Source organism: Nostoc sp. MS1 (genome assembly GCF_019976755.1).
Lineage (GTDB): Bacteria > Cyanobacteriota > Cyanobacteriia > Cyanobacteriales > Nostocaceae > Trichormus.
Map to the genome: position 1 here is coordinate 3,529,977 of NZ_AP023441.1, position 115,343 is coordinate 3,645,319.

General features: G+C 40.8%; 91 protein-coding genes and 2 tRNA genes (2 of these 93 cut by a window edge). 41 read left to right on the forward strand and 52 right to left on the reverse strand.

Features of this window, described 5'->3' with window-relative positions; all coding sequences use genetic code 11:
- The 4 genes from NSMS1_RS15295 to fdxB all read right to left on the reverse strand — a co-directional run.
- Window positions 1-35 carry the 5' end (the start) of a heme-copper oxidase subunit III gene (locus tag NSMS1_RS15295; protein WP_224094975.1) on the reverse strand. The gene continues 559 nt to the left of window position 1, outside the view, so 35 of the gene's 594 nt are visible here — the first part of the coding sequence; its start codon is at window positions 33-35; its stop codon lies off the left edge, out of view.
- Window positions 36-314: 279 nt separating this feature from the next.
- The gene (gene ctaD, locus NSMS1_RS15300; RefSeq protein ID WP_224094977.1) at window positions 315-1,985 is read right to left on the reverse strand and encodes a cytochrome c oxidase subunit I; all 1,671 of its coding nucleotides are present in this window, start codon (window positions 1,983-1,985) and stop codon (window positions 315-317) included.
- 113 nt (window positions 1,986-2,098) lie between these two features.
- Complete coding sequence (locus NSMS1_RS15305; protein WP_224094986.1) at window positions 2,099-3,064, reverse strand: cytochrome c oxidase subunit II; 966 nt, start codon at window positions 3,062-3,064, stop codon at window positions 2,099-2,101.
- Window positions 3,065-3,574: 510 nt separating this feature from the next.
- Window positions 3,575-3,868, reverse strand: a complete 294-nt coding sequence (gene fdxB, locus NSMS1_RS15310; protein WP_224094988.1) for a ferredoxin III, nif-specific — start codon at window positions 3,866-3,868, stop codon at window positions 3,575-3,577.
- A gap of 1,287 nt (window positions 3,869-5,155) precedes the next feature.
- Between fdxB and NSMS1_RS15315 the strand changes: the two genes are divergently transcribed.
- Entirely contained in the window at window positions 5,156-6,745 is a 1,590-nt protein-coding gene (locus tag NSMS1_RS15315; protein ID WP_224095240.1) for a helix-turn-helix domain-containing protein, read from the forward strand.
- A gap of 84 nt (window positions 6,746-6,829) precedes the next feature.
- Here NSMS1_RS15315 and NSMS1_RS15320 read toward each other — a convergent pair whose 3' ends face one another.
- On the reverse strand, window positions 6,830-6,985 hold the full coding sequence (locus NSMS1_RS15320; RefSeq protein ID WP_224094990.1) for a hypothetical protein: 156 nt from the start codon (window positions 6,983-6,985) through the stop codon (window positions 6,830-6,832).
- Window positions 6,986-7,615: 630 nt separating this feature from the next.
- Here NSMS1_RS15320 and NSMS1_RS15325 point away from each other — a divergent pair.
- Window positions 7,616-8,926, forward strand: a complete 1,311-nt coding sequence (locus NSMS1_RS15325) for an ATP-binding protein (protein WP_224094992.1) — start codon at window positions 7,616-7,618, stop codon at window positions 8,924-8,926.
- Window positions 8,923-14,883, forward strand: coding sequence for a hypothetical protein (locus tag NSMS1_RS15330; protein ID WP_224094994.1), 5,961 nt, complete (start codon window positions 8,923-8,925; stop codon window positions 14,881-14,883). The genes NSMS1_RS15325 and NSMS1_RS15330 overlap by 4 nt, the downstream gene beginning before the upstream one ends.
- Here the strand turns inward: NSMS1_RS15330 and NSMS1_RS15335 are convergent.
- Window positions 14,876-17,083 carry a CHASE2 domain-containing protein gene (locus NSMS1_RS15335; protein ID WP_224094996.1) on the reverse strand — a complete coding sequence of 736 codons (2,208 nt, stop codon included), beginning with the start codon at window positions 17,081-17,083 and terminating at the stop codon, window positions 14,876-14,878. The two genes, NSMS1_RS15330 and NSMS1_RS15335, sit on opposite strands and share 8 nt — an antisense overlap.
- 29 nt (window positions 17,084-17,112) lie before the next feature.
- On the reverse strand, window positions 17,113-17,868 hold the full coding sequence (locus tag NSMS1_RS15340; protein WP_224094998.1) for a DUF928 domain-containing protein: 756 nt from the start codon (window positions 17,866-17,868) through the stop codon (window positions 17,113-17,115).
- Window positions 17,869-18,294: 426 nt separating this feature from the next.
- On the opposite strand from NSMS1_RS15340, the gene NSMS1_RS15345 reads away from it, so the two are divergent.
- Window positions 18,295-18,522, forward strand: a complete 228-nt coding sequence (locus tag NSMS1_RS15345) for a hypothetical protein (RefSeq protein ID WP_224095000.1) — start codon at window positions 18,295-18,297, stop codon at window positions 18,520-18,522.
- Window positions 18,523-18,833: 311 nt separating this feature from the next.
- Window positions 18,834-25,415, forward strand: coding sequence for a HAMP domain-containing protein (locus NSMS1_RS15350; protein WP_224095009.1), 6,582 nt, complete (start codon window positions 18,834-18,836; stop codon window positions 25,413-25,415).
- A gap of 46 nt (window positions 25,416-25,461) precedes the next feature.
- On the opposite strand, the gene NSMS1_RS15355 is transcribed toward NSMS1_RS15350, so the two are convergent.
- From NSMS1_RS15355 to NSMS1_RS15390, 8 genes are all read right to left on the reverse strand, one after another.
- On the reverse strand, window positions 25,462-27,291 hold the full coding sequence (locus NSMS1_RS15355; protein WP_224095011.1) for an ABC transporter ATP-binding protein: 1,830 nt from the start codon (window positions 27,289-27,291) through the stop codon (window positions 25,462-25,464).
- Window positions 27,292-27,477: 186 nt separating this feature from the next.
- The gene (locus NSMS1_RS15360; protein ID WP_224095013.1) at window positions 27,478-28,515 is read right to left on the reverse strand and encodes an aliphatic sulfonate ABC transporter substrate-binding protein; all 1,038 of its coding nucleotides are present in this window, start codon (window positions 28,513-28,515) and stop codon (window positions 27,478-27,480) included.
- 124 nt (window positions 28,516-28,639) lie between these two features.
- On the reverse strand, window positions 28,640-29,638 hold the full coding sequence (locus tag NSMS1_RS15365) for an aldo/keto reductase (RefSeq protein ID WP_224095015.1): 999 nt from the start codon (window positions 29,636-29,638) through the stop codon (window positions 28,640-28,642).
- A 52-nt stretch (window positions 29,639-29,690) separates the two neighbouring features.
- On the reverse strand, window positions 29,691-30,314 hold the full coding sequence (locus NSMS1_RS15370; protein ID WP_224095017.1) for a GDSL-type esterase/lipase family protein: 624 nt from the start codon (window positions 30,312-30,314) through the stop codon (window positions 29,691-29,693).
- Between the two features lie 82 nt (window positions 30,315-30,396).
- A complete protein-coding gene (locus NSMS1_RS15375; protein WP_224095025.1) occupies window positions 30,397-31,059 on the reverse strand; it encodes a dienelactone hydrolase family protein in 663 nt (220 codons plus the stop codon).
- 64 nt (window positions 31,060-31,123) lie between these two features.
- Complete coding sequence (locus tag NSMS1_RS15380) at window positions 31,124-32,566, reverse strand: FAD-dependent oxidoreductase (RefSeq protein WP_224095028.1); 1,443 nt, start codon at window positions 32,564-32,566, stop codon at window positions 31,124-31,126.
- An 87-nt stretch (window positions 32,567-32,653) separates the two neighbouring features.
- The gene (locus NSMS1_RS15385) at window positions 32,654-34,180 is read right to left on the reverse strand and encodes an amidohydrolase family protein (RefSeq protein WP_224095029.1); all 1,527 of its coding nucleotides are present in this window, start codon (window positions 34,178-34,180) and stop codon (window positions 32,654-32,656) included.
- Between the two features lie 114 nt (window positions 34,181-34,294).
- The gene (locus NSMS1_RS15390) at window positions 34,295-35,659 is read right to left on the reverse strand and encodes an LLM class flavin-dependent oxidoreductase (RefSeq protein WP_224095031.1); all 1,365 of its coding nucleotides are present in this window, start codon (window positions 35,657-35,659) and stop codon (window positions 34,295-34,297) included.
- A 394-nt stretch (window positions 35,660-36,053) separates the two neighbouring features.
- On the opposite strand from NSMS1_RS15390, the gene NSMS1_RS15395 reads away from it, so the two are divergent.
- The 5 genes from NSMS1_RS15395 to NSMS1_RS15415 all read left to right on the forward strand — a co-directional run bounded on the left by NSMS1_RS15395 (window position 36,054) and on the right by NSMS1_RS15415 (window position 41,870).
- A complete protein-coding gene (locus NSMS1_RS15395; RefSeq protein WP_224095033.1) occupies window positions 36,054-36,971 on the forward strand; it encodes a hypothetical protein in 918 nt (305 codons plus the stop codon).
- 103 nt (window positions 36,972-37,074) lie between these two features.
- Window positions 37,075-38,997 carry an Hsp70 family protein gene (locus NSMS1_RS15400; protein WP_317986601.1) on the forward strand — a complete coding sequence of 641 codons (1,923 nt, stop codon included), beginning with the start codon at window positions 37,075-37,077 and terminating at the stop codon, window positions 38,995-38,997.
- A 446-nt stretch (window positions 38,998-39,443) separates the two neighbouring features.
- Entirely contained in the window at window positions 39,444-40,274 is an 831-nt protein-coding gene (locus tag NSMS1_RS35335; RefSeq protein ID WP_317986597.1) for a WGxxGxxG-CTERM domain-containing protein, read from the forward strand.
- A gap of 113 nt (window positions 40,275-40,387) precedes the next feature.
- Window positions 40,388-41,359, forward strand: coding sequence for an acetamidase/formamidase family protein (locus tag NSMS1_RS15410; RefSeq protein ID WP_224095037.1), 972 nt, complete (start codon window positions 40,388-40,390; stop codon window positions 41,357-41,359).
- A 139-nt stretch (window positions 41,360-41,498) separates the two neighbouring features.
- Window positions 41,499-41,870, forward strand: coding sequence for a sulfite exporter TauE/SafE family protein (locus NSMS1_RS15415; protein WP_224085394.1), 372 nt, complete (start codon window positions 41,499-41,501; stop codon window positions 41,868-41,870).
- 142 nt (window positions 41,871-42,012) lie between these two features.
- Here the strand turns inward: NSMS1_RS15415 and NSMS1_RS15420 are convergent, their stop codons facing one another.
- On the reverse strand, window positions 42,013-43,254 hold the full coding sequence (locus NSMS1_RS15420; RefSeq protein WP_224085395.1) for an HhoA/HhoB/HtrA family serine endopeptidase: 1,242 nt from the start codon (window positions 43,252-43,254) through the stop codon (window positions 42,013-42,015).
- A 213-nt stretch (window positions 43,255-43,467) separates the two neighbouring features.
- On the reverse strand, window positions 43,468-43,821 hold the full coding sequence (locus NSMS1_RS15425) for a DUF6717 family protein (protein ID WP_224085397.1): 354 nt from the start codon (window positions 43,819-43,821) through the stop codon (window positions 43,468-43,470).
- Between the two features lie 95 nt (window positions 43,822-43,916).
- Here NSMS1_RS15425 and egtC point away from each other — a divergent pair, with 95 nt between their 5' ends.
- Together egtC and egtB are read left to right on the forward strand one after the other, a co-directional pair.
- Window positions 43,917-44,705 (forward strand): ergothioneine biosynthesis protein EgtC, encoded by a 789-nt coding sequence (gene egtC / locus NSMS1_RS15430; protein ID WP_224085399.1) that lies wholly within the window; start codon window positions 43,917-43,919, stop codon window positions 44,703-44,705.
- Window positions 44,680-45,924, forward strand: coding sequence for an ergothioneine biosynthesis protein EgtB (gene egtB / locus NSMS1_RS15435; protein WP_224085400.1), 1,245 nt, complete (start codon window positions 44,680-44,682; stop codon window positions 45,922-45,924). The genes egtC and egtB overlap by 26 nt, the downstream gene beginning before the upstream one ends.
- 27 nt (window positions 45,925-45,951) lie before the next feature.
- Here egtB and NSMS1_RS15440 read toward each other — a convergent pair whose 3' ends face one another.
- From NSMS1_RS15440 to NSMS1_RS15450, 3 genes are all read right to left on the reverse strand, one after another.
- Window positions 45,952-46,182, reverse strand: a complete 231-nt coding sequence (locus tag NSMS1_RS15440) for a hypothetical protein (protein ID WP_224095241.1) — start codon at window positions 46,180-46,182, stop codon at window positions 45,952-45,954.
- Between the two features lie 451 nt (window positions 46,183-46,633).
- Window positions 46,634-48,097: a D-alanyl-D-alanine carboxypeptidase/D-alanyl-D-alanine-endopeptidase gene (gene dacB / locus NSMS1_RS15445; protein ID WP_224085401.1), complete on the reverse strand. Its 1,464-nt coding sequence runs from the start codon at window positions 48,095-48,097 to the stop codon at window positions 46,634-46,636.
- 133 nt (window positions 48,098-48,230) lie between these two features.
- Complete coding sequence (locus tag NSMS1_RS15450) at window positions 48,231-49,637, reverse strand: DICT sensory domain-containing protein (protein ID WP_224085402.1); 1,407 nt, start codon at window positions 49,635-49,637, stop codon at window positions 48,231-48,233.
- A gap of 342 nt (window positions 49,638-49,979) precedes the next feature.
- Between NSMS1_RS15450 and NSMS1_RS15455 the strand changes: the two genes are divergently transcribed.
- From NSMS1_RS15455 to NSMS1_RS15470, 4 genes are all read left to right on the forward strand, one after another.
- Complete coding sequence (locus NSMS1_RS15455) at window positions 49,980-50,267, forward strand: glutaredoxin family protein (RefSeq protein ID WP_224085403.1); 288 nt, start codon at window positions 49,980-49,982, stop codon at window positions 50,265-50,267.
- Between the two features lie 32 nt (window positions 50,268-50,299).
- Window positions 50,300-51,784 (forward strand): UDP-N-acetylmuramoyl-L-alanyl-D-glutamate--2,6-diaminopimelate ligase, encoded by a 1,485-nt coding sequence (locus NSMS1_RS15460; RefSeq protein WP_224085404.1) that lies wholly within the window; start codon window positions 50,300-50,302, stop codon window positions 51,782-51,784.
- 164 nt (window positions 51,785-51,948) lie between these two features.
- A complete protein-coding gene (locus NSMS1_RS15465) occupies window positions 51,949-52,269 on the forward strand; it encodes a hypothetical protein (protein WP_224085405.1) in 321 nt (106 codons plus the stop codon).
- A 211-nt stretch (window positions 52,270-52,480) separates the two neighbouring features.
- Entirely contained in the window at window positions 52,481-53,815 is a 1,335-nt protein-coding gene (locus tag NSMS1_RS15470) for a hypothetical protein (protein ID WP_224085406.1), read from the forward strand.
- Window positions 53,816-53,983: 168 nt separating this feature from the next.
- Here the strand turns inward: NSMS1_RS15470 and NSMS1_RS15475 are convergent, their stop codons facing one another.
- The 4 genes from NSMS1_RS15475 to NSMS1_RS15490 are packed head-to-tail and all read right to left on the reverse strand — an operon-like array spanning window position 53,984 to window position 57,371.
- The gene (locus NSMS1_RS15475) at window positions 53,984-55,252 is read right to left on the reverse strand and encodes an MFS transporter (protein WP_224085407.1); all 1,269 of its coding nucleotides are present in this window, start codon (window positions 55,250-55,252) and stop codon (window positions 53,984-53,986) included.
- The gene (locus NSMS1_RS15480; RefSeq protein ID WP_224085409.1) at window positions 55,212-55,694 is read right to left on the reverse strand and encodes a MarR family winged helix-turn-helix transcriptional regulator; all 483 of its coding nucleotides are present in this window, start codon (window positions 55,692-55,694) and stop codon (window positions 55,212-55,214) included. Before NSMS1_RS15480 ends, NSMS1_RS15475 begins: the two co-directional genes overlap by 41 nt.
- A 20-nt stretch (window positions 55,695-55,714) precedes the next feature.
- A complete protein-coding gene (locus tag NSMS1_RS15485; protein WP_224085410.1) occupies window positions 55,715-56,566 on the reverse strand; it encodes an ABC transporter permease in 852 nt (283 codons plus the stop codon).
- Complete coding sequence (locus NSMS1_RS15490; protein ID WP_411908687.1) at window positions 56,523-57,371, reverse strand: ABC transporter ATP-binding protein; 849 nt, start codon at window positions 57,369-57,371, stop codon at window positions 56,523-56,525. Before NSMS1_RS15490 ends, NSMS1_RS15485 begins: the two co-directional genes overlap by 44 nt.
- 184 nt (window positions 57,372-57,555) lie before the next feature.
- On the opposite strand from NSMS1_RS15490, the gene NSMS1_RS15495 reads away from it, so the two are divergent.
- The 7 genes from NSMS1_RS15495 to NSMS1_RS15525 all read left to right on the forward strand — a co-directional run bounded on the left by NSMS1_RS15495 (window position 57,556) and on the right by NSMS1_RS15525 (window position 62,586).
- A complete protein-coding gene (locus NSMS1_RS15495; protein WP_224085414.1) occupies window positions 57,556-58,656 on the forward strand; it encodes an alpha-hydroxy acid oxidase in 1,101 nt (366 codons plus the stop codon).
- 110 nt (window positions 58,657-58,766) lie between these two features.
- Window positions 58,767-58,850: transfer RNA gene (locus NSMS1_RS15500), tRNA-Leu, on the forward strand.
- A 19-nt stretch (window positions 58,851-58,869) separates the two neighbouring features.
- A complete protein-coding gene (locus tag NSMS1_RS15505; protein WP_224085416.1) occupies window positions 58,870-59,100 on the forward strand; it encodes a hypothetical protein in 231 nt (76 codons plus the stop codon).
- 721 nt (window positions 59,101-59,821) lie between these two features.
- Window positions 59,822-60,289 carry a hydrocarbon-binding protein gene (locus tag NSMS1_RS15510; RefSeq protein ID WP_224085418.1) on the forward strand — a complete coding sequence of 156 codons (468 nt, stop codon included), beginning with the start codon at window positions 59,822-59,824 and terminating at the stop codon, window positions 60,287-60,289.
- A 97-nt stretch (window positions 60,290-60,386) separates the two neighbouring features.
- A complete protein-coding gene (locus tag NSMS1_RS15515) occupies window positions 60,387-60,758 on the forward strand; it encodes a roadblock/LC7 domain-containing protein (protein WP_224085420.1) in 372 nt (123 codons plus the stop codon).
- A 160-nt stretch (window positions 60,759-60,918) separates the two neighbouring features.
- Entirely contained in the window at window positions 60,919-61,464 is a 546-nt protein-coding gene (locus NSMS1_RS15520) for a GTP-binding protein (RefSeq protein ID WP_224085421.1), read from the forward strand.
- Window positions 61,465-61,716: 252 nt separating this feature from the next.
- Window positions 61,717-62,586: a DUF4388 domain-containing protein gene (locus NSMS1_RS15525; RefSeq protein WP_224085422.1), complete on the forward strand. Its 870-nt coding sequence runs from the start codon at window positions 61,717-61,719 to the stop codon at window positions 62,584-62,586.
- 106 nt (window positions 62,587-62,692) lie between these two features.
- Here the strand turns inward: NSMS1_RS15525 and NSMS1_RS15530 are convergent, their stop codons facing one another.
- On the reverse strand, window positions 62,693-64,621 hold the full coding sequence (locus tag NSMS1_RS15530; protein WP_224085423.1) for an alpha-amylase family glycosyl hydrolase: 1,929 nt from the start codon (window positions 64,619-64,621) through the stop codon (window positions 62,693-62,695).
- 398 nt (window positions 64,622-65,019) lie between these two features.
- Here NSMS1_RS15530 and treZ point away from each other — a divergent pair, with 398 nt between their 5' ends.
- From treZ to NSMS1_RS15545, 3 genes are all read left to right on the forward strand, one after another.
- The gene (treZ, locus tag NSMS1_RS15535; protein WP_224085424.1) at window positions 65,020-66,837 is read left to right on the forward strand and encodes a malto-oligosyltrehalose trehalohydrolase; all 1,818 of its coding nucleotides are present in this window, start codon (window positions 65,020-65,022) and stop codon (window positions 66,835-66,837) included.
- A gap of 115 nt (window positions 66,838-66,952) precedes the next feature.
- Window positions 66,953-69,718 carry a malto-oligosyltrehalose synthase gene (gene treY, locus NSMS1_RS15540; protein ID WP_224085425.1) on the forward strand — a complete coding sequence of 922 codons (2,766 nt, stop codon included), beginning with the start codon at window positions 66,953-66,955 and terminating at the stop codon, window positions 69,716-69,718.
- A gap of 91 nt (window positions 69,719-69,809) precedes the next feature.
- The gene (locus tag NSMS1_RS15545) at window positions 69,810-71,321 is read left to right on the forward strand and encodes a trehalase family glycosidase (protein WP_224085426.1); all 1,512 of its coding nucleotides are present in this window, start codon (window positions 69,810-69,812) and stop codon (window positions 71,319-71,321) included.
- A gap of 45 nt (window positions 71,322-71,366) precedes the next feature.
- On the opposite strand, the gene NSMS1_RS15550 is transcribed toward NSMS1_RS15545, so the two are convergent.
- The 3 genes from NSMS1_RS15550 to NSMS1_RS15560 form a co-directional block, all read right to left on the reverse strand.
- Entirely contained in the window at window positions 71,367-72,266 is a 900-nt protein-coding gene (locus tag NSMS1_RS15550) for an amino acid ABC transporter substrate-binding protein (protein ID WP_224085427.1), read from the reverse strand.
- Window positions 72,267-72,364: 98 nt separating this feature from the next.
- Window positions 72,365-72,955, reverse strand: a complete 591-nt coding sequence (locus tag NSMS1_RS15555; RefSeq protein WP_224085429.1) for an NUDIX hydrolase — start codon at window positions 72,953-72,955, stop codon at window positions 72,365-72,367.
- Window positions 72,956-73,050: 95 nt separating this feature from the next.
- A complete protein-coding gene (locus NSMS1_RS15560) occupies window positions 73,051-74,253 on the reverse strand; it encodes a phosphoglycerate kinase (protein WP_224085430.1) in 1,203 nt (400 codons plus the stop codon).
- Window positions 74,254-74,340: 87 nt separating this feature from the next.
- Between NSMS1_RS15560 and NSMS1_RS15565 the strand changes: the two genes are divergently transcribed.
- On the forward strand, window positions 74,341-74,748 hold the full coding sequence (locus NSMS1_RS15565; protein WP_224085433.1) for a universal stress protein: 408 nt from the start codon (window positions 74,341-74,343) through the stop codon (window positions 74,746-74,748).
- 106 nt (window positions 74,749-74,854) lie between these two features.
- On the opposite strand, the gene NSMS1_RS15570 is transcribed toward NSMS1_RS15565, so the two are convergent.
- A complete protein-coding gene (locus tag NSMS1_RS15570) occupies window positions 74,855-75,304 on the reverse strand; it encodes a DUF4145 domain-containing protein (protein WP_224085435.1) in 450 nt (149 codons plus the stop codon).
- Between the two features lie 11 nt (window positions 75,305-75,315).
- On the opposite strand from NSMS1_RS15570, the gene NSMS1_RS15575 reads away from it, so the two are divergent.
- Complete coding sequence (locus tag NSMS1_RS15575) at window positions 75,316-76,818, forward strand: IS5 family transposase (RefSeq protein WP_224085439.1); 1,503 nt, start codon at window positions 75,316-75,318, stop codon at window positions 76,816-76,818.
- A 39-nt stretch (window positions 76,819-76,857) separates the two neighbouring features.
- On the opposite strand, the gene NSMS1_RS15580 is transcribed toward NSMS1_RS15575, so the two are convergent.
- From NSMS1_RS15580 to NSMS1_RS15625, 10 genes are all read right to left on the reverse strand, one after another.
- Entirely contained in the window at window positions 76,858-77,124 is a 267-nt protein-coding gene (locus tag NSMS1_RS15580) for a hypothetical protein (RefSeq protein WP_224085441.1), read from the reverse strand.
- Between the two features lie 146 nt (window positions 77,125-77,270).
- A tRNA-Pro gene (locus tag NSMS1_RS15585) sits at window positions 77,271-77,344 on the reverse strand.
- Between the two features lie 50 nt (window positions 77,345-77,394).
- Window positions 77,395-77,760, reverse strand: a complete 366-nt coding sequence (locus NSMS1_RS15590) for a DUF1818 family protein (protein ID WP_224085442.1) — start codon at window positions 77,758-77,760, stop codon at window positions 77,395-77,397.
- 18 nt (window positions 77,761-77,778) lie between these two features.
- Window positions 77,779-78,324 (reverse strand): hypothetical protein, encoded by a 546-nt coding sequence (locus NSMS1_RS15595; RefSeq protein ID WP_224085444.1) that lies wholly within the window; start codon window positions 78,322-78,324, stop codon window positions 77,779-77,781.
- Window positions 78,325-78,466: 142 nt separating this feature from the next.
- Window positions 78,467-78,703: a DNA-directed RNA polymerase subunit omega gene (locus tag NSMS1_RS15600; RefSeq protein ID WP_015140372.1), complete on the reverse strand. Its 237-nt coding sequence runs from the start codon at window positions 78,701-78,703 to the stop codon at window positions 78,467-78,469.
- A gap of 276 nt (window positions 78,704-78,979) precedes the next feature.
- Window positions 78,980-79,315 carry a transposase gene (locus NSMS1_RS15605; RefSeq protein ID WP_224085446.1) on the reverse strand — a complete coding sequence of 112 codons (336 nt, stop codon included), beginning with the start codon at window positions 79,313-79,315 and terminating at the stop codon, window positions 78,980-78,982.
- Entirely contained in the window at window positions 79,281-79,631 is a 351-nt protein-coding gene (locus NSMS1_RS15610; RefSeq protein ID WP_224085447.1) for a transposase, read from the reverse strand. Before NSMS1_RS15610 ends, NSMS1_RS15605 begins: the two co-directional genes overlap by 35 nt.
- Window positions 79,632-79,728: 97 nt before the next feature.
- Window positions 79,729-79,962 (reverse strand): Nif11-like leader peptide family natural product precursor, encoded by a 234-nt coding sequence (locus NSMS1_RS15615; protein ID WP_224085448.1) that lies wholly within the window; start codon window positions 79,960-79,962, stop codon window positions 79,729-79,731.
- A 499-nt stretch (window positions 79,963-80,461) separates the two neighbouring features.
- Window positions 80,462-81,901, reverse strand: coding sequence for a serine/threonine-protein kinase (locus NSMS1_RS15620; protein ID WP_224085449.1), 1,440 nt, complete (start codon window positions 81,899-81,901; stop codon window positions 80,462-80,464).
- Between the two features lie 366 nt (window positions 81,902-82,267).
- Entirely contained in the window at window positions 82,268-83,098 is an 831-nt protein-coding gene (locus tag NSMS1_RS15625; RefSeq protein WP_224085451.1) for a squalene/phytoene synthase family protein, read from the reverse strand.
- Window positions 83,099-83,951: 853 nt separating this feature from the next.
- On the opposite strand from NSMS1_RS15625, the gene NSMS1_RS15630 reads away from it, so the two are divergent.
- Complete coding sequence (locus NSMS1_RS15630) at window positions 83,952-87,770, forward strand: ATP-binding protein (RefSeq protein ID WP_224085452.1); 3,819 nt, start codon at window positions 83,952-83,954, stop codon at window positions 87,768-87,770.
- A 256-nt stretch (window positions 87,771-88,026) separates the two neighbouring features.
- On the opposite strand, the gene NSMS1_RS15635 is transcribed toward NSMS1_RS15630, so the two are convergent.
- Window positions 88,027-89,187: a family 10 glycosylhydrolase gene (locus NSMS1_RS15635; protein WP_224085454.1), complete on the reverse strand. Its 1,161-nt coding sequence runs from the start codon at window positions 89,185-89,187 to the stop codon at window positions 88,027-88,029.
- A 309-nt stretch (window positions 89,188-89,496) separates the two neighbouring features.
- Between NSMS1_RS15635 and NSMS1_RS15640 the strand changes: the two genes are divergently transcribed.
- On the forward strand, window positions 89,497-90,342 hold the full coding sequence (locus NSMS1_RS15640; RefSeq protein ID WP_224085456.1) for a neutral zinc metallopeptidase: 846 nt from the start codon (window positions 89,497-89,499) through the stop codon (window positions 90,340-90,342).
- A 16-nt stretch (window positions 90,343-90,358) separates the two neighbouring features.
- Here NSMS1_RS15640 and NSMS1_RS15645 read toward each other — a convergent pair whose 3' ends face one another.
- The 4 genes from NSMS1_RS15645 to NSMS1_RS15660 form a co-directional block, all read right to left on the reverse strand.
- Entirely contained in the window at window positions 90,359-91,975 is a 1,617-nt protein-coding gene (locus tag NSMS1_RS15645; protein WP_224085458.1) for an ATP-binding protein, read from the reverse strand.
- Window positions 91,976-92,013: 38 nt separating this feature from the next.
- Complete coding sequence (locus NSMS1_RS15650; protein ID WP_224085459.1) at window positions 92,014-92,619, reverse strand: chemotaxis protein CheX; 606 nt, start codon at window positions 92,617-92,619, stop codon at window positions 92,014-92,016.
- 6 nt (window positions 92,620-92,625) lie between these two features.
- On the reverse strand, window positions 92,626-92,991 hold the full coding sequence (locus NSMS1_RS15655) for a response regulator (RefSeq protein WP_224085461.1): 366 nt from the start codon (window positions 92,989-92,991) through the stop codon (window positions 92,626-92,628).
- 160 nt (window positions 92,992-93,151) lie between these two features.
- The gene (locus NSMS1_RS15660; RefSeq protein ID WP_224085463.1) at window positions 93,152-93,421 is read right to left on the reverse strand and encodes a hypothetical protein; all 270 of its coding nucleotides are present in this window, start codon (window positions 93,419-93,421) and stop codon (window positions 93,152-93,154) included.
- A 137-nt stretch (window positions 93,422-93,558) separates the two neighbouring features.
- Between NSMS1_RS15660 and NSMS1_RS15665 the strand changes: the two genes are divergently transcribed.
- Genes NSMS1_RS15665 through NSMS1_RS15685 form a run of 5 tightly spaced genes read left to right on the forward strand, consistent with a single transcriptional unit; the run spans window position 93,559 to window position 99,519 of the window.
- Window positions 93,559-95,796 (forward strand): chemotaxis protein CheW, encoded by a 2,238-nt coding sequence (locus tag NSMS1_RS15665; protein WP_224085465.1) that lies wholly within the window; start codon window positions 93,559-93,561, stop codon window positions 95,794-95,796.
- The gene (locus tag NSMS1_RS15670; protein ID WP_224085466.1) at window positions 95,789-96,232 is read left to right on the forward strand and encodes a chemotaxis protein CheW; all 444 of its coding nucleotides are present in this window, start codon (window positions 95,789-95,791) and stop codon (window positions 96,230-96,232) included. The genes NSMS1_RS15665 and NSMS1_RS15670 overlap by 8 nt, the downstream gene beginning before the upstream one ends.
- 18 nt (window positions 96,233-96,250) lie before the next feature.
- On the forward strand, window positions 96,251-97,567 hold the full coding sequence (locus NSMS1_RS15675) for a methyl-accepting chemotaxis protein (RefSeq protein ID WP_224085467.1): 1,317 nt from the start codon (window positions 96,251-96,253) through the stop codon (window positions 97,565-97,567).
- Between the two features lie 48 nt (window positions 97,568-97,615).
- Complete coding sequence (locus tag NSMS1_RS15680; RefSeq protein ID WP_224085468.1) at window positions 97,616-98,683, forward strand: chemotaxis response regulator protein-glutamate methylesterase; 1,068 nt, start codon at window positions 97,616-97,618, stop codon at window positions 98,681-98,683.
- Window positions 98,683-99,519: a CheR family methyltransferase gene (locus tag NSMS1_RS15685; RefSeq protein WP_224085469.1), complete on the forward strand. Its 837-nt coding sequence runs from the start codon at window positions 98,683-98,685 to the stop codon at window positions 99,517-99,519. The genes NSMS1_RS15680 and NSMS1_RS15685 overlap by 1 nt, the downstream gene beginning before the upstream one ends.
- Window positions 99,520-99,765: 246 nt before the next feature.
- Here the strand turns inward: NSMS1_RS15685 and NSMS1_RS15690 are convergent, their stop codons facing one another.
- Together NSMS1_RS15690 and NSMS1_RS15695 are read right to left on the reverse strand one after the other, a co-directional pair.
- Entirely contained in the window at window positions 99,766-100,227 is a 462-nt protein-coding gene (locus NSMS1_RS15690) for a DUF3592 domain-containing protein (protein ID WP_224085470.1), read from the reverse strand.
- Between the two features lie 86 nt (window positions 100,228-100,313).
- Entirely contained in the window at window positions 100,314-101,771 is a 1,458-nt protein-coding gene (locus NSMS1_RS15695) for an aminotransferase class I/II-fold pyridoxal phosphate-dependent enzyme (protein ID WP_224095242.1), read from the reverse strand.
- A 166-nt stretch (window positions 101,772-101,937) separates the two neighbouring features.
- Between NSMS1_RS15695 and NSMS1_RS15700 the strand changes: the two genes are divergently transcribed.
- Together NSMS1_RS15700 and ychF are read left to right on the forward strand one after the other, a co-directional pair.
- Window positions 101,938-102,147, forward strand: coding sequence for a hypothetical protein (locus NSMS1_RS15700; RefSeq protein ID WP_224095243.1), 210 nt, complete (start codon window positions 101,938-101,940; stop codon window positions 102,145-102,147).
- A 21-nt stretch (window positions 102,148-102,168) separates the two neighbouring features.
- On the forward strand, window positions 102,169-103,260 hold the full coding sequence (gene ychF / locus NSMS1_RS15705) for a redox-regulated ATPase YchF (RefSeq protein WP_224085471.1): 1,092 nt from the start codon (window positions 102,169-102,171) through the stop codon (window positions 103,258-103,260).
- Between the two features lie 26 nt (window positions 103,261-103,286).
- On the opposite strand, the gene NSMS1_RS15710 is transcribed toward ychF, so the two are convergent.
- Window positions 103,287-104,201, reverse strand: a complete 915-nt coding sequence (locus NSMS1_RS15710; RefSeq protein ID WP_224085472.1) for a hypothetical protein — start codon at window positions 104,199-104,201, stop codon at window positions 103,287-103,289.
- A 231-nt stretch (window positions 104,202-104,432) separates the two neighbouring features.
- Here NSMS1_RS15710 and NSMS1_RS15715 point away from each other — a divergent pair, with 231 nt between their 5' ends.
- Window positions 104,433-105,536: a glutamate--cysteine ligase gene (locus NSMS1_RS15715; RefSeq protein ID WP_224085474.1), complete on the forward strand. Its 1,104-nt coding sequence runs from the start codon at window positions 104,433-104,435 to the stop codon at window positions 105,534-105,536.
- Between the two features lie 166 nt (window positions 105,537-105,702).
- On the opposite strand, the gene NSMS1_RS15720 is transcribed toward NSMS1_RS15715, so the two are convergent.
- From NSMS1_RS15720 to NSMS1_RS15735, 4 genes are all read right to left on the reverse strand, one after another.
- Window positions 105,703-106,395: a class I SAM-dependent methyltransferase gene (locus NSMS1_RS15720; RefSeq protein ID WP_224085475.1), complete on the reverse strand. Its 693-nt coding sequence runs from the start codon at window positions 106,393-106,395 to the stop codon at window positions 105,703-105,705.
- A gap of 117 nt (window positions 106,396-106,512) precedes the next feature.
- Complete coding sequence (locus tag NSMS1_RS15725) at window positions 106,513-107,619, reverse strand: iron-containing redox enzyme family protein (protein ID WP_224085476.1); 1,107 nt, start codon at window positions 107,617-107,619, stop codon at window positions 106,513-106,515.
- Between the two features lie 185 nt (window positions 107,620-107,804).
- Window positions 107,805-109,643, reverse strand: coding sequence for a peptidoglycan D,D-transpeptidase FtsI family protein (locus tag NSMS1_RS15730; RefSeq protein WP_224085477.1), 1,839 nt, complete (start codon window positions 109,641-109,643; stop codon window positions 107,805-107,807).
- Between the two features lie 174 nt (window positions 109,644-109,817).
- Window positions 109,818-110,486: a hypothetical protein gene (locus NSMS1_RS15735; protein ID WP_224085478.1), complete on the reverse strand. Its 669-nt coding sequence runs from the start codon at window positions 110,484-110,486 to the stop codon at window positions 109,818-109,820.
- Window positions 110,487-110,810: 324 nt separating this feature from the next.
- On the opposite strand from NSMS1_RS15735, the gene NSMS1_RS15740 reads away from it, so the two are divergent.
- Complete coding sequence (locus NSMS1_RS15740; RefSeq protein WP_224085479.1) at window positions 110,811-111,044, forward strand: hypothetical protein; 234 nt, start codon at window positions 110,811-110,813, stop codon at window positions 111,042-111,044.
- A gap of 487 nt (window positions 111,045-111,531) precedes the next feature.
- The gene (locus NSMS1_RS15745) at window positions 111,532-111,870 is read left to right on the forward strand and encodes a hypothetical protein (RefSeq protein WP_224085480.1); all 339 of its coding nucleotides are present in this window, start codon (window positions 111,532-111,534) and stop codon (window positions 111,868-111,870) included.
- A gap of 21 nt (window positions 111,871-111,891) precedes the next feature.
- Here NSMS1_RS15745 and NSMS1_RS15750 read toward each other — a convergent pair whose 3' ends face one another.
- A complete protein-coding gene (locus NSMS1_RS15750) occupies window positions 111,892-112,866 on the reverse strand; it encodes an alpha/beta hydrolase family protein (protein WP_224085481.1) in 975 nt (324 codons plus the stop codon).
- A gap of 384 nt (window positions 112,867-113,250) precedes the next feature.
- Between NSMS1_RS15750 and glgB the strand changes: the two genes are divergently transcribed.
- Window positions 113,251-115,343: the 5' portion of a 1,4-alpha-glucan branching enzyme gene (glgB, locus tag NSMS1_RS15755; RefSeq protein ID WP_224085482.1), read on the forward strand. Its footprint extends 202 nt past the window's final position; 2,093 of the gene's 2,295 nt are visible here — the first part of the coding sequence; it begins with the start codon at window positions 113,251-113,253; the stop codon falls past the right edge of the window.

Sequence of the window (115,343 nt, forward strand, 5' to 3'; positions counted from 1 at the left end):
CCGCCATGATCCTCATGCGCCGTTACAACAGTCATATTTACTTCTCCCATCAAGTTTTTCCTGACCTCTCCCCTACAAGGAGCTACGGTGTACACACATCTTTGTGCTGGGTGCAAAATGTGGTTTGATCCCCCTAAATCCCCCTTCATAAGGGGGACTTTGATTTTTGTTCCCCCTTTTTTAAAGGGGGTTAGGGGGGTATCAAAACGTTATGGGGCAAGGTTGATCAGACTTGTGTGTACACGGTAGCCTACAAGGAGAGGAGAATTTACTTTATTAATTCCCCTTCCCTGGCAAGGAAGGGGGTTAGGGGGTTAGGTCTCCAACACACCCACTTCCGCCGAATGACCATAGTCATAAGGCCCATGATTCACCACAGGCAAAACTTCCCAATTCTCCACCAAAGGAGGGGAACTAGTAGTCCATTCCAAGCTCAAAGCTTCCCAAGGATTATCACCAGCCAATTCTCCCTTGCTCCAACTCCAGATCACATTGATCGCAAAAGGAATCACTGATAAACCCAAAATAAACGCCCCGATAGTGCAAAGCACATTCAAATCAACAAACTGGGGGTCATACATCGCCACCCGGCGAGGCATACCTTGTAAACCCAACTTGTGCATTGGTAAGAAAGTCAAGTTAGTTCCCACCAAGGTCAAAGCAAAGTGAATCCGACCCCAAACTTCGTTTAACTTGCGTCCGGTCATTTTGGGGAACCAGTGATAAATCCCGGCATAAATCCCAAACACAGAACCACCAAACAAGACATAGTGGAAGTGCGCCACTACATAATATGTGTCGTGAACGTGGACATCAAAGGGTGCTGTACCCATCGTTACGCCGCTTAAGCCGCCCATCACAAACATAGACAGCAAGCCAACAGCGAACAACATCGCACTAGTAAAGCGAATCTTACCACCCCATAAGGTTGCGACCCAACCGAAAATCTTCACACCAGTAGGAACAGCAACAATCAAGGTAGAGATAGTGAAGAACATCCGCATCCAGCCGGGTGTACCACTGGTAAACATGTGGTGAACCCAGACGAACAAGCCGACGACGCAGATAGCTACACTAGAATAAGCGATCGCCTTATAGCCAAAAATTGGCTTCCGCGCATGAACGGGAATTACTTCGGACATGATGCCGAAGATAGGCAGAATCATTAAATATACTGCCGGGTGAGAGTAGAACCAGAACAAGTGTTGATAGATGATGACGTTACCGCCAGCATCTGGTTTGAAGAAGGAAGTACCAAAGTTGAGGTCAAATAATAGCAACACCAAACCCGCAGCTAACACTGGTGTAGATAGTAGTGCTAGTACAGAGGTTGCCAAAATTGCCCAGCAGAACAAAGGTAGTTGATCCCATTTCATGCTGGGAACTTTCATCATCAAGATAGTAACGACGAAGTTCACCGAACCCAAAATTGAAGAAGTCCCAACTAATACGATCGCCAATATCCACAGAGTTTGAGCCATTGGCGCAGTCACCAGACTCAAAGGTGGGTAAGCTGTCCAACCAGATTGAGAACCGCCAAATATGAAACTCAGTAACAAGAGTAAGCCGGCTGGTGGGTTCAACCAAAAGGCGATCGCATTTAGTTTAGGAAACGCCATATCCCTCGCCCCAATCATTAGGGGGATGAGATAATTACCAAACCCACCGATCGCACTGGGAACAATCCATAAGAAAATCATGATTGTTCCGTGGTTGGTCATGAAAGCGTTGTACAGATTCGGGTCGATGAAGTCTGCATCAGGTGTTGCTAACTCGGTACGGAGAGCGATCGCCATCAACCCACCGATCAGATAGAACACAAACGCTGTTACCAGGTATTGGATACCGATAACCTTGTGATCTACATTAAAAGTAAAGTAATCTCGCCACTTCCAAGCCGGAAGATGTAAGGTATGTCCAACCACCAGATTTTTTGATTCATTATCATCCGGTGGTAGGTGTGGTGGAAATTCAACTCGTGTCATAAGCGTTTTTGCAATTTCTTTTGAAGAGTCCATAGTCCACAGTCCATAGTCCAAAGTAAGTAACGGATTAACTATTGACTATTGACTATTGACTATTGACTATTGACTATTGACTATTGACTATTGACTATTGACTCCAAAGTCTCTGCGTTAATCCCCATATTGTGGGTGTGGGGTGCAAGAAATTCTGATGCTGATAAACTAGCTGGGTTAACTGCGACAGCTTGATGTAAATCTTGTTGCGCTACCTGATTTTCTGCCAACCAGCTATCAAATTCCTCTGGTGTGTGGACAATAACCTGTGTCCGCATCGAACCATGATAACCACCACACAATTCAGTACACACCACCGGATATGTTCCTGGCTTAGTAGCGACGAATCTTAATTGAGTAGCGATACCGGGAATTGCGTCTTGCTTGAGCCGGAATTGTGGAACCCAGAATGAGTGAATCACATCCTGCGCTTTCAGGTTGAGTTGCACATCAGCACCCACGGGAACGTGTAATTCTCCGGCCGATATACCATTATTGGGATAGTCAAATAACCAAGCAAACTGCATCCCAGTTACATTAACTACCAAGTCTGCGTTCTTACCTTGATTTGTAGGGTTTGCCCCAATGCCGATACCTGGAGTAGCCGCACTATCATTTAAGGTAGCAGCTATGGCACTTCCAGAAGCATGAGCTACGTGAGATGAAGAATGGGGATGACTTCCAGGCTCTAATCCTCCCATTTGATTGTAGACATCTACACTGTATATACCCAAACAAATCACAATTATTGATGGAATCGCCGTCCAAAAAACTTCTAGCGGAAGGTTCCCTTCTACTGGTAAGCCATCAGTATTATCACCGCGACGACGACGATATTTAAACAAGAAAATCAAAATCGTGCCTTCCACTACCAAAAATAGCGCCACGGCAATGGTAAACATAATATTAAAAAAGCCATCGACCAAAGGCGCTTGTAGCGATGCTTCAATAGGCAGTAGATTGTGATTTTGACCAAGCCAAAGACTGGCGACTCCAACTACTATTCCTGCAATTAGAGTCCACAGTGAAACAGGAATTTGTTGCATACCACCTACTCATATATTTATGGTAATGGGTAATTGGTCATTGGTGAGACCAGTCCTGTAGGAGGGTCTGCCGCCGTAGGGAACTGGCGAACCCGGAGGGTCATTGCTTAACTACCACCAGTACCTAATCCCCAATACCTGATATTTCACTTATTTAATTTCTAGCTTACACTTATAAAACTTACGGGAATTATTCCATTTATCTTCACATCTTCCCTTAAAAACTTAACAATAACTTCCTGTATATTCATAAAAGTAAAGGCGCGTAACTACGCGCCTCTATTTCCAAAGAACATCATTATTCTTATCAGCAAGTATGATTTGTTTAATAGTTAACAATTAATGATTTACGCTTTTGTTTACCGCAAACTTTTTACTACATCTCGGTAGTATCTTGTAGAACAATAAATCTCCATCCAAATTACAAAATTCACAAGATTAATTTTGAATTTTGAATTTCTTCCTCCCCTCTTATTACCTTGCAACCAACAATGTCCTTTGCTGAATAGCTTAATTTTCCAATGTGGCGTGAGTGTAGCAGTTTTTAGGACAAATCCGCGCACAAGCTTGACATCCAATACAGTTCTCTGGATGAGCAACTACCATTACTTTGCGCTCGATTTCATCATCTTCCTCATCGTCTACAAATTCGCCTTCTTCATTGAGTGCTTTTAAATCCAACACAGGATAGCCACATACTTTAATACATCTGCCACAACCGATACATTTATCTTTGTCAATTTCTTGGGCGAATTTAGGTGTCCAAGTGTTGCCTCCGTAGGTCAATCCTGTGAGTACGGCCATGTATGTTCTCCTGGCGATTATGCCAATAAATCGTCTATTACTTTAATCATCATCTTAACTTAATATTGTCTACTTATTTAGTTATTAATCGACTAATTTGTAAGAGTCAAAATTCCCTGACTTTATACATTTTACTTATTGCTTTAGTGATTTATAAACAGATGAGAAAAATTGTTATTAATATTAGATGGCAATGAGAATGGGTAAATACTTATTGATTTTAATCATGCAAATGTTTACTATAATAAATTTGTTTAGAGACTATTTATAAAGTAAATCTTAAGTAGGGTGTGTTATGGCTTCAGCCTAACGCACCATCTGATCTAACGGTGCGTTAGGCGCTTCTATCAGATTTTTCATGAGAACCTATAGTCAAAATCTGCGCCTAACACACCCTACAAGAATTTTATTTTTACTTTATAAATAACCTCTTATATAGCGCTTTGCTGCTGATAAATTGTAAATAAAAGTATTAACAAATACCAACAGATACATATTTTTATTTTTAAAGTATTTTGACTACCCAGCAGGGTAAGTAGAAGGACTAAATTAAACTTAACTTGATAGCGCCGGGTTTCGACTGCGATCAACCCTCTTCTAATAAGGTTAACGAGCATTGAGCGTAGTCGAAATGCGTCTTATAAAAATTGTGTCCACCTACTTAATGATATTTATTAGCATCTTTTAAAAAATTATTAAAATAACACTACAAATAGTATATAAATATACAAAATGCAGAAGCTAGTCATTTGTGCTGACTTCTTTTAGCTAAATAATCTGTTATTTGGTTGGCAGATTATTAATTAAGAATCAAATATTAAAATTATTAATAAAAGCAACTAAGCCTAGTTATTAGCGATGTTAAGGTTTCTGAAAAATATTTTGGTTAAGCATTTAAGGTTAAATAAAAATGTTCGCAAGCGTAGTATTTCCTAAAATCTTAAGAACCATTTGTAGGCTCATTATGAACAAATTTATTAAATTAGTTATGAAATGTTTATTGAATGAAGAAGTAATCTTAGGCTCTAGTTCAAAGTCTGAAATAGCTTCCAACTGGATGCAAGAACTCAAGATGGATGTGAGCAATTATTTTGGCAAGAATCTAGTATTTTTGCTAGATAGCTAATTTGTAAAGGAGTAGTGAATGGGGAGCAGAGTAACAGGGGAGATAAGCAAAACTCCTTACTCACGACTCACTACGCAAAACTTTTTAGTTAGTTATAAGGACACATCTAGGGGGGAAACTTGAGCCAAACATCTCAACGATTAGGGTGGGAAGAACGTTATATGCCTTATACAATTCCTAACAACAGTTGCGTTGGATGTGACAACTGCCGTCCCCAATGTCCTACGGGTGCAATCACAATAGAAAAAAATGAATACTGGATAGATCCATTTCTTTGTAATAATTGTGAAGGTTATTATGCCGAACCGCAGTGTGTGATAGCCTGTCCGACAAAATCCCCAATACAGTGGCAAGCCAAGAAGGGGAGATGTAAAGTAGAACCGCGAGATGCTACTAGTCCTGACTTATTTTCCAATGGAAAGAATAACCCATTTGCATCGGCGATCGCAATTTGGGAAGCCTGCAACCTACTAGCACAACGTACATCCCTAAATTGGGAAATAGATGAAGCCGGCTATGTCTGCTACAGCCGGGTCGTTAACCAAGGACGAGGTAAAATTGCTTTCCACATCCAGAACCCATTCCAAGTCAACGATAAGGTAAGAGATTTGGAAGTTCTCGAAGCGTTTGATATTAGAGCCGCTTGTATCCATTTGATTCTAGCTGCCCATGCTACCGCTTTAGATAAACCTTGGGAGCAGGAGTTTACTATCGATGAACGACAGCTAGAAAAATACTTAGGGTTAGAAAAACGCAAAGACTTAAGCAAAGCTGCCAAATTAGCTCTAATGAAAAATCTTGTGCAGCAAGCTTGCTCTCTTATTATCTCGATGGACTGGCCCCAGCAAGGACAAGTCAAGGGGTTTTCCGTTAGCAGTAACCGCTTGTGGCATTTGATAGGTATTCAGCACCATTTTCAAGAAGATAATTTGGGTTGTAAATATCTAGTAGGGCTAACTTTTAAAGTTAAAGCCGGGATATGGAGCCAATATTTCCTCAATAAACAAGGATGCAAAGAACGCGCCGCATTCTATCAATATGGCAGCCTACCCAAGACTGTGTTAACTACAGTCATGAGTATCTGGCAGCAACATGAGGGAGCAGTAAGGCTAATGCTGTGGTTGCTGTTTAAAACCAAAATGGGTAAGGAACAACGTATTACAGTTCCTACCTTACTTCGCATTGCTTATGGTCAAGAAAAAGTCAATCTTGCTTCCAGACATCGAGACGAACGCAAACGTCTACTACGAACATTTGAAAGCGATTTAGAAGTGTTAAATCATTTAGGAATTAAACCCATTTTTGACCCCGTTACCTATCCCCCAGCAATTCAACCATTATGGGCCAAGTTAATAGATATTCCCGAAGACCCCGATGAAGCCTTAGAGTTTTGGATTAATGATGCTGGGGGTGAAAATCGCCTCACAGATAACGGCCCCCGTGGTAAATGGAATTTGTTGATGAATGCACGGATTTTATCTTTTGAATTACCGCCAGAATGGGAAAGACAAATTGCCGAATCAGAGAAGAAACAACGGCGCACAGCCAAGACTAGACAAAAAATCAAAACAGCAGGTGATTTAGTTGGTGAGCAAATTTTACAAGCTCGAAAAACTTTAAATCTTTCTCAGCGCGAATTGGCCAAGCTGACAGGTAAAAGCCAAAGTTGGATTCGAGATATCGAAAATGGTCGGCTAAAAGCGAAGTTAGAAGACCAAGCACTATTACGAAAAGTGCTACATATCGCTTAACAAGAAGTTGTTAAAAATTGAACCGTCGATGTATTTTGTTAGCACCTCCAATTATTAGTTTTACTCGGCGGTTAAATTTTATTCTTACTCAACAACCCATTTAGCAGTTAATTTACAATTCCCTTCATTACATTCCTCTACCCAAATCATTGTCAGTTGGGGGCGAGATTTGCTGGAAGAATTAACATTATTATTACTTTGCTCAAAAGTTTTGACAGTAGTTTGTTCTAACAGTTGCATAATACTTCTCCTAAAATAAATGTAATTTTCTTGTTCATATCTTCTATTCAGCTTGCTTTTCAGCTTTTATGCAAATTTGAAGATATGAAAGCCAAGCTGTTACCACTCGCTTGTAAGGAGTAATACAGTAACGTAGATTGAGTTTTCCCAAAAATTTTGCAAAAAATGGCAGTTAAAGTATTAACTTTTGTAAGGAAATAAGCTCAAAAATATCTATGACTCTATTGATTACTTAATTTGATGTAGGAAATTGAAAAATGCGATACCTCCGGTAAGCTACGCTAACGCCTGCGGTGGCACATTGGTAAACCGTAGTAAAAACTGGTTTTCTTCATATTGCTTAATGAATTTGGCATAGATATCTACAGTAGCCAGTTGAGTTTCATGTAATAGCTTCAGCTTGAGATTAGCTAAGTTTTATAAAGAGTAAAATAAGGTTTTTGAGTCATTAACTGCAATCACTAAATTAAATAATAAGCCTATCTCAAGCTGTAGCTTGACAATATTTAAAACGTTAAAGCTGATTAATGTCTTATTCTTTTGGAAAAAAATAAAAAATAGGTATTTTTTGGGAAAATTGAACTAAGATTCTGTATAAACTAATGGGGAAACCTTGTGACAAGAGATTGAATGAAACTGGACTTGCAAAAGTTTTATCAGGCGTGCAACCCTAGCAAAACTTTGGCGGTGGAAAACGCCGAGGATCAACAATACTATATTGATTTTGCCTCAGTTCGGGGAGGCAGAATTATTGAAGAATTAAGAGACAATATTACATTTTTCTCGCCCGATGAGCCTACCTGTGAACTTTTTACAGGGCATATTGGTTGCGGTAAATCTACAGAATTGCTCAGACTCAAAGCCGAATTAGAACAAGCAGGTTTTCATGTAGTGTATTTTGAGTCTAGTCAAGATTTAGAAATGAGTGATGTGGATATAGGGGATATTCTACTAGCGATCGCTCGTCGTGTTGCCGAAAGTCTTGACAGTTTGGAAAAACAACTAAAAATCCCTGAACCTAAAGGGCTGAGGAAAATCATCGAAGGTGCAGCCAAACTAGTACAGGTAGAAATTGAATGGTCGGCTGAGTTTACATTAGGGATAGGCAAGATTACCGCCAAAGTCAAAAATAGCCCTGAGTTGCGTAACAAGTTAAGAGAATATCTCGGCCCCCGTACCAAAAGCATTTTAGATGTTATTAACGAGGAATTAATAGAGTCTGCTACCGATAAACTCAAGCAACACAATAAGAAAGGACTGGTAGTCATTGTTGATAATCTTGACCGTCTGGATATTTCGCAAAAGCCTTGGGGAAGACCGCAACCAGAATATATATTTGTCGATCGGGGTGAACAGTTACGCCAACTCAAATGTCATGTAGTTTATACAATTCCCCTATCGTTGAGGTTTTCCAATGATATAGAACGGTTAACCCAGCGATTTATGGTAGACCCTAAAGTATTACCAATGGTTCCCGCGCAGCAACGTAATGGCTTCATTTGTGAAGAAGGGATGTATTTACTAAAACAAATGGTGCTGGCGCGGGCTTTTCCCTATGTACCGGAAACAGAACGATTGAATTTGATTTCGCAAATATTCGATCAGCCGCAAACTTTCGAGAGGTTGTGTCTGGTGAGTGGCGGTCATGTGCGCGAATTACTCCGCCTGCTTTACGATTGGATTAAAAAGCAAAGAAAATTGCCATTAGAGCGAGAAATATTAGAAAGTGTGGTCAGATATCGCTGTAATCAAATGGCTTTGGCAATTACTGATGATGAGTGGGAACTACTGCGTCAAGTAGCGAAAAATCACAGAGTCAACGGTGATGAAGGATATCGCAGTTTAATACACAGTCGGTTTGTCTATGAATATTGCGATCGCAATGGTTTTTGGTTTGGGATTAATCCTATGTTGGCAGAAGCACCAGGGTTAAAGTTATGAGAACTGATAATAATGACAATTCTTTAGAGGAATTAAATTGGGCGATCGCCACTTCTCAAGGAGAATTTTCGCTGATTTTGGCATTGTGTAATGCTAGAACTGTGAGAAATCAGTTGGTAGAAAGTCTCAAAGCCTCATCTTCACCAGAAATTAGGGAGATAGTTTTGGCTAAGTCGGTGACGACATTGTACAAAACTCTCCAAGATGCTGTGGGTAATGAACATCCCCAGGCGTTGATGGTTTCTGGTTTAGAGTCAGTCAATAATTTAGAACAGGTTTTAACCACTGCAAACCAAGTCAGGGAAGAATTTAGGCGGAACTTTCACTTTCCCTTAGTATTGTGGGTGACGGATGAGGTGCTACAAAAACTCATGCGGTTAGCACCGGATATCCACAGTTGGAGTACGACAGTTGAATTTGCGATCGCCAGTAATGACCTAACTGATTTTATCGAACAAACTGCCGATGAGGTCTTTGAAAAAGTGTTAGCGGCTGGTGCGGGGAGATTTCTTGATGCGACAGCGCTGAATTTACAAGTTGGTTCTCCTCGGCGGATGGAGTTAGAGTCAGCCAGAAATGAATTACAAAATCGGCGGTTAAATCTGAGTCCAGAACTAGAAGCGAGTTTAGAATTTCTTTTAGGTCGAGTTACTTCTAGTCCAATGGAGCGATCGCGACAACATTATGAACGTAGTTTACAACTTTTGGGACAAGTTTCCCCAACTCCCCAAATCTTAGAGCGACGAGCTTGTTTACTCTACTGTCTGGGTTTATGGTGGTTAACATACGCCGCACTCAATCACCGAGAACAACAACCAGCACAAATCCAAGCCAAAGAATATTTTCAGCAGTGTGTCACAGGCTTTGAGTCTGCTAACCGCCAAGATTTAGTGGCCAAGTTTATCAATGCTTTAGGAGTAGTATTGCAAGCACTCCAAGAGTGGACAGAGTTAGAAACTGTGGCGACTAAAGCATTAGCTTTGCATCAAGCATATCCTCATACATTCAAGGTAGCTAGAGCTTACGGGTTTTTGGCTGAAGTGGCGATATCAAAATTACAGTGGAATGAAGCCAAAGAAAAAGCGGAACAAGCCATTAAGCTGTTAGATAGCGCACAAGTAGATACAACTGTTCCCGTATCTGCGGAGATGGAAGCAGATTTAGACTGGGAAAATTCCTATCATCGGGGTTGGTACTTGTTTGCATTAGGGCGATCGCAATCCACACTCAATCAACCACAAGCAGCATTGCAAACCTTAGAAACTGCTAGTACCCAAACTAAACACCAGTATGATCCTGAGTTATATATTAGCATCTTAGGTAAGTTACGTGACCTCTACTTCCAGCAAGGCGAATATCTCAAAGCATTTAATATTAGACAAGAGCAGCGATCGCTAGAACAACAATATGGTTTTCGTGCGTTCATTGGTGCAGGTAGATTGCAACCACAACAGATAGTAAATAACCCTGCTTTATTATTAGTTGAAAAACAAGATATCGTTGCTCAAGAAATCGCCGCCTCTGGCAGACAACAAGATATTATTCGCCTAATTGAGCGCATGGGTCAACCAGACCGCAAACTCACAATTATTCATGGACAATCAGGCGTAGGCAAAAGTTCAATTTTACAAGCTGGATTAGTCCCCGCCTTAAAACAAAGGTCTATCGGTGTGCGTGATGTTTTACCAGTATTACTACAAGTATATCCCGATTGGGTACAAGATTTAGGTAAAGCTTTAAAAAACAGTATTTTACAAGTCAAACATTTTCTCCCAGCCGAAGCGGATATCAATCCTACTTTAGATTCTACAAACGCCATCATCACTCAACTAACAAAACATGATGATTACAACCTACTAACAGTCCTCATCTTTGATCAATTTGAAGAATTTTTCTTTATCTACAAAGACCCAACCAGCAGACGACCTTTTTACGAATTTTTGCGCGAATGCCTTGATACACCATTTGTCAAAGTTATTTTATCCTTACGAGAAGATTATTTACACTACCTTTTAGAGTGTAATAATCGCCTAGCCGATTTTGAAGTAATCAATAACAACATTTTAGATAAAGACATTCTTTACTACTTAGGTAATTTCTCACCCAAAGACACTAAATCTATCATCCAAATTCTCACAACTAAAACTCAAGTTTTTTTAGAAGCAACCTTAGTAGATGAATTAGTTAGAGATTTAGCACGAGATTTAGGAGAAGTCAGACCAATTGAGCTACAAGTAGTAGGAGCGCAATTACAAACTGATAAGATAATAAAACTAGAACAGTATCAAGAAAATGGGCCAAAAGAAAAATTTGTAGGGCGCTTTTTAGCAGAAATTGTTAAAGATTGTGGTGCTGAGAATGAACAAATAGCCAAGCTAGTCTTATATTTACTTACGGATGAAAACAATACAAGACCCTTAAAAACCCGCGCTGATTTAGAACTAGAGTTAGATGTCACAGATGAAAAACTAGATTTAGTTTTAGAAATACTAGTTAAATCAGGTTTAGTATTGCGAGTTCCCGCCTCACCTGCTGACCGCTATCAGCTAGTACATGATTATTTAGTACCATTTGTTCGGCAACAACAATCAGCTAGATTAATTGCTGAACTAGAAAAAGAAAGAGAACAAAGAAAGTTAACAGAAGCAAAATTAAATGCTGTTCTCCAAGAGCAACTTCTAGAAGCACGGCGTGGTTTGCTCTGGAAAGTTTCATCAGCAACCATTATAGGAGCATTGGCAATATTTTTACCTTTTATATTAATTAATCAAAACAATGCTCAACTTCAAGCTATGAGTGCTAAAGCCAAAAGATCATTAACATCCAATCGAGATTTAGAAGCATTAGTAGAAAGTTTAAGAGCAGGAAAACGACTACAACAATGGTGGTCAGTTGGGGTATCACCGGAAACAGAGATGCAGGTAAAAACTGCTTTACAAGACACAGCCTATACGATTAGAGAAATTAATAGTCTAGAAGGTCATGTTGATAGTGTGACTAGTGTAAGTTTTAGTTACGATGGTCAAAAGGTAGTTTCTGGTAGCGCTGATGGTACAGTCATAATATGGAGCGTAAATGGCGAACAGTTGGATAAGTTTAAACCTTATGATAAGAAAATTACCAATCTCAGATTTACACCTGATAATAAAAAAGTAATAGTTAGTAGTGAAGACAAAATATTAAAGCTTTTGAATTTAAAAAGTAAAAAAACAACTAGTTTTCAAAGTAGTGAAGGTGAGATCACAACTTTTACTATTAGTTCTAATGGCGAACAAGTTATTTCTGGTGATACCAACGGTAAAATTACATTTTGGGATCTTAATGGAATAAAAATTAAGAGATTACCACAGGGTCATAATAAAAGTATTAAAAGTTTAAGCATTAGTCGAGATGGTCAGCTAATTGTTTCTAGCAGTACGGATAACACAGTTAATCTATGGAACATTAATGGTGAAAAAATCAAAACCTGGACAGAAGATATTATCAAAGCTGAGTTCAGCTTTGATAATAAAATAATTATTTTATTGGGGAGTAGTTATTTAAAACTAGTGCGTCTTGATGGCTCTCTGATTAGGTCGCTTAGTTCTACTAACGGATATTTTCAATTATATCCTGATAATCTAACTTTGACATCTGTGTCTTTTAACTCATCGGACATATATATAGAGACTTCAGAACTAAACACAAATAATAAATATGGGTTTTCCCTATTAGGACATAAAAATACAGTCAACAGTGTTAGCGTCAGCCCTGATGGGAAAATGTTAGTCTCTGGAAGTGATGACAAAACTGTAAAATTATGGAATTTGGAAAATAAACCTTTTGAAATAACCGATGAAGCCCGTTTAGATGAGGTTGTTTTTGGCCCAAATAATAAACTTATTGCTCTAAATAATAATAAGAATAAAGTCCAGATATGGCAACCAGACAAAAATATTAAAACACTGATACCAGGAAATAATTCAAAGATTAATTTTAGTAGCGATAGTCAGAAGTTAGTTTCTGCAAGCCAGGAGAGCGTTGTGCAAATTTGGCAGCAGGATGGAAAATTTATTAAGACAATCGAAGGTGAGGTTGTAGATGGAAGTTTTAGTCGTGATGGTAGGACTATTGCTTTAATAAAAGGTGATAATACAGTAGCACTGTATTCTAGTAATGGTCAGCTAATTAAGTTGTTAAAAAGACACAAGTATAAAATTAATGAAATTTACTTTAGTGCTGATGGAGAAACGTTAATAACAGTTAGTCAAGAGTCTACTAATATCTGGAAAAGAGATGGAACATTGATCGGTACAATCAATGCTCCAATTCGCAATATTGGCTTGAGGAAAAATGGAGAAAATTTAGTTACTTTAGATAATAATAATATTATAAAATTTTTAAAACCGAACGGTAAATTAATCAAATCTTTAAGCTCGGATGATTTAATGGAGCTTAGTGTTAGCCCAGATGGTGAAATAGTAATAATTCAAAATAGAGTTAAGGATAATGATAAGAAGCAGATAGAAATTTGGCGGATGGATGGCAAGTTGATCACTAAACTCTCTGCACCAAATAAAGAACAAAGCATATCCGACGCTCAATTTATACTAAATCAGAAAGTTATTGTCACTATTAGTAATGATAGAAAAATTTTATTATGGAGTTATAATGGTAATCTTCTTTCAAGTTTTGATTTTAAAAATTTCGTGAGTAATATATATATGTATGTTTTCAGTGCTAATTATAAAAACTTAGCAGTTTGGGAACGTGCCAATCAAATCAAAATCTTCAAAAATGATGGAACTGTTATCAAAGCTATTAATTTAAAAACAAAGGAAATAAACTATGGCACAAATATAAATACTGATATAAACTTTAGTCCAGATGGGAAAGCATTAGCCGTTCGTACGAATACAGACACTATCGAAATTTGGGGAATTGACGGTACTTTTATAACAACCATAACAGGTTTTTCTAATGATAGAATAGAACGGTTTGTGAGAGAGAATGAAAATTATAATGACTATTATATACCATTTCTCTTTAGTTTAGACAGACAAAATATTGCTATTCGTACAGGAGACAATACTGTAAAATTATGGAGGCTTAAAAAGTATGGCCCTGCCAAAGATGTAACTTTAAAAAATATTGATTATGGAATTAATGTTATTTCAAATATGTTTTATATTCCTAATACCGATAAATTAGCAATTTCTGGCATTAAGGACAATGTAAAAATGTGGCAACTTCCCAAAACTTCCAACCAAGCAGTGCAAGAGTTGCAGATTTTAAGAGGACATAAAAATATAATTGCAGATGTAGCCATCAATCCTAAAGCTAACATAGTTGCTTCAGCTAGTTATGATGATAAAACAGTTAAACTCTGGGGCAGAAATGGTACTGTCATTTATAATTTTTTTGGGCATAAAAAGAAAGTAAATAGTGTCAGCTTTAACCCAAATGGTGATTTAATTGCTTCTGCCAGTGATGATAAAACAGTGAAAGTATGGAAACTAGACGGTACTGTAATGAAATCCTTTGAAGAACATGGTAATGGAGTAACGAGTGTTATATTTAGCCCAAACGGTAAGTTAATTGCTTCTGCTAGTAAAGACAATACTGTAAAAATTTGGAGTTTAAATAATCAAGAAGTTGTTACTTTAAATAATGAGGAACCGGTTACTAATATCAGTTTCAGTCCTGATAGCAAAATTATTGCTTCTGCTGATTCTAAAACAGTTAAACTCTGGAGCTTAGATGGTACTTTGTTAACTATCTATGAACGTTTTGGTGCAGGAGACGTGAGTTTTAGCCCAGTAGACCAGACTATCGCTGCTGCTGGTCAGAAAATTTCGCTTTGGGATTTTGATTTGCAAACACTCCTCAAACGTGGTTGCAATGCGGCGCGTGATTATCTTCAGAATAACCCTAAAGTGGACGATCGCGATCGCCATTTATGCGACGATGTTAAATAAGTTGACGCAAAGAATCAGCCGCCTGCGGTGGCACATTGGTAAACCGTAACAAAAACTGGTTTTCTTCACATTGCTTAATTACTTTGGCATAGATATCTACAGTAGCTAGTTGCGCTTCATGTAATAGCTTCAGTTTGATATTAGCTAAGTTTTGTAAAAGATGAGATGAGTTTAATAACGCTTTCTTTTCACTCAAACTTATTAATTCACCAGAGAATAATGTACCCACTGCCTGTTTACCTTGCAAAACTTGATATTCCACAGGTACAGGAGATTTTAATTGCACCATCACATCATTATCTTCTGGCAGAGATAAGTTATATTCACCGCCAATCCCACTGACTTCATATATAGTAATTAATTCTTTAATTCCCTTGGGTTCGATTTGCATTTGTCCGATAATTTGCAAATCAACTTTGGCATCTTGGCGCGTATGTTCGGAAATTAAAACTTGTCCTCCTACTGTATAGGTTTCAATTCTCGCTGCTAAATTTACATGACTTCCAACCACTGTATATTGGGCGCGTGTTTGTGAACCAATATTTCCTGCCACTACCTCACCAGTATTAATGCCAATTCCCATTTCTAGCTGGGGTAAATTTAACTGGCGATTTTGTTCATTCACTTGTATCATTGCCCTTTGCATAGCAATTGCACAAGCGATCGCCCTTTGGGAGTCATCAGGACGACAAATAGGCGCACCAAACATGATAAAAATCCCATCGCCCATAAACTCATTAATCGTACCTTTGTACTGATTAATCACATCAGTCATCACACCTAAATACAGATTGATCATCTGCACCACTTGTTCAGGCGATAACTGTTCTGACATGGCAGAAAACCCGCGCAAGTCGGAAAATAACACCGTTACCTTGCGCCGTTCACCGCCCAACTTTAAACCAGATGGTGTTTCTAAAATATTGGACAGTACCTCATCAGTTAAATAACGCCCAATATTTTTCCGCATTTCGCCAACACTTTGGGCAATGTAGAGAGAAACTGCGATCGCAGATCCACCAAATGCTAGTAGAGAAGGAACGACAGGAAGCCACCAACCAGCGACAAACGCCCAAAAGCTACCACCAACTATCCCCGCGCCAATTAGGGGAACACCCACAAATAATACAATTCTTTGATGTTTGTTGTTACGTTGTTGCCAACGCAAACTAGCACCAATTATCGACCAACCCAAAATTAACAACCATTCCCAACTTTCGGGTAAAGTCTTAATTAGTGGACGACCATCTAAAGCCGCACTCAAAATTTGACTAACTAAGTTAGCGTGAATTGTCACACCCGCCATTCGTTCCGGCGCGGACAATAATCGGCTACTGTAAGGTGTGTAGAATATATCCTTTAAACTCTCAGCCGTCGCCCCAATTAATACCACCTTCCCCCGCATCAAGTCTGGAGGCAGGCGATTTTCTTGCACTTGTGTTAAAGATACCTTGGTAAATTGCTGTATCTGTCCTCGGTAATTTAATAGGACTTGATAACTTCTCGCATCAGCGCGGACGTAACCCCCATCATCAGCCTCAAAGATGGGGAATACACCTTGATTTAACTGTAAATAATTGGGGTTACTAGCGGCTGGTTTTTCTGTAATACCTTCCGGCTTCAAATACAGCAATGCCAACTTCAAAGCAAAGCTTTCAAGAACATCATCCGTGTTCACGTTGACATACAACAATCCCCGGCGAATCTTCCCATCCCCATCTAAAGGTAAATCGTTAGAACCGATTTGATTCTTTTGCTTCAATATTGGGGAAGGATTCACAGCAGAACTATCAGCCGTATCAGAAAGTTTCTGCACCCCAATCAAATTAGGCGTAGATGCCAACAGCTTAACTAAAGCCTCATGCCCAGGATTTACAGGTAAATCACGATAAACATCTAAACCGATCGCCCGTGGTTGTTGTTGTTTAATAGTATTTAATACACTAGCCAAAGCCTCATCAGACATTGGCCACTGTGACTGCTTACGGACATCAGCCTCGTTAATCTCAACTATCACAATCCGACTATCTGGCGGTTCTGGTGGACGCAGCAAAAAAAGCTGGTCTAACGCTGCCAACTCTAGTAACTGTAACAGTCCTGTCAACCGTAGACCAATTAGCAAAACTGTAATATTGGGAACTGCGAAGACAACACCCCGCCATTGCCAAAATAGTGGTTTTAGTTTTACTAGTACATTCAAGGGTTTAATTCCTCGATATGAAGATGTCTTTAATTTTGAATTTTGAATTTTGAATTTTGAATTGTTAAAAGTGGTTCAGAGGCGATCGCGCTTAACTTCACCGATTGTAAAAATTGCCGCCAGTTCAATATATGAGTTAAGTTCTTTGGTTCACTACGGCGTAACTGTACCAAACTAGCCAACGCCTCATACCAAATTCCCGCCTCAGCATAAATAGAGGGTAAGTTTCGTGCATTGGCTTTTGCTAATGCCTGTGATATTGATGAATCAGGTTGAATCCGTTCTACCCAGCCATCAACTGTAGGATTACCGCTAAAATCTTGCTGATTACAAGCCAGAGTCAGATACCAACGGTAAGTTTTACCTATTTCTAAGGTAGGGGAATTTTCAGGTAAAGTGTAGCCAATGATTCCCGATTTATTGGGTAGTGTGAGCGTGGTTTCGTAAAGTAGCTTTTTTTCTGGATAAGTTACCAGTGCCAAATTAGCAGTTTTCGCTGAGTTTTGTGGTACAAACCAAAACAATGTCGGGCGTTCAGAAAACGTCAACCCTAATTTATTTGTAGGTATCAGGGGAGTTAGAGATTTATTTTCAGTGATACAAGAAGAAGAACCACGGGTAGATCCACCAGCGCTGACAGGGGGGCCTTGTCGTTTTGGTGGCTTAAATGCTTGGCTGATCTGCCAACTTTCTTGATGTACCATTGCCGCAGAAAGCTGGAGGCTATTTAACGGTAGAAGCAAGGCGATAATAGATAAAGATAGAGGAAACTGAATATACTTCATGATTGTTTGAGAAATGCTTTAGTGTGCGACATTAATAAACTGGGCTGGATGTAAAGGTAGACAATCACCTAACCACACCAAGTATTCCCAAAATTCAACCCAGACTTTACTCTCAAGTAACGACTTTTAATAAGCGCATCAAGAAAGAGGCTTTGCCACCCATATAATGTTCCCTAACAGGTAATTATTTTATGGTTGTGAAGATTTAATTAGTGGGGAGTATGCTATTTAATTCCTCTGCTTTTATCTTTATCTTCCTACTCATTACTTTTATTATCTTTTTTGGCTTGTCTTACCTCGCTTCGTCAAAGCATCTATAATCTGGCTGACAGTCGCTTTGCTATTTTTTTAAGTCCACTAGGATTTTGTTAATTTCCCTGTAATGGTAGTATCACATTATCTTTAACCATCTAATAGGCGAATTGATTGCTAAAGCAGAACTACATTAAAAGTTCATCTTATAAAAAGGAAACTGGTACGTCTTACAAAGAAGATACAGTTGCCCAAGATGTAGGAGTTTATCTAACACCCAACAATATTAAATCACATCTGATAAAAGCACGTTTTGACAGGGATAATTGGGCAAAAGTAAATCCTAATGATGCTGAGTTGGTAAAAGCAATTAAACCAAAAAGCTCAGTGAACTATCCATAAATGCAAGTATAGGCCTTACCAACTAAAAATTAATTAGTCCTATATCTTTAGATATATGCCATTAGTTATAGGTAATAAAACTATTTTTTGTAAATATCAAAAAAATTTTCTGACAACTACCTGACTAACTAAATAGCAGTTATGATTTGCTAAGTAGTATTTTTCCAATTATTAGGCATACTATTTTTTCATCTGTAATACTCAGAGAATTAATTAATTCTTAGAATTAAGTCGCACAAGATTTTCATTTCACATTACTCTCAACTATTCACAAGAGTAAAAAGACCGCGTAATTATTGAAGGGCTAGACTATGGCAACCGAACAATTAACCAGAGAAACCGATGAACTCGATTTAAAACAGCTATTAAAAACATTAACGGCTGTGAAAAAGGGTGATTTTTCTGCGCGGATGCCTCTTGATCAAACAGGTCTAGCGGGTAAAATTGCAGATACACTCAATGATATTATCGACCAGAATGAGCGCATGGCAGCCGAGCTTAAGCGCATTAGTAATGTTGTCGGCAAGGAAGGGAAAATTACTGAACGCGCTTCTTTAGGAAATGTGCGTGGTTCTTGGACAGAATGTGTCAATTCTGTCAATACCCTAATTACAGATTTAGTTCAACCGACGGCGGAAACTACGCGGGTAATTCGGGCTGTAGCTAATGGGGATTTATCGCAAACCATCGCCACAGAAATTGATGGTAGACCCCTCAAGGGTGAGTTTCGTCAAACAGCTAATATCGTTAATACGATGGTGACGCGGCTGAGTTCCTTTGCGGGTGAGGTAACGCGGGTAGCCAGGGAAGTAGGGACTGAGGGTAAGTTAGGCGTACAAGCCCAAGTCCAAGGCGTGGCGGGTACGTGGAAAGATTTGACAGATAACGTTAACTTGATGGCGGGGAACCTGACAGGACAGGTAAGAAATATTGCCGAAGTTGCAACCGCGATCGCCAACGGTGACTTATCCAAGAAAATTACTGTGGATGTGAAAGGCGAAATTCTGGAGTTGAAAAACACCGTCAATACAATGGTGGATCAACTTAACTCCTTTGCATCAGAAGTAACCAGGGTAGCGCGGGAAGTAGGAACCGAAGGGAAGTTAGGCGTACAAGCAGAAGTCCGAGGCGTAGCGGGTACGTGGAAAGATTTGACAGATAATGTCAACCTGATGGCGGGGAACCTGACAGCCCAGGTAAGAAATATTGCCGAAGTGACGACGGCGGTAGCCAATGGCGACTTGTCGAAGAAAATTACTGTGGATGTGAAGGGTGAAATTTTGGAGTTGAAAAACACCGTTAACATCATGGTGGATCAACTTAACTCCTTTGCATCAGAAGTAACAAGGGTAGCGCGGGAAGTAGGCGCAGAAGGAAAATTAGGCGGTCAAGCAGAAGTCCGAGGCGTAGCGGGTACGTGGAAAGATTTGACCGACTCTGTGAATTTCATGGCGGGAAGTTTGACAGCCCAGGTAAGAAATATTGCCGAAGTGACGACGGCGGTAGCCAATGGTGACTTGTCGAAGAAAATCACCGTAGATGTGAAGGGTGAAATTTTGGAGTTGAAGAACACGATTAATACAATGGTGGATCAACTCAACTCCTTTGCATCGGAGGTAACTAGAGTAGCGCGGGAAGTGGGAACCGAAGGAAAATTAGGCGTACAAGCAGAAGTGCGAGGCGTGGCGGGTACGTGGAAGGATTTGACGGATAACGTGAATCTGATGGCGGGGAACCTGACAGGACAGGTAAGAAATATTGCCGAAGTTGCAACGGCGATCGCCAATGGTGACTTATCGAAGAAAATTACTGTAGATGTGAAGGGCGAAATCTTCGAGTTGAAGAACACAATCAACATCATGGTTGATCAACTCAGTTCCTTTGCATCAGAAGTAACCAGGGTAGCGCGGGAAGTAGGAAGCGAAGGAAAATTAGGTGTACAAGCCGATGTGCGCGGTGTGGCGGGTACGTGGAAGGACTTAACCGACTCTGTGAACTTCATGGCGGGGAGTTTGACAGCCCAGGTAAGAAATATTGCGGAAGTAACGACAGCTGTAGCGACTGGTGACTTATCAAAGAAAATCACCGTGGATGTGAAGGGTGAAATCTTAGAGTTGAAAAACACGATTAATACAATGGTAGATCAACTCAACTCTTTTGCATCGGAAGTAACCAGGGTAGCGCGAGAGGTAGGAAGCGAAGGGAAATTAGGTGTACAAGCCGATGTGCGCGGTGTGGCGGGTACGTGGAAGGACTTGACCGACTCTGTGAACTTCATGGCGGGGAGTTTGACAGCCCAGGTAAGAAATATTGCCGAAGTGACAACGGCTGTAGCGACTGGTGACTTATCGAAGAAAATCACCGTGGATGTGAAGGGTGAAATCTTAGAGTTGAAAAACACGATTAATACAATGGTGGATCAACTCAGTTCCTTTGCATCAGAAGTAACTAGAGTAGCGCGAGAGGTGGGAACCGAAGGGAAGTTAGGCGTACAAGCAGAAGTGCGAGGCGTGGCAGGTACGTGGAAAGACTTAACCGGCGCGGTAAATATGATGGCGGGGAACCTGACAGACCAGGTAAGAAACATTGCCGAAGTTGCAACGGCGATCGCTAATGGTGACTTATCGAAGAAAATTACAGTACAGGTCAAAGGCGAAATTTTAGAGTTGAAAAACACTATCAATATCATGGTGGATCAACTCAACTCCTTCGCCTCAGAAGTAACCAGGGTAGCGCGGGAAGTAGGTAGCGAAGGGAAGTTAGGCGTACAAGCCGATGTCAAAGGTGTCGCGGGTACGTGGAAAGACCTCACCGACAGCGTGAACTTCATGGCGGGGAGTTTGACAGCCCAGGTGCGAAACATTGCGGCGGTGACGACGGCTGTAGCGAATGGCGACTTGTCGAAGAAGATTTCTGTGGATGTTAAAGGGGAAATTTTAGAGTTGAAAAACACCGTCAATACAATGGTGGATCAACTCAACTCCTTCGCATCGGAAGTAACGCGGGTAGCGCGGGAGGTGGGAACCGAAGGGAAGTTAGGCGTACAAGCAGAAGTAAAAGGTGTAGCGGGTACGTGGAAGGACTTAACCGACTCTGTGAACTTTATGGCGGGAAGTTTGACAGCCCAGGTGCGGAACATCGCCGAAGTGACGACGGCTGTAGCGAATGGTGACTTGTCGAAGAAGATTACTGTGGATGTGAAGGGCGAAATTTTGGAGTTGAAAAACACGATAAATACAATGGTGGATCAACTCAACTCCTTTGCATCAGAAGTAACTAGAGTAGCACGGGAGGTGGGAACCGAGGGTAAGTTGGGTGTACAAGCCTATGTCCGGGGCGTGGCGGGTACGTGGAAAGACTTAACCGACAATGTGAACTCAATGGCGGGGAACCTCACAGCCCAGGTGCGGAACATCGCCGAAGTGACGAAGGCGGTGGCGAATGGCGACTTGTCGAAGAAAATTACCGTGGATGTGAAAGGTGAAATTCTCGACTTGAAGAACACGATTAATACAATGGTGGATCAACTCAGTTCCTTCGCCTCGGAAGTAACGCGGGTAGCGCGGGAGGTGGGAACCGAAGGGAAATTGGGCGGTCAAGCCGTGGTGCAAGGTGTGGCGGGTACGTGGAAAGATTTAACCGACAACGTGAACTCGATGGCGGGGAACTTGACAGCCCAAGTGCGGGGTATCGCCAGAGTCGTGACGGCGGTAGCGAATGGCGACTTGAAACGCAAACTGATGTTAGATGCTAAGGGAGAAATCGAAACCTTGGCGGAAACCATCAACGAAATGATTGATACCCTAGCCACCTTTGCCAATCAAGTAACGACAGTGGCGCGGGAAGTGGGTATCGAAGGGAAGTTGGGCGGTCAAGCTAAAGTTCCAGGGGCGGCGGGTACGTGGAAAGACCTCACCGACAACGTAAACGAACTAGCGGCAACATTAACTACACAGTTACGGGCGATCGCCGAAGTAGCCACAGCAGTAACCAAGGGCGATTTAACCCGTTCTATCGCCGTAGCCGCCGAAGGTGAGGTAGCCATCCTCAAAGACAACATCAACCAGATGATTGCTAACCTGCGGGAGACTACCCAGAAGAACACCGAACAAGACTGGTTAAAGACCAACCTCGCCAAGTTCACCCGGATGCTGCAAGGTCAGCGCGACTTAGAAACTGTCTCCAAACTCATCCTTTCCGAACTTGCACCATTGGTAGGCGCACAACATGGCGTATTCTACTTAATGGAAAGTGCAGAACATCAAGCATACCTGAAACTCCTCAGCACCTACGCCTACCGCGAACGCAAACATCTAGCCAACCGCTTCCAATTGGGTGAGGGTTTGGTAGGACAATGTGCTTTAGAAAAAGAGCGGATTTTATTAACAGAAGTACCCAACGATTATGTAAAAATTAGCTCCGGTTTAGGCGAAGCTAATCCCCTCAATGCAGTCGTGCTACCAGTTCTATTTGAAGGACAAGTAACAGCCGTCATTGAACTCGCATCCTTCCGTCGCTTTAGTGAAATTCACCTGACATTCTTCGATCAACTCACCGAAAGTATTGCGATCGTTCTCAACACCATCGCCGCCTCGATGCGTACCGAAGAACTCCTCAAACAATCCCAATCCTTAGCTGAGGAACTACAAACCCAACAAAACGAACTGCGGGAAACGAACAAGCGCCTAGAACAACAAGCCCAATCCCTCAAAGCCTCAGAAGATTTACTCCGGGGACAACAAGACGAGTTACAACAAACCAACGCCGAACTAGAAGAAAAAGCAGAACTGTTAGCCTTACAGAAAAAAGAAGTTGAACGGAAGAATCGAGAAATCGAACAAGCTAGACGTTCCTTAGAAGAGAAAGCCGAACAATTAGCCCTTTCATCTAAATACAAATCCGAGTTCTTGGCGAATATGTCCCATGAACTGCGGACACCCCTAAATAGCTTGTTGATTTTGGCAAAATTATTAACAGATAACTTTGATGGTAATCTCACCGCCAAACAAGTCGAATATAGCCAAACAATTTACTCGGCGGGGAATGAACTACTGGCATTAATTAACGATATTTTGGATTTAGCCAAAATCGAATCGGGAACTATGTCAATACATACAACCCCGATGCTGTTAACAGAATTTGCTGAACAGATTGAGCGGAGTTTTGGGCAAATCGCTCACAATAAAGGACTAGCTTTCACAGTTGAATTAGCGCCAGAGTTACCTAAAAACATCAACACCGATGTGAAGCGCTTACAACAAGTCCTCAAAAATCTTCTCTCCAACGCCTTTAAATTTACAGATAGCGGGGAAGTCTGCCTACGGGTAGAAGTCGCTAAACAAGGATGGAGTCTCACCCAACAAAGCTTAAACCGCGCCCAAACTGTCATTGCCTTTGCTGTGCGTGATACTGGGATTGGTATTGCCCCCGACAAACAAAAAATCATCTTTGAAGCCTTCCAGCAAGCCGACGGTACAACCAGCCGCAAATACGGCGGTACAGGATTAGGCTTATCTATTAGTAGAGAAATTGCTCACCTATTGGGTGGTGAAATTAAACTAACTAGTACCCCAGGTGAAGGTAGCATATTTACCTTCTTCCTTCCCTTACAAAATGCTGAGGTAGCGCCACCATCCCCCACTCCCTACTCCCCACTTCCAACTACCCAGTCGCCACTCGTAATTGACGATCGCGCCAGTATCACCACTACCTCATTAGATAATAATATTCTGCTAATTATCGAGGATGACGTTAATTTCGCCCGAATTTTGGTAGATATGGCACGTCAAAATGGATTCCAAGTAATTACCGCCCAAACTGGCACATCTGGTCTGCAACTAGCTAAGGAATTTCTGCCAATGGCGATATTACTAGATATTCGTCTCCCGGAAATGGATGGATGGACAGTGCTAGACCGCTTGAAACACGACCCCACTACCCGCCATATACCAGTACATATCATGACCGTCGAGGAAGGACGGCAAAGGGGTTTACAATTAGGTGCGATCGCCTACTTACAAAAACCAGTCACCAGCGAAGCCATATCCGAAGCCCTAGACAAAATTAGAGGTTTCGTGGAACGGCGGGTAAAAAGTCTCCTAGTAGTTGAAGATAACGATCTACAACGTCAAAGTATTGTCGACCTGATCGGTAATAGCGATGTCGCCACCGTTGCCGTAGGTACAGGTGCAGCCGCCCTCGAAGCCATTCGCACTCAGCAGTTCGATTGCTTAGTCTTGGATTTGGGTCTACCTGATATGACAGGCTTTGAACTCATCGAACAGATTAAGCTAGAACCCAACGGCATAACCTTACCCATCATCGTTTATACAGGTAGAGAAATCAGCAAAAATCAAGAAACAGAACTGCGACGCATGGCTGAGACAATTATCGTTAAAGATGTGCGATCGCCCGAACGTCTCCTCGATGAAACCGCACTCTTCCTCCACCGTGTCCAAGCAAACTTACCCGCACCCAAACGTCAAATCCTCGAACAACTGCATTCCCATGATTACTCCCTAGCAGGGAAAAAAGTGCTAATTGTAGACGATGATGTGCGTAACATCTTCGCTCTCACCAGTATGCTAGAACGCCATCAAATGGTGGTACTCTACGCCGAAAACGGTAGAGAAGGGATCAACCTGTTAGAAACCACACCAGATATTGATGTGGTCTTAATGGATATAATGATGCCAGAAATGGATGGCTACGAAACCACTCAACTAATTCGCCAAAGAGAGCAATTTAGGGATTTACCAATTATTGCCCTCACTGCTAAAGCCATGCAAGGCGATCGCGACCAGTGCATAGCCGCCGGCGCATCCGACTACATCGCCAAACCAGTGGATACAGAACAGTTGTTGTCTCTGTTGCGGGTTTGGTTGTATCGGTAATTAGACAGTTGACAGTTGACAGTTGACAGTTGACAGTTGTTCTCCCCTACTCCCCACTCCCCGCCGCCACAGGCAAAAATCCCCCAGCCTGCATTTTCCATAATCTATAGTAAGCACCACCCCGTGCTAAGAGTTGGTCATGGCTACCATCTTCGACGATGCGGCCTTGATCAAATACCAAAATCCGGTCTAGATGGGCAATTGTTGATAATCTGTGAGCAACTACAATCACGGTTTTCCCATCCATGACTAAATCTAGAGTGTCTTGAATTGCTTTTTCTGTAATGGAATCAAGGCTGGAAGTGGCTTCATCCAAAATTAGGACTGGCGCATCTTTGAGAATTACTCGTGCGATCGCAATTCGTTGTCTCTGTCCTCCAGACAGTTTGACACCACGTTCACCCACCAAGGAGTTATAGCCCTCCTTCATCTGAGCGATAAAATCGTGAGCATGTGCTTTACGTGCTGCTTTAATAACTTCCTCATCGCTTGCATCTATGCGCCCATAACGAATATTTTCCATTAATGTGCGATGGAATAAAGACGGGTCTTGAGGAATCAAGCTAATCTGGGCGTGTAAAGCATCCTGAGTCATATCACAAATATCAACCCCATCAATGAGAATTTGCCCTGATTGGGGGTCGAATATCCGTAAAATTAAATTGACAAAGGTAGATTTTCCAGAACCAGAGAAACCCACCAGCCCCACACGTTCTCCTGGTTTGATGGTGATGGAGAGATTTTCAAATACTTTCTTTTCCGCCGAATAGTTGAAATTAACTTGGCGAAACTCAATTTTACCTTGAGTGATGGGATGAGCGATCGCTCCTTCCCGGTCGATCAACTCATGGGGTTGAACAATGACGGACACACCATTGGCAATATTGCCGATATGTTCAAAAAATTCCAGAAAGCGGCGGCTCAAGTTACGCGCCTCACTGATGATTAACAGTGATAGGCTAGTCGCCACCACAAAGTCAGCAGTAGCAATTAACCCTTGACTCCACAGAGAGAGTGAGTAATACAGAGTGCCGATTTTTAAAATAGCTGCGGAGATGAACTGAAACCAGCGAATACGTTCTGAGTACCAGTTAGCCTTTCTCACCTCCTTGAGTTCGTCCCTTAACTGTTCATTCAGATAACGCCGTTCAAAACCCAAACGAGCAAACAGGCGGCTACTGCTCAGATTTGTTACCGCATCTACGATGATCCCCGTCGTATGACTTCTGGCGGCTGCGGCTCTGCGGGAGTATACTCGGCAACGAGTAGCCAACCAAAACGAAATACTGATAAACAGAACTGCCCATATACCCACAAATGCAGCGAGCGGAGGATAGGCACGATACAGTATAATTGCGGCTACGATATATACAATAATTACAGACATAAACTCCGTAATCAACATTTGCATCGTCTGTGTAACACCAAGAGAGGTTTCACCAATGCGATGTGCTAAAGCCCCTGCAAAACTACTACTTAAGTAACGATGGGAATGATGTTGTAAGTAAGCATACAAAGAACGGACGATATGTTGACGGTGGACGGGATGGAGGATAGTTTGTAAGAGTCCAGCCGAGCGCCCGAATACCACTTCACCTACACTTAAAGCGATGAAAAGCATCAAAGGTTGACTAACGGTATCAAAAATCGCCTTGCTGTTGCCGCCTGAGCGCGTCACACTACGGATAATCTCGCCGATCGCGTAAGGCAACATAATGCCACAGGTAGCGTGTAAAATCTCCAGGATTACCATTGCTACATACCACCAGCGAAACTGGTTCACAAAATAGCAAACAAACCTAAAGGGAGTATTCGGCAAGTTTGGCGCACTAGCAGCACGCTGAAAAGATTTAGAAAGTCTGACCTTTTTTAACATGAAAATAGTTTGTTCTAGTAGTAACTTTTTACTGTTCTGTCAAACAAAAATAGACGGCTAAATTCGCCGCCCTATAGCGTTAAAAATTATTGCCGCGACTTGTTCAAAATTGCTCCTATCTTTCTTTTACTGAAAGAATTACGCATTACTTAGGCGTAAGCCTGTCCGTAGGTTATTACGAATTAGTTAAACCATGATTTCTGTAGGTGTGATTGCAGCATATAAATCAGGTGGAAGTAAGAAATCTTTAATATCAATTTTCTTGGGTATTACACCAGATTCAAAGAATAAATCAGCTACCCTTTGTTGTTCTGCAATTAATGCTGGACTAAGACCTCTACGCCCAGCAAATGTGCGACGAGACATTACCCTGTCGGCTACATCTGGAGCAAGTTTTTGTTCGGAAATCATCAACTTTTTCACTTCATCTCGATGCACATCTGCCCATTTATCTAGAGCCTGAAGTTCTTCAATGATAATTTTGAGCAACCCTGGATTTTCTTCGGCAAATTTCCTATCAGCAATGTAATATCCGCCGGGAGAATCTAGTCCTACAGAATCTCTCAAGACACGAATACGCCCTAATTTTTCAGCGATCGCATAATGAGGATCATTCGTCATCCACACAGGAATCCTCCCTTCCAGAAAAGCACCCCGCGCCTCAACAGTCGCCATACTTCTGATTTTGATATCTTTGATAGTCAAACCGATTGACTGCAAAGCCCTGAGAATAAAATAGTGTGATGCCGAACCTTTTTGAAAATAAATTTCTTGTCCCTTAATTTCCTCAAACTTTGTCAGAGAAGATTCTGGTGGTACAGCAATTACACTGCTTCTCCCTGTTGTTGCTGTTCTTTGCGTACCAACGACATACACAAGTTTTGAGCCAGCAACTTGTGCAAAAATTGGCGGCGTTTCTCCCACCGATCCTACGTCAATTTTACCAGCCGCCATCCCTTCCATCAGTTGAGGCCCTTGGACAAATTGCGCCCATTCTACTTTAATTCCCAATGGTTCTAAGCGTTTTTCCAAAACTTGTCGATTACGGAAAAGATCCCCCGCACTCTGATATCCCATACGGAGAACTTTAACTTTGATCGCATTAGGGTCAAATGTGGATGAACTTTGTTGCCCTTGGTTACTACAACTTCCTAACAAGTATGCCAGAGAAAAACCACCCACACTAGATGCAGCTACATTGAGAAAACGACGGCGTTTAATCATATTTATTTAATCGATCTGTGAAATATTCCTGATGTAAAAGTTGATAATTTGTAATTCCAATTCTCAAAATTTCTTAATTACAAATTACGAATTACGAATTACGAATTATTATTTGCCCCAAAACCTAACGCAAAGAATCTCCCCGACGATATTCGGCGGTGATATCGTCTAATTTTTGTTTCAAATTGTCGTCGAGTTTGACTTCTAAAGCCTTAAGGGTATCGGCTAGTTGTTCTGGACGACTAGCACCGATGATGGGAGCGGTGATAATGGGATTAGCTAATACCCAAGCGATCGCCAAAGTAGTCAGAGATAATCCAGCCAAATCTGCAACTGTAAGTAATTCTTCCACAGTCTGGAATTGGCGATCGTGCCAGTAACGTTCTTGATAACGTTCTGCGGCTGTACCTAAAGTAAAACGAGTACCTTCAGTTGGGCCTTGTGCTTGACTATGTTTCCCAGTCAGCAAACCACCCGCCAAAGGGTTATAAGGAATTACGCCTAATCCTTCTTCTTGCGCCAGAGGTAATAATTCACGCTCAATTTCGCGGAATAACAGGTTATAACGCGGCTGAATGGAAATAAACCGAGTCAAATTCCGCGCTTCAGCACGACCCAAAGCACGGGCGAGTCGATAAGCTAAGAAGTTGGAAACCCCAATGTAACGGGCTTTACCTGAACGTACTACTACATCTAATGCTTCTAAAGTCTCATCAAGAGGTGTGGAAGCATCATCAGAGTGCAATTGGTACAAGTCAACATAATCAGTTCCCAGTCGTCTGAGGGAAGCATCGATCGCATCTAATATATGTTTACGCGAAGCACCCTGATCCCAAGGTGCAGGCCCTACTTTTCCCACAGCCTTAGTCGCCAATATAAAATGTTCGCGTTTGCCTTTGAGCCAACGTCCAATGATTTCCTCAGTGCTACCAGCCGTAGTCAACCCACCACCCAAAGGATAGACATCGGCTGTATCTAAAAAGTTAATTCCCGCATCGGCTGCTGTATCGAGAATCCTTCTAGAAGTTTCTTCGTCTGTCTGCAATCCGAAAGTCATTGTACCCAGACACAGACGAGAAACGATCAATCCAGTATGACCCAGTTTAGTTGTTGGTAATGTCATGATTATTATTGCTTGATAAATGCAATTTTTAAATATGGGGCGATTAACCCAGTTACTCAACTGGGAACCAATTTAACCAACCTTCCCAATTTTGTACTAACGCTGCAAATTCCGCATAACCATTTGCTTTTGGATGAGCGCCATCATTGGCTTTTGCTTCTGTTAACCAGACTGGCGAGTTGACTAAACTAGAAAACACATCCAGATAAGGAACACCTATCTCTTGACAAACAGAAGCAAACTCTTGTGAGAACTTGGCAATAATTTGATTTCTTGTTTCTTGGTCATCATCACCGCAAGGTGGCGGCCCGACCATCAAAGTAGGATAGAGTTGAATTGCTTCTTTAAGGATACTGCGAGTATTAGCGATCGCCTCTGCTAGTGTAATTCCCTGCTTTTGACCAGCCCATCCTGAATCGTTGACACCAAAGGAAAATACCAATCGTCCATCATACTCTACAGGCAGACGATAGGAGACTTCTGAGCGCCAACGTTCTTTGAGATACCGACTCGTTTCAGCCCGTACACCTAAGTTGTAATGAGTTATGGCATACTTTTGGGACTCAGTATTGCGGCAGACTCTACCAGTCCAACCCAGAAACTCAGGATCGCCCGTGCCATTGACAAAGGATTCACCAATAAAGCAAATTCTGATTTCCTGGCGAGAGTCTGGCATTAATTAAGCTGCAAGTACGGTTTTAGCTAGTATGGAGTGTGACTTTGATGATTTTACTCATCATCTCACAAATATAAACACATTACACAGCTACAGAAGCTCGACGCTGCTGAGAAACTAGCCATTGTTGTAACTGGGAATTACCATACACTTCATCAGCAATGAAGTGGTCGCCATCAGGTAGTACAGTAAAATCTACCGTTGCACCAGATGCACGTAAGGTATCAACAATTTGCTGTGTATCCTCAACCGCCAGTTTTTCATCCTTACCACCTTGGAAAATCTGGATAGGAATTTCCTTAAGCGCTGCTAGTTGGTTGGCTTCTAATGTCTTGGGTGCGCGACCTGACACAGCTACCAAACCAGCAAAGCGACCAGGATGAGAAGCGGCGATATGCCAAGCCCCAGCCGTACCTAAGCTGAAACCAGACAAGATGATACGAGATGGATCAATTGCTTGGGAAGCTATGAGATGATCTAGTAAAGCAATAACATCAGCTTCTCTGTCTACCCAAGTTTGTCCTTCTGGTAGCTGAGGTGCTGCAAAGAAGTAAGGTAATGCTGATGCAGAATCTACGAAACGAGGTAAACCCCACTTCAGTAGAATATTTAAATCATTACCGCGATCGCGCGCTCCATGCAGAAACAATACCAAAGGCGCGGGTTTACTAACATCATCAGCAGGTGCAAAAAGATAAGGCAAGGAACCATTGCTATTGTCTTGGGGGCGTTGTTCGACGGGCATAGTTTTGACTCCTGTTAGGGATTGGGGGAGATGAGGGAGTAGAGGAGAAGAACTGTCAACTGCCTCAACTAACCGCTAAAGTTGCTGGCTGTTTCCACAGTGCATCTGCGTAGCGTGAAGCATCGAAGTCTGGAGCAATGTTATTGCTAGTTATACGAGCTTCGTGTAGCGTCCAGTCAGCGATGAATAAGTCGTGACTGATGCGCCCTACTATTGCGGGTATGTCACGGCGGATGCTGGGTATATCACCGATGGGTAGACCAAAGCTGACGAAACCAGCAGGGTTAAAGACATGGATATCTTTTAGGAAAGGTGCGCTACCAGGAATCTTTTCTTGGTATTCGTGGGCGCTACCAAGGTAAGGGTAAGTACTGAGTTCATCGTCACGCTGGTCGGCTGGTGGTTCGTAGCGATCACGCCACAGGGCAATATGATGAGCAAAGTCGGCTAGTTCTGGTCGCTTTGTTGGGTCAACAAAGTAGCCTGTACCTGCGATCGCAAAGTCAAATTGAAAAGTATCATCATTTACCTGGGCAACGATGCGATCGTTCTGCTCTTGCGCTGCTCTCCACGGTGCGGATAGGTGTAGGTGAAAGTTGGGGAAGGCAACTACACGGTCAATAGCATCCGGTGGAGGCGTAGAGCCGACCTGACGAAAGCGCCAAGCTTGGAACCAACGCGCTGAATCGGGTAGCTGGGGATAGTTATCATAAACACCAGCGTAACCCCGTACACGATTGATTGGTAGCGATGCGATTTCTGACCGTCGTGCAAACAGGTGTACCTCTTTCGCTCCCGATTCCAAAGCTACCCCAGCCGCATCAAAAGCCGAAGCCGCCGCACCCAGTACCGCTACAGTTTTACCGCGTAGTGCAGTGAAATCAATCTCGTCAGATGTATGGGCATATAAGCTACGTGGTAGAGATGCCAATACAGGCGGTATAAATGCCCCACCAGTACCAGCTACACCGTTAGCGAAAATAATCTTGCGCGTGGTTTCCACCGTTGGCACACCGTTCACTTCCAAATGGAGACGCAAGAAATCTGCTGCTGGCTCAACTCTCACCAACCGAGTTTGATAACGTACTTGAATATCAAGGAATTGCCGATACCAACTGAGGTATTCAGCCCAAAGCACGCGCGGAATGCGGTCAATTGCCGCGTAAGCCTCAACACTATGCCGCGCCTCATACCAAGCCTGAAATGAAAAAGCCTGGATGCCTAATTCTGGGCCTGGCAAGTTCTTCGGCGTGCGGAGTTTATTCATCCTTGCGCGTGTGAGCCACACACCTGCATGGGCTTCATCTTCGGCTGCATCGATTACCGTTACATGGCCAATACCCGCACGCCGCAGTGCAAATGCAAAAGCACTACCACTTCCACTTCCACCTACGATAGTGACATTATGGTCAACACCAGGGCGATCAGGAACCCAGTTATCGGGAAAGGTGCCAAGTAGGCGCAACGCCTCCCGTGCGCCAAAATCGGGGTCAGTCGTTGTTGTCATATCAATCTCCGAAGGGGAAGGATGAGAGAGATGAGGGAGACAAGATAAGTAGAAATTCTTCTCCATATCCCCCCACTCTCTTTCTCTCTACGCTGTTACCAATTGCGGCACTTCGATATTACTTACCTTGGATTCAATAGCTGTACCCTTGAAGAAGTCGGGATTAGCTTGGGTGTAGAACTTGTAGGGATTAGCGAATACATAAGACTTGAAGTCGTCTTCGGTAATTACGCCTTCTCTCACCAAATCCCAGCTTTCTGCTAGGGGAGCGGTGAGGTCAGGAACATCCCAGTGACCTACATCGGAGGAGTAAATAGCGTTGATTTTCACGCCCAAGGGATTGGCTTTGTCGTTGAAGGCTGCGGCTATGGTGCGGTCGTCGGACTCGGAACCAAAGAAGAAGCTATTCACCCAGCGATCGCGTATATCTTCGATTGTCTTAATTCCGGCTGCGCCAAAATCTTCTAGTTCTTCACCAATGGGTGCGCGGCTGTGACGAGCGAAGGAAGAACCCAGTACGGTCTTAGTTAGTTCTTCTTTGCTGAGGGAACGTGCTTGCGTAAATTCGCTACCGTAGCGCTCAAACAAATCCAACAACTCATCAGCATTGGTGAGGTCTGGGTTGTAGTTTTGTAGCCCTTCTAAACTGCGTTTGGAGAAGCGGTCTACTAAGTGGATATAGACGTGAGCGCCCCAATCTGAGCCACCTTCGAGCATGGCTACACGCAAACCTGGGAAGCGTCTGGTAACACCACCAAAGAATAAGGCTTTAGCAAATGCTTGAGAACCATCGGCAAAGTGTCCGATGTGGTTATTCATATAGTTGGTGATGGAGGAGCGTCCAGTCCAACCTTGACTACCATAGTGAGTGGTTACGGGTACACCTAATTCGACGACTTTAGCCCAGAAGGGATCGTAATCGTATTCGCTATCTAAGCCGTAGAAGTCTATATAAGAGGCATATTTGGCGATTTCTGGGAATTGCTCTGCTGGATATTTATCAGCGATCGCCTTAATTGGACGTTTCACTCCACCAGGAATATTCGCTACTTTCAGACCTAGTGTTTTTACTGCAAACTCTAACTCCTCAATAGCCTCTTGGGGAGTATTCATCTGAATACCAGCTACTACCGTCAGGCGATCGCTATATTTACGATACAAGTCAGCATGATAGTGATTTACCGCCCGTTGCAATGGCTGACGGTATTCTGAGCCTACGCCAGTTGGTGCTAAGACGTTATTAGGAAATAGTACAGAATAGTCTGAACCCTGTTCTGCTTGACGCTCATAGAACAGTTCCGGCAAGGTGTAAGTAGCCAAGTCTAATGTATTGCGGGTTACTCTTGCCCACCAAGGAGAGCGAATTGTGCGGTTATATTGACGTTCTTCCGGTGTTTGTTGATACCAGTCTTTACCATTGCTCTTAGAGTTGAGACGAGAAGATTCTGCCTTACGTAATGCGTCTACAAGCTGTGAACCACCGTATTGAGCAATGTAATCTTCAATAGCCGGGGTGAAGTCATTGGTATGAACGTCTGTATCAATAACTGGATAATCCAGAGTCGCTTTGATTGCGGCGGAACGAGAAGTTTTTAATCTGCTGTATTCAGTCATGTTTTTGTCCTTTAAAAAAGTAATGGGACTGGAGACTGGGTATTGAGGAAGATGAGAGAGAACAATTATGGACTGTTGACTAATGACTAATGACTAATGACTAATGACCGATGACTAAACCAAAACTAATTGTTCTTCCTCTCGTTTAACGGCAGAACGATGAGGCGGACGACGTAACCCCAAGTTTTCCCGTAAGGTACTACCTTCGTATTCAGTACGGAAAAGTCCACGCTTCTGGAGGACGGGAACGACTAGGTTAACGAACTCATCCAATCCTGTGGGTAAGATGGGAGGCATGATATTGAAGCCATCTGCTGCATCATTGTTGAACCATTCCTCCAATTGGTCAGCAATGCTTTCTGGAGTACCCAAGATAGTGCGATGACCTCTGGCGGTAGCTAGAGCAAGATACAACTGACGCAGCGTCAGAGTGCCACGAATAGCCAAGTCTTTGACCAGTTTTAGGCGACTTTTGTTGTTATTTGTGTCGTTGGGTAATTCCGGTGCTAAATCATCAAAGGAATACTTCGACAAATCCACACCTTTGTAGTAATTCTTTAAAATGCCCCAGGCTACGTCAGGATGAATTAACGATTGGAGGAACTCATATTTTTCCTGTGCTTCTTCTTCGGTGCGGCCGATGATAGGAAAAGCCCCAGGCATGATTTTCAAATCATCTGGAGAGCGTCCATACTTCGCCAATCTACCTTTGACATCAGCATAAAATTCTTGTGCATCAGTTAGGGTTTGATTGGCTGTGAAGATAACCTCAGCAGTTCGTGCTGCCAAGTCCCGTCCGGCTTCGGAAGCTCCAGCTTGCACAATCACTGGATAACCTTGAGGCGGACGACCAACATTGAGAGGGCCTTTGACAGAAAAATGTTTGCCCTTGTGATTGAGTACGTGTAGCTTGTCAGGATCGAAATAGATACCAGATTCTCTATCACGAATTAAAGCATCATCTTCCCAGCTATCCCACAAGCCTTTTACTACTTCTACAAACTCTTCAGCACGTTCATAACGCAGGCTATGATCTGGGTGATGCTCAAGTCCGAAATTAGCGGCTGCGTTCTCATTACCTGTAGTAACTACATTCCAGCCTGCCCGGCCGTTACTCAAGTAGTCTAGTGAAGCAAACTTCCGAGCCAATGTATAAGGTTGTTCGTAAGTAGTCGAGGCCGTTGCAATGAAACCAATATTTTTGGTTACTGAAGATAACGCAGAAAACAGTGTAACCGGCTCGAAATGCACAAGCTTACCATTGCGTTTCTGAGTTTCTGGAGCGCCGCCCCAAACTCCTGGGCTATCGGCGAGGAAAACAGCATCAAATAACCCACGCTCGGCTGTCTGAGTAATTTCCTTATAATGCTCAAAATTCAACCCAGCGTCTATTTGTGAATCTGGGTGTCGCCAGGCAGAAACATGATGTCCAGTGGCTTGAATAAATGCACCTAAACGAAACTTGCGTTTTTTACTCATGCTTTTTCTTGTCTTGTAGATGATTGCTGGGTTGCGTATAGCTAATCTGGGGTAGCAATCGTACTCAGTAGGTAGAGTCTACATTATAGGTACAAGAAAAAGATGTGCTGACCATCACATTAAATTGGATTACTAATTATTAGATTTTCTAATATTAAGTATTGCAAAGTAATTATGTTGAGGCTTAAGCATTAAGGATGTAGCTTTAAGTACAAACTAGTATTTAACAAATCTCATCAGTAATTGTGCAAGTTTAATATCTTTTGGGTGATGGTTTTTTATACGGATGAATTACAATTTCTAGCTTGTACCTCTTTTAAAGATTCATCCTTAATTTGTATAAATATCAACAGAAGCTCAGTGTAAAATGATATAGTAAGGTTTCAGCAAGCTAATGAAAACAATAGTTGCGATTTTTAGCGAAGAACGTAACCAACTTCAGACAGATATTAATAATTTAGATAATGTTGAAGACGTAGTTAAAGTAATTCAAAAGCGTCTGGATAACATAGAAAGTAGTTATATTAAAGAACTAAATGTAACTCAAGTACGTTTGGCTGCATTTTTCCTTGATGTGCTGCGACAATCAATTGTGAATATCACAGCAGTTAAAATTGCTCAGATTCCTTTTAAAGTAGAGCAAAATGTTTACCATAAATCCTTTAAGTCTTATCCCAATAGGTTGATATTAAAATTTTTAAAGATACTACTTTATGTAGGTATTTTAGGTTGGTTGTTTTATCTAACAGAAACTACCTCTGCTGCATGGATGGGTCTTTTACTTACGTTTGTATTGTTAGGATTAGAAGTGGTGTTGCAACTGGATGAAAATGATTCATCTCCACAAGAGGTAAGAGAATTAATTCAACCTGTCCTAAAAGTTGATAGCAATGTTATTTTAGATAACCTAGTCGATGCGCTCAATACTATAGATTTAATAGTTGCCAGATTTGCAGAATCCGACAAATACCAAGATGAGCGCAATATGGAAGAATTGCCGGAACTATTGAATTTTCTGCAAAGGCTGCTGGGTGCATCATCTTTGAATAAACCGCAGATGGTGGTTGAACTGACGAGGCTGCTGCCACAGATTTTAATATCTCAAGGGATTCGCGCTCAAAATTATCAAGCACCTGATAGCGATCGCACTAACTTCGACTTTGAGCCAAGCATCGACCCCGATACCAAAGATTATGTCACGATTACACCAGCTTTGCTCAAAGGCGATCGCTTACTCAGACGCGGTAGGGTAATAGAACCAGCCTACTCAGACACTCGACAATTTGACTTGAAAGTAGGGAGTGGGGAGTAGGGAGTAGGGAGTAGGGAGTAGGAAGCAGGGAAGAAAAAACTAATGACTGTTGACTGTTGACTAATGACTAATGACTAATGACTAATGACTAATGACCAAGAAAATGGAAATTTTAGAAACAGTAGGTTTTGATTTAGGACACGGTGAGACAGCAGTAGCCAAGGCTATTGTCGAAAGCATTGAACCACCCCAAATGTTGGAGATTAATAATAAAAAGAACCAAATTACTGCACTAGGTTGGCATCCTCAACTGGGTTATTTAGTAGGAGAACAAGCTTTAATTCAAGCTGGCGTTACTCAGTTGGCAATTACTTTTAAGCAAAAACCAAATAACGACTCCGAATATCGCAAAACAATTAGTACCTTCATTGCCACCTATTACCACCTGTTAAAAGAAAGTAGACAAATTGAAAATCAAGACAATACCTACTTTTATGTTGGTTGTCCTTCTGGATGGTCGATTAAGGAACGCGCAGAATATCAGAAATTGCTGCAAGAATCGGGCATTTCTCTATTAAATGTAGTGCCTGAATCAAGAGCAGCTTTTATGCAGGCTAAAGAAGCCGGGAAATTGGAGTATGAAAAACTCCTATCTTCTGTGCTAATTGTTGATATTGGTTCTTCAACTACAGATTTCACCTTAGTTAAAAGCTTACAAGAAATTCCTATAGATTTTGGTAGTAATACTTTAGGCGCATCCTTAATTGATAAGGCTATTTTTGCTCATACCCTCGCCAAACACGAACAAAAATCATTACTAGAAAAAGTATTTAAAGAATATCCCCATCATCAAGCACGTTGTGAATTAGCTTGTCGTAAAGCCAAGGAAGATTATTTTTCTAACGAACAGTTATATACTGATCCTCAATCCTTCGCTCGTGGGTTTGAATCTATCAACGAACAGATTTATTTTATCCCCCAAGTCAATAAATTGATAATGGAGGAAATATTAAATCAACCCTTACCCGAATTAGAACAGAAAAGTTGGTTGCAATCATTTTATGACGCTTTAGCTGAAGCCAAGCAAAAGCTAGACAGCCAAGGTATTGTACCCAAGCTACTGCTGATGACTGGGGGTGCATCGCGGATGAAATTTACCCATAAACTTTGCCAAAAAACCTTCCCCGAACCAGAAACATTGCTACGTCCAGACCCGGAACCGGAACGGTGTATTGCATTGGGTTTAGCGCGTGTAGGACGTTGGGATTTACGCGCCACTGCTTTTAAAGGGGAAGTAAATCAACTGCTAGAATCTAATAAACTCGCAGAAATAATTGGTAAGCATATTCCAGAGTTAATTGCATCTTTGACCCAGCCGTTAACAGAAGGGTTAATTGAAAACGCAGTAAGACCAGGGGTAAAAGATTGGCAAAAAAACAAACTTCGTACTTTAGCCGATTTAGAAGCTGCAATGAAGCAACGTGCAGAACAATGGCTACAAGGCGATATGGCTCAGAAGATAGTTAATAGTCAATGTATCAGTTGGTTTAATCATAAAATTCAACCAGATTTAGCCGCCGAAACAGATCCAATATGCCGTAAGTTTCAAATCCCCAGAAGTAGTTTAAGATTTGAAGATAGTATCGAGCCTGCTTTAGTTAATCCAGAATTACGTATTAGCGATGTTATTCTTGGTGATACGGTAGCTTTTATTGTCAATGTATTAATTGGTGGGGGTACTCTTGCCAGTATCATTACTCTCATTCTGACTGGTCATTTGACTTGGCCTATTGCTTTAGTTTACGGGGCTTCGGTAATAGCGGCGGGAATGGAGTTAAATCGAGAGACTGTTAAGGAGACAATTAAAACTAATATCAATGTTCCTAGTTGGATTCGTTCTAGTTTAATCAATGATAAGAAGATTGACGATATTAGCAAACAAGTAAGACCAGAATTAGAAAAAGTTATTCAAGAACAATTGACAGCCAATCAAGAAGCTTTTGACAAACTCATTAGTAAAGTTGAGCAAGGATTACAGAAAGCTTTGACTACTAAGGTGCAAGAGGCAATAATTTTAATTCAATAGTCTATGTCTCAAGAGCTAGACAGTAAAATTTTTCTAAAGGACATAATCTTATTTACTTCATTTTAAATCTTCCATTCTGCTGTTAATTTGCAAATTTTAACTTATATCTCCAGAAAGAGGCTTTATTCTTAGCGATCAGCAAGAATCTAAAGAGAAAAGTTCAAGTAATTTTGCACAATTTGTTTTACATTAAACACTGAATGATAATCAATTATTAATTGGTTGGCAAAAGCAAAAGGGAATATATCTGCACAGTTTTTTTTGTGAATCTGACTAAATCAGTTAGATATCGTTGAATAAGCTTCTCGAATTAAAGATGGCTTATCTTCATTGAGCATAAGCCTTATTTTGCAATGTTTGGCATCAGGATAGTGGTTAATAAATGCTATCCAGCATCTTGAGCGGTTTAAATCACAGCATCTAGAACATATTAAGGAACCAGAAGCATGAAAACCTCTAATTTATCTAAGTCTGTTTTAGCTAGTTTATTTGCTATCAGTTTCGCTGCTGTTGCATATCTCCCTGTTTCTGCTCAAACTGGAAGCAGTGGTGCTTCAGGTACATCAGGTACTTCAGGAACTAGCACTGGTACAGGTACTACTGGGACAGGTACTTCAGGAACTAGCACTGGTACAGGTACTACTGGGACAGGTACTTCAGGAACTAGCACTGGTACAGGCACTACCGGGACAGGTACTTCAGGAACTAGCACTGGTACAGGCACTACAGGTACTGGAACCACAGGTAGTTATGGTACAGGTACAACAGGTACAGGCACTGGCACTACAGGTACAGGTACAACAGGCACTGGCACTACAGGTAGTTATGGTACAGGTACAACAGGCACTGGCACTACAGGTAGTTATGGTACAGGTACAACAGGCACTGGCACTACAGGTAGTTATGGTACAGGTACAACAGGTACAGGCACTGGCACTACAGGTACTGGCACTACAGGTACTGGTACAGGTACAACAGGTACAGGCACTGGCACAGATACAACAGGCACAGGTAGCACCAGCACTTATGGCACAGGTACAGGAACAACAGGTACAGGCACTGGCACTACAGGTACTGATACACCCGGAACTGGAACTACAGGTAGTACATCATACCAAGGAACTAGCGATGTAAGGGGCGATCGCAATCATAATAATTGGGGTTGGTTAGGTCTGCTTGGTTTGGCTGGTTTAGCAGGTCTGGCTCGTAAACGCCACGAAGCCACAGCTTACCGCGATCCTAATGAAGTACGTTCTGGCTCTGGTACTAGATTATAAATAAGTTTTGAGATAAACGAAAAGCCCTTACTGTGTCTGGTAAGGGCTTTTTTATTGAGAACATATACACAAATTCAGGTATCTTAAGCAAGAATACTTGTTCACCCATAGCGATGAGCCACCATATCTTAAAAGCCACTAAATCAACTGTGCATTTAGGTGGTTTCTCTCATCTACTAGAACCCGCCTTAAAGGTAGATTCTGGGGACACCATTGATGTAGAAACATACACTGGTTATTATATTCACGATAAAGCACCATCAGAGTTTCTTACACCTCAATTCCTTGATATCTGTCAAAATCTACCACCAGAACGTAAAATTGCCGCAGGGCCGCATTTACTCACAGGGCCGATATATGTGCGTGATGCTGAACCAGGAGATGTTTTAGAAGTAAGATTAGAAGCGATCGCACCTAGTTTACCAGTTGGATTTAATGCCATCCGTTCAGGTTGGGGAGCCTTACCCAATCAATTTACTCAACCCGCTTTAAGATTTATCCCCCTAGATTTAGTTAACAATACGGCTGAATTTCCTGTAAATAGTGGTATTAAAATTCCTCTTAAACCTTTTTTTGGTATCCTTGGTGTCGCCACCCCAGAAGATTCTCGCTCATCTGTTCCCCCTGGATATTATGGCGGTAATATCGACAACCGTGAACTGCAAGCAGGCTCGCGCATATTCTTGCCTATTTTCGTTCCTGGCGCATTATTTTCTATTGGTGATGGACATTCAGCGCAAGGAGATGGGGAAGTTAATGTAACTGCGATAGAAACTTCTATGAATGGACGTATCCATTTGAAACTTCGCAAAGATTTGCATTTTGCCACACCTATTGCAGAAACGCCGACTGATATTATCACAATGGGGTTTGCACCAACTTTAGATGCAGCTTTAGAACAAGCTTTGAAAAATATGCTTGATTTTCTGGAACGGTTTGTTAATTTGTCTCCAGAAGATGCTTATGTTTTATGTAGTTTAGCGGTAAATTTTCGCATAACTCAAGTGGTTAACAGTCCAAATAAAGGTGTGCATGGTTTGCTATCTAAAGCAATCTTACAAAATTCAAAATTACAATTGCTATAAATCAATGTGACTTCTATGTAGCTATTATAATTCGTTGATTCTTAGTCTCTGTACAATGGGTTATGTCTACATTGATTTTCAAAAGTAATGATGAATCCTATAGAATCAGTTTGTAATTAACGAAAGAACTCGATTTTCTATGTCTAATATAATTGTTCAAATGTTACTGATTGGGCTAGTTGCTGGCGTTGCTGGGGGAATGTTTGGTATTGGTGGCGGAGCAATTATGGTTCCAGCAATGGTGTTATTGGTGGGAATGGATCAAAAATTTGCCACTGGTACATCAATTGCAGCCCAAATTTTACCAATTGGGCTTTTAGGCGCAGCAGTTTATTATCGTAGTGGGAATATTAATTTTAAATATGCTCTATTAATTGCAGTAGGCTTATTAGTTGGCAACTTATTTGGAGCCATATTTGCCAATCAGCCATTTATTACTAGCGAAACCATGAAAAAACTTTACGGCTTATTTTTATTAGTCATTGGTTTCAGATATTTGTTTTTCCGTTAATAAAGGGAGTGAGAAGTAGGGAAGGTGAGAAAGAGTTATTATTTATTTTGTCTTTCTCATCTCCCTAATTAATAACATGCGAGAAGATAAATTAAATCTGCTCTCTCAATTCAAAATCAAATAATTTTGAATTAATAACTCCCTAATCTACCTGCTGAGTGGGGAAAGAACCAGCTTGTATGGCTAAGTTGACGCTTCTGCCATTACGCCATAATTCGAGTTGTAGTTGCCCACCGACTCCCACATTTTCTACGGCACTCTGTACATTGTTAGCATTTGTAACTGCTTGGCCATTCAATTTTTGAATAACATCACCAGCGCGTAGTCCTGCTTTTGCGGCTGGAGAATTAGGCAGAACTTTGACAACTAAAACACCTTTATCTGTATCTACGCTCAAACCACTATTGGGGTCAGAGTTGATGGTTTCTTTGAGTTGCGGTGTTAAGCCTACCATTTGAATACCCAGGTAAGCGTGCTGTACTTTGCCTGTAGATATAAGTTGATTAGAAATACGTTGTGCTGTTTTGATAGGGATAGCAAAGCCTAAACCTTGTGCGCCTTGAATAATAGCAGTATTCATACCAATTACTTCACCACGGGAATTCAGCAAGGGGCCGCCGGAGTTACCAGGATTAATTGCTGCATCAGTTTGAATATATTCTACGCGCTTATCGGGTGCGCCAATTTGATTACTGGTGCGTCCGGTAGCGCTGATGATACCTGTGGTGACTGTATTATCTAAACCTAAAGGATTACCAATTGCGATCGCCCATTGTCCTGGTTGCAGTTTATCGGAATTACCCACTGTAACAGTGGGTAAATTATTAGCCTGAATCTTGACAACAGCTACATCTGTTAAACTATCTTTACCCAATACTTTACCTGGGAAACTGCGCCCATCTGTGAGGATGACTCGCACCGTATCCGCACCATCAACGACGTGAGCATTAGTCAGAATACTACCATTGGCATTAATAATAAAACCAGAACCCGTACCCCGTTCAACTCTCTGTTGTTGTTGAGGTAGTTGGGAACCGAAGAAGCGCTGGAAAAATGGATCATTTAATTCGGCTGGTAAGCGAGCTGTAACAGTCCGGGAAGATTCAATACGCACTACAGCCGGGCCAACCCTTTGTACTACCTGAGTAACAAAGTTAGGATCTGCGTTGTCTGGTAGTGGGGGTGCAGCATCTACTCGGCTCACCGCCAAGCTAGAAGCTTTCTGCGCCAACTGCTGCTGATTTCCAGCCAAATATCCGCCAGCCAACGTCATACCAGATCCCAGCAGCACTAACGATAGAGATGCAGCTGCGCCCTTCCAATGTGCATGATTACGGTTTTGAGGATTTAACGGTTGAGATTCATCGTGTACTTGGTTTTGCATAGCAGTGTGCAGAGAAATCTATACTTATTACTACTTTAGATATTATTTATGACAGTTTTGTTGCTTTGTTGTTGCTTTTTTGTGAAAAGTTGCAAATTTTACCTAGTCTTTAAGTGGTAATGGGAGGATTTTTCTTTTTGCTGATCTATCGATATAAATACTCAAAGGAAGAAGCCATAACCGGATATAAAAAATTTTCTTTCGACTTCTTTATCAAGAAGAATATAAACTTTCTGCTTTACAATATATTTTTTCTGGTGGTTGATTAAAGTATTTAAACAACGCTGGACATAGCCATCCTTCTAGACTTCTCTGCTTCCACGTATACCAATTTCCGCCATATTCTTCCCTAAGCCAAGTCAATTCTACTTGATAACCAGGAAAAGGACTAGCAGAAAATAAAAGCTTAAACCCCTCATCAACATTAGGGATTTCTTGAATCAAAACCTCAATCATTTCTGGGACACCACTAACAAATGGTTCCTGCACTAAACCCATACGCTCATCATCAAATACCCAAGTTTGATTGTGGCGATAGGGAAAAATTACCATTATTGAGTTAGTCATTGTTAGATAGAAGATGATAGAAATTTACGTATATATTGAGTAAAAGCTACAAACACAGTTTATTCTATACAAGAATTAGAAAAAATTCTTTCATCATGTGCCGTCTACTTGCTTACCTGGGTTCGCCTGTTTCCTTAGAACATCTGTTGTATAAACCGGAACATTCATTGATAGTTCAAAGCTATCAACCCCGTGAGATGACTTCTGGTGTAGTAAATGCAGATGGCTTTGGTGTTGGTTGGTATCATCCACAAAAGGATACTGACCCTTTTACTTACAAAAATACTCTCCCCATTTGGAATGATATCAATTTACCAAGTCTCAGCCGTTATGTAGAATCTAAGTGTGTGCTGGCTTATGTTCGCAGTGCGACACCAGGACAAGCTCTAGATTTTGCCAACTGTCAGCCATTTAATTATGAAAATTTGTTATTTATTCATAATGGACGCATTGAAAATTTTCGCAAAAGCTTACATCGAAAAATCCGTAGTATTTTAACTCCTGATTTTTACGAACGTATCAATGGTAGTACAGATTCAGAACATATATTTGCATTGTTACTTTCACAAATTGAAAATAATAAACATCGTCCTTTAGAGTCAGTTTTACGTAATACTTTACTTTTGCTTGCAGATATGGCAAAACGTCATCAAGTAGATGCGTCTGCAAATGTAATTTTTAGTAATGGTAAACGTCTAATAGCTTCCCGTTTTGCTTCCTCTTCAAAATCACCGTCGCTTTACTGGTTAAAAGATGATTTAATGTTTCCCAATTCTGTCATTATTGCATCTGAACCCTTATTTGCAGGTAATTGGACTACCTGTCCAGAAAACAGCATTATCAGTGTAGGAGAAGACTGTGATATCAAAGTTGCCAACATCTAGCCTGAAAGATTATATTGCTTTTGCTTTGGAGGAATGCCGCAGTAAAACTCTAAATTTATTTGTAGATATGGATGCAGCTACATTTTCTAGCCAAGCGCATCATGATTTTAGTCCTGTAGGCTGGCATTTGGGACACATCGCCTATATAGAATCTTTTTGGATATTAGAACATAGTGCAGGTTTACCATGTTTATTTCCCCAATATCGCAAATTATTTGCTGCTGATGGTTTACCTAAATCCCAACGAGTTCAATTACCACAAATAGCAGAAATTATTTATTATTTAAAAACAGTAAGAACCAAGGTTCTGGAATATTTAGAAGTAGCTGATATTCAACAACAAGAAAGACTGTGGCGATTTTTGGTTCAGCACGAAAGCCAGCACTGTGAAATCATTCGTATGGTGTTGGAGTTAGTCAATAGTCAACTGCAAATAGTCAATAGTCAACTGTTAACTGTTGAAGAGATGGTGCAAATTCCCGCAGGTGAGTTTGAGTTGGGTAATGATTCTATGGATGCTTTAGATAACGAGCGTCCTGCACATAGAATTTGTTTAGATAGTTATTGGATTGATCGTTATCCTGTAACTTGTGGCGAATATCAGGTATTTATGGAGGCTGGAGGGTATCAAAATATTGAATGGTGGTCTGTGGAAGGTTGGGAATGGTTACAAACTGAACAGGTAACACAACCACTTTACTGGAATAGCGATCGCCTCCGGCGGGGCGAGCATCGTCGCACACCAAATAATCATCCCGTTTATGGTGTCAGTTGGTACGAAGCTGAGGCTTATTCTCGATTTGTTGGTAAACGCCTACCTACAGAAGCTGAATGGGAAAAAGCTGCTAGTTGGGACGCTAAAGCTAACCGTCACCGCACCTATCCTTGGGGAGAAGACACACCAACGCTTCAACATTGTAATTACGATGGGTTGAAAACCACCCCAGTCAATGCTTACCCACAAGGGCAAAGTGCTTATGGTTTATACGACACCTTGGGTAACGTCTGGGAATGGACAGCCTCCTGGTTTGATGGCTACCAAGGTTTTGCCAGTTACCCATACAAGGGCTACTCACAAGTTTATTTTGACCAAAAACATCGCGTGTTAAAAGGCGGTAGTTGGGCTTCTCGTCCTTGGGTATTACGTTCTAGTTTCCGCAACTGGTATTATCCCCAAGTGCGTCAGATTTTTGCTGGGTTTCGTTGTGTTAAGGATTAGAAACTGAGGCAAAACTTAACTCTATACTTAGGCTGAACGAGCGATCGCTAAATCGCGGATAAGATTAGTTCTAGACCATAGATAGCTGTTCACAGAACTAATTTCTTCGCTGCTGAGAACTTGTTGACTATCAAGCTGCGTCAACAATTGCTTAACCAAATCTGAATCACTCAGCTTGAGAAGCGTAGCGGATTGGGTTTGTTCAACCAAAGACCAAAGTTGACGCAGTATTTTTGAGTCTAAAGGGCAGATTCTCATCATAACTTCTCCTGCCTACATAAAGGTGTCTTCGACAATCTAAAGAGAATCTTAAATCTTTAAATCTAAAGAAAACCTTAAATTTTACAAAAATTCACTAATTAGATGTAAATCTAAATAAAAGCTTAAATATCTTAATTCAAACGGGGTCAGCCATATAAAGACCCTGAACATCAATATTAATAAAGCGTCAACCTCTATTTGCGTAGAAGTTGGCGCTTTATTTTGGGAGTGGGGAGTGGGGGTAATACGGTTCGGTTAAAGGGGAAAGGCGAAGGGGAAAAGAGAAGAAAAAACCTTTAACCCTTACCCTTTAACCTTTTCCCTAAACCAATTATTAGTTCAAAATGCTTATCCGAACCGTATTGGGAGTGGGGGGAGATGAGGAAGATGGGGAAGCAGAGGAGAAAAAACAACTGTCAACTGTTAACTGTCAATTGTCAATTGCCTCCTAACAAGTCCTTAACTGTGCCAACAAGACAACAATCTCGTCAATTGCTTGCCGTAAAACGCTTGCAGGTTGGTCAGATTGATTTACCATAATGCTAAAAACTAACGGTGGATATTGAGGCGAGTTGACATAGCCAGAGAGAGCGATCGCACCGCTTAATGTGCCGGTTTTTGCTTGTACAATTCCCTCAGCCGGAGTATTACGCAAGCGGTTGATGAGAGTACCACTTTTCCCAGCCATAGGTAACGAAGCGCGATATATATCTGCTACTGGTGTTTTAGCCATGCCTTGCAAAGTCTGTACTAACGCTTCTGGTGTGACTAAACTACGCCGAGATAAACCAGAACCATCTGCTAAAACGTAACCAGTAGAATCAACACCTAATTTATTTAAAGTCGTTTTAACAACTTCTAAACCAATATCAGCACTACTTTTATTCTGCACTCCAGGTTGTTTAAAAGCCAATGTTCTTAACAAAGCCTCAGCATACAGATTATTACTATTTTGATTAGTCTCTATCACTAATTCAGATAAAAGTGGCGACTCTACAGCAGCTAATTCCTGTTGATTAGCAGCACTATTAGCAACTAATGTATTCCCTAAATTAATTTTTTCTGTTGCTAAAATAGTACGGAAACGCCGCAAGAAATAATAATTGGGGTCAACTACAGGTAAGTCTACTAAATATGGTTCAGAATCAGCTGCAACTTGTCCTTGAATACGCAATATTTTTCCTGTTAAATCGCGGGTAACATTAATATAACTTGGTTGTTTGGCTGCTACTGTCACGGATTGATTTACAATCAACCATTGTTGTGATTCACTGCTATCCTTCCATAACAATTTCGGAGTTTTGCCGACAGTTTGAGGAACAAATTCTAAGCCAAATATATTTTGATTCAGGATAAAACTACTAACTGGCGCACCATAATCTGCTTGTATATCTTCCCATTGCCAAGTCGAGTTAACAGCATCACCTTGAATGTAACTATCATCAAGAATTAATTGTTTAATTTGGGTGATACCCTTCTGTTTTAATTGTTGTGCTAACGCTTGCAACTGAGTATCATTCAGGCTGGGATCTCCCCTACCAACAACAGTTAAATTACCATCCTCATTTTGATAAATTGAAGTACGAATCCGAAAATCTGCCCCTAGTTGTTGTAATGCAACAGCAGTGGTTAATAATTTAGCATTAGAAGCGGGAATGAAAAATTTCTGAGCATCCCGACTGTACAAAGTTTGTCCTGATGATAAAGGTGCTACTAAAATACCCCAGCGTACACGATTAAATAAAGGACGATTAACTATTGCATCTATAGAAGTTCCTAATTGCGCCGGACAAATTGATTTTGTAGTACTTGTGGGTATGGTTGGAGTTTGGGCTTTAACTAGCTGCTGGTTAACACTAACTTGCACACTAATAAATAGCGCCATCAAGCTCAGAGATATTTTTTTGGACATATCAAGGTTGTAAAACTATTTGTTAACGGGGAACAGGGAACAAGAAATAGGGAACAGAGTAGGTGTTGGACGCTTATTTAAACCCCGTCCAACACAATCGCCCCAAGGAGTGGGGTTTCTGACCTAAAAATCCCTACTCCTGTTTTCCTATTTTCATCTGTACTATAAAAATAGAGCCTTCATCAACCTTGCTTTTAACATTAATAGAACCCCCAGAATGCCATAACAATCTTTGGACAATTGTGAGTCCTAAACCTGCGCCATCCTCGTGAATTATTCCTGATCGCACACGATAAAAGCAGTCAAATATTTTGGGGATTTCACTTTCAGTAATACCGATACCTGTGTCACGAATTTCTAGTTGGACATATTCACCTTGTACTTTAGCTCTAACCCATACTTGACCACCATTGGGTGTAAATTTGAGACTATTATTTAACAAATTAATCACAATTTGCCGTAATCCCCCATTAACACACCAAACAGTTGGTAAATCGGTGGGTATGGTGTAGCCTAGCATGATGCCTTTTTCTTGAGCGACTGGTTGATAAGTGCTAACTACTCCCGGTACAATCTCGGAAAGTTTGACTAACTCTAACGCTGCATCTTCTAAATTATGCTCTAATTCTATTAAAGCCATTAAACCTGTAATCAAAACACCTTGGCGATCGCACTGGGTATTGAGCATTTGTAAATAACGCTGTCGTTGGTGGGGTTTGAGGGTTGGCGAATTTAACAGCGAAAGTGCAGTTTTCATCTGCGTTAAGGGTGTACGCAATTCTTGACACACATTAGTTAAATATTCATCTTTGAGGCGCTCTTTGGTTTGCAGTTCTTGATTTTGCTGCTGTAATTTCGCTACACGCTCAACACCAACTCGACGATTAAGTTCAGTTTGTCGCTGGAGTTGTTTAGTGAGAAGCTGGCTAACGAGTGCTGGTTCACAAACAGTTGGACAGATAAAGTCCTTTGGCGCTATTGCTTGTGAGTTGTTGAAATTCGTTTTGTTAATGCCATCTAATACACGTTGAATAACTTTGTTATCAATCGAGGTAATAGTGAACAATGGTTGATTTTTACTGTTATTTCTTTTTTCGAAATCACTAACTTTATTGGTTTTACGCGGTCTATAAGCTACAATCAAACTGCAAAAATTTGCCGACAGTGCTATTAAAAAATATTCCCGTTGAATCTGATTATTTGGTGTTAATTCTATATCAGAATAATTTTTAGATAAATTAGATAAAGATGTGAAATTTTCTTCTTCTAACCCTGTTTTTTTACCCTCAACGTGACAATTGTAAATATAACTCGATTCACCCATAAATGAGTAATAACGAATTAGCTCTGTAGTCCAAATCTTTCCCGGTGGGAGTTTTACCCACAAAGTTGTACTTAGTTGCTGCTCAATTAGTAAATCTATTTGCGCTCTCACCAGTGATAGCAATGTAGCTGGATCAAGAGCTACCGTTTGAGCATGTGCTTCTGTTCCTAAAGCTAGCTGATAAATGGAAAAATCTTTATGCAGAGAGTCATTCATGAGTTCAGCGAAATCAATAAAATTCAGGGGAAGGTAAAATAATTATTTGTTTAATCAGGCTGAGGAAAACTAAGTTCATTAGTTTGAACTATTATTTAGTAAATGTTTACATTAGGTTTAATTTTTGTAATATAAATTGATTTACTATTGGTTTGAAAATTTTCAAAATATTCCCCATATATGTTTTTTACATAAAAGCTAGGTAAATACAATAAATTATAAAGACAAAAGTTTTAATTATTGCTAGATGTAATATAAATAATTAAATTATGTTGCTGAGATTATATATTTACCATGTATTTTTTACAATGGCATGATGTTTTGGATTGTAGTATTGAGTAAATGCGATTAATTTTATACAGTAAACCCGGTTGTCACTTATGTGAGGGCTTGCAGGAAAAACTAGAACAGATCCAAAATTTGAGTTTTGAGTTAGAAATTCGTGACATTACAACTCGTGAAGATTGGTTCGCTGCATATGAGTATGAGATTCCTGTGCTTTATCTGGTAAAGCCTGGAGACGATGAAGCGCAAGCTTTACCCCGCCCTTCACCCCGTGCTAACGTCCAGCAATTAGCGCAAATGTTATCTAAGTATTTAGCCAATTCGGAAAAAAATAATGCAGAATAGGCGCAAGAAAGGCGTGTGTCGAGGTTCACAAGATGAAATTGCGGGAATTACTAGCGACAGTAAACAGTGTTGAAGTACCATCAGCTTTGGCGGATGCTGAGGTTAAAGGCATCAAAACCAATTCTCATGCTTGCAGTGCAGGGGATTTGTTTATAGGTATGCCGGGAACGCGGGTAGATGGGGGAGAATTTTGGCCGAGTGCGATCGCTTCCGGTGCGATCGCGGCTATTGTCTCTCCGCAAGCAGTGGAAAAGAATCCTCCCAATGATGAGGCGGTTGTAATTAGCGCTAACGACATGACTAAAGCTTGTGCAGAAATCGCCGCAGCATTTTATGCTTATCCTGGGCAGAAGCTCAAGCTGGTGGGTGTCACTGGTACTAACGGTAAAACTACAACTACTCATCTGATTGAATTTTTCCTTAACAAAGCTCAATTATCTACGGCTTTGATGGGAACACTTTACACTCGTTGGCCTGGGTTTGAGCAAACAGCCACCCACACCACACCCTTCGCCGTAGAACTACAACAACAGCTATCACATGCTGTTAATGCTGGGTGCGAATTTGGCGTGATGGAAGTTAGTTCCCACGCATTAGCACAAGGTCGGGTGCTTGGTTGTCCCTTTGAGGTGGGGGTATTTAGCAACCTCACCCAAGACCACTTGGACTATCACAGCGACATGGAAGATTACTTTGCTGCAAAGGCGTTGTTATTTAGTCCTGATTACCTTAAAGGTAGGGCTATTATCAATGCTGATGATGCTTATGGTCAAAGATTAATCAAGGCACTGAGTCCTGAAAAGGTGTGGAGTTATAGCGTTAACGATAGCAGCGCTGACTTGTGGATGAGTGATTTGAGTTATGGGTCTAATGGTGTGAGTGGAATCCTGCACACACCAGAAGGGCAAGTATCTTTTAGTTCGCCCCTGGTTGGTCAATATAATTTAGAAAATCTGTTAGCGGCTGTCGGTGCAGTTCTACATTTAGGCTTAGATTTACAATTAATCGCCAATAGCATACCAGAGTTTCCTGGTGTTCCTGGACGGATGGAGCGGGTGCAGATTAATTCTGACCAAGATATTAGCGTGATTGTGGATTATGCCCATACTCCTGATAGCTTAGAAAACTTACTCAAAGCTGCTAGACCATTTATTTCAGGGAGAATGATTTGCGTCTTTGGCTGTGGTGGCGATCGCGATCGCACCAAGCGCCCAAAAATGGGTAAAATCGCAGCCGAGTTAGCAGATTTAGCCGTAGTAACTTCAGATAACCCCCGCACTGAAGACCCACAACGAATTTTAGCTGATATTCTTGATGGAATCCCTGATACAGTGGAACCAAAAGTAATAGGCGATCGCGCGATCGCAATTCGTACCGCCATTTTACAAGCCCAACCCGGTGACGGCGTACTCCTAGCTGGCAAAGGTCACGAAGACTACCAAATTCTCGGTACAGAAAAAATCCATTTTGATGATCGAGAACACGCACGCGCCGCTTTGTTGGAAAGAGGGAAATAATGAGGGATTAGGGTTTGAGTCCCAAAGTTCCTTGTAAAAGTTGGTAATGGGTAATAGGTAATGGTAAAAACCAATACTTGTTACTTATTACCTGCGGGTGATATAAAGATTCTTAATTACGAATAACGAATTAGGAATTTAGGTTTGAAGATGCAGTAGAATTGATGCCGGGAATCTTGGTATATGACATAACCAAACTTATGGAAACCACAAAGCTCAAAATCTGTCAGCTAGAGGCGACTCAAGAATGGTTGTGTTTAGATTCAATGGCCTACATTGCCGAGTGTTTAGAATTTTGTACCTCTGAGGATATGCTGGCTGATTTGCGGGAGATTTTTCCCCGTCATTCCTTAACAGTAGCTAGTGTAAAAGTTTGCGAATTACAAAGAAAGCGCATTCAAAAATGGCTCAAAGAACAAAATAGAGAAGGACAAGATACAATTGCACCTCACCAAGTTGTGCAGAATGTTCAAGCACAGCCATAACAACGTCATTATATATTTTTAGTTGTCGATGCCTGGAAGCCGGAAAGTAGAACAACAGTGATATAAGTTAGGACATTTTCAAGGCTTTAACTTTATCTGAACTACCTGATCCCAATCTTAAATATTAATAACGACCTCCTTATAACAAGCTTAACCTTGACGTTATAAGATGCTGTGCCATGCCCACAAGTATATGTCACATCAAGGTTATATGAAAATCTTTCGTTTCCCATTATTAGTAGGGTTATGCTTAAGCCTACTTTTATTAGTTACACCCTTACAAGCACAACAGAAGCAATACACGTTAGTCGCAAATGATATTGTTAATAACTCAAACCAAATTGCACCAGGAGCAGGTAATAACGACGCAATTAAAATTGCTCAAAAATCTCCATTAGTGCAGTCAGCCAAAAATTTTTTAGTCAAACAGACTGAACAAATTCAAGACATCAATCTCAGGACAGCAACAAAGGATGCTATTGATAATCCTAAAACTTGTATTACTCATAGAGCTAATTTAACTGATAGCCAAAAGCGTGGAATATTACAACAATTGTTAAATGCAGGGCTAATAAATACCGCCGATGATAGTACCTTCCCTGGCGGACTGATAGCTGGAGTCTTCCCACCAGTACTTAACGATGGTAGCTCTTGTCCTCAACTTCCCCAACCATTTTTCTCCGCACCTGGAAGCGGTAATAATAGTCATCATTCTTATCCCGGCGGACTACCAGTACATGAAGCATTTAATACCCTAAGTAGCCTGAGCTTTGGCAATAACTATCGACTAATCTATGGTCAAACTAGCGCCAGGGGTTTACCAGTTATTAATCCCTACAGCAAATTGAAATCAGACATATTTATCAGTGATGATTTACTACTTGCTGCTCCCATATGGCATGACTGGGCTAAACCAATTGTCTTTCAGTGGGATGCTTCAGGAAACGAGTTCAAGGAACTAAATTTTGGTGGTAATGGCACAACAGATAATTACGGTGCATCAGGTGATTCTAGAACAGGTGGTCATCACATCATTGGTTTAGCAGAATCTATGAAGCGGCGTTTATCCCCTGAATTTGTGATTACTCAAGCTAGCGCCCACTCTGCTCCTACTCTTGGTAACGAGTATAAAGTAGTCAACTGGTTACGTACAGCCGCAATCTTAGCTCAAATTGATCCAGTAGCTCAAGGGTATTTATCTATAGACAATCAGAATCGTTTACGCTTACCTCCTGTACGCCAGCTTAAGAGCTTCGATATTACAAAAACTCAAACAAACTTATTAGCTGAATACGCCCTACATAACCTTTCTGATGCCGATTTTGTACTATCGATTCCGGCTATCACTATCGACCAAGAACTGCTACAACAAGTTGCCCCAGTATTTGGTTATAATCCTACAAACACAACCACTTACATTAAGCAATTTCGTAACCCTGTCCTCAGTTACCTATCCGCCGAACGTTTGTTTATAATTTACGGCAATGAAGGAATTAATGGTGTAATTAACGAAGTTAGTAAGTTAAAGAGACAGAAAATTATCTAATACTAATTCACTGAGAAACCGCAACAAATAATTGTGTAGAAACATTGCCTACAACATATCTACAACAATATATAAATTGCATCTCATGAGAAAACTTTGATAGGTTGCGAGTATTCAGATCCCCGACTTCTTAAAGAAGTCGAGGATCTATAAGCCCTCATAAAATTCCTATTCATTTTCTTGCAGAGAACCTAACTTTGCAATTTCCGGCCAGATGGTAGCGGTGGCAATTACAACTAAGATCGTGCCGATACCGCCACCGACAACAGAAAGTACAGGGCCGAATAAAGCGGCTGTTAAACCAGACTCAAACCCCCCTAACTCATTAGAAGCACTGATAAATACACTATTGACGGCTGCCACTCGACCACGTAAAGTATCAGGGGTTCTAATTTGTACTAATGTGTGACGAATGACAACGCTAATACTGTCTAGTGCGCCACTCAGGGTCAGCATGATTAGCGATAGCCAAAACCACCGCGAAAGTCCAAAGATAATTGTTACGACACCAAAGCCAACCACAGACCACAACAAAGCCGGGCCTGCTTTGCGTAAGGGTGGTAAATAAGCTAATGTGACTGCCATAATAAAAGCGCCGATGGAAGGCGCTGCTCTGAGGTATCCTAATTCCACTGGCCCCACCTGCAAGATATCTTTGGCAAAGACTGGTAATAGTGCAACCGCACCTCCCAACAGAACAGCAAACATATCTAGGGTAATTGCGGCGAAAATTAACTGATTATCCCAGATGAATTTGGCTCCGGCTGCTAGTGCTTGTAAGGAAATGGGTTCTGTGGCACGCTCAACTTTTTTCTCTTTGATGACTGCCATAAAGATAAAGCACATCAAGGCAGCGATCGCAGCTAATATATATACTCCTGTGGCACTACCAAATACGGCAATCCCCAAGCCACCCAAAGCTGGGCCAGCCACGGATGCTAACTGAAAGCTACTACTATTCCAAGTGGCGGCGTTAGTAAAGGCATTCACTGGTATTAACTGCCACATAATCGCATCACTGGCAGGTTTCATAAATGCTCTACCAATGCCAATTAATACCAAGCAGCCGTAGATTAAAAATACTGCTCCTTTAGTATAGGAAAGCACAGCCAAAGCCAAGGAGCAGAGAGTTAATAACATCACTGACAATAATATAGTCAGTTTGCGTGAACGGCGATCGGCTATATCCCCAGAAATTAAAGTGAGGGCAATAATGGGAATAACTTGGGCTAACCCTACACCACCCAGCGCCATTGCTGAGTTCGTGCGTTCGTAGAGTTCCCAGCCAATGGCTACTGTCTGCATTTGTGAGCCTATAGACAGTAGGACACGCCCTAAAGTAAATAGGCGATAATCTCGAAACCTCAAAGCTGCAAAGGGGTCGTGTTGATTAGTCTCAGCGTTTTGGGGGTTGCGGTTCGGTTTGATCAAAGACATTTTTGAGTAAAGCCAATCCTTTTTCAACGTGGGATATTTCCTCGGCTGTTAAACCTTCTAATAAGTCAGCGATTTGGGCGCGTGTTTGGTCTAAGGATTGTTGCAGGACAGATTTCCCCTCCTCAGTGAGCGTCAAAACAATCCGTCTGCGCTCTTGGGGATGGTGAATACGTTGGACTAAATCCCGTTGTACTAGCCTTTCGATGGTGGCAGAGGCGGTGGCGGAGGTAACACCCAAATGGTCGGCTAGGTCAGATAATGAAGCTCCTGGGTTACGATTGAGAAATCCCAGCGATCGCAATTGTGGTATCGATAAAAAAGCGGCTTTGTGCGCTCGCATCTCGGCTCGGATAAACCGCATCACTAACGGTACAGTTTCCATGACTTTAGCGGCACATTCTACGGAAGTTGCACCATCTTGAGAGGGTTTATCGAGCTTCATGAGTATCGTGATTCTCCTAGTTACATTGCTACCCGTGGATAAAGTTTGCCACAGATGAGCGTTAAAACAATTAATGTTACTAAGAGAATTGTACAATCCAGACCAAAGCCATACACGCTTGAACCATGCAGTAACATCGTGCCACGCAAAGCATCGACTTGATAAGTTAAGGGATTGATATGAGAAATAAACTTTAACCAGTCAGGCATGATGGAAACTGGATAAATGGCATTACTGGCGAAAAATAATGGCATAGTTAACAATTGCCCGATTCCCGTCATCCGCTCTCTAGTTTTGGCTAGACAGCCGATAATTAAGGAAAAAGTACAAAAGCAAGCAGCACCCATAAACACCAGCAATAACACTCCCAACATCGCCAAGGGGTGAAAATTTAATTGCACGCCTAATAGAAATGCCAGTACATAAATCACAAACGCCTGTGATAAGCACCTGACTCCACAAGCTATTGACTTGCCTAAAACCATTGCTATACGCGGTGTAGGACTAGCGAGAAATTTGTGGACAATTCCTAAATCTCTTTCCCAAATGAGCGCCATTCCTCCAGTAAAAATGGCTACATTTAAGACACTCTGTGCCAAAATCCCCGCCGACATAAATTCCAAATAGGCTAAGTTTCCTGTAGGAATTTCCCGAATACGTCCGAAAACTTGTCCAAAAATCAACAACCATAATGATGGCTGTACTGACCTAACTACTAAATCTGTGGGGTCGTGACGTAGTTTACGCACTTCCATTTCAGCAATGATCAAAGATTTAGTAATCAACTCTTTAATTGCAGAGGTCAAATTCCGACGGCGTTGTGGTTGCTCAACCCAACCTCTGAGCATCACGTCTGGTTCTGGCTGTGTCACGGTAGTTCACTCCTGATGTTAATTGATTACCTGTGTAGTGAATAAACACATCATCTAAGGTGGCGTTGGGCTTATTCAGGGAAGCTTTTAGGTCACTTGGCGTTCCAGTGGTAACAACAGTACCCTGCTGCATAATTGTTACCCGGTTACATAGACTATCGGCTTCTTCTAAAAAGTGAGTTGTTAAAAATATAGTTGTGTCGTGTTCAACACAGATTTGCTTCACCAGATTCCATACTTGAGTCCGCGCAATGGGATCTAGTCCTACAGTTGGCTCATCAAGAAATAAAATTTTGGGTTGATGCAAAATCGATTGAGCAATTTCCAATTTGCGAATCATCCCGCCAGAGTATGTCAGCACTAAACGATGAGCTGCATCCTGTAAACCCATGAACTCTAGAATCTCACGAATCCGGCGATCGCGTCCTCTTCGGGAAATCTCGTACAGCTTGGCAAAAATTAATAAGTTTTCGTACCCAGTTAAGCTACCATCAGCCGAAAGCGCCTGGGGTACATATCCTAGTATCCGTCTCACTGGTGTCGCTTGATGAGTGACATCATACCCAGCTAAAGTTGCCTTTCCTGCACTCACAGGTAGCAAGGTTGTCAGCATTTTAATTACCGTACTTTTACCTGCTCCATTGGGGCCAAGCAGACCAAATACTTCACCCTGTTGAACAGAGATACTTAAATCATTTACAGCCGTTACCTTACCAAAGCGGCGGGTAAGTCCTTGGGTTTCTAAAATGACGGGTTTAGGGTTGCTTGTAGGCGGTTCCGAATGCTCCGTTGTGCTTGTAAGTATAGCCACAAGTTAGATGCACTCCTTTTATTTAGTTTATCTAAATATTAGTTTCACAATATAAAGCTGCGAAGTCAAGAGTTAAGAGAAAAAATTTGCTTTTGTGCTTTTAAAGAAATATCTAGGGTGAATTATCATCGCCTCCCAAAGCGATTTATGATAACTTGGTTGGATCATAATCACTGCCATGACAGCTATATCCAGTCCCATCAACCTATTTGAATATGAGCAGTTAGCAAAAAACCATCTATCTCAGATGGCTTTTGACTACTACATTAGTGGGGCTGGGGATGAAACTACGCTAAGAGATAACCGTGCAGCTTTTGAGCGAGTCAAACTGCGTCCACGGATGCTAGTTGATGTCAGCCACATTAACCTCTCTACCTGTGTTTTAGGACAGCCTTTGCAATTACCTCTACTCATTGCACCGATGGCGTTTCAATGTTTGGCGCATCCAGAAGGAGAACTAGCCACAGCAATGGCGGCTGCATCGGCTGGGGTAGGTATGGTTTTGAGTACCTTGTCTACCAAAAGTTTAGAAGATGTGGCAGAGGTGGGTAGTAAATTTGACAATCCCTTGCAATGGTTTCAACTTTACATCCATAAAGACCGAGGTTTAACTCGCGCTTTAGTAGAAAAGGCTTATGCAGCAGGTTATAAAGCTTTATGCTTGACTGTAGATGCTCCTGTATTGGGACAAAGAGAACGCGATCGCCACAATCAATTTACCTTACCTTCTGGGCTGCATTTAGCTAATTTAGTTAATATATCCGGGTTAGAAATTCCCTATGAGCAAGGCGAATCGGGATTATTTACTTATTTTGCTCAACAACTAGACCCGGCTTTAACTTGGCGCGATTTGGAATGGTTGCAATCTCTATCTGGGCTACCGTTAGTAGTCAAAGGTATTTTACGCGGTGATGATGCAATCAGGGCTGTAGAGTATGGAGCCAAAGCAATTGTAGTGTCTAATCATGGTGGCAGACAATTAGATAGTGCGATCGCCTCATTAGATGCTTTAAGAGAAATAATCCCAGCCGTCAATGGTAGAGCAGAGGTGTTAGTAGATGGCGGTATTCGTCGGGGTACAGATATTCTCAAAGCTTTAGCTATAGGCGCTCAAGCTGTATTAATCGGCAGACCAATTTTATGGGGGTTAGCAGTAGGCGGACAAGCTGGTGTATCTCATGTCATCTCTTTACTACAAAAAGAGTTAAATGTGGCAATGGCTCTCATGGGCTGTTCTAAACTAGCGGATGTTGATTCTAGTTTTCTTCATTTTCAGTAAGGGGGATGAGGGAGAATAATTATGGACTGTTGACTATAGACTAATGACAAATTTCCCCAAACTCCTTGCAATAAACTAAATGCCTATACTATAATAGTGAAGTTGCCCAAGGGCGGGTGGCGAAACTGGTAGACGCACCACACTCAAAATGTGGCGACCTTGCGGTCATAGGAGTTCGATTCTCCTCCTGCCCACTGTTTACTAGAAAAAAAGATGCGATTAAAAAGATGGGAATCTCCCCGCCGAGAAGGGAGAAACGACAAAGGCAGAGGCGGCTCTGCAAGAAAAAGACAACTTAAAAAGCAAAGACAAATGCTGCGCCAAAAGCTCAAAGAAGCTAACCAGCAAGACAACAAAAAGAATAATCAAAATGGGGGAGATAAACCAATCTTCCCCATTTTTTTCGCTTTTCCTGCGTCAGTGGTCAGTTATAAGTTGTTTTGATTTAGTTCACTATGTTTATTTGGTAGCTTTCCTTTACAAAACTTAAGATAGTGACTATTGACAAAAACCTATTCTCTTGTTTCTGAATTTTATATTGGTTAACACCAATTCTCTCAAATCTAGTGAGCAAGACATAATCAAGTGTTTTGGTTAGCTTGACATCTTCCCACTGCTAATCAGGAGTACCTGATATAGCGGGGGATTCCAAAGATTGATTTAAAACTACTTAACTTTTCTCAAAGCAGATGTTGAGATATACCGAATCAAAAACTATTTTGCCTCTTGAGGCATCTTAGCATTTTAACCTTAGCTATAAACCTCAGAAAATAAACGGAAATCTAGGGAAATTCCTCAATTTTAATAGCAAAAACCACTGATTTTAAGTTGTTACAATTAAATTTATATTTGCAAGAACGACAATATTTAATTTGTAAATTAAAGTAAATTTATTTGCTGATAAGGGTTTTTATAATTAGAGGAAGTCAAGGTTAATTCGCCAAAAGTCATGACCAGTAATAATTGATTATCTTTGATATTTTACTTACGAAATAACTTTTAGTTAAGCTTTATTACATTTTCAACATACCGTAATTACGCGGTTGAATCTTAATATTTTCCTAAACATAATCGAATTGATCAGGAAACTGAATGAGAACAATAAGTTGCAGATAGTTGCACTATTTTGTAACGGTTGTTCACTATAGTTTATCTAGGAAAATATATGCCAAATTTACTGCGACAAGAACTGGGCGATTTTAGTAGTGTTGTTTGTTTTAAGGCAGCAATTGTAGGAATGGAAGAAGCTTTGGGAGAAAAAGCAACAGCCATTGCCTTAACCTCAGCCGGTCGTGCGCGAGGTAAAAAAATAGCTGAAGATTTAGGTTTGACGATAACGACAGATTCCTTAGAAGATATTGCCCATAAATTGGGTCAAGCTGTAGGTAAAGAAGGTACAAGATTATGCCTCATTGACAAAATTTCTATTGATGGCGAGACTGTGAAAGTTTACACCTCAGAAACAGTTTGTTCTGCGGGTGAAGCACCAAATTCAGAACGTAAATGTACCTTTACATTAGGTGCGGTGTGGGGTGCTTTGGAGTATGTCCTCGGAAAACGACTTAAGGGTGTACAAACCGAATCAGTTCTTCGTGGAGGATCTCACGACGTATTTGAGTTTACTCCTTTGTAGAAGATATTTGTCAGTCAATAGAATACGGCTTTTTAGTTGAGATTGTCTCAACACCAAATTTCAAAGTAATTAAACTAGATTGAAAGAGAATACTTAAATGGCAATTAATACAGAAAAAATTAGCAGTATTTTGCAAAACTTTGTTACTGCTACAACTGATGTTCAAGGAGCAGCGCTTGTCACACCTGATGGTCTACCTTTGGCGACAGTATTACCTGGTGGTATGGATGACGAACGGGTATCAGCAATGTCGGCTTCCATGCTTTCTTTAGGTGAGCGCATTGGTATTGAATTATCTAGAGGCAATATTAACCGTCTCTATGTTGAAGGTAATAAGGGTTATGGTATTTTGACTGGCTGCGGTCAAGATGCGGTTTTACTCGTCTTAGCTAGTGAGGCGGCTAAACAGGGGCTATTAATGCTAGAAATCAAGCGTATGCTGTCAGAATTGAAATTAGTTTTAGCATAATTAGCTGTTGAATAAAATTCAATACCAAAAGTAGTAATTTAAATTGTTGTGAAAGAAACTTTCTTCTACAACACAACTTTAAATTACTACTTAAAAACTATTAGATAAAATTAAAATTTTAATATCCATAGTCGGTTTTATTCTCTGAATAGCAAAAAATATGGAAAATATGCGCTTGATTGTAACGGGAACTGTAGGCGCTGGCAAATCCACTTTTATCCGTTCTATAAGTGAAATTGAAGTTGTAGACACGGATACCCGTGCAACTGACGAAACAGCATTACTTAAGACTAAAACTACTGTTGCGTTAGACTTTGGTAGGCTGCAATTTGGAGATGATATGGCACTGCACCTTTATGGGACACCCGGTCAATCTCGTTTTGATTTCATGTGGGACATTTTGATTCGCAAGGCTCATGCTTACATCTTATTGATAGCGGCGCATAGACCTGGAGAATTTCGTCAAGCACGTAAAATTCTCAGCTTTATGAAACAGCGAGTACAGATTCCTATGATTATTGGTATAACTCATACTGACTGTCCTGGAGCTTGGTCTGAAGAAGATGTGTTTATTGCCCTTGGCTATACAAATGAGAGTAGCCGACCTCCTATTATTAGGGTAAACGCAACGCAAAGAGAATCTGTAGCTGAGGCAGTGATTCTACTCGTACAGCAATTGATGCTAAATTGTGCATCTGAAATGTAGCTTGGAAATAAAGTATTTTGAAAATTAAGGATTAAATATTAATCCACTGTATTGTTTAATTTAGGTTAATTAAATGAAGATTATTTTTATTTATTAAATAGTGATTTAACATGAATTTGTTTACTTGTAAGGTAATCACTTATCAGCTTCAGTTTTGATCAAAAATAGAAGAATAAATATTTAAATAAATTCTCAGTTAAAACGATATCTCACTCAGTGTAACAGTTATACTAACTACAAGAAAGGGGAATTATGTCTATTACTGGTAGTTTTGAAGATTTTTCTTTACCTGAATTACTGCAATTTTTAGAACAAGGACAAAAGACAGGGTTACTTTACATCAAGTTTCATCTTGAAGAAGATAAAAATAGTGAAACACAAACTTATTACATCTGGCTACATCAAGGTCGTGTGGTGGCTGCTGCCGATCGCCTAGATAATAAAGGCTTGACTTTAATGATTGCTCAACGGGGGTGGATAAGCGAGCGCGTTATCTCTAGGGTGGTGCAAATTTCTCCTAATTCTCTAAACACACCGTTAGGGCTGTGCCTCAAGACTCAAGGATTGCTACAACCTGAACAATTGAAACAATTATTTAATAGCCAAATACTGCGCCAAATATGCCCCTTATTTGAAATCAAAAACGCTGTATTCAAATTTAATGCAACACTAACGTTACCTTCAGCAGAGATGACTGGACTGAGTATGAGTGGAACTGAAGTCATACTAATGGGTTTGCGATCGCTGCGAAACTGGAGTGCTTTAGCAGACAAACTACCAGATCCTACTTCCAGTTTGTCAAGCTTGATTGCTCAACAACCCCAGATAAAACTTGATGCTCAGGAATGGCAAGTGTGGGAATTTGTCAATGGTCATATTTCGCTAAAAAACATTGCCAATCACTTGAGAGTACCTGTAGAAACTGTGCAGCAAATTGCCTTTCGATTAATCGTGGTCGGTTTGATAGAGGAGCAATTTATACTTGAGACTTCCTCTACATTCACCGTGGAAAAATCTAGTCTGCCAGAAAAAGTAGCAAATATAGTGCCAGAGTTTTCGCAAAAGCCAACTGTTACTCAATCGTTTCTCAAAAACTTAATGGGTTTTTTACGAAGTAAGTAAGTCAAAAAAATTCAGGACTTACGCACCAAGATTGTCTGTTAAGAATAGGTGTAGGGGGCTAAGGATTTTAAACACCTACACCTTCATGCCTAAGTTCTAATATTGGCTAAGATTCTCTCCCCGTTGCCCAAGTATCGCGCCATTTAACTGTGCCTTCTTTCGCCACTACCCAACGACGAGTCATCACATTTTCCCGCAGAGGAGATTGTCCTTCACGCCATAGGGCATATTTATAGCTAATCAGTTTACCTGCGCTTTCATTGAAAGGAATCTCACCAAACCAAGTATTAGAGTTGATGTACTCCAAGGGATAAGCTTTGCTGATATCCCAGTTACCCAACTCTGGACAGTTACCAACAACAACGATGGTTTCACCCGGTTGAGTATGTACGCCATTGAGTTGGGCGCGGACGATGGTTTGTGCTTTTACCCGTTCGCCTACATGGCTGATAATAACTGCTCCCCGTTCTGGCAGTTCTAAATTGTAAATCTTACCGTCTACGACCTCAAACTTATTGCGAGTGAGTACACAGGTATGTTCGCCATCTGGTAAGTCTGTTTGTACTTCTGGGATAGTAACATCTTCACCCCGGTTGAGGGCGACAAAGCACACAGAGGAACGATAACGCCGGACGTAACAGTAAACATCAGGTGTGAGGTATTTTTGCCACTGGCTACCCATAGAGACAGCCGGGTTTAAGCGTCGCACACCAGATAGTAATCTGATAGAGCGGTAAACCTCACTATCTTTATCCCAATTTTCCATCATGGGACGGTTGTAGGGGTCGTTACCGCCGTCAGTATCGTTGTGCAGATATTGTTCTGTGCCGTAATAGATACAGGGGATACCGCGTGATGTCATAATGAGGGCGATCGCTACCTTCAACATCTCAGGATCAGGGTTGAGCGATTGGAAGCGGGGCATATCATGGTTATCGATGAAGGTAATTAACTCTGTAGCCCCACTGTATCGATTATCTTGATCAAATATTTCTTGGATGAGATGGAATCCTCCTTCTGCACCTTGGGCGAGTGCGCCGCGAATGGCTACGCACAAACCAAAATCCAGCATTGTCATACCGGAATTGTTGGCAAATTCTACAGAGCGATCATCACTAGGATGGCTGTAAATCCATTCACCAAATATAAACACATCTGGTTTGTGATTATACATGTCTCCAGTAAACTCTTGCCAGAACCAAATCGGCATATGTTTGACTGTATCTACCCGCAGTGCATCCACACCCCGGTCTAGCCATTGCTTAATTGCAGACTTGATATATTCCCGGTATTCACTATTATTTTCATTAAAAGTTGCTAGGCCGGAAAGTTCACAGTTCTGCACTTGCCAATCATCTTCCCAATTTTGCACTTCACCATAATGGTGATACCAATGATTGACATCATCATTAAAGTCAGCAATCTTTACGCCATCATCATACAATTCGCCTTTGCTACCACTGGTATCAGGACTGCTATGGTTACAAACAATATCCAGAATTAACTTCATATTCCGCTTATGTAATTCTTCAATTAAGCGGTCAAATGTTGTATTTCTTGTTTCTTGAGTGTTGTTTAAAGAAGGGTCTTCATCCTTACCAATGTAGCGAGGATTTAGCCGCTTAAAATCCTTTGTCCAGTAGCCGTGCATAGCGGCATTACCAACAAATAATTCCTCAACCTGTTCAAACAAAGGAGTTAGCCAAAGGGCCGTAACTCCCATATCTTTTAAATAGTCTAATTTCTCAATGATTCCTTGTAAGTCTCCACCCCAATACTTACCCCAATCTTCCCCTTTGGGGTCATAAAGTTCGGGATTATGGCCTTCGCTATTTTCGCGATCGCCATCAAAAAAGCGGTCTACGACAAGAAAATAAATTGTTTCTTGGCGAAATTCTATATCTCTGGTATAGAGAAATTCTAAGTCTATTTCTGTTTCGGTTGAGGGGGTTTCTACTAACGCTTGTACCTCTGCATTAGCATTGTCAACTTTGTATTGTTCTTCGGAAAATAGTGATGGCGGTGTTTGTACCATAATAAAACGCAATTTTTATGCAATATCAACTATGTATAGACGGAAGAACAAAATCTGTCTTGCCGTATTTCTCTAAACAATAAGCATTATCTAGTTAATTTTTTTTCTAGTACATCTATCTTCAGGTAAGTTGTATTCAAAATGAGTGCAAAGATAAAAGGGAGTAAGGGAGTGAGGATATGTGGTGAAGCGATATTCTTCACTTATGGACAGATATGAGGATATAAATCTAACTATTAATACTACTTCTAGCTATTAATAAATATGTCTTTTGGCGCTAGTAAATTATCTGTGATAACCACCATGATTCTATCTGGAGCATTGTTGAAATGTGTGTAATTGATGACATTTATATTTAGCGACTTTTATAAAGAAATTATTTAACAGGAGGATAATACGTGAGAATTGGCGCTCATTATTTAGGTAACGGAGAGTGTGAGTTTACTGTGTGGTCTCCCACATTAAACAGCTTGGCAGTGCAAATTCTCAAGCCAGAGAAGCAGATAATTCCGCTTAAACCTCTGACAGAGGGATATTGGCAAGTAAAGGTAAATGATGTATATCCTGGTACGCTGTATAAATATCAATTAAATGACTATGAAGCCTTTGCTGATCCCGCTTCCCAGTTTCAACCAGAAGGTGTACATGGGCCTTCTCAAGTTGTGGATCATCAATTTGATTGGACTGATACACAATGGACTGGTATTTCTTTGGAGTCGATGATTTTTTATGAACTCCATGTAGGAACATTTTCACCAGAAGGCACTTTTACGGCTATCATTCCCCGTTTACCAGAATTGAGGGAGTTAGGAATTAACGCGATTGAAATTATGCCGATCGCTCAATTTCCTGGCGATGATCATATCCAGCCTGATTTAGCTTATCGCAACTGGGGATATGATGGCGTTTACCTTTATGCAGTGCAAAATTCTTACGGCAGCCCAGCAGATTTAAAGCAATTTGTCAATGCTTGCCATGAAAATGGGATTGCTGTAGTGCTGGATGTGGTTTATAACCACTTTGGCCCGGAAGGAAATTATATGGGTCAGTTTGCACCCTATTTTACTAGAAGATATAAAACACCTTGGGGCAACGCGATGAATTTCGATGATGCTTATAGTCAAGGTGTGAGGAATTATTTTATTGAAAATGCGCTTTATTGGTTGGGAGAGTTTCATATAGATGCGTTGCGGCTGGATGCGGTGCAAGCAATTTATGATTTAGGTGCAAAGCATTTCTTATGGGAATTAGCGGAAAATGTGCATAAATTCTCGCAAGGTGGGACATGGAAACGCCATTTAATCGCGGAAAGTGACATGAATAACCCCCAAATTGTGCGTCCGCCAGAATTGGGTGGTTATGGAATTGATGCACAGTGGAGTGATGATTTTCACCACGCATTACACGCACTATTAACAGGCGATCGCTTGGGTTATTATCAAGATTTCGGTAATTGTGCGGATTTAGCTAAGGCTTACCAAGATACTTTTGTTTATGATTGGCGGTATGCTCCCCATCGTAACCGATTTCATGGCATCTCTTGCCGCGATCGCCCCTTGTCTCAGTTCTCGGTATGTATCCAAAATCACGACCAAATTGGTAATCAGATGAAGGGGGAACGCTTAGGCGAGCGAATTTCCTTTGCAGGGTTGAAATTAGCGGCTGGTGCTGTTTTGTTATCGCCTTACTTACCGTTGTTGTTTATGGGTGAAGAATATGGCGAAACTGCACCTTTTATATATTTTGTTAGTCATTCAGACCGTGATTTGATTCAGGCGGTACGTGCTGGGCGTAAGGAAGAGTTTGAGCCGTTTCACTATGCGGAAGATCCACCAGATCCTGAAGCGGCGGAGACGTTTTTGCGGTGTAAGCTGAACTGGGAATTGCGTCACCAAGGACAGCATCAGGAATTGTGGAACTGGTATCGTCAGTTAATACATTTACGCAAGACTCATCCGGCGTTGTTGAATTTTGAACGCGACAGTATTGAGGCTACTAGTGATGAGGAGAAGAAGGTTGTTGTGGTACGGCGTTGGTGTGAGTCGAGTCAGGTGATATTGGCGATGAGTTTTAATTCTGCGGCTGTGGGGGTGAGTTTACCTGTTCAGCAGGAGGCGCGGAAGTTGTTGGACTCTGGTTCTGAGGCGGCTGAGGTTTTGTCTGTTGGGGAGGAGGTTGTTTTGCAGCCTTTGAGTTTGGTTTTGTATGAGGTTTGAGAGAGGTTTTTAAACGCGGAGGTGCGCGGAGGTTAGCGCAGAGGTTCGCGGAGTTTTTTGAAGAGGGAGAAATTTCTTCCCCTTTTCCCCCTTTCCCCCTATACCCTAATATTTTATGCGGATACCAAAGGCAACTTATAGGATTCAGTTTACACCCCAGTTTGGGTTTGAGGATGCTAGAGCGATCGCATCTTATTTAGCAGATTTAGGTATTTCTGATTTATACGCTTCGCCTATTTTTAAGGCGAGAACTGGTAGTACACATGGTTATGATGTGGTTGATGGTTCGCAGTTAAATCCCCAGTTAGGTACTCGTGAAAATTTTGAGGCCTTGGTGGCTGAGGTACAATCTCTTAGTCTGGGTTGGCTACAAGATATTGTGCCGAATCACATGGCTTATAGTAGCGAAAATCCATATTTAATGGATGTGTTGGAACACGGCCCAGATTCTAGCTACACCGACTATTTTGATGTCTGTTGGAACTCACCGTTTGCTAATAGTCAAGAGCGGATTCTTGCGCCTTTGTTGGGTGATTTTTATGGTGAAGCCCTAGAAAAAGGTGATATTCAACTGCAATATGAGCAGAATGGGTTGACTGTTAATTATTACAGCCTTAAATTGCCGTTGCGATTGGAGTCTTATACTAAGTTTATTTCATATAATTTAGGTAAGCTTACACGTACATTAGGCAGAAATCATCCTGATTTTATTAAACTTCTGGGCATTCTCTACATTCTCAAAAGTGTACCTTCAGAAGTTACTGGAAAACAGCGTCAAGACCAAATCGCTTTTATTAAGGGTTTGATTTGGGAACTCTACAATAACAATGAAGATATACACGATTTCATTGAGGAGAATCTGAAAACCTTCAATGGGGAACCTGGTAATTCTGAAAGTTTCAACTTACTAGACGACTTACTTAACGACCAGTTTTATCGCCTCGCTTTTTGGAAGGTTGGCGCTGAGGAAATGAACTATCGCCGCTTCTTTACTGTTAATGAGTTGATTTCTGTTAAGGTTGAGGAGTTGCGCGTATTTAACAATACCCATAGTTTAATTTACGAGTTAGTAGAGCAAGGAATTTTTACAGGCTTAAGAATTGACCACATTGATGGACTTTATCACCCCACGCAGTATTTAGAAAGATTGCAAGAGAAGATGGGTGATGTTTATATTACTGTGGAGAAGATTCTAGAATTAACGGAAGATTTACCAGAAAATTGGCAAATACAAGGTACATCAGGATATGATTTCTTAAATTATGTCAATGGTGTATTTTGCCAAAGCGAAAATAAATCAGCGTTTGATAAGATATACCACTCATTTATCGGTTCGCGCGTTGATTATCCTTCACTTGTAAGAGAGAAAAAGCGTCTGATAATAGAAAAGAACTTAGCAGGCGATGTGGATAATTTAGCAGTTCTGTTAAAGAATATTTCCAGCAAATACCGCTATGCTAATGACTTTACACTCAATGGGTTAAAAAGAGCGATCGCAGAAGTTCTAACCTTCTTCCCCATTTACCGGACTTACATCACACCCGATGGTATTTCCGACACTGATAAAGTCTGCATTCAAACAGTAATTAACACGGCGAAAAAACAAGTACCTTTGTTACAGCATGAAATGACCTTCTTAGAAAAAGTCATGCTGTTACAATTCGATGATTCCCTTACTCAAACTGAACGGGAACAGTGGATATATTTTGTCTTGCGAATGCAGCAATACACAGGCCCCCTCATGGCTAAAGGTGTAGAAGATACTACTTTATATGTCTACAACCGTCTCATATCACTCAATGAAGTCGGCGGAAATCCCAGCCATTTTGGCATTACTATTGATCAATTCCATCACTTCAACCAACAACACCAAGCCAAATGGCCTCATACCATGAACGCCACAGCTACCCATGATACCAAGCGCGGCGAAGATGTGAGAGCGAGGTTAAATGTGTTGTCGGAAATTCCCCAGGAGTGGGAACAGCAGGTAAATAACTGGAGTGAACTTAATCAAGCACATCGTGGCTTAGTTGATCACAACGATGAATATTTCCTCTATCAAACCCTAGTAGGCGCATTTCCCTTTGCAGAACACGAACAAGCTTCTTTCGTGCAGAGAGTACAAGAATACTTAATTAAATCGATTCGAGAAGCAAAAGTACATACCGCTTGGCTGCGTCCTGATAACGAATACGAAGAAGCTTGTACTTCGTTCATTCAGAAAGTGCTTGACCCCAATATCTCCAAGCAATTTTTAGAAACCTTCCGCCCATTCCAAGAAAAAATCGCCGAATACGGGATATATAACTCCCTTTCCCAAACTTTACTAAAAATTGCTGCACCCGGTGTTCCCGACTTCTACCAAGGAACCGAACTTTGGGAATTAAGCTTAGTTGATCCTGATAACCGCCGTCCAGTAGATTTTGAATCCCGCCGTGGATATCTCAGCACCATCCAAGAACAAATCAAAACAGATATCCTTGGCTTAATTCAAGACTTACTCAACCACAAAACCGACGGTAGAATCAAACTCTTTTTAACCTACCAAGCCCTCAAAGCCAGAAACCAATACCTGTCACTATTCCAAGACGGGGAATACAAACCCTTAGAAGTCCACGGAACCCACGCCAACCATATAATAGCCTTCGCCAGAAAACAAGGAGACAAAACAGCCGTCACCATCGTTCCCCGTTTCCTCACCACCCTAGTCCCACCCGGACAATCCCCAATAGGCGAGTCAGTATGGCAAGATACACACCTCCAACTCCCCGCCAAAACCTGTTACAACCCCCTCACTCAGCAAACCCTACAAACTGACAACACCCTACCCATATCACAAGCCCTCTCTCACCTCCCAGTAGCCTTATTAATCTCTGAGTAGCTAATACAACAGGGGGAACCTCTCATTCCCCCTCCTCCTCCTTCTTTGCGTACCTCCGCGCTAACCTCCGCGTCCCTCTGCGTTAAAAAATATGACCCAGCAACTAACTAACCCCCCCATCACCGCCGTCCGCACCTACATCAAAAAAACCTGGAAAACCCTCACCCGTTCCCACGAACACCTACTAGAATCAGCCCAAGACACCAAACTCGAACACCCACCGAACACCCCCTGGCTTGTCTACATCTCCCCCCAAGAAGACTGTAATACAGTCAAGTCAGTATTAGAGCGATCGCTATCTGCAAAAGAAATGCAGCAAATAGAAATCCGCACTCTACCCAACGAAGCTTCAGCCATTGAGGAACACGGACTGTTATATCTTCCCGGCCCCTACGTCGTCCCCGGTGGACGCTTCAACGAAATGTACGGCTGGGACAGCTACTTTATCTTATTAGGACTTTTGCGAGATGAAGAATGGGAACTAGCCCAAAGTCAAGTAGAACAACTACTTTACCAAGTACAGCATTACGGTACAATCCTCAACGCTAACCGTACTTATATGCTGTCGCGATCGCAACCCCCCGTCCTCAGCCTGATGGTGCTGGCTTTATTCCAATACACCCAAGATCAAGCATGGCTTAAATCAACCTTGCCATTGCTAGAACAATTTTACTATTTTTGGGTAGTACCACCCCATCTCAACCCGAACACAGGCTTATCCCGATACTTTGCTTTAGGCGAAGGCCCAGCACCAGAAGTATTATTTTCCGAACTCGACGAGGAAGGACGCAGCCATTACGAACGAGTCAAGGAGTATTACAAAACAGTTGAGATTGATGATTATGATGTCAGCCTGTTTTATGACAAAGAAACAGACGAACTAACAGACTTATTTTATAAAGGCGATCGCACCATGCGCGAGTCTGGTTTTGATATCACCAACCGCTTTGGCCCCTTCAGCATCGATATCATCCATTATGCGCCTGTTTGCTTGAACAGCTTGCTTTATCAAATGGAACAAGACATAGCGCAAATTTACGAGATTTTAGGAAATGCAGAACTAGGACAACAATGGAGCGATCGCGCCAATCTTCGCCGTGAACGTATCAATCAATACCTTTGGGATGAAGAAAAAGGACTGTATTTAGACTATAGCTTCCACAGTAACAAACGCCGTAATTATGAATTTGCCACCACCTTCTACCCCTTGTGGACAGGATTAGCTTCCCCAGAACAAGCCCAAAGTATTGTAAAAAATCTGACATTATTTTCTGCACCAGGAGGAATTTTAACTAGTACCCACGTTACAGGGAATCAATGGGACGCGCCTTTTGGCTGGGCCCCACTAACCTTAATTGCTGTCCAAGGACTCCACCGCTACGGATATCATACCGAAGCAGAAGACATCGCTCAAAAATTCCTCAACATGGCTATTCAAGAATTTAACAAATATGGTTTCTTCGTAGAAAAATATGATGTAGAACGCTGTTCTGCTCAAGTTTCCGACGAAATCAGCTTTGGCTACAGTTCCAATGAAATCGGTTTTGGTTGGACTAACGGAGTCATTTTAGAACTACTAGCTAATAACACCAATACCCTTTAAAAACTCTCCGCGCCCCTCCGCGCCCCTCTGCGTTTAAAAAATTAATTAAAGTTCACGCTGAGGAATTTCCTCCCGAAATTCAATAATCAACTGCATAGTTTCCTTCATCAAATCACGTAAGTCTTGATTAAGAAACACAGCACCTTTAGCACCAAACCAACGATCAAAAATTGTCACATACCGCTTATCATTATTAATAAATCCCTGCATAAACTTAACCAGAGAATAATTCACAGAATCAAGAAATTTCGAGTTATTCTCAGGAACCATGCAGGCGATACCCTCGCGTGAATAGGGACGTGCAGGTACGATCGCAAAATCACCAGGATTTTTTGCCCTTTGCAACCAACCCTCTAACAAAATACTATCCGATGAAAAAGCATCTATTTTACCCTCTTGTAAAGCCTTAAACCCTTCTGCCCGGCTTTTCAAATAGACTAATTTAGCTTTGGGTTGTACCCGCTTAACTGCTAATTCATTAGTAGTTTGTGGTAATACACCAATGCGTTTACCGATGAGAGATTCAGGCGAATCAAAATTACTGCCCACTTTAACTAATAATTGAGTACCAGTAGCACCATAACTAACAGAAAAATCAACCTTTTTATCCCGTTCCCAAGTAAAACTACTAGCATCACAAACAATGTCAACTTGTCTATTAACTATATTAGGAATCCTTTGGGCGGGAGATAAGGCAACTAATTTTAACTGTATTTTTTTACCTAAATCTTTTTCTAACTGTTGTTTAATTACAGACAACATATCTACAGAATAGCCAATCAACTGTCCTTGCTCATTGGTATAAGCAAAAGGCATAGCATCTCTACTCGTCCCCGCAGTTAATACCCCTGTACGTGCCACCTTTTGCATCACAGTTTCCGCAAATGCTGCACTAGGTAGAGTTAAAGTTAAACTGAAAATAGCGATCGCTAAATTTTTATACATAGTTATTAGTTATTAGTCATTAGTCAACAGTCAATAGTCTAAAATTCTTCTTTCTCGTCTCCCCTATCCCCTCAATCAAAATCCGTGGGCAAATTCGGCTAGCGATAGTGTTGAAAAATTCGCTGGATTTGTTTTGCTGTCACCCGTCCCACAGAGAGTTCGGGTAAAGCATCTTCGGCAAAGAAACCAACTTCCTCAGTTTCAATACTTGCTGATGGAGAACCACCTACAAGTTCGCACTGAAAAAATATTTTATAAATATAAAAAGGAAACGGTGGGTGTCCTTGTCTATCCCTGTCATAGACAGCTAAAACTTTAGTAGCCCGTGTCTGATAACCAGATTCTTCAAACACTTCTCTGACAACTACCTCACTGGGTGAGTCGCCAACATCAGCCCATCCTCCAGGTAAAGTCCAAAGCCCATCAGAGCGTTCTTTAACTAATAAGATGGTGTTATCTCGAAAAACTGCACCCCGTACATCAACCTTGGGGGTAGCGTAGCCCAATTCACGAGTAAACAAATCTAGAACATCATTATGTTCGACATTTGAGTATGTCGCCATAATTTCTGCTGCGATCGCCCTTACCTGTTTAAAGCGTTCGATATCAAATGGATTCTCAGAATAGGTAAGTCCATTTTGGGCAATTGCTTGTAACTTTTGCGTCCACTCCAGCCATTTTGGTTGCATACATTTCTTACAAATTCCAGGGATTGGGGAAAGAGATGAGAAGCGAGGCAAAAACCACCCCACTCCCTACTCCCTACTCCCTATTCCCTTACTACTTACGCTTCATCCAATGCAGCGATACCGGGTAATACCTTACCTTCGAGTAACTCTAAGCTAGCGCCGCCGCCTGTAGAGATATGGCTCATTTGATCAGCCAAACCTACCTTTTCTACAGCCGCTACCGAGTCACCACCACCGATAATGGTAGTTGTGCCTGTTTTGCTGATGTCTGCTAGAGTATGAGCGATCGCTTCAGTACCTACAGCAAACTTATCAAACTCAAACACACCCATAGGCCCGTTCCAAATCACGGTTTTGGTATCTGCTAGAGCTTCTTGGAAGACCTTAACAGAATCAGGGCCGATATCCAAACCCATCCAACCATCGGGGATGTTTTCGATGCTAACGGTTTGAGAATTGGCATCAGGTGCAAAGTTATCAGCAACTACTACATCTGTGGGTAACAACAAGCTAACGCCCCGTTCCTTTGCCTTAGCTTCCAAAGACTTCGCTAGTTCCAGCTTGTCTTCTTCCACCAAAGACTTACCAACATTCAAACCACGGGCTTTGTAGAAGGTGAAAATCATCCCCCCACCGATGATCAGCTTGTCGCATTTCTCCAACAGGGTTTCAATTACACCAATTTTGCTGGAAACTTTAGAACCACCAATAATAGCTGCCAAAGGACGTTGGGGATTTTCAATCGCGCTTTGCAGATATTGCAATTCCTTTTCCACCAAGTAGCCAGCTACAGAAGGACTGAGAAATTGAGTCACACCTTCAGTAGAAGCGTGAGCGCGGTGAGCCGTACCAAAAGCATCATTTACATAAAAATCAGCATTAGCCGCCAATTTTTTAGCAAATTCAGGGTCGTTTTTCTCTTCTTCTTTATAAAAACGGACATTTTCTAGTAACAGAACTTGGCCATTTTCTAACGCCGCCACCTTAGCCGCGACTTCATCACCAATCGAGTCATCGGTTTTTACAACTTCTTGCCCCAACAACTCAGAAAGACGCTTGGCTACTGGTGTGAGACGCAACTTTTCATCCACACCCTTGGGACGACCAAAATGGCTGGCTAAAATTACTTTAGCGCCCTTTTTCGTCAAATCTTGGATGGTGGGCAAAGCCGCACGAATGCGAGTATCGTCTGTGATGTTGCCTTGCTCGTCTAAAGGCACGTTGAAGTCAACACGTACTAAAGCGCGTTTACCAGAGATATCAGCAGCAGATAAACTTGCTACAGTTTTTTTAGACACAGCCACCCTCCTGATTGCCTTTTTGTTATTGTTTTGAAAGTAGAACCATCCAGATTTTACCGGAGACGGGGGTACGGAGGTGCAGCGATGTTTAAGACAGTTCTATTTCCAATCGATCAAAGCCGAGAAGCAAGGGAAGCTGCTGATGTTGTCTCTAACGTCGTGCAGAAATACGGTAGTCGTTTAATACTGCTGTCTGTGGTAGAAGAACCTGCCTCAGACGAGCCGAAAGCTGATCCTATGGTTTCTCCAGAAGCCGTTGCCAAACTGCTTAAGGATGCCCAAGCCTTATTTTTGCAGCAAGGTATTCCCTCGGAAGTTCTGGAAAGACAGGGTAAACCAGCCTTTACTATTTGCGATGTTGCCGATGAAGTAGGTGCAGATTTAATCATCATGGGTTGCAGAGGATTAGGTTTAACTGAGGAAGGCGCAACCGATAGCGTCACCACTCGCGTAATTAACCTTTCCCCTTGCCCAGTGTTGATAGTGCCTTAATTTGTGATTAGGTGCGTTACATCCCGTTGACGCACCATTTTAACTATGAAATTTCCTCGAATTGCCTGTTTAATTTCTTGTGTATGTAACAGTTATTTAATAATAATTAAATTTTTCCCTTCGGTTTTATATCGTCAAGTTTTCGGTTGAGTGCATCTATCCTCTTTTGGGATTTTGCTGGTTGAACAAAGTAAAAATCAAAAAGTCCTTCTAAAATATTTAAAAGCCATTCTGCTTCTTCTGGTTCAACATCAACAATCTCACCTGTACTTATACTTTTCGCGGGATGGGCAGCTAAGTTACCTAGTTTTCTAACGGAATGTATTTCTTCAACTAAATAAGAAGGTAATTGATTAGAAGACAATAATTCTTCTATTTCAGAATAGAGATTACCTTCTTTAACTGAAGACTTTTCTCTAATAAGAAGCTGTAAACATCTTCTACTTAGGGCTGGCTGAATAAGGGCGAAAGATAGCAGAATGAAGAGTTTCAGGGTCAGGAAAGAAAAATAAGGTGAAAAGAAAAAGGGTAAGATAAGTAAAAATCCTTGTAGCAAGTTGCGTTAAAATGTATCGAAGAGCGCAAAAGCAAGAAAAAGCAGCAGAAAACTTTGAACTACCCTTTGGGGGAAAACTAGCGTCAGATAACCGATGGGTAATCATGGCGAACATGATACCTTGGTCAAAATTTGAAGCAGAGTACGCAGAAATATTTTCAGCAAGAATGGGAGCGCCAGCCAAAACATTTAGAATGGCGTTGGGAGCATTAATAATTAAAGAAAAATTAGGAATAAGTGACAGAGAGACAGTAGAACAAATTCGGGAGAACCCGTATCTGCAATACTTTATAGGAATGTCAGCATATAGTAATGAATCTGCATTTGACCCGTCAATGCTAGTTCATTTTAGAGAAAGGATAGATATAGAATTAGTCAATAAAATCAATCAAGAAATAGTCAGGAAGATGTTAGAAAATAAACAGGAGGTAGAAGTAAGAGCAAAAAAGCCAGAGGTCGAGGATTCAAAAAGTAAGCCAGCCAATAGAGGAAAATTAATATTAGATGCTAGTTGTGCGCCAGCAGACATAAGTTATCCGACAGATTTAGGATTATTAAATCAAGCCAGAAAGCAAACAGAAACAATCATAGATACATTATATAAGTCCTTATTAGTAAGAAATATCAACAAACCAAGAACCTACAGAAACAAAGCAAGAAAGGATTATTTAGCAGTAGCCAAGAAAAGAAAACCAACAGTTAAAGAAAGAAGGAAAGCTATCAGAAAGCAACTGCAATATATCAACAGAAATTTAACTCATATTCAGCAGCTAATAAATTTAGGTGCGTCACTATTAAAACTGAGCAACAGTCAATATAAGATGTTGCTAGTAGTAGCAGAAGTTTATCGTCAACAGTTATGGTTATATGAAAATCAAAAAATTAGTATACAAGACCGCATTGTCAGTTTAAACCAACCACACATTCGTCCGATTATCCGAGGTAAAGCCGGGAGAACAGTAGAGTTTGGGGCTAAGTTTTCAGCTAGTTACTATGATGGCTATGTATTTTTAGACCATATTAGTTGGGACAACTTTAACGAATCAGGAGACTTAAAATCACAAGTAGAAGCATACAAAAACTACACCGGATATTATCCTGAATCAGTTCATGTTGATAAGATTTATCGGACGAGGGAGAATCGAGCTTGGTGTCAAGAAAGGGGAATTAGAATTAGTGGCCCACCACTAGGTAGACCCCCCCAAAATGTCAGCCCTGAAAAGAAGAAACAAGCCGCTTATGACGAAAGGATTCGTAATTGTATTGAGGGCAAGTTTGGACAAGGTAAACGAAGATTTAGCCTTGGTAGAGTTATGGCTAAACTTCCTCATACTTCTTTCACCGCTATTGCCATAACTTTTTTAGTTATGAATCTTTCTACTCTGCTATTACGGCTTTTTTGTGTATTTTTTTGCCTATTTTTCAAAACTGAGTCTTTTTTTACTTCTTCTATTATCGAAACTGATATTTCATTAAACCTTAAACAACAAAAACTTATCTTTTTTCTGGACTGACTACTTAATCAATTTTTCTCTTCCTTTGAAATGACTTTTTCAGCAAGCCCTACTTAATGCTGCACTTGCTTTTGGGCTATATTTTAAGACTAAACAAGCTTCTTTATACTCATCTGCAAACTTTTTAGGAACTTCTGAAGCTAAAGGACGATTTATACTTTGGGGATAAATTAATTCCTCTGTATCTTCATCAGCATATTCTTTGGGAGATTCATGTAGAAAAATAATAACTTGATAACAAGAAGGGCATCTTCCATATCTAATAGTCTGTTCATAATCATCTAAAAATGCGTTTCTATCTCTCAATTTAAAGTTTTCAGCAATAGTTAAATGAATTGTGACTCCACAATGAGGACATTTCATAAAATTACTAGAACCTTTTATTAGACTTTCTTAATTAAAAAACCTACTAGTCTTTGATAAAAACTAGTAGGTTTCTATATTGTTATCAATCGGAGCGGCGGGATTCGAACCCACGACCTCCACTACCCCAAAGTGGCGCGCTACCAAGCTGCGCTACGCCCCGGTCAGAATTATTATTGTAACGCAAACTATCAGAAGAATCAAGGGATAAGCTTAAAAAACTTTGAGCATTCCCGCAGCTTGCACTAGGCTAGGCACAGCAGATGAGTTCCATTTACCTTCTGCACAGCGTCCTGTATTGAGGATAAAGCGCAGACTGTATTCATGGGGATAACCTTCTACCTCCATCCATAATAAATCGCTTTCGGCTTCACAGGCAATCTTTTCTTCATCCATTAATTCGGCGCTTAGTTGCTTCATGGTGTTCACCAGTTTGGCTAAGAGGCGACAAAAATCATCCAACTCAGCTTCGGTTAACTCAATAGCCCAATCATCAGTACCAACTAAACCCTTAAATTCTGTTGCGTTGGGGTTCCAACCTATACGCCAGCCAGCACCGCTTTTAATCAGCCGTTCCATGACAATTGTAATGCGTAGTTATTTAAGGAGTTCAGCGCCTCCTGTTGGGGGTGGGGTTGGGGTGGAGTTGGGTTTGGGGTTGGGGCGTGAAGTTGGTTTTGTGGGGGTATTAGGGTTAAAGATGTTGGTCAAAACTTGTACTAAAGCATTGCGTTGACTGCGACTGAGGCGAGAAATAGCAGCGCGATCGCCATCCAAAGGATTCTGCCGTAAAGTATCATTACCTGGATAGGTATTCTCATACATAATTTCGTTAGCATCCAAGTAATCGGCTAAAGTTAGCTTCCAATCTAAGCGATAATTAGGAGCGCGTTCTTTAACGTATATGTGATATCTAATTAAACGTGTTGCCAAAGTATTGCTTTGGGCAACTTTCCCGCCTTCTTTATTGATGTATTGATTTTCTTTTGGGAAGTTTGGCAATTGTTGGTACACTAATTGCCAAACTTCCCCAGGACTAATTCTTTGGGCAACAGCAGGTTGGACACTTGCCAAATTACCTACACTAAATACAAAAACACCCGCCACCACAAAAGCAGTGATTAACGCTGATTTCAACTTCACAATGACAAACTGAAGGGTTGACTAGAGCAGAAGCTTGTTTTTGAGACAACAGATACCTAAAGATAAAGTGCAGAGTGATTAGTCATTAACTCAGTACGCGGCTCAACGCCGCGCTACCGCTAACAGCACTCAGCACTGTACTTTATAGTTCACCAATAATTTCTGGTTGTGTCAATTCATCGGACATTTCAATAATTGCCCTAAGTACTGGCTTCATCATGGCATCTTCAGCGCTTTCAAATTCTTCATAACGCCGGCGTTTAGCACGATTTGCCACCTGAACCGTAATGCGGTAGCGATTTGAGGCTGCACTAATTAAATCCTCAGCACGGTGCATAATCTGAGATTGGGTTGTCTCGAACTTAGAACGCTTGAGCATAGTAATGGGTTCTTAGGGACATACTCTAGTTTAGCAGTACTGATCAAGACTGGGAGGATAGGAGTAGTGATACCCTGAGCAAAAATTTTGATTTTTTTATGAACCTATCCCACGAATAAAATTCTGTTAATCCAGATGTGAATTGTCGCAAGAGAAAGAAAACCGTTGAAGCAGGCAGAAATTCTTTCCCACCGAACAACGAGTCGGCGATATTTTCTTTGAAACCAAGCAAAACAGCGCTCTTGTTGAAAACGCGGAACAGAAATTTTAATTGGTCTACCCCGATTTTTTCGATTCTTCCAAACACGCGCGCGGCAATTGAGGTCTGATTCCACGTTTACGCAATGCAGCCCGTTTGTCCTTGGAATCATAGCCTTTGTCAGCAGCCAGAACTTTAACACGTTTACGAGGTCTACCGGGTCTATTCGTTTTAACTTTGACACTATCTAACAGTGGTATCACTTGATCTGTTTCACTACCGTTGGCTGGAGTTGTGCGATTAGCCAAGGGCATACCATTACCATCAGTTAAGGTGTGTATTAAAATTCCCTTACCTTTATGACCGTACTTAACGCCTTCACCGCCACCTTTGCCAGGGGGAAAAAGACCCATCAACAGCACCGTAATTCCAGTTGATTAGGCTTCTTTCCTCTGCAATTCCTAGTATCCTTGCTTGTAAACTTTCCAAAGTTCCGTCCGTTTCCCAACGTTGCAACCATCTGTGCGCTGCACTTTTTGATGCCCAGATTTCTCCTGTGGGAGCATCACACCAACGGCATCCTGTTATCAATATATACAATAACGTGTTCAGTACATGACGAAATGGTGCATGAGGCATTCCCCTTCCTCTGTTTTCTGGTTCCTTGGGGAATATATCTTCAAACAACTTCCACTCCATATCACTTAACCCTTCAAATTTCCCCGCCATACCCTGATACAACTTACCGTTTTCAACAGCAGATTATCATATTGCTGGTATTAGTGGGATAGGTTCATGAGTCAGTCGTATAAATTTATGTGAAATATCAAGCTATTGACATCTGATCCATAGTGTTAACTTCACCTTCAAACCATAATTGCTCTAATTCATCCTCAGTAAATTTATAATCAAACGTAGATGCAAAATTAATAATTTTATTTTTATCCCAATGACAACTGTCCATTAAACCTCGACTACAGCATTTCTTTAAATATTGTTCATAAATAGCTTCGTCGGAAATCAAAAATTCATAAAAAGCATGAGCTTGTTGTAGAGACATTAAAATTTAGCTCCCAAATTTTTATTTCTATAATGAATATGATGATATTTTCACGTAAATTTGGCTTTTATAAAAGTCAATAAAAAAGATTTTATTCATTCTTTAAAATAAAAATATTGAGATATAAATATATGTGGCTTGAGATATAAGTTTCTCAAGCAAGAATATACATTTTAAATTAGTGAAGTTTTTATAATGAGTAGATGACTGAATTAAATATGGTGTAAAATACAAATCATCCACGCTTAATAATTTAAAAATAATATTTATATTAAGTAGAATAGGGGGAAAACAAACTATATTAATAAAAGTAAAGTACAGCAAAACCCTTTTCTTTCCTGCATCATTTCTATACTAAATATTCACACCGACCTACTTATACCTGTTTCAAGACTTAGAATATCATTGGAATATCCTTTGGTTGGTAATTAATTTTCTCGATTACCAACCAGACCAAAGCTATTGTTATTAAGGGAGGATGATATAACTTCTTTTGAAATCAAGCATTGCTAGAGGTTTTTGGATTTCGCAACAACCAAACTAAGACAGCCCCAGAAATAATGCCTCCAACCCAACCGCCAATAGCATTTACTAATATCCACCAACCTGCCTTATGAACTAATCTGCGTAAAACTAGCCACTGTGCAATCCCAACGCTTAATCCATGTAAAATAGCTAAATATTGAAAGTTATTTAACCCTCCTACTAAAAAGAAAGGAATAATTGCAGATAGGGAAGTTGTAAATATCCACAACCAAGAAGGACGAAAAACTTTACGGCGTAATATTATCCACTGCTTAACACCAATTGCTAACCCCCAAAAACAAACAGCCGCTAAATCTCCAGCTACTGCCAAAAAGTTAAACCCGATTAAAAATCCTCCCACGTAACCAAAACAGGTTATAAACACCCATTGGAGATAAAAACTCCATCCCACTTTTATGTGTGGTGCTAATATTGTAGGTATGTCACTAGATAAAACTTCATTTGGTAAAGCAGCTTCTTGACGATATTGAGGCAGAACTGGAGGGGGTTGAGAGTACAGCGTTTTTTGACGATGACTTGCTTGATCAATCGGTGGGCAAGTTATAGTGATTATCTGTGATTTTACTGTGTGAGAATTTGCCAATTCTTGCACAATATGTAAAACTTCTGTTGCTGATTGATATCGCTGCCGAAAGTCATAGCGCACCATTTGGTCTAAAATATCTGCCAACTCAGGGCTAATATCTACTAAGTGTCGCCACCTCATCTCTGCAAGGTCGTCTTCTGGTAACTGATCAGGCATTAACCCAGTTAAGGCCTGTATACCAATCATGCCGACAGCATAAATATCGCTACTAAATTTAGGATTACCGCGACTTTGTTCGCTAGGCATATAACCTGGTGTACCAATAATGCTGACAGTTATTCTAGTTCTGTCTGGAACAATGGTTACTTGAGTGCTGATATGTTTAATTGCCCCAAAGTCAATTAAAACAATCTTACCATCGCTGTGTCGGCGAATTAAGTTAGAGGGTTTAAGGTCTCTGTGGATAATATGATGTTGATGAACAAAAGCCAATGGTTGCAGGATGTTTAGTAACAGATTAATGACGTAATCCTCACTCCACCTTTGTCCAGGATTCAGTTCCCTATTTAAAGGATGACCAACAATCAATTGCTGAACTAGATAAAATTCCTCATCTTCTTCAAAATGCGCCAATAATTGCGGAATTTGGTCATGATAACCCAAATTATGCAGTAATTGAGCCTCCGCATCAAATAATCTTCTAGCTAACTGCAATGTCGTAGGTTCTTTAGCTTGAGGCTTAAGCTGTTTGACAACACATTGGGTATTGTAAAGTTTAGTGTCTTCAGCAATATAGGTTTGACTAAAGCCACCCGAACCCAAAGTTTGAATAATCCGATACCGTCCGTCTAGTAACCGACCCAACATAAAGGCGATCGCCTATTTTAGGAAACACACATCTGTGTATTTTACCTTCCCTAAAGTTTATTCCCAAGCATCAATTGGGAGTTATTACTGATACCATCAGTTTATCTCTATAGTATTACTATTTCTTTTACGGTATAAATACTAAGAATCAAATAAAGTTAGTACGGTTTATACAAATAGTTGTACTTAGCTAATTTATTTTACATTGATGCAAAGCCGATTTTTTCTACTTCCAATAGGCTTAATCAATGTAATGTCTGTTTGATAGTAGGGGAATGGGGAGTAGAGAGGTTATGAGGGAGAGACAGAGGAAATAATCTTCTCCCATGCTCCCTGCTCCCTTGCCTCTTATGCCTCTCTACTTACTCATCCAGCTTTTAAATTCAAGCCGTTAATTTGTTCTAAGAGTGCCATTACATCACTACGGCTGAGTTTTTCTTTACCGTTGGCGATCGCATCAATAGTACCGTGTGCTAATGTCAAGGGGATTTGACAAAAGTTGAGTGCGGGGCCATCAGGTAAGGCTTGGGTGTAAGCATCTGCTAGAGCGAGATTACGCAGAGCATATTCGTGCATATTCGCTGCATTCCAACCTTGAGGAAAGAAGCTGACTCCGCGTTGTGAGTCTTCCACATGGTTACGCAAGATGTTGACTGCTTGCAAACCTCTACCAAAACCAATTGCTAAAGTCCGGTTGGTTTGCGTGCCATCGTACCAAGTCCACAAATCTGAAAGTAGCAACCCGACTGCACCCGCAACGCCAAAGGTGTAACGGTCTAAGTCAGATTCTGTCTGCACTTGCCAATTGTTAATTGCCCAATAAGCCATGCGGTCTGACATTGCGGCTGTAGCATCCCAAATTCGCGGTGCAATTGTTTCTGGTGCAAGCAGCGACCATTCTCGAATCCTCATGGTCACTTCTTCTAAGGTGTTCTCGTAACCGCTAAAATCGGATGTGAAAGCATCAATAGGAAAACCATCAACCCCAGCTTGCAACGTTAAGCTAATCGAATGCAGCAGTTTTGCCTTTGTGGGGTTATCCAAGGTAGGATGGTCTTCAATTTCATCTATGGCACGCATACACAGGTACGCTGATGCGACTGCCTCTTGTAATCCTGGGGGTAAAATACTAATTGGTATATAAAAAGTTCGACTAGTTTCCTTGAGGATTTGCAAAGCATCGCTACGTAAATCCATGTTTTCACTCCTCTGTTGATTTTTACACCACATCCCACTGCCAGTTTTTATTGATAATACTGGATATTGTTTTGACGAAACCTAAAAAATTAGAAATTTACTAGTATTGCTTTTAAATATTAATAATTTTTTGTATCAAAATTAACAAAATTTTCAATTTATTAAAATCGCAAGTATTTTACATACATTTGATGTAATTTATGCTGTGCGTATTTCTGTTGTTTGATATTACATCCTGATTTTTTGGTGTAAAAATCAACAAGTATGCTAAACTGCCGTTCATCTAACTTGGACAACTTTTCATGTTGGGTGTTTGCGGTTAATCCTCCGTAGCAAAGTGACTTGATGAGTAACTAGGTAATTCAAAAGCGTAACTCTTATAACCTAGCATTCTGTAGTATATCAAAATTATTTTATAATTCATAGTAAATTCCGAAGTATAAATTATTAAAATTTTGTTTCAATAACAAATTAAGTAAAATTCTTAATTTTATAGCAACAATTTACGCTTGTATGATGTATGTAGTTTGACTTTTGTTGTATGTGTGTAGTTAAAAAATTTCGTAACAAATCAAAAAGCACAGAAAGGCAAACAAAAATATCAAAGCAATTTTGGAGTTAAGATTTTCTAAATTATGAATAAAATGAATTTTTGACTTTTGCAAATGTGTGATTTCAGAAAATGAATTAAATACTTATGTCTGATGCTCTTGGGTATACCTCTGCAATAATATATATATAGGTAGATGTAAATTAATCCATTAGATAGTAGTTTTAATAAATAAGTTCCTCTAAAAAGCATAAATTCTCGAAGACATTCAGAGCATAAGTAAAGAAAGTTACCAAAGTACCCATGTTAGAAGTAAACCACTTGCGGCTGGGAAATATGCACAGTTCACTAGTGGCAAAAATAGCGAGTGCGATCGCAACATTAGTAAGTGGCTTAGTATTAGTTGGTTGGTTGCTTGATTTAAAAATCTTTCCAGCCTTTTTTTTGGGTAATCAACTTACAATGTCACCGAATACAGCACTATGCTTTGTAATTTGCGGCACTTTGGTATGGCTGTTAGTAACTAAACGTTTAGGTGAACCAAATTCCTATCTCAAGGAAAAATCAGACAGAAAATGGTCGAGAGTTTTTACTATCTCTGTTAGTATCATTGCGGCATTAACTATTAGTCAATATTTATTTGCTTGGGACGTAGAGATTGATAAAATACTGTTGGGTAGTTTAACCCCATCACATCTGTTACAAATGGGGTTAAATACAGCAATTAACTTTTTAGTGATAGGTTTAGCTTTAGAACTGCTAATTCATCCGCAAAGCCATCGCAGTTATTGGTATGGGCAGATACTAATTTTTATTCCTATTGTAATTTCTTTACAGGTGCTTATAGGTACAGCCTATAGAGTAAAAAATTTTTATACAATTAGTTCTACTGTTACATCTATGACTTGGCAGACAGCATTATTATTTATAGTGCTGTGTATTGGCATTTTGTCTGGGTGGGCAGAGAAAGGACTAATGAAGACAGTGTTAAGCGATAGCTATGGAGGTAAGATTGCACGCCGCTTACTAATAGCTGCGATCGCTTTACCTTTACTGCTCAGTTGGTTAATACTAGAAGGACAAAGAGAGGGAAGATATAACCCAACCTTTGCCGTCTCAGTATTTGCCATCATCTTAATTGTGACCTTTGCCATCATTATCTGGCAAAATGCGTTAGTTATAGAACTACTGAGCCAACAACGCGATCGCGCTCAGGAAACATTGAAAGCTTATGAAGAAAAATTGACAACCCTGGTCGATGCCAACATTATTGGCATTATATTTGCCGATGTTTATGGCGATATCCAACAAGCAAACGACGCATTTTTAGGGCTGGTTGGTTACTCTCAAGAAGATTTACTGGCGGGGGGACTCAAATGGAATGATCTCACGCCATCAGAATATCTCTATTTAGATGAGCAAGCTATTGCCGAAGCCCAAGCAAATCCCCAAGGAGCTTGCACACCCTACCAAAAAGAATACGTCCGTCAAGATGGTAGCCGCATTCCTGTATTAATTGGTTTTGTGTTACTGGGAGAAAAACGCGAAGAAGGTGTTGCTTTTGTTCTGGACTTGAGCGAACGCCAGCAAGCACAACAAAAAATCCTCCAACTTAATCAAGATTTACAACGCCGCGTTACTGAGTTGCAAACTTTGTTAGAAGTAATCCCTATTGGTATAGGCATAGCAGAAGATCCAGAATGCCAAAATATTAAAGTTAATCCGGCCTTTGCCAAACAATTGCAGATTTCCCCAAAGGCCAATGCGTCTCTCACCGCACCACCAGAGGAAAAACCCACAACATTTAAAGTTTTGCATGATGGCCGAGAACTGTTACCGGAAGAACTACCAATGCAGTATGCGGCTGCTCATGGCGTAGAAGTTTTAGATTGTGAGTTGGAGATAGTTTATGAAAATGGTCAAGCTATCAAGTTGTTGGAGTATGTAGCGCCACTGTTTGATGAAGAAGGCAAAACCAGGGGATGTATTGGTGCTTTTGTAGATATTACACAACGCAAACAAGCAGAGGAAGTGCTGCGAAACCAGCAAAAATGGCTAGAAGATGTGTTAAATCTCATGCCTAGACCATTGCTATTTATTGAACCAGAAACGGCAAAAGTTACCTTTGCCAACCGCGCCGCAGATGAATTAGCAGGTGGTAAATTTCCTACAGGTGTGCCAGCCGCAGATTATCACACCGTCTATTATTTAACAGATACAGACGGTAATCCTATCCCCAACGACCAGATGCCAGGAGTGCGGGTGGCAATGGGAGAGCGTTTACAAGGGTTAGAGGTAGACTGGCACACAAAGGATAAAATATTGTCCTTACTCATTTTTGCCGATACCCTACCAGCTATGCACGGCTTTCCGGCAACTTGTGTATTGGTGTTTCAAGATGTGACTCAAATTAAGCAGGCAGAAAAAGCTCTGTCTTTGGGTTATGAACGGCTAAAACTACTATTTAGTACAGCCAACGATTTGTTATCTAGTCAAGAACCAATAGCACTGATTGATAGTTGCTTCCACAAATTAGCACAACAAATTGGGCTGGATGTTTATTTGAATTATTTAGTAGAAAACAATTCTCAGGTTATGCGTTTAGCTTCCTATGCAGGAGTTTCCGCAGAACTAGCGCAAGAAATTAAGTGGTTAGGTTTTGGACAAGCTGTCTGTGGTAAAGCAGCAAAAAATCGTTGTTCTATTGCTTTAGAGAATGTTCAACAATCAAGCGATCCCTCCACTGAAATAATTCGCTCTGTTGGCATTAATGCTTATTACGCTTATCCCTTAATTGCTCAAGGCAGACTGTTAGGGACACTTTCCTTTGGTAGCCGCACTCGTGCTGCTTTTACCGACAATCAAAAAGGGATGATGCAGGCAGTTTGCGACCAAATTGCGATCGCAATGGAAAGAGCAGAATTGATTAATTCCCTGCAACGGCAGACTGAGCAATTAACACAAGCCAATCGGATGAAAGACGAGTTTTTGGCTATCTTATCTCATGAATTGCGATCGCCCCTCAATGCTATCCTTGGCTGGTCGCAGTTATTACAGTCCCGTAAGTTAGGTGAGGCGCAAACAGCAAAAGGCTTAGAAACAATCGAACGCAATGCCAAAGCCCAAACCAAATTGATTGAAGATTTACTAGATATTTCCCGGATGATTAGAGGCAAGTTACGTCTAAATGTCGGTACTTGCAACTTGATTTCTATTACTGAAACAGCGATTGAAAATATTAACCTAGCAGCTCAAGCCAAAGATATTGAATTAACATTTTTTCTAGAGCATCCAGTTACAGAAAATCCACCATTACAAATTTCTGGTGATCCAGAACGTTTACAACAAATTATTTGGAATTTACTCACAAATGCCATCAAATTTACACCCTCTGGTGGCAAAGTGGAAGTTAAGCTCACCAAAATAGCTAATACCCACGCACAAATTCAAGTTATAGATACAGGTATTGGCATTAATCATAGCTTTTTACCTTATGTCTTTGACCGCTTTCGCCAAGCTGATAGTTCCAGCACCAGATCCCACGGTGGCTTAGGGTTAGGTTTAGCAATTGTGCGCCATCTAGTAGAGTTACATGGCGGTACTGTCTATGTAGATAGTCCAGGTGAAGGACAAGGCGCAACTTTTAGCGTTCAATTGCCACTGTTAGCTGAAAATAAAGTAGCAAGTATTGAAGCAAGCAAACAAGCACAACTGCCTACCCCATTACCTTCGTGTCCTTCATTGGCAGGGGTGCGAGTCTTGGTAGTAGATGATGAGTCTGATTCTCGTGATTTTATTGCCACAGTTTTAAACCAATGCCAAGCCGAAGTCAAAGCTGTGGGAACAGCACGAGAAGCTTTAGACATAATTCCTCAATGGCAGCCAGATGTTTTGGTAAGTGATATCGGAATGCCACAAGAAGATGGCTATGCTTTAATTCGTCAACTCCGCCAGCAACCGCCAGAACAAGGGGGAAACATCCCAGCCGCCGCCTTAACAGCTTACGCTAGAGCCGAAGATAGAACCAGAGCCATTCAAGCAGGATTCCAGTTACATTTACCTAAACCCATCGAACCCGCAGAATTGGCTACAGTTGTTGCTAGTTTAATTAAAGGTAAGTAGAAAGACTAAATTAAATCTAACTTGAGATTACCGGGTTTTGACTACGCGGAAGTTGAGCGTAGTCGAAACTCAACCCTCTTCTAGTCAGCTTACAGCACTTCCGGCAGCTATGAGGTACATCCTCAAACCTGAAAACTATTGCTGGAGAGGGTTAAGAGAAAAACTGTATTGCATAATAGCGGTAAGTGCTGTATCGAGCATTGAGCGTAGTCGAAATGCGTCTTCTAATTAATTGTGTCCACCTACTTAGTTAATATTAAATAGAGTTTTTTAAACTAGAAGCTGTTTTTTCTGGATTACCGGAAAAAGGGAAAATTAAGATACTTTTAATGTTGGGATTATTAACTAATGATTTTAACCGACTTAGTTGATAATCTGTAATGGCAATACCAGCGTATTTCTCAGCATAATTTAATTCTTCATTAAAATTTTTATCATTATAGGCTTGAATAAATACGCGATTTACTCCCCATTTTTCCCAATCAGCCGCAAAATATTTTTTAGCCCAATAGGGATTATGATGACAAATATCAAAACTTACCAAAGGATTAGCTTGTTTCATTGAGCTTGTCATTTGTTGAACAAATTTAGTTAAATTTTCAGTTCTGTCTACTTTCCCTGGTAATTCAGCATAATATCCTAAATAATCATCCCATTGCACAGCATCAATATTGGGATACTTTTTGACAAACTCAACTAAGATATTTTTAAATAAAGCTGCAACTTCAGGATTCTCTACATCAAGTACATAATGGTCAATGCCAGAATAGGTTCTGTCTACTCCTGGTACAATCCACTTCTTAGAAATTGCTAAATCAAAGATAGGACTATTTTTATCTATTTTAATACCTTTCTCAAAATAGGCGTGAACCTGCATCCCTTGTTTGTGCGCTTCATCAATCAACCAATTTAACCATTGTGATTGAAACTGATTTGGACAACTTTCATAACCCAGAGTTTGCTGCATCACTTCACTTTTGTACATTGTACAACCATTACCCCAAACCCCATGAATGATAGTATTAATTCCTTGGGATTTATAGTAACGAACTCGCTGGCGAATTGTTTGTTCATCAGCATTATTTGTTATTTGGTAGCGAGATAAATAAATGCCTCTAATTACTTTTTTCTCCCAAGGAGTAGGAGGTAAAGAAGTTTTCTGTTGTTGTACTGTTTTGGGTTTAGCTTCGCTAGTTTTAGTAGGTGAATTTATAGGTTTTGGGAAAGAGGTAGTAGGGATGGGAGGAGAAGGAGAAATAGGCGTAGTGATTTGTTCATTCTGAGGTAATAATTTGCTAATTTCTGAAAATCCTTTCTGGCTGAACCACCAATAACCACCCCCTAAGAAAAGTATAATTACAGATAAAGGAATATTTAAACATCCACATCCACTTGGCTCTTTCTTTTTGTGGGTCATAGTAATTTGATGACTATTACTTCATCTCGCTCGTAAAGATTGCTACCATTCCATATCTTACTTTTCCAGAGATAATTGCTAAAAAATTATGTGGCAGTTAGTCGCTGTAACAGTCGGCATGTATCAATCTTATTACGCATTTCATAACCTTTCTAAAGACTTACTGTTAGTTATAAGTGTTTCCCCGGTAGATAGAAGCAATAGATGGTTGAGATCGCTAATATTTAACTGCATAGATGATTAAAAAGCTGATTTAATCTGGATTTTTTATTTTCAGCATCTATTTTATGAGTTTGGGAAGCAGTAATTATGCGTTGGCAATTAGGTCGTCGGAGTACAAATGTTGAGGATCGCCGTGGTGGAGTTTCTACGCCTCTAGTTGGTGGAGGTATTGGTGCAGCGCTTATATCTCTGGTAGTTCTGCTATTAGGTGGTGATCCCAGCGCGATTTGGCAAAACCAATCATCAAGCGATCGCCCGGTGACAAATTCGCCACAAACAACAGCCTCCCAAGACAAAGCAGCCGATTTTGTCTCTGTAGTTTTGGCTGATATAGAAGATACTTGGACTGAGATATTCCGCCGTAATGGACAGACTTATACAAAACCCAAGTTAGTGCTTTACTCGGACGCGGTACAGTCAGCTTGCGGATTTGCGCGTTCAGCTGTTGGGCCTTTCTATTGTCCGGCTGATCAAAAGGTATATATTGATTTAAGTTTTTATCGAGATTTAAAAAATCGCTATCAAGCACCTGGAGATTTTGCTCAAGCCTATGTCATTGCTCATGAAATTGGGCATCATGTGCAGAATTTATTGGGTATTTCCGATCAAGTCCGTTCTTTACAAAGCCGAGCTAGTCAGACACAAGTAAATCAGCTATCTGTGAAGTTAGAGTTACAAGCAGATTGTTTTGCTGGTGTTTGGGCTAATAATGCCCAGCGCACAAGGCAAATTCTGGAAACTGGTGATATTGAAGAAGCTTTAAATGCAGCAAGCGGTATCGGCGATGATCGTTTGCAGGAACAGGCTAAGGGGTATGTAGTTCCTGAATCTTTTACTCATGGTAGTTCCGCTCAACGAGTGCGCTGGTTTAAGCGGGGTATTCAAACTGGTGATCCTGATCAATGTAATACTTTCGCCGCGTCGAATCTGTGAAATCGACAGGAGAGTTTTACGAATTACGAATTGGTGTAAGTTCGACAATTGCAGTTATTAATTTCATGGGATCGACTGGTTTAGCTAGATGGCGTTGAAATCCGGCGGCAAAGACTTGTTGTTGTGTTGTCTCGGCGGCGTATGCAGTGAGGGCAATAGCGGGGATTCTACCTCCTTGATTCACGGGGAGCGATCGCACTTTCTGAATTAAAGCATAGCCATCAACATCTGGCATACCTATGTCACTCAATAGCAAATCTGGGAGGAACTTTTCTAAGGCTGCAAGTGCTTCGTAGGCTGATTGGGCTGTTGTCACCATAGCCCCTTGTTGTTCTAAAAAAAAGGCAAGAAATTCCCGCGTATCAACATCATCATCAACGACTAACAACTTTACTCCTGCTAAGGTTGGTGGTAGTAGTGATAATGGCGAGTAATTATCACCTTTTCCCCTCGTTAATTCCTGACTATGTGATAGTGCCGGGAAAGTGACTGTAAATGTCGCGCCTTCTCCCTCACCTAAACTTTCTGCCCAAACTCTGCCTCCATGTAACTCAACTAATTGGCGCACAATTGCTAAACCTAGCCCCAACCCACCGGATCTACGAGTTATGCTACTATCTGCTTGGCGAAAGGATTCAAATACGTGAGGTAAAAATTCAGGACTAATACCTTTACCTGTATCTTGGATACGAATTTGGGCTTGAGAACCAACCTGTTCTAAGTAAACTGCAACTTTTCCCCCAACAGGGGTAAATTTAACTGCATTGGAAAGCAGATTCCACACAATTTGTTGTAAGCGTCCACTATCACCTTTGACTTGTCCAACTGTTGGGTCTAGATGTAAACTAATTTCTATAGAGTTGGCTTCGGCTGCTAATCTTACCGTTTCTAAAGCCGATTCGATAATAGTAGCCAAATTCACTATTTCGGAATTAAGTGAGAGTTTACCTCTGAGAATCCGCGAGATATCTAGGAGATCATCTATTAGTTGTACTTGTAATTCTGCATTGCGTTCAATGGTTTCTAAAGCGCGTAAACTTGCTGTTTCATTCAATGTGCGTTTTCTTAATAGCTTTGCCCAGCCTAAGATGGGGTTGAGTGGCGATCGCAATTCATGAGAAACTACTGCCAGAAACTCATCTTTGATGCGGTTGGCTTTTTCGGCTATTTCTTTGGCTTGTTGACGTTCTTCGGCTAAGGCTAAAGCGCGATCGCGTAAATTTCGGTATTCTTGTACACGAAACGTTAAATCAGTTACATCCTGAATAGAGAACAGCGCATAAAACCCATTCCCATCTAACGCAGGTACAGCCGTTACTGTAGTATGTTGAATCCTGTATTTTTCATCTACTATCGTTACAGGTATGACATATTTATGTAGTTGGGAAGAAAAAATTGTTGGTGGCCCACCTTCAAAAATTTGTTCTAAACGACTAAGATAGCGGGGCTGATGCAAATGAGGAAAGGAGTCAAAAATTGATTTACTTAAAATTTGATTTCTATTAATTTTTGTCCATTCCTCTAAACAGCAATTCCAAAATAAAACCGTGTGTTCTGAATCTAGAACAAAAGCTCCTAAAGGAATCTGGTCTAAGAGGTTGAATTTTTCCTGAGCTTGTTCTATCTTGTTCATTTTCCCACACTAGTTCCATGTTAATAACTATAGTTAAATTATAAAACTGCTATTTTTTGGTTAATTGCATCAATTAACGCATCAAATGTACTCACTTCAAAAATCAAAATAATATCACCAATAATTTTTAACTGTTCAATTGTAAAGTGTGCCTGTGCCAATAAAATTTTCGACTCGTTACCATTACTTGTCAACAATAAATTAGTAATTGTATCTTCTAAATAAACAGGTAATGTATAGTTCATATGTTGCTGTAACACATTACTAATTGAACCCATCACCCCATTAATCACAATATTGCCAATTTCGCTTAATGTGCCAATTTTCACTGCGTCTAAGTCGGCAGAACCAGCTTCTTCACCAGTTAATACTGATACTAACTTTGATGCACTTTCGGTAGGAAAAATCAACCCAGCCGTTCCATAGAATGAGCCAGTAAAACCTAATTTTACTGATGATAAACTATTATCATGAAAGCGCGAGGCTAATTCCTGGTAAGCTTGAGTAGCGCTTAATACTTTGACAAAAGGAATCGCTAGGTGAATGTGAGAATCTAGCATTTCATTTAGTAGATTGGCAGCACGACCAACTCCAATATTAATTAATTCTTGTAAAGCATCGAGTTGATCTGCTGTTACATTCATGATTGCTTATTCCTTTGTATTGATAACTTGCTGAACTACTTGGCGTAGTTCTTGTTCTTTTGGTGGTTTATTGATGAAATTAACTGCTCCTAAGTTATAACTTTGGTTACGCGCTCCTTCTTGAATATCGGCTGTAATAATAATGGTGGGAACCTTTAACCCTTGATCTTGTAAAGCCTGAAGAAATTCAAAACCATTCATATCTGGCATTAAAAGGTCAGTTAATACACAGTTGGGTTGATGGTTGTGAACCATTTCTAATCCTTCCCGCCCATTAGTAGCTTCTAAAATATCATAACCATCGGCTTGTAAAAATTTGCGGATCATTCTCCGAGAAAAAGCTGCATCATCGATAATTAAAACCAAGCTCATCAATACCATCCTACGTTTTTTAGGTAACTGTTTATTTTAGATTGGCGTTTTTTCCTATTTATTTTTTTAAATGAAAATAAATAATTTGAAATAAAATTTAATTATCTCTAGCAATAAAATATATTTATAAAAAAATATGAGCAATGCTGAATGTGTAATGTTATTTTAAAAATGCCTCATCTTGGAACTTACTCTGACGTAGCCAATGCAGAATAGTCGTGTGATGTATATCAGTTACTCTTTCAATTTCTCGTAGACTCATACCGTTAAGATACATCTTGAGACAAAGTTGCTTGACATCATCGGAATAGCGCCAAGACTGGTAAAATTCAAGAAACTGACGACCACATTGTTTACACTTGTAGCACTGTCTATCTTTGCGGCGACCGTTTTTGAAGATTGCCGTGGAATGGCAACGAGGACAGTTCATGTCTCACTTTGTCATTGATAATAAACATTATCTTTTCAGCATTATGTAGTAATAACATCCTTCTCAAGACATATATTTATTATATAAAAAAACAAATAGTATTAGGACAAAAGATATAATTTTATTGACTATATGCAATGGGTGTACCAGAAATTGACGACGATGATATTCAAGCATTTCTTGTTGAGAGCTATGAGAATTTGGAGCAAATCGAAAGAGATATTATTAATTTAGAAAAAGTATCAGTAAATGGAGAAAGTTTAGAGCGTATTTATCGCTCACTACATACCCTAAAAGGCAACTGTGGCTTCTTACCATTTCCCAAGTTGGAATCTTTGGCTCATGCGGGGGAAAGTTTGCTCTCCCAACTGCGTGAGCAAAGAAAAAATAGTGAAAACACCAACTTGCAAATAACACCGCAAATTATTAATACCTTATTAAAAACAGTAGATACTATCCGGCAGATTCTTACCCAAATTAAAGCTACAAAACATGAGGGTGAAAATGATTATTCCTTGCTAATTAAATCTCTAACCCAGTTACAAGAAACTCAACAGATAATTTCTGCCTCTCCCATACAGCAAATAAACGAATATTTAGAAACCTCAACCACTACATCCGACTCGGCGGATATTCGAGTAAATGTTAGCTTGCTGGATCAAATGATGAACTTGGTGGGTGAATTAGTATTAACTCGTAACCAAGTAATGAGATTTGCAGACAAGTTAAAAGATAATAACTTTGCTACTACTTGTCAGCGCTTGAGTCTCATTACCAGCCAGTTACAAGAAGGGGTGATGAAAACGCGCCTCCAACCCATTAGTACCGTCTGGCAAAAATTTCCCCGCATTATCCGAGATTTAGCGATCGCTAATGGTAAACAAGTCGAAGTAGAAATGCAAGGTGGCGATACAGAGCTTGATAAAAGCATTATAGAAGCCATTAAAGACCCCTTAACCCACTTAGTCCGCAACTGTATAGATCATGGCATCGAATCACCAAGCGATCGCATAGCAAGCGGGAAACCAACCACAGGAAAAATCTTTCTCAAAGCCTTCTACGAAAACGGCAAAGTCAATTTAGAAATTGGCGATGATGGACACGGTTTAACACCAGCACAACTCAAAGCACGGGCGCAACAACAAGGTTTAATTACTGTAGCTCAAGTCGCCCAAATGAGCGATACAGAAGCGATAAATTTAATTTTTCTCCCTGGTTTCTCTACTACCGAACAAGTAACAAACCTTTCTGGACGGGGAGTAGGGATGGATATTGTTAAAAATAATATTGATAAAGTCAACGGCACAATTGAGGTTGATAGTCAACCAGGAAAAGGAACTACATTCAAACTTAAAATTCCCCTCACATTAACCATCCTGCCAGCATTAATTGCGACTAGTGGAAATGAACGCTATACCATCCCACAAACCAGCCTACAAGAATTAGTTCGCCTAGAACCAGAACAAACAATTAATAGTATTGAAGTATTTTACGACGTACCCGTCTATCACCTCCGAGGCAACCTCATACCTTTAATTAATCTCAACCAACTATTACAATTCAATAGTCAACAGTCAACAGTCAATAGTCAACAGTTAACAGTCAACAGTCAGAACTCAAAACTCAGTACTCAGCACTCTCCACTCCCCACTCCCCACTCCCCACTCAACTTAATCATCATCCAAGCCGACAACTACCAATTCGGACTGGTAGTAGACACAATTGAAGATATCCAAGACATAGTAGTTAAACCTTTAGGAAAACAATTAAAGTCCCTATCAATATTTGCAGGAGCCACAATTTTAGGAGATGGCACAGTAGCATTAGTCATCGATGTGGTAAATTTGGCAAAACTAGCTGGTGTAGCGGCGAAATACAAGCAGATATTATCCAGCCTTCCTGATGCACACACTCCCCAAGAAACACAGGAACGGCAAATGATTTTGTTATTTACTGGCCCCCAAGGCGCACCTATGGGTATTCCCATTACTTATACCTACCGATTAGAAAAAATACCTGTGGCTGCGGTGGAAAAAGTTGGTAATCAACAAGTAATGAGGTCTTACGGCAATATTTTACCCTTAATCGACCTCAAGCAAGTGTTTCAAAATGATACTAATCAGCCGTACTTAGCTACCCAAACAGATACACTGCAAATAGTTATCGTCTCTCCTAACTCCCAATTAAGTGTGGCGCTAGTAGTAGAACAGATTCTTGACATCGTAGAGGAGTCATTGACAGTTAAGGGTATTCCCAGTAGACCGGGTGTAATGTTTTGTGCTGTAATTCAAGGGCAAATAACAGAAATCCTTGATGTTGAGGCGGTGATTAGGATTATCAATCCTTATTTACTACAGGTGAGCGATCGTGAGTAAGCAACTTTGTACATTTTGGCTGAATAATATTTACTTTGGCATCAATGTACAACATGTTCAAGAAGTGATTCGTACCCAAGTGATAACTCGTGTACCCTTAGCACCAGCTGAAGTTTGCGGCTTGATTAACTTACGAGGACAGATTATTACTGTTATTGATTTGCAAAAAAGATTAAATATAGGTAAAAAAGAGCATTTATCTGTCTCTCAACTCAAACATGAGTCAGGTTTTCATATCGTTGTCTATTTTGATAATGAAATCGTTAGCTTACTGGTAGATGATGTTGGTGATGTCTTAGAATTTCCAGAAAACACCTTTCAACTTCCACCTGCAACGTTAAAGGGTAAAATGCGTCAGGTACTAGCAGGAGCTTACCCACTCACCGAAGGGTTTTTGTTAGTTGTAGATACAGAAAAAATTCTCAATATTAATTAATTTTAGGAGCGCTTGGTAATGGCTACAAATCGGTCAAGGAGAACAGCCAATTCTAAATCTCCCATAGAAGATAGTATAGAGCCGACACAAGAACCGATACTGACTGATAACGGTTCAACAGACATACAATTACAGCCATTATTAGCCGCTCTCAAAGCAGCGAGAAACGGTGATTTCTCCGTCCGGTTAGCAGAAGATAATGGTTTGGGTGAAATTGCCGCAGTATTTAATGAGTTGGTAAGTTTAAATCAAAATTTTGCTCAAGAAGTAGCGCGTATAGCAGATGAGATTGGTACAGAGGGAAAACTGGGTTCTCAAGCTGTCATTAAAGGTGCAAAGGGTTCTTGGCGACAATTACTGGACAATTTGAATCAAATGTCTGCCAATATCTCTGACCAAATTAAAAGTATTAATGAAGTCACACTTGTAGTAGCACAAGGAAACTTATCTGAGCAAATTGAAGCCACAACTAATGCCGGAGAGTTTAAACATCTCAGCAATAATACTAATCAAATGATTAGCCGCTTGAGGTCTTCAATTAGACAAATGGCAGATGTAGCTACAGCCGTCGCTTCTTCTGCGGAGGAATTAACCGCAGTGAGTAAGGAAATGACAGACAACGCCAAACAAACTTCAGAACAAGCAACATCCGCCTCAGCCTCAGCCGAACAAGTCAATCAAAATACAATGACAGTTGTCACGGCTGTAGAAGAAATGAACGCCAGTATTAGAGAAATTGCCAAGAATGTTGCCGAAGGCGCACAAGTTGCTAATGAAGCCGTAAAAACGGCCGATCGCACCAACCAAACAATTGATAAACTCGGTCAAAGTAGTATCGAAATTGGCAAAGTCATCAAAGTTATCACCTCAATAGCCCAACAAACAAACCTACTCGCTCTTAATGCTACTATCGAAGCCGCCAGGGCCGGGGATGCTGGTAGAGGCTTTGCTGTAGTCGCCAACGAAGTCAAAGAATTAGCCAAGCAAACCGCCAACGCCACCGAAGATATTAGCCAACGCATCGAAGCCATCCAAAACGATACCAAGGACGCGGTAACAGCTATCACCCAAATTACTGACATCATCAACCAAATTAACGACCTGCAAAGTACCATCGCCAGTGCTGTAGAAGAACAAACCGCCACCACCAACGAAATCGCCCGGAATATAGGCGAAGCTGCTAAAGGCACATCAGCGATCGCCAAAAATATTGGTATTGTCGCTCTCAATGCTCAAACCACCACCATCGGAGCCAGTAATACATCAGACGCAGCCACAGAACTAGCCCGTATGGCTGTAGATTTGCAAAAGGTCGTTAATCAGTTTAAGTACTAAATAAGGAGAATCAATTCAAAATTCAAAATTTTGAATCTGTTAAACACTATGCCAAAAATTCGGGTATTGGTTGTAGATGACGCTGTATTAGTTCGCAGTCGAGTTAGTAAAATCCTCTCCAGCGACTCACAACTAGAAGTGGTAGGGGTAGCTGCTAATGGTGTTATTGCCTTGGCAAAAATTCCTCAAGTCAATCCCGATGTCATCATCTTAGATGTGGAAATGCCGGAGATGAACGGACTAGAAACCCTAGCCGCTATTCGCCAAACTTATCCACATCTGCCAGTAATTATGTTCAGCACTTCCACCTACGCTGGTGCAAGTGCGACTTTGGAAGCTCTCTCTTTAGGGGCTACTGATTACGCCACAAAACCTAGTAATCTAGGAACCGTAGAGGCAGTTAATCAACATATCCGCGAGGAATTAATTCCCAAAATTAAGCTATTTGGTGCAGGAACTCAGCATTTTTTTCTGCCAAATGTTAGCAGCCATACGCCTGTTTTAACTACCCGTACACATTTAGAACCTGTGAATGTGGTTGCTGTTGGGGTTTCTACAGGAGGTCCAAATGCACTCGCTACACTGTTAAGTCATCTACCAACAGATTTCTCTGTTCCCCTCCTAATTGTGCAACATATGCCACCAATGTTTACTAAACTATTAGCCCAAAGATTATCCTCTATCAGCCATGTTCCTGTAGAGGAAGCGGTTGACGGTGTGGCATTAAAACCCGGACAGGCTTGGATTGCCCCTGGTGATTTTCATATGATTGTACAACGGCAGGGAACTGAAGTAAGACTTGCTATCCATCAAGCACCACCGGAAAATTCCTGTCGCCCTTCAGTGGATGTATTGTTGCGTTCCGTTGCTCAAGTATATGGTGCTAGTGCGATCGCTGTTATCCTCACCGGGATGGGACAAGATGGCTTACATGGTTGTCAATGTATTAGTGAGGCAGGTGGGCAAGTGTTGGCGCAAGATAAAGCTAGTAGTGTAGTCTGGGGGATGCCTAGTTACATCGTTAATGCTGGACTAGCAGATCGGATTGTTCCTCTAGAACAAATGGCAGATGAAATCATGCACCGTATCCATCCTACACAAAAATTAGGTCTGTAATGAAGCAGGCTATGGGTATTAGCTCCTCTGATTTTGACTATCTTCGACAGTTAATTTACACTCACTCTGCCGTCGTGTTGGATGGTGATAAAACTTATTTGGCAGAATTATATTTGCAATCAATAGCTGAGTCAGCAGGATTTGCAACAATTAGTAGCTTCATTGCTTACCTACAACATCAACCATTTAACCATTTGCATACTCAAACTATTGAGGCATTGGTGACTAACGAAACTTCATTTTTTCGTGATACTGCACCCTTTGAAGCATTAAAAAAATCATTCTTGCCAGAATTGATCCAAAAACGTAAAATAGAGCGATCGCTAAATATTTGGTGTGCTGCTTGTTCTAACGGACAGGAACCATACAGCATTGCCATTCTCATTCGTGAACACTTTCCTTTACTTACAGATTGGTCAATCAATATAATTGCCAGTGACTTTTCTAGTAAAGCTTTAAACCGCGCTCGTCAAGGACGTTATAATCAACTAGAAATTAAGCGTGGGCTATCTCAACAATTGCGAGCAAAGTATTTTTCTCCTGTAGATAATGAGTGGCAAATTAACGATAAAATTCGCCAAATGGTTGAGTTTCAGCAAATAAATCTTATTCATTCTTGGTCAGCTTTACCCAGTATTGATATTATCTTTTTACGTAACGTTTTAATTTATTTCGATATACCAACTAAAAAAGCTCTCCTGGGAAAAGTTAAAGAGCAATTAAGAGTAGATGGCTACTTATTTCTTGGTAGCGGTGAAACAACTTTCAATTTAGATGAATCATTCGAGCGTGTGCAGTTTGATAAAAGTATTTGTTATAAATTGCACAGTACTTAAATTACGTCTATCCAGCAAAAATACTAGATACTTATTTATTGTTTTCGCAATTTTCTATGAGGTTGCACAGAATATAAATTATATGATTTATCCGCGTTCATCTGTCTTGAAAAGTTTCCTACGGTTCGCGTAAGCGTCTCGTAAGAGAGGGAAACCCTCCTACAGAACTTTTCGCTGCGTTTATTTGCGTTCAATTATTACCGATATATTATATACAGCTTCATATTAATTTAGTGTTACACTTCATTATTCACCCTTACCTAAAGAGAAACGTATAGGCGAAAATTGACATAGCCCATAAACTAAACATCCCCCACCCATAGCATATGCTCCCCAAACTCCCAGCCCTTCCAAGGGTTCCACTTTACGCGCAGTAGTTGTTGGCTGTTTGGGATCATAGCGAACAGTTACTATATTACCTTTAGCAATGCGGGTGGAATCATAGTAACCTGTAAAGCGAACAGGATCACCCTTAACCTGAAACTCAATAACTGGTGCGTATGTATCTTTTTCTTTATCTTTAATATCCCGTTCACGACGATGGAGTGTTTCTACTACTTCACCTTGGGTTTCTGTTAGTGTTGCCCGCTCATGTGCTGTTTTTTTATCTGCCCAAGAACTTAAACCTAACATTAGCAGTCCAAAAAACACAAGATAAATTCCGCTAAATCTCTCATCAAATGTAACTTGGCGAAGTTTCACATTCATGGCTAGCAATAAAATTCAAGAATGGCATTACCTAGTTAACAGAGGATTGAAGGTTAATTATGTAAACTGAGCTAAATTTTCTCAAATTACGAATTATTTTTAACGACTTTTAAACTACGCAGGCTAGGATCAGAACAACCAGTAATAAATCCGCCTAAGCTTTGAATGTGCTGTAAATACTCAAGCGCAGGTTTTGTAATCACTTCCCCTGGCATGATAACAGGGATTCCTGGTGGATAAGGACAGATGATTTCTGCACAAATGCGATCGCCTGCCTGTTCTACAGGTATCATCTCACTAGCAGCAAAGAAAGCCTCACGGGGTGAAAGTTCTCTAATATAGCTGAAATTAGTCTCAATTTCTCTGACGGCTTGTAAAGAAGCTGGGGTAATTTCCACAAGTTTAGTGAAAGCCTCAACTAACTGTTCAATATCAGCAGCCGTGTTCCCCAAACTAATAATAAAGGTGAGATGTTGCAAACTAGCAAATTCAGCCACCACACCCAACTTTTCATCTAAAATTTCTTCCGCCTCAAACCCAGTTAAACCCAAACCAGAAACCGTTACAGTCAACCGCGTCCTATCTAAAGCCGTAAACCCTGGTGATATTGTATGAGGATGCAGCACTGATAACCCAGGAATTTGACTAATTCTTTCCCTCGCTTCATCTGCAAGCTGTAAAGTCCGGGAAATCAACTCTTTACCAGACACAGCCATTTGCTGACGCGCTGCATCAAGGGAAGCCAAAAGTATATAACTAGGACTGGTAGACTGTAACAGTTGTAAAGCCTTACTGACTCTATCAGCATCTATCCTATTACCTTGCATATGCAGCATAGAAGCCTGCGTCATTGCACCCAATACCTTATGAGTTGACTGTACAGTTAAATCTGCACCTGCGGCTAAAGCAGAGGTAGGTAATTCTGGGTGAAAAGCGAAGTGTGCGCCGTGGGCTTCATCTACAAGTAAAGGCATATTGTATTGATGGGTGATTTTGGCGATCGCTTCTAAATCACCGCATACACCGTAATATGTAGGATAGACAGTCAACACCGCCTTAGCATCAGGATGTTGTTGTAAAGCCGCTTGTACAGCATCGAGTGTGATACTGTGGGCAATATCTAAAACCGAGTCATATTCAGGGTTAAGGAAAATTGGGACAGCACCAGAGAGAATTAAACCTGCGATCGCAGATGAATGCACATTCCGAGGCAAAATAATCTTATCCCCAGCACCACAAGTAGCGAGAATAGCCGCCTCTACGCCACAAGTAGAACCATTCACCAGAAACCAAGTCCGCACCGCACCAAACGCCGCCGCCGCCAATTCTTGCGCCTCTTGAATCACACCCTGCGGTGCTGATAGATTATCTAAATCTGCTAACTCCGTTAAATCAGCCGCAAACACAGAATTACCCAGCAAATCAGCCAAAGGTTCAGCAATACCCCTCCCCCCCTTATGTCCAGGAGTATAAAAACCCGCATGAGAACGCGCCGCACAGGCTTTTATAGCGTCAAGTAGAGGTGTTTGGTTTTGATTGAGCATTTTGAGGAGATGACGGGAGATAAGGGAAAGGAAGATAATAAACTGTTGACTATTGACCAATGACCAATGACCAATGACCAATGACAATTGGTATAGTCATTTAGGGGGATGTCAACGATTTAAGTTGTCATCTAGCTTGGGAAGGTCGAATGATATATGTATTAGCATGATTCAACCCTTAGCTATTTCCATTCCTGAACCACAAATTCCCACCCCTGAACCAAACCCCTTACCCAGTCCTGAACCCACACCAGGGCCAAGTATACCGGAGCCTGTACCCGAAACAGTACCCTCTCCCATTCCCCAAACGGTTCCAGGGACTATCCCCCAAACAGTACCTACTACTATTCCCCAAACTATACCGGGGCCTGTATAAACTCAAAATCCTACATCAAAAATGCTAAGAGCCGGAATTGTCGGACTTCCTAACGTCGGAAAATCTACTTTATTTAATGCTGTAGTCGCTAATGCTAAAGCAGAGGCGGCTAATTTCCCGTTCTGTACAATTGAACCGAATGTTGGTGTTGTTGCAGTACCGGATGAACGGTTAGAGGTGCTGTCAAAAATTTCCAGTTCGGTGCAAATTATTCCCGCACGAGTTGAGTTTGTGGATATTGCCGGCTTAGTCAAAGGCGCAAGCCAAGGTGAAGGATTAGGTAATCAATTTTTGTCTCATATTCGAGAAGTTGATGCGATCGTTCATGTGGTACGTTGTTTTGAGAATGATGATATCATCCACGTTGCTGGTTCAGTTGACCCAGTACGCGATATTGAAATCATCAGTCTAGAACTAGGTTTATCAGATTTAGCCCAAATTGAACGCCGCATTGAACGCACCCGTAAACAAGCACGCACCAGCAAAGATGCCCAATTTGAGATCACAGTCTTAGAAAAATTAGCAGCTGCTTTAAATGAAGGTAAATCAGCGCGTCAAATCAGCTTAACGGAAGAAGAAGCAGCCATCATTAAAGGACTGGAACTATTAACAAATAAGCCAATTATTTACGCGGCTAATGTCTCAGAAGATGAATTAGCAACGGGTAATGAATTTGTAGAAAGAGTCCGCCAAGTTGCAACCCAAGAAAATGCTCAAGTCGTTGTAGTTTCTGCTCAAGTAGAAGCGGAACTTGTAGAACTTCCAGAGGAAGATAAAGCTGATTTCTTAGAATCTTTAGGTGTGAAAGAAGGTGGATTAAAATCTTTAATTCGTGCCACGTACACCTTATTAGGATTACGCACATATTTCACCAGTGGGCCAAAAGAAACCCGCGCTTGGACAATTCACGCAGGAATGTCAGCGCCTCAAGCCGCAGGTGTAATTCACTCTGATTTTGAGCGAGGATTTATTCGCGCGGAAACCGTTGCTTATAATGATTTAGTAGCAACTGGTTCTCTTAATGCTGCGAAGGAAAAAGGCTTAGTTCGCAGTGAAGGAAAAGAGTATATCGTGCAAGAAGGCGATGTAATGTTGTTCCGATTTAACGTCTAATTATAAGGACGCGATTCGTCGCGTCTTTATAAGATATTATCTCCTAACATATAAACATAAGCACCGAAATTTTCATCATCTGTTCCTACAACTAAACAACCATCTGCACCAGGAATTAGTTCTATCCCTTCAACTTTATGATAATTAAAACGGTAAAGTGGTATTAGTTGAGAGTTTTGCTGCCAGATAATTTTATTATCACGTAAACCTAAGTAACCTGCAACGTAAATAGCCGATTGAAATGGGCCATTATCTCCAGCATCGCTAGCAGAAGATATATATACAATTCCGGCTGAGTCCACTTTGGTGTCGGAAATATGCCGCACATTACCCGAAGGAAATGGTACTCTTATTTGAGTAGAACCTATAAGATTGATTTGATATTTATTAAGATTGAAAACTCCCCAATAAATGGTAGCAGGTTCTTCTCCTTCTCCCCGATGCGCCCAAATAGCAATTAATCTCCCTTCTACATTCTGTAGTGCTAATGCTTCAAAATTACTACCTTTAGCTATTCCTGGTAATTCAAATTCTTTCAGAACAGAAATATTTTTATGATATCTATCTAATTTAACATGATAGGCTTTGCCCGTACTGCTTAAAGCAATAAAACTATCTTTTAGTTTAGGAATAGAGGTTAAGGCTTCTAAGTCTATGGGATATTGAGTATTAGTAGGCCAATTGAGACTTAAGTATTCTGGTTGGTTTTTATCCTTAATAGTTAGAATAGCTAAACGTTCTTGATTGCTTTGTTTATTATCGTGGACTACTAAAAAGTCTCTTGAGGAATTTTCTTGGCTAATCAGTGCCACACCACTGATACCATAAAGGATACTACCGCGAACAGGTCGCCAACTTTGAGCAAAGACCTGTTGAGATATAAGTAATAGTGATACCAAAATCAATATTTTGATAACTAACTTTGTTTTTAAGTATTTCATTAATAGTTTATGTATTGGTCATGATCTAATCTGTGCAAATTAAAACAAATAGTTTTGCTAAACCGCAACAGTAAGATTTGGGGTAATACCAATTTTAGATTTTAGATTTCGGATTTTAGATTAAAAAATTGATTTAAAGCTTGTTGCACCAGTTTAAACTAAGACAGACTATGCCAATTTGATATATGCTAGTATTAGCAAATTATTGATAATTTTTTCTATTAAGGCTATATGACATTTTCATTTGGGATTGAACATGAAGTCGCTTTCCTTGACAAAGAAGGAAAGTTTGCTGATTTTGCATCAACAAATTTTGCTGATTTTAATCAAATTGTAGAAAGACTACCCACATATCCTAATGACCATTTGCAATTACGTGTAGGTGATGCAGGTATTAGGAAAAAGCGCTGGTATATTGAGGGTTTTGAAAGATTTGCTGATTCAGATGAGGTAATTGATTGTTTATCAAAGGGAATAGAAATTAGAACCACTATCCATTCTGATATTCAAAGTGCGATCAAAGAATTATCAGACGGTTTTAATTTATTACATGATGTTGCTGCTGAATTTGGTTTTTCACCAGTTTTAACTAGTTTCCACCCTTATAAAACCTCTTTTATACCCTATCCACCATTAAACGAATATGAAATTCAACAGTTACAAGCTTATCCAGATGAGCAAACTGCTAGTATTTATATGGTGTCATACGGGCCAGACTTAAATATTTCTGTTGCTGATCTACCAATTGAACGTGTAATTGATCTCGGTAAAAAATTAACTTATTACAGCCCTTACATTGTACCTTTTAGTTATAGTTCGCCTTTTTATGACGGTAAGCTGTGGAATGGTTTATCTTACAGAACATATATTAGAACTGGCAAAAGACCTGCTACTTTAGTATTTGTTCCAGATAAAGAGCAATTGATAAATAGTATGCCATCATTAACAAAAGTTGCTCGTCTACCTGCGGAAATTGGTAGAATTGAATTTAAAGCTTTTGATAGTTGTGATGACTTCTCTATTTATGCAGCATTGTTGGCATTATTAAAAGGTTTAGTGTTAGATGAATCTTTACAGGGTAGAGCGATAACTCCAGACGCACATCTACATCAATGGTCTGCAAAGTTTGGTTTTGATGCTGAAGATATATTGATGAACGCAACAACAATTTTACAAGCGGCTGAGGCTGCGTTAAAAGATGATCCAGATGTTAATTTATTAACACCATTAAAAGAGATGTTAACGACGAGAAAAACTACATCTCACAAATTAATCGCATTATATCAGAGTGCAGGTTCGATAGAAGAAGCTTTGAAGTGTACTTATCAGAGGTAGGATACTGGTTTGTAGTAAGTACTGTAGTGATTAGAGAATAAAAGACTAAATTAAACCTAACTTGAAATCGCCAGGTTTCGACTACGCTCAACCCTCTTCTAATCATGTTAACGAGCATTGAGCGTGGTCGAAATGCGTCTTCTAAATAATTATGTCCATCTACTTATTACAAACTCATCATTACTTGAGTTAATTCTTTAGATAAATCAATTGTAGAGTTGTCTTGTTGAAATAGCACACCTGCTAAGAAATAATAGTCTCCAGAATAGAACGCCATTTTATGTTTTCGTAATTCTTCTATGTGGTTTTTAACTTTTGCTTCTGAGCTATAGTAACCAAACTTTAAAGGTAGAATTACAAAATTACTAATATGATAGCCATATTCTTGTGCTTGGGCGATTGTACTTAGAGGATTAGAGAAGCTAGAAACTAAGAGTAGTACATTTTCGTAGCCTAAAGATAAAAGCTCATTGGTAATAGCTGCACCATCTTCACCGCCAAATAATAAAGGCATATAAATATCATTATCTGGTGCTGGTAAATAGGGAGGATTAGCAATGAGGTAGTTAGCTTCGGGTGTAGCAGATTCAAATAAAGATGAGTTGTTTACTACATATTTATCTGTAAGGTTATATTCATCAATTGTTGAATTAGCCGCTTTCCATGCTGAAGTATTTAACTCAAATCCATGAATAACACCATCAAACTTATTTCTGAGTAATGAGTTAATTACAGGACTACCGTCTCCTGAACCAAATTCAACAATAGAATCGGCATCATCTGAATTTCTGAGGATGAAATTCTCTATGCAATTTGAATAAAAATTTGATTCTTCAGGACAAAAAAAGATGTCTTTCATGGGATATTACTTCAACCTTAATGTTAGTTAATTTGCGGAAAATTTAGACAGTAATATTTCTTTAGTGATGAATTATCACTAAAGAAATGACGTTATTGGCACAAGATAAAGAAACTTTTAGTTAACGGCTTCAGCTTGGCGAATGGAACGAACAACAGCTTCAGCCGCGCGATCGCTCATTAATTTCTCTTGGTCGTACCCCAGCACCAACTCCCACGCCTCATTGGGGTAACGTTCCGCTAAAGGTAAAGCTACATCCTTTAACATCCATTGTCCGTGGCGTTCATCTTCCTTGATATGCAATTCCCAATAACCCATCGCCGCATTAGATAAGCCTAATCTTTGCGCTGCTGTTAAATAGTTGCGATAAGCCGCAGGGCCAGCCACTTCAAAGTATGTCAGTCCGCCACTGTAGCGCAGGTAATACCGTCTGCGTTCAGTTAGTAAAAAGTTATGATTGGCGCAAGCTAAAACTTCCCAAGGAACTAAATCAAAATACCCTTCTGGTTCAGTGTTCATCCCAAACTCAGCCAACATTTGCGCGAAAAATGTTGAGTGCTTGCGCGATAAACGACCGTTACCATATTCTTCCAACAGTACCCGCACCAGTGTACACTGTACCTCATTAGCAGTACCACCTAAAATTCGAGAAAGACGACTACCTTCAACCAAGCCATCAAAAGAACCGATCGCCAATAAATGACGGTAGCCAGCCTCACTCATTTCTTCACGAATAAAGCGACTAGCTGCTGACAATGGTGGGTCTAAATCAGCGTTAGCACGGTCTATTAAAGCTTGTTTAACATCTAACTTTTGTAGTGCTGCAACATCAACTTGTGCAAGTTCCCATTTTTGCCAAGCAGCTTCTATTTGATTGCGACAAGAGGATAAATATAGCGATCGCTCATTAGTATAATGTTGTAAATCATCATACCAAAACAGATTTAGCCGATTGATGCGATAGAGTATCCGTTGCAAAAATCGATGTGCTAAATCATCTTGACTATCACCTTCATAAGCAGCATTAATTGCTGTAGAAACCGCCTGTTCAAAATTACTGACAATAGTAGCTTGTTGAGCTAAATTATTATCTAAATCCTCAGTTGCCAATAGTAGTAAAAACTGCTGCTCGGCATGGTCATACTCAGTAAAATATCTTTCTTTTACCTGTGTATTTTGCTTTGCGACCTCAACAATTGGGAACATGAATAAATTGCTTTGCATGGAATCTTTGGTGATGAAATCAAAGGCGTGAAATGATTCACCTTTAATATCTAAGATTCCACACGAGTAACATTGTCTACCTCTTTCTGGAGTTATAAAGAAAGATTAAGTTTAGAGGTAGTCATTTATCAGTTGACAGTTGACAGTTATCAGATTAAGTCCACTGTCCATTGTTCACTTTCCAGTTATTGCGACTTTTTATCATTAATTACTTGGCTAGGCGCTAGGCGTTCGATGGGGATAAGTGCTTCCATGACAGATTTCGCAATCGGCGCTGCGACTGTAGAACCGTAGGCATTTGCGCCTTTTGGTTCATCAACTAGTGCCAAAATTACATAGCGAGGGGATTCAACGGGTAGGATAGCAACAAAACTGGTAATCCGCGCGCCAACAATGTAACCACCGTTAGGACTGGCTTTTTGGGCTGTACCTGTTTTACCAGCAATACGATAGCCAGGAACTTGTGCAGGTTTCCCAGTTCCCTCTGTAACTACGGTTTCCATCATTTCTACAACTTTTTGAGTTGTGGCGGCTGAGAAAATTTGCCTTGGTGGGGGGAGATGAGGTGTGTAGTGAACTTGTCCCTTAGTATCAATTAATCCCCGGACAACGTGTGGTGTCACTAATTTACCACCATTAGCTAAAGCCCCGTGCATTTGCACCAACTGTAAAGGTGTCAAAGAAAAGCCTTGTCCAAATGAGGTGGTTGCAGGTTCGATAGGAGAATGAATAAATGTTTCTTGACTTCTGAGCGTACCAGCCACAGCAAAAGGTAAATCTGTATCTACTGGTTGTCCCAATCCTAAACGTTCCAGCCAATTGTAGTAAATCGAAGGTTTAAGGCGTTGGATGATTTGAACCATCCCAATATTGCTAGAGTTTTGGAGAATTTGGGCAATGTTGAGCCGTCCGTAACCGTTACGTTCAGCGTTTCTAATCGTATGAGTACCAATACGAATTGCACCGGAATCATTAAACACATCATCGGCTTTAATGACACCGTTTTCTAGGGCGATCGCCACATTTAAGGGTTTAAAAGTCGAACCCGGTTCATAAAGATCCGCCACCGTCCAGTTCTTGAACAGGGAAATATTCGCCTTTGAGTATTCATTAGGGTTATAAGTGGGCTGTGACACCATAGCGAGGATAGAACCATCCGTCGCATCCATAACAATTACTGCTCCCCGTTTCCCACCAAACTTGTCTAACTGTTGTTTGAGTGCATTCCGGGTAGCCCTCTGCAAACGAGTGTCAATAGTCAACTGCATCCGCAGATCATCGGAATTTAAAAAACCTTCAGGAGCATAATCAGGCATTAACGCCCCATTACCCGCCCTACTTAAACGTACTGATTTGACAGTCCTTTCTAGCCATTTCTCTTGGCTATATTCCACGCCAGCTTGCCCACGCCGATCAGCATCTACATAGCCGATGACATCCGCCGCTAAGTCATCCTGGGGATAATAGCGGGAGTATTTGGGAATCATCTCTAACCCATCTAAACCTAACGACCTAACGCGATCTGCTAGTTCTTCTGGTAAGTCAGCCGTGAGAGTGATACCACTTTTTTGACCTTGAAAAATCTTGACTAAATCAGCAGGGTTTCTATTAATGATAGGGGCTAGGCGATCGCTAACTTCCTCATTAGTCTTTTTAAATAACTTAGGGTGGGCATATAAAGTATAAACAGGGCGATCGACAGCTAAAACATTATCATTGCGATCCACCACCAAGCGCCGGGGCATATAAGGGCGTAAATTCACCATTTGTTGACTTCGCGCCCGTTCTGTCAGTTTCTGCCCTTGAATAATCTGTAGGTTATATAGATTGATTGCCAACCCCATTCCAGCAGCCATCAATATAGCCCACACAGTCACAAGCCGAGTTCTGATATTAAAAGACGAATCCTCTTGAGTATTGGGGAAACTTGTCTTTGCTTCCACTTTTTTCGATACCCGTTTGCGCTTAGTGAAATCTGGCTTTTGGAATTTCCTAAACTTTAATCTACTTGGTGACTTTTGCATTACCCTGCTCAGTTAGTTTAGTCAATAGTCATTAGTCATTAGTCATTAGTCATTAGTCATTAGTCCATAGTCGTTAGTGTTTCTCCCTTATCTTCCTACTCAAGACGGGCTGAACGCCCCGCTTCCGCTAACAGCACGCGCTAAACGCGCCGCTACCGCGCTCCAGCACTCTAACTAATATCCCAATCTTGGAGAATTTAAAGATGGTGTTTGTGGGTTTGGTGTAGAGCTAGGGGTTACTACCTCCGGTTGATGAGGCACTGGAGATAAGAAAATGGTTCTCGCTGGAGTTGGTGATACCAGCCCCGCCGCTTGCGATTCTGCTTCTTCAGCCATTTTATGAGTTAACGTCGCGTTGGTTGTGGTAATTTGACGTTCATCTCGCTGTAGTTTTTGTAATCGGCTATAACTTTGACCCCAGAGTTCTTGTGTATATACTGTCCATCCATAAACACCCAAACTTGCCGCTACTAATAAGAATGCCGCAATTGAGGAATAACGATGTATGCTCTGTAGTTGCAGCAACCACGCAGGTAATGCTTTAGCGGTGGGTACTACAGACACAGCCGCAGAACTAGATGGGATATTTTTTGCTCTTGAGTTTGGCTGAACTTTAATATTAGAAGTTTGTGCTACCGAACTTTGTATGCTTGTATTTCCTGGGGAAGATACATTTTTCGGGGAACGCCGTTGTTTTGTGGCGGCTTTTGATGACTCAGCAGTCGTAGAATCATTGCGTACCATTGCTTCTGGACTAGTCCGCCGCTTTCTTAAAGATGGGCTAGAACCTCGCCGAAACCAATTACCACTTGTAGAAATATTAGACTTGCGAACAGCAGCCATAAATTTTTTTAGATATAAAATACTGTATTTTAAACTGTTTATCTAATTTTGCTAAGGTTAAAATCTTCCTCAGCCTGAGAAAGACTGGTAATACCAGATATATAACAGCAAAGCACAAGCAAAGGAAGCACAATTAATTTTCAATGGTGACACTCAGCAGTGTCCACATCTGTCTTTTCAATCCAAATGCTACCAATCAGTCTTGTACATAATAACTAAATCAAATAAATATGTAATATATAACGTTTTAAAAAGCTGCAATAAATAGGTTATCGTATTCAACAGGCGAAAAATTTTATTGCCACAATTGGTGAAAGAGGAGTTATGAGAACTAAAATCTTCGGTTTTGCTCTAATGTTAAGTCTGGCTGCATTGCTCGGAGCCTGCGAAGGCGGCGGCGGCGGCGGTGGCGACACCACAACCACCCCTGCTGCTACAGGTGAGCCAACTGACACCGGAGCCGCTACTACCCCTGCGGCTACTACCCCTGCGGCTACTACCCCTGCGGCTACTACCCCTGCGGCTACCCCAACCGCTAGTCCTACTACTACTCCTTAGATAGCTGATACAGTTCTCAAAAAGGATTTGTGACAAGAGCTTGCTACTTGCTAAAGGTATCGAGTTTGAACAAAAACACTGCCTGATTGCATAGCTAAAACTCGTCAAAATCTCACTAAGAACGTACTCAAACACAAATTTTAGGTAAGGTTGTATTTAAGGACACTAGTGATCAGGTTTCCACTTGACCCTAGTGTCCATATAATTATTATTTTCAAAAATCTAGACTTGAATGTTATTGTGTCTTAAATACATAAGAAAATTAAATATATTACAAGAGTACTACTTGGATAAGTTTCTTCTCTTCAAAATAAAACTTCTAGGTAGTAGCTTGGTAAATATACAGCTAATAATTCACAGATACACAACGCTAGTCTCTATTTCTACTACACGGAATCAATTAACAGCCTACTGGTATTCAGCAAAGAGTTATGCTCTTGAGAAATAAAATTAAAACATCAGTAAAAAGAGGTATTGCATGGTATCTATGAGGAACTTTACTGAAGTTTCTATAAAGTGGATGAGGCTGCTAACTTTAACTATTAGTAGTAGTGTTTTGGTTTGGTTGAGTAGTAACTGGGGAAATCTAGTCATGGCATTTCCACCAGCAGAAGATACGCCAGAAGAAATCTTACGTACAGAAATTATTATAGATGCGCGATCGCCTATAGATGGTTCCCTTCTAACGGCTGCCGAATACGTCCAACTCCAAGATCAGCTACAAACCAGCCCACCCCGAAAACTAGACCCAAACATCCGTCAAAACATATTCTTGATCAGGATACGTAGCGTACTTCTAAAACTTTTCCCCTTTTTAAATCTGTAAACGTTAGTCAACAGTTAACACTCAAGGCTCTTCCCGTTTGACATTTGGGTCTAACGCATCACCTGAGTTGAATACATAATCAAATGCTTGTTTATCTTTGAGTGCTGTTGCACGTAAAAACAGCGCACTCCAACGAGCGATGGTTTCTATGGACACTTCTTGCTCTAGCGTCGGTCTGTTAGGTTCGCGCTTGGAGTTATCTGCATTGGTAATGCCATAGTGGTTTGCACCAACAACCGTAATTAATGCCTTGAGATGGTCTTGAATTTTTTCGTATGTTATTTGGGCGCTAGATGGTTTTGCCACGCCATCTAAATTCCCCTGCACCAAAGCAATGGGGACACCATCATTTTCAATTACAGGAATGTCTTTGCTATTTTGACCCATCAAGAAGTTAGCGCCATAAAACACTCCAGCCTTCAATTCATCAGGTCGGGAAAAATCTTTTGTACAGAAGATAGCAAAACATTTACCCTGAATTGCCGCAATTCCTACTGCTCCGCCAAATGAATGACCAAGCAAGACTAGTGTTTTAGGGTCGAGTTGATTAGCAATGGGTGATGCAGAACGAGAATTTTCACTCTGCATATAAGCTAGAACATCATTTATTTGTAGTTCTTCAGAGAGTAAACCTGTCACTGTACGCCTTGGGCTTTTTGCAGTTCTAGTGTGATTAGGTATCACTACTACAAACCCATAACGTGCTACGGTATTAGCGAATTTTGAATAATCAGATTTGTCAACCAGCGCTCCTTGCAACAATAACGCAATGGGTAGTGTAGTTTTATTGGTCTTGGGGACAACTGGGTAATAAATATCAGCAGCATCTGCATCACCACCACTTCTCGGAATCTTCGTAGAGTAGTTAGCAGCTTTACTAAAAAGAGGCGCAGGGTTAAATGTATTAGCCCCAGCAGTTAGCTCTAATCCTAGAGTTATCACTAATGACCCAACTATAGCCATTGATGATTGCTTTTTTGGAGAGAGAAAATTCATAGTTACATACCTCGTCATCTTGCAACTCAGCATTAGCTTCTATCTTTGCTTGCTACCCACTAAAAACTTTAATGTTCTGGGCCATTGTGCCGAGTCTGAGCTTGAACGAGGTAATAATTACATATTCTTTATATAATTATAATTATCTCCAGCAATCTTCATCACATCTTTAAAATTGCATATAGAGCTTGATTATTTTTAGCATTCATCATCGTCTTTAATCTGCACTAGAGCGATCGCTTATATTCAATACCTGACTTTAAGCGTCTGCTTCGCTCATTGTGCGATACGATAACGGTGGCGACAAAATTGCAAATAAATGTAAAGAATAGATATATACAAAATCCAATTTAGTCAACCAGTTTATTATTTTTAGGTAGCTTCATGTCCATGACCACGATCGCCCCTGAACAGGTTAACCGCATCGTCTGGAACCAGCATCATGATCCTTTTGAAATACTGGGTTCTCATCCCATAGAACAAAACGGTAAAAACGTTTGGGTTGTCAGAGCCTATCTACCAAACGCCAGTGCAGCTTGGGTAGTACTACCAGAACAACGGCAAGAGTACCCCATGCAAACGGTACATGACCCCCACTTTTTTGAGTGTACCATTGAAACTTCTGAGCTATCCAACTACCAACTAAAAATTAAAGAGGGAGAACATGAGCGTGTCACTTATGACCCTTATGCTTTTCGTTCCCCTCGTCTGACAGACTTTGATTTACATTTGTTTGCCGAAGGTAATCATCACCGCATTTATGAAAAACTCGGAGCGCACGCCACAGAAGTAGATGGAGTTAAAGGCGTTTACTTTGCAGTTTGGGCCCCCAATGCTCGCAACGTTTCCGTTTTGGGAGACTTCAACCAATGGGATGGACGCAAACACCAGATGCGTAAAGGCCCCACAGGTGTTTGGGAATTATTCATTCCCGAACTAGGCGTAGGGGAGCATTACAAATATGAAATAAAAAATCTTGCAGGTCACATTTACGAAAAATCTGATCCTTATGGTTTCCAACAAGAAGCACGCCCCAAAACAGCTTCAATTGTTAGCGATTTAAACTCATACCAATGGAACGACGAAGACTGGTTAGAAAATCGTCGTCATACAGATCCCCTGACTCAGCCCATCTCAGTTTATGAGGTGCATTTAGGTTCTTGGTTACATGGTGCAAGTGCCGAGCCAGCTAAGTTACCTAATGGCGAAACCGAACCTGTAGTCATTGCTTCCGAATTAAAGCCAGGTTCACGTTTTTTAACCTACCGCGAATTAGCCAGCAGACTAATTCCTTATGTTAAGGAATTAGGATACACACACATCGAATTATTACCAATTGCCGAACATCCTTTTGATGGGTCTTGGGGTTATCAAGTCACTGGGTACTACGCCCCCACCTCGCGTTTCGGTAGCCCTGAAGATTTTATGTATTTTGTTGACCAATGTCATCAAAATGGCATTGGTGTAATTGTCGATTGGGTTCCGGGTCACTTCCCCAAAGATGGACATGGTTTAGCTTTCTTTGATGGCACTCATTTGTACGAACACGCTGACCCCCGCAAAGGCGAACATAAAGAGTGGGGTACTTTGGTGTTCAACTACAACCGCAACGAAATACGTAACTTTTTAGTAGCAAATGCCCTGTTCTGGTTCGACAAATACCACATTGATGGGATTCGTGTTGATGCTGTGGCTTCCATGCTCTACCTTGACTACTGCCGCAAAGAAGGAGAATGGGTAACTAACCAATATGGCGGTAGAGAAAATTTAGAAGCTGCCGACTTTCTGCGTCAAGTAAACCATCTACTGTTTAGTTATTTCCCAGGTGTTCTTTCCATCGCTGAAGAATCTACATCTTGGCCGATGGTGTCTTGGCCTACCTATACAGGTGGTTTAGGCTTTAACTTGAAGTGGAACATGGGCTGGATGCACGATATGCTGGATTATTTCAGCATGGACCCTTGGTTTAGGCAGTTCCATCAAAACAACATCACTTTTAGTATGTGGTACAACCACAGCGAAAACTTCATGCTAGCCTTGTCCCACGATGAAGTCGTACATGGCAAGAGCAATATCATCGGTAAAATGCCGGGCGATAGATGGCAGAAATTAGCAAATGTGCGTTGTTTATTCACCTATATGTTTACTCACCCAGGTAAGAAAACCATGTTTATGAGCATGGAATTTGGACAATGGAGTGAGTGGAATGTCTGGGCTGATTTGGAGTGGTCTTTATTACAATTTGAACCCCATCAACAATTGAAAACGTTCTTTGCAGAACTGAATAAACTTTATCGTTCTGAACCAGCTTTATACACCTTAGACTTTGCTAGAGAAGGATTTGAGTGGGTTGATTGTAGCGATAATCGCCATAGTGTAGTCTCCTTTATCCGCCGTGATAAAGACACTGAAAATTTTGTGGTGGTCGTTTGTAACTTTACACCCCAACCCCATTCTCACTATCGTATTGGTGTACC

Excerpts from the sequence above, each read along its gene's own strand:
- NSMS1_RS15320 (WP_224094990.1), bottom strand. The coding sequence starts at position 6,985 with ATGCAACTGTTAGAACAAACTACTGTCAAAACTTTTGAGCAAAGTAAT.
- NSMS1_RS15370 (WP_224095017.1), bottom strand. The coding sequence starts at position 30,314 with ATGCCAGACTCTCGCCAGGAAATCAGAATTTGCTTTATTGGTGAATCC.
- NSMS1_RS15480 (WP_224085409.1), bottom strand. The coding sequence starts at position 55,694 with ATGAAGCTCGATAAACCCTCTCAAGATGGTGCAACTTCCGTAGAATGT.
- NSMS1_RS15590 (WP_224085442.1), bottom strand. The coding sequence starts at position 77,760 with ATGGAACGGCTGATTAAAAGCGGTGCTGGCTGGCGTATAGGTTGGAAC.
- NSMS1_RS15315 (WP_224095240.1), top strand. The coding sequence starts at position 5,156 with ATGCCTTATACAATTCCTAACAACAGTTGCGTTGGATGTGACAACTGC.
- NSMS1_RS15725 (WP_224085476.1), bottom strand. The coding sequence starts at position 107,619 with ATGCAAAGCAATTTATTCATGTTCCCAATTGTTGAGGTCGCAAAGCAA.
- NSMS1_RS15690 (WP_224085470.1), bottom strand. The coding sequence starts at position 100,227 with ATGAATGTGAAACTTCGCCAAGTTACATTTGATGAGAGATTTAGCGGA.
- NSMS1_RS15420 (WP_224085395.1), bottom strand. The coding sequence starts at position 43,254 with ATGCAAAACCAAGTACACGATGAATCTCAACCGTTAAATCCTCAAAAC.
- NSMS1_RS15355 (WP_224095011.1), bottom strand. The coding sequence starts at position 27,291 with ATGTTAAAAAAGGTCAGACTTTCTAAATCTTTTCAGCGTGCTGCTAGT.
- NSMS1_RS15575 (WP_224085439.1), top strand. The coding sequence starts at position 75,316 with ATGTATCGAAGAGCGCAAAAGCAAGAAAAAGCAGCAGAAAACTTTGAA.
- NSMS1_RS15380 (WP_224095028.1), bottom strand. The coding sequence starts at position 32,566 with ATGACAACAACGACTGACCCCGATTTTGGCGCACGGGAGGCGTTGCGC.
- treY (WP_224085425.1), top strand. The coding sequence starts at position 66,953 with ATGCGGATACCAAAGGCAACTTATAGGATTCAGTTTACACCCCAGTTT.
- NSMS1_RS15640 (WP_224085456.1), top strand. The coding sequence starts at position 89,497 with ATGCGTTGGCAATTAGGTCGTCGGAGTACAAATGTTGAGGATCGCCGT.
- ctaD (WP_224094977.1), bottom strand. The coding sequence starts at position 1,985 with ATGACACGAGTTGAATTTCCACCACACCTACCACCGGATGATAATGAA.
- NSMS1_RS15460 (WP_224085404.1), top strand. The coding sequence starts at position 50,300 with ATGAAATTGCGGGAATTACTAGCGACAGTAAACAGTGTTGAAGTACCA.
- NSMS1_RS15465 (WP_224085405.1), top strand. The coding sequence starts at position 51,949 with ATGCCGGGAATCTTGGTATATGACATAACCAAACTTATGGAAACCACA.
- NSMS1_RS15565 (WP_224085433.1), top strand. The coding sequence starts at position 74,341 with ATGTTTAAGACAGTTCTATTTCCAATCGATCAAAGCCGAGAAGCAAGG.
- NSMS1_RS15660 (WP_224085463.1), bottom strand. The coding sequence starts at position 93,421 with ATGAACTGTCCTCGTTGCCATTCCACGGCAATCTTCAAAAACGGTCGC.
- NSMS1_RS15505 (WP_224085416.1), top strand. The coding sequence starts at position 58,870 with ATGCGATTAAAAAGATGGGAATCTCCCCGCCGAGAAGGGAGAAACGAC.
- NSMS1_RS15390 (WP_224095031.1), bottom strand. The coding sequence starts at position 35,659 with ATGAGTAAAAAACGCAAGTTTCGTTTAGGTGCATTTATTCAAGCCACT.
- NSMS1_RS15440 (WP_224095241.1), bottom strand. The coding sequence starts at position 46,182 with ATGAGAATCTGCCCTTTAGACTCAAAAATACTGCGTCAACTTTGGTCT.
- NSMS1_RS15685 (WP_224085469.1), top strand. The coding sequence starts at position 98,683 with ATGAAGCAGGCTATGGGTATTAGCTCCTCTGATTTTGACTATCTTCGA.
- NSMS1_RS15450 (WP_224085402.1), bottom strand. The coding sequence starts at position 49,637 with ATGAATGACTCTCTGCATAAAGATTTTTCCATTTATCAGCTAGCTTTA.
- NSMS1_RS15360 (WP_224095013.1), bottom strand. The coding sequence starts at position 28,515 with ATGATTAAACGCCGTCGTTTTCTCAATGTAGCTGCATCTAGTGTGGGT.
- NSMS1_RS15620 (WP_224085449.1), bottom strand. The coding sequence starts at position 81,901 with ATGTTGGGTCGGTTACTAGACGGACGGTATCGGATTATTCAAACTTTG.
- NSMS1_RS15720 (WP_224085475.1), bottom strand. The coding sequence starts at position 106,395 with ATGAAAGACATCTTTTTTTGTCCTGAAGAATCAAATTTTTATTCAAAT.
- NSMS1_RS15425 (WP_224085397.1), bottom strand. The coding sequence starts at position 43,821 with ATGACTAACTCAATAATGGTAATTTTTCCCTATCGCCACAATCAAACT.
- NSMS1_RS15495 (WP_224085414.1), top strand. The coding sequence starts at position 57,556 with ATGACAGCTATATCCAGTCCCATCAACCTATTTGAATATGAGCAGTTA.
- NSMS1_RS15470 (WP_224085406.1), top strand. The coding sequence starts at position 52,481 with ATGAAAATCTTTCGTTTCCCATTATTAGTAGGGTTATGCTTAAGCCTA.
- NSMS1_RS15415 (WP_224085394.1), top strand. The coding sequence starts at position 41,499 with ATGTCTAATATAATTGTTCAAATGTTACTGATTGGGCTAGTTGCTGGC.
- dacB (WP_224085401.1), bottom strand. The coding sequence starts at position 48,097 with ATGTCCAAAAAAATATCTCTGAGCTTGATGGCGCTATTTATTAGTGTG.
- NSMS1_RS35335 (WP_317986597.1), top strand. The coding sequence starts at position 39,444 with ATGAAAACCTCTAATTTATCTAAGTCTGTTTTAGCTAGTTTATTTGCT.
- NSMS1_RS15365 (WP_224095015.1), bottom strand. The coding sequence starts at position 29,638 with ATGACATTACCAACAACTAAACTGGGTCATACTGGATTGATCGTTTCT.
- NSMS1_RS15510 (WP_224085418.1), top strand. The coding sequence starts at position 59,822 with ATGCCAAATTTACTGCGACAAGAACTGGGCGATTTTAGTAGTGTTGTT.
- fdxB (WP_224094988.1), bottom strand. The coding sequence starts at position 3,868 with ATGGCCGTACTCACAGGATTGACCTACGGAGGCAACACTTGGACACCT.
- NSMS1_RS15340 (WP_224094998.1), bottom strand. The coding sequence starts at position 17,868 with ATGAAGTATATTCAGTTTCCTCTATCTTTATCTATTATCGCCTTGCTT.
- NSMS1_RS15665 (WP_224085465.1), top strand. The coding sequence starts at position 93,559 with ATGGGTGTACCAGAAATTGACGACGATGATATTCAAGCATTTCTTGTT.
- NSMS1_RS15740 (WP_224085479.1), top strand. The coding sequence starts at position 110,811 with ATGAGAACTAAAATCTTCGGTTTTGCTCTAATGTTAAGTCTGGCTGCA.
- NSMS1_RS15735 (WP_224085478.1), bottom strand. The coding sequence starts at position 110,486 with ATGGCTGCTGTTCGCAAGTCTAATATTTCTACAAGTGGTAATTGGTTT.
- NSMS1_RS15530 (WP_224085423.1), bottom strand. The coding sequence starts at position 64,621 with ATGGTACAAACACCGCCATCACTATTTTCCGAAGAACAATACAAAGTT.
- NSMS1_RS15395 (WP_224095033.1), top strand. The coding sequence starts at position 36,054 with ATGAAAACAATAGTTGCGATTTTTAGCGAAGAACGTAACCAACTTCAG.
- NSMS1_RS15715 (WP_224085474.1), top strand. The coding sequence starts at position 104,433 with ATGACATTTTCATTTGGGATTGAACATGAAGTCGCTTTCCTTGACAAA.
- NSMS1_RS15400 (WP_317986601.1), top strand. The coding sequence starts at position 37,075 with ATGGAAATTTTAGAAACAGTAGGTTTTGATTTAGGACACGGTGAGACA.
- NSMS1_RS15605 (WP_224085446.1), bottom strand. The coding sequence starts at position 79,315 with ATGGGTCTTTTTCCCCCTGGCAAAGGTGGCGGTGAAGGCGTTAAGTAC.
- NSMS1_RS15645 (WP_224085458.1), bottom strand. The coding sequence starts at position 91,975 with ATGAACAAGATAGAACAAGCTCAGGAAAAATTCAACCTCTTAGACCAG.
- ychF (WP_224085471.1), top strand. The coding sequence starts at position 102,169 with ATGCTAAGAGCCGGAATTGTCGGACTTCCTAACGTCGGAAAATCTACT.
- NSMS1_RS15635 (WP_224085454.1), bottom strand. The coding sequence starts at position 89,187 with ATGACCCACAAAAAGAAAGAGCCAAGTGGATGTGGATGTTTAAATATT.
- NSMS1_RS15625 (WP_224085451.1), bottom strand. The coding sequence starts at position 83,098 with ATGGATTTACGTAGCGATGCTTTGCAAATCCTCAAGGAAACTAGTCGA.
- NSMS1_RS15545 (WP_224085426.1), top strand. The coding sequence starts at position 69,810 with ATGACCCAGCAACTAACTAACCCCCCCATCACCGCCGTCCGCACCTAC.
- NSMS1_RS15600 (WP_015140372.1), bottom strand. The coding sequence starts at position 78,703 with ATGCTCAAGCGTTCTAAGTTCGAGACAACCCAATCTCAGATTATGCAC.
- NSMS1_RS15655 (WP_224085461.1), bottom strand. The coding sequence starts at position 92,991 with ATGAGCTTGGTTTTAATTATCGATGATGCAGCTTTTTCTCGGAGAATG.
- NSMS1_RS15550 (WP_224085427.1), bottom strand. The coding sequence starts at position 72,266 with ATGTATAAAAATTTAGCGATCGCTATTTTCAGTTTAACTTTAACTCTA.
- NSMS1_RS15330 (WP_224094994.1), top strand. The coding sequence starts at position 8,923 with ATGAGAACTGATAATAATGACAATTCTTTAGAGGAATTAAATTGGGCG.
- NSMS1_RS15650 (WP_224085459.1), bottom strand. The coding sequence starts at position 92,619 with ATGAATGTAACAGCAGATCAACTCGATGCTTTACAAGAATTAATTAAT.
- NSMS1_RS15615 (WP_224085448.1), bottom strand. The coding sequence starts at position 79,962 with ATGTCTCTACAACAAGCTCATGCTTTTTATGAATTTTTGATTTCCGAC.
- NSMS1_RS15375 (WP_224095025.1), bottom strand. The coding sequence starts at position 31,059 with ATGCCCGTCGAACAACGCCCCCAAGACAATAGCAATGGTTCCTTGCCT.
- NSMS1_RS15695 (WP_224095242.1), bottom strand. The coding sequence starts at position 101,771 with ATGCTCAATCAAAACCAAACACCTCTACTTGACGCTATAAAAGCCTGT.
- NSMS1_RS15475 (WP_224085407.1), bottom strand. The coding sequence starts at position 55,252 with ATGTCTTTGATCAAACCGAACCGCAACCCCCAAAACGCTGAGACTAAT.
- NSMS1_RS15745 (WP_224085480.1), top strand. The coding sequence starts at position 111,532 with ATGAGGAACTTTACTGAAGTTTCTATAAAGTGGATGAGGCTGCTAACT.
- NSMS1_RS15750 (WP_224085481.1), bottom strand. The coding sequence starts at position 112,866 with ATGAATTTTCTCTCTCCAAAAAAGCAATCATCAATGGCTATAGTTGGG.
- NSMS1_RS15520 (WP_224085421.1), top strand. The coding sequence starts at position 60,919 with ATGGAAAATATGCGCTTGATTGTAACGGGAACTGTAGGCGCTGGCAAA.
- NSMS1_RS15710 (WP_224085472.1), bottom strand. The coding sequence starts at position 104,201 with ATGAAATACTTAAAAACAAAGTTAGTTATCAAAATATTGATTTTGGTA.
- NSMS1_RS15325 (WP_224094992.1), top strand. The coding sequence starts at position 7,616 with ATGAAACTGGACTTGCAAAAGTTTTATCAGGCGTGCAACCCTAGCAAA.
- NSMS1_RS15700 (WP_224095243.1), top strand. The coding sequence starts at position 101,938 with ATGATTCAACCCTTAGCTATTTCCATTCCTGAACCACAAATTCCCACC.
- egtC (WP_224085399.1), top strand. The coding sequence starts at position 43,917 with ATGTGCCGTCTACTTGCTTACCTGGGTTCGCCTGTTTCCTTAGAACAT.
- NSMS1_RS15410 (WP_224095037.1), top strand. The coding sequence starts at position 40,388 with ATGAGCCACCATATCTTAAAAGCCACTAAATCAACTGTGCATTTAGGT.
- NSMS1_RS15555 (WP_224085429.1), bottom strand. The coding sequence starts at position 72,955 with ATGCAACCAAAATGGCTGGAGTGGACGCAAAAGTTACAAGCAATTGCC.
- NSMS1_RS15610 (WP_224085447.1), bottom strand. The coding sequence starts at position 79,631 with ATGGCGGGGAAATTTGAAGGGTTAAGTGATATGGAGTGGAAGTTGTTT.
- NSMS1_RS15515 (WP_224085420.1), top strand. The coding sequence starts at position 60,387 with ATGGCAATTAATACAGAAAAAATTAGCAGTATTTTGCAAAACTTTGTT.
- NSMS1_RS15350 (WP_224095009.1), top strand. The coding sequence starts at position 18,834 with ATGGCAACCGAACAATTAACCAGAGAAACCGATGAACTCGATTTAAAA.
- NSMS1_RS15680 (WP_224085468.1), top strand. The coding sequence starts at position 97,616 with ATGCCAAAAATTCGGGTATTGGTTGTAGATGACGCTGTATTAGTTCGC.
- NSMS1_RS15455 (WP_224085403.1), top strand. The coding sequence starts at position 49,980 with ATGCGATTAATTTTATACAGTAAACCCGGTTGTCACTTATGTGAGGGC.
- NSMS1_RS15525 (WP_224085422.1), top strand. The coding sequence starts at position 61,717 with ATGTCTATTACTGGTAGTTTTGAAGATTTTTCTTTACCTGAATTACTG.
- NSMS1_RS15385 (WP_224095029.1), bottom strand. The coding sequence starts at position 34,180 with ATGACTGAATACAGCAGATTAAAAACTTCTCGTTCCGCCGCAATCAAA.
- NSMS1_RS15305 (WP_224094986.1), bottom strand. The coding sequence starts at position 3,064 with ATGCAACAAATTCCTGTTTCACTGTGGACTCTAATTGCAGGAATAGTA.
- NSMS1_RS15675 (WP_224085467.1), top strand. The coding sequence starts at position 96,251 with ATGGCTACAAATCGGTCAAGGAGAACAGCCAATTCTAAATCTCCCATA.
- NSMS1_RS15730 (WP_224085477.1), bottom strand. The coding sequence starts at position 109,643 with ATGCAAAAGTCACCAAGTAGATTAAAGTTTAGGAAATTCCAAAAGCCA.
- NSMS1_RS15630 (WP_224085452.1), top strand. The coding sequence starts at position 83,952 with ATGTTAGAAGTAAACCACTTGCGGCTGGGAAATATGCACAGTTCACTA.